The organism is Arthrobacter sp. UYP6 (genome assembly GCF_040547315.1).
Lineage (GTDB): Bacteria > Actinomycetota > Actinomycetes > Actinomycetales > Micrococcaceae > Arthrobacter_B.
In genome coordinates this window covers 1-112724 of record NZ_JBEPPM010000009.1, presented here as the reverse complement: position 1 = coordinate 112724, position 112724 = coordinate 1, and the positions used below count along the sequence as shown (strand labels likewise).

The following is a 112724-nucleotide window of genomic DNA, read 5'->3' as shown; positions in this document are numbered from 1 at the left end:
CTGCCGGTTGAAGGACCCTGGGAGACAGCCATGGACTACGTCCTGTCCCGGTTTGGCCACGTCGATCCGGAGGGGATCGTGGATAGGTTCGCGCGGGGCGAGGTGGTTGGGCTGGGAGGCACTCCCCTGACCCAGAAAACTCCCCTTCACGAGCACACCTTCATCTGGTACTACCGGGAATTGCCCCCGGAGCAGCGGCTACCGGTGGAAATCAACATCCTCCACCAGGACGAAAACCTGCTCGTCGTCGACAAACCCCATTTCCTGCCCACCACGCCCGGCGGCATGTATGTGGCCGAATCGGCGCTAGTCCGTCTGCGGGTGCAGCTGGAGAATCCCGACCTGATTCCGATGCACCGCCTGGACCGGATGACCGCCGGAGTGCTGCTGTTTTCCACCAACCCGCAAACCCGCGGCACGTATCAGACGCTGTTTGAAAAGCGCCGCATCACCAAGGAATACGAGGCCGTTGCCCCCGTTCGCAGCGATCTGGAGCTCCCCCGGATTGTCCGCAGCCGCATGATCAAGTCCCGGACCTACCTGCTGGCGCAGGAGGTGGAGGGGGAACCGAATGCGGAAACCCGTGTTGAGCTTCTGGAAGAGCACGACGGCGTGGGCCGCTACCGCCTCCAGCCCCACACCGGCAAAACACACCAGCTGCGGGTACACATGGCATCGCTGGGAATCGGCATCCTGAACGATTCCTTCTATCCCGAGTTGCTGCCGCAGGCACCGGACGACTATGACCGTCCGCTGCAGCTGCTCGCTCGATCCGTGGAATTTGTTGACCCTTTGACCAGGCAGCCTGTTCACTACCGCAGCGGCCTCTCCCTGGCCTTCGCCCCCGGGGTATAGCCGGGCAGCGGCAACGTCCTCCAGGAGCAGCAGGCCCGGCAGCAGCGGGGCCAACTGAGCCGAGCCAACTGAAGCGAGGTCAACGGAAGCGGGGTCGACTGAGCGCGACTCAACTGGGGGCAAGGTCAATTAGGGGCAAGGTCAATTAGGGCGATTAACCTATGCCGTTTAGCTTTGTCAATGGGTAGGGTGGTTGAAACGTCCGGGGCAGCGGCTTCGGATACGCTCCGGCAGGGGAAGGACCCTGATGATTCCGCCGTCGAAACCATCTGATACCCAATGCCGGCCCGAATCGGCCGAATCAGGTCCAGAGACCAGGCCCGAGTCTGGACCCGGCGGGCCGGACTCCGTCGTAGACGAACGCCCGGGTTCAGAGTCCGCCGGCTCCGAAATTGCCCAAAACGCGGTCAAGAGTCAGCTGAAATTCCGGTGGCTCCAAGACAATGAGATACCTGTTGATCTGATCCGCCGTAGCGCGGTTTCAGTGGCAGCCGCAGCGGCTGCAGGGATCACGATTGTCCAGTCGCGTGCCGACGGCGCCTTCGTGGACCGTGGTTCTGATGCAATTCTCGGCTCCGCCGGTTCACTTTTAGCGCCGTCCGCCCTGATGTGGTGGTTGTGGGTGCCGGCGATGGCAGGATGGCTGGGATATGCCCTTTACCAATGGCTTCCCCGACAGCGTTCAAATCCACGACACGAACGTTTCGGCTGGCTCATACTCGCGTCCCAGATCTTGGCCTTCGCTTGGTTGCTGACAGTCGCCTCGGGGAGCAGCGGTGTGCTCCTGGCCGTCGCGGCAGCCCAAATTACTGTGGGCCTGGTGGCCGTTCACAGCATGAATCTTCGCCCGCCGTCGTCCAGTATGGAAGGAATCCTGACTGACGTACCCCTCGGACTTTCACTGGCCGCAGGCGTTCTTTCCCTGGTGACCATCATCGGTTTCCTCCTCACCAGATCGGAAGCGGATCTTGCCGGCTGGGGCGGCACCGTGTGGGCACTGGTTGGTCTTATTACGGTCATGGTGGGAACTACCATGATCTGCATGACTGACCGCGGACACCTGTCGGTGGCGTTGGCCATCGTCTGGGGGCTGTGCTGCGTGGCCGTCGAACGGTTAACCGGGGCTCCGGACTCCATCGGCATCGGGGTGGGGGCAGCGGTGGCCGCCTTCCTGGTCCTGGTATCCGCAGGATCCCGCCGACACCAGGTGGATCATGAACGCCGACGCAACGAGCGGAGAAACGGCGGGCGCAGCCAACCGGACCCCGCTGAGCTGGCCAGCGCGTAGGGGCCCCCGGGAATCGCCTAACGCTGAGGAATACCGCGGCAGCTGCGGTGGTTGCCGCCGGGTATGAAGATCATCGCAGTGGAGAAGTTCGGCGGTCCCGAGGCCCTTGCCGTACTGGATGTTCCCGACCCCCACGCAGGGAAGGGCGAAGTGCGCATCCGGGTCATGGCCGCGGCCGTGAGTCCAACCGATACCGTCCTTCGCGCCGGAGGACAGGGCAAGGGATCCCTCAAACTCCCCGCCGTCCCGGGCATGGATGCTGCGGGGATTATCGACGAGGCGGATGAGTCCACCGGCTGGCGGGTGGGAGACAGGGTCATGGCCATCGCTCTGCCCCTGGGTGAGCATCAGGGCGCCTACAAGGAGTATCTGGTGGCCCCTGCAGGTTCTCTGGCCCATATCCCCGCCGGGATGGATTTCGCAGAAGCATCAACGCTGCCTATGAACGGGCTGACGGCCGTTCAGACACTGGAAAAGCTGAACCTGCAGCCGGGCCAGTCGCTGGCCGTGATGGGAGCCGCCGGCACCTTGGGTAATTACCTCGTGCAGCTGGCCAAACATGCGGGCCTGGTGGTCGTAGCGGACGCCGCGGAAAAGGACCGTGCGCTGGTCACGGGGCTGGGCCCGGACTACATCGTGGAACGGGGCCACAACGTCGCTGAGCGGATCCGGGAGTTTTTCCCGGCCGGAGTGGACGCCCTTGCCGACGCCGCTGTCATGAATGAAAGAGCTGTACCGGCAGTAAAGAACGACGGCGGTTTTGCCACCTATCGCTGGTGGCAGCAGGATCCCGGAAGGGGTATAACGGTGCATCCGATCGCGGTGCGGGACGAATATCTCTCCGGCGCAAAGCTGGATGCGCTGCGGCGCCTCGTCGAGGAGGGAACGTTGACGCTGCGTGTTGCGGACCGGATACCGGCGGAAAAAGCACAGGAAGCCCACCGCAGGCTGGAGGCCGGCGGAGTACGCGGCCGGCTGGTGCTGGTCTTCTAGCCGGGACGGGTGGTTCCGGCCGGATAAATCGTCGCCGAGGTCAGCCGGCGGCTGGCCGACCGACCTCGCTGCGAGCCGGAGCCCACGTTCTTAGAGCGGAACCCATCTACCCCGCTGCCGCCGGAGGACCCGCAGCCGCTCCGCTTCAGCAATGTCCTCCACGGCATGGCGCATATTTGCTGCAGCCCGCAACGCCTGGGAGTTTTCCAGCGACCATTCGTTGTCCGGAACCATGAACCGCAGTGTGATCCGCGGAATCCCGGAGACTACGTCCAGCTGGTTGGCTTCGACGTGATGGCTGGCAGCCAACGCGGCAACAGCTGTGTCCATCACGGCTTCGGGCACCGTTCCGGGCTTCAGCCCCGTGATGTTCAGCTGGGCTCGAAAAGAAGGCATGAGAACAGGTTAGACGGTCCCAGTGACTCTTCCCGCCACAGCTTTCAGGTCGGTGGCTACTGAAGTCCTGCGCTCTGTGCGGCTAGAGCCCGCGCTCTTCCGGGTCGAAATCCGCTAGGGGATCTCCGCCCAGATGAGCCGGATCGTCGCTGGCGTCTTCTTCATCCGCCGCAGTGGGGTCGTCGAAGTCAACGTCGTTCGCCGCCTCCCCGATAGTCGGTACCTCAGGCGGGATTTGGGAGTCACCCGCTTCATAGCGCTCTTCCGCCGTTTCGTCCCTCAGCGTCTGGTCAGAAAGAGTTCCGGGTTCGCCCATAAGCGGCTCTTCATTGACCAGCGGGTCCTCCTGCCAGCGCTCCGGGTTGTCCTCCGCTGCTCCCGGGTAACCCAGGCCTTCCGGGTCGAGGAATTCATCGACGCTGCTCAGGTCATCAGCGTCGGTCAAGTCATTCAGCGGTATTTCTGAGACTTCATCCGGAGTCACAACATCTGCAACATCGGCCAACACGGGGTCATCGCCCAGCTCCGGGTCGGGAATGCTCTGCTCGTCCATCTACTCTGCCTTTCCGTTTGCGTCTGCTGCCGAGGCTCCGGTTGGGACCGAAAATCGGCAGATCCTCATTAGTAAGCCTACTGATGTTGCACGTTGAGCACCACCCGGGTCATCGGCAGGGAACAACCGGAGGTGGCACAGGGCGGAAATACTAGCGAATTTTCGCGACATGTCGGATGCCGAACCAATTACGTCATATTAGTTTGACGTAAAGGTAAGCCTAAGTAAGGCTTACCTCAGTTACCAATATGAAATATAACGAGGGAGTCGCAGTGACCTTGCTGCACCACACAGACGCGCACCCCGGCTTGGCATCGCAGGTCGAACAGGAGATGGCGGCCACCGGCCAGCTGCTCACGGCACGGACCGCCGAACGCTACGCCGCCGACGTCGTCCAGGGCGTGAATCTTGTTGCCGAAACTATCGCGGGAACGGCCAAACCTTTTTCGGGGGCCACTCCGGCTCAGCTGGCACCGGTGGTGGATGCCATCGACCTCCAGGCGCCGCTGCCAACCTTGGCAGCGGCGCTGGAGGAACTTGCCGGGGTGTATTTGAAGGATGCCGTCTATTTCCACGACACCAAATACGCGGCGCACCTGAACTGTCCGGTGGTGATCCCGGCACTCGTCGGGGAAGCGATTCTATCCGCGGTCAATTCCTCTTTGGACACGTGGGACCAAAGCGCCGGAGCAACCCTGATCGAGCGGCGGCTGATTCGATGGACGGCGGATAGGCTGGGGCTGGGCGGCCGTGCCGATGGAGTGTTTACCAGCGGCGGAACCGCATCCAATCTTCAGGGCCTCCTGATCGCCCGCAATCACGCAGTGGCCAAGCTGCGCCTGGATCCGCGATGCGAAGGTCAACGCCTGCCGGCTCTCCTGGACGGCCTGCGTATCTTCACATCCGAGGCAAGCCACTTCAGCATTGCCAAGTCGGCCTCGCTTCTGGGCCTGGGGTACGACGCCGTTGTGCCGGTGCCCTGCGATTCGCTCCGCCGCATGGATCCGGAGGCCCTGCGGACGGCACTGGACATCAGCAGTGCGCGCGGCGAAACACCCATGGCCATCGTGGCCACCGCTGGCACTACGGACTTTGGCAGCATTGATCCACTGCCGGCTGCCGCTGCCCTCGCCCGTGAACATGACACCTGGCTGCACGTAGACGCGGCTTACGGGGGCGGGCTCATCACCTCGATGCGGCACCGCCACCTGCTCACGGGGGTCGGCGCCGCAGATTCGGTCACCGTGGACTATCACAAGACATTCTTCCAGCCGGTCTCCTCCAGTGCCCTGCTGGTGCGCGACGCCGCGATGCTGGGGCACGTCACCTACTACGCGGACTATCTCAATCCGGAAAGCGCCGCCCGGGAGCTGATCCCAAATCAGGTCGATAAGAGCCTCCAGACGACGCGGCGGTTTGACGCGCTGAAGCTGTGGCTCACCCTGCGACTGATGGGTGCCGACGGAATTGGTCTCCTCCTGGACGCCGTCGTGGACCTGGCTGCCGATGTTTCCGGCATGCTGGCCGATGATCCTGATTTTGACCTCGCAGCCCCGGCGCAGCTCAGCACCTTGGTGTTCCGCTACCGCCCGGCGGGAATCGACGAAGCAACAGCAGATGCCCTCAACCAGCACATCCGCAAAGCACTCTTCGCCTCCGGCGAGGCGGTGGTGGCAGGAACAAAACTGGCCGAACACCACTATCTGAAGTTCACCCTGCTCAATGCAGAGACCACTCTGGCGGACATCATGGAGATCCTCGCGCTGATACGCGCGGCCGGAGCAAACTATCTGGCGGGTAAGGCCACTGTGGCCGGGGTGGCCCGATGAGCCCCGCAGCAGACATGACGCACGTTCACGACGCAGTAGGCATCGGCGTCGGCCCCTTCAATCTGGGGCTGGCCGCCCTCACCGATCCGATCGCCGACCTGGATCTGGTGTTCGTTGACGCGCGGCCCGGCTTCGACTGGCATCCGGGGATGATGCTGGACACCGCCCACCTCCAGGTTCCGTTTATGGCGGATCTGGTGACGCTGGCGGATCCGATGTCGCCGTATTCGTTCCTGAACTTTCTGAAGCAGACCGGGCGCATCTACCGCTTTTACATCCGGGAGAACTTCTACCCGCTGCGGGCCGAATTCAATGCCTACTGCCAGTGGGTCGCTGATGCACTGCCCAACGTGCACTTCGGCGAGCGTGTGAAGGACGTCCGGTACAACGACGGCGTGTACTCAGTGCATACTGTTGGCCCGCAGGGACGGAAGGTCCACCGCGGACGCCGGTTGGTCCTGGGAACCGGCACCCAGCCGCATGTCCCCGAAGCGGCGCGCACCATCACCGGAGCGGGCGGCCTGGTACTGCACAACGCCGATTATCTGGACCGAAAAACCGAATTGCAGGCACGGTCCAGCATCACGGTGGTTGGCAGCGGCCAGAGCGCCGCTGAGATCTATTTAGATCTGCTGCAGGATCTGCCCTCCCGCGGCTACGAGTTGAACTGGGTCACCCGTTCGGGGCGCTTCTTCCCGTTGGAATACACCAAGCTGACCCTGGAAATGACGTCTCCGGAATACGTGGACTACTTCCACGACTTGCCGGAAGCGACCCGTGACCGGCTCGTGGCCACCCAGAAGAACCTCTACAAGGGCATCGATTCAGACCTCATCAATGACATCTATGACGCCCTATATGCCCTCAGCCTTGACGGAGAGCCCCGCACCCGGCTCCTCACCCACATGGAGCTCCTCGACGCCCGGTACCACCCGGAGACGGACAGCCACACCCTCAGGCTGCACCACGGCGAACAGGACCGCGGGCACCTGCTGGAGACCGACGCCGTCGTCCTGGGCACCGGCTATGCCTACCGTGAACCGGAGTTCCTGGCCGGGATCAGCGGGCGCGTCCGGCGGGATGCCGCCGGACGGTTCGATGTTGACCGGAACTACGGAATCGGCACCACGCCGGGAGAGATCTTCGTCCAGAACGCCGAACTGCACACCCACGGCTTCGTCAGCCCGGACCTCGGGATGGCCGCCTACCGAAATTCGGTGATCATTGCGCAGATGCTCGGACGGGAGCACTATCCGGTGGAGCGCAGCATCGCCTTCCAGGAGTTCGGCGTTCCGGCACCTGAAGCTGCCGGCGTTCGGGCGTCCGAGCCCCCCGGTGCCCCCGCCCTCACCCCCGCGCGTGCGGAGGCGAGCGTATGAACTTCACGATTGTGCCGGTCGACGCCGATCGCGACGCAGCCCTGCTGCATGACTGGATGCGCCGGGACTACGCCCGGTTTTGGGGCATGCTCGATGCGCCGCAGGACGCGGTGCTGGCCGAATACATCCGTATTGCCGAAGATCCCCACCATCACGCGTGGCTGGGACTGGACGACGGATCGCCCGCGTTCCTGATGGAGTCCTATGCGCCCGCGCATTCTCCGCTGTCCGGCCACTATGCGGTGCAGCCCGGAGACACGGGGATGCATCTTTTGGCGGGCCCGGCGGAACGCCCACGCCCCGGCTTCACCACGCAGGTGTTCCGGTCCGTCATGGACTTCCTCTTCACCCATGAACGCACGCAGCGAATCGTGGTGGAACCGGATGTGCGCAATGCCAAGATCGCGGCCCTGAACGCCCGGATGGGTTTTGTGCCCGCGGGAACCATTTCCCTTCCGGACAAGGAAGCCCTGCTGAGTTTTTGCACCAGGGAGGATTACCACCGCGCACTTCGGGGCCTAAATACTCCGGGTTCCGCCTTAGCTCCCGCACCCCCTACCGATCGCCTGACCGCTTCCGACGCCCCAACCATCCCCGCCACCGCACCAGGAGCAGCCCAGTGACCACCACCCTTCCCGACACAACTACCGTCGACCCTGCCGCGGCCCGCACCGGATCCCCCACCACAGCCCCGGAATTATCGCCCGCTTCCCCCACCACAGCCACAGCACACCTGACCCCGGAGCGCTGGGACACAGCGAACCGGCACTTGATCCGCAAGGCCCTGGCCGAGTTTTCCCACGAACGGATCCTGCAGCCGGAACCGCTCAGCAGCTCCGGTTCCCCAGTGTCCACCTCCCGGGCCGACTCCAACGCCTACCGCCTGCTGTCCGACGACGGCGGTGCGGAGTACCGCTTCGACGCCCGGAAGCTCGCCCTGGACCATTGGTCCATTCCGACCCAGAGCATCCGCAGGTTTGCCGCCGGCCGTGAAACCGTCCTGGATGCCCTGGTATTCATCACGGAACTCTCGACCACTCTGGGGATCAACGAGCAGATGCTGCCGGTGTATCTGGAAGAAATCAGCAGCACCCTGGCCTCGCATGCCTTCAAAAACTCCCCCGGCGCGCCGACGTCGGACCTGCTCGCCCGGGGAATCACCGGCGGGCAGGATCCCGCTGCGGATTTCCAGGCCATGGAGAAGTCAATGACCGAAGGTCATCCCTGCTTCGTTGCCAACAACGGCCGGCTGGGCTTCGGCTCGGACGATTATCTGGCCTACGCACCGGAGGCCGGCACACCGGTTCAGCTGGAGTGGATCGCCGTCCGCCGCGACCGTGCTGTCTTCACCTCTCTCCCGGGCCTGGACTATCGGGCCCATCTGGAGAGCGAACTGGGCGCCGCCGTCATCGCCGGCTTTGATGCCCTGCTGACCAGGCGTGGAGCTGACGCCGCCACGTATCTGTACATGCCGGTACACCCGTGGCAGTGGACCAACAAACTGACCATCACGTTCGCTGCAGAGATTGCGCAGGGCCACCTCGTGCACCTGGGCAGCGGGGCTGACATCTATCAGGCGCAGCAGTCCATCCGCACCTTCTTCAACCGCGGGCACACGGGCCGCTGCTACGTAAAAACGGCGCTCTCCGTGGTGAATATGGGCTTTATGCGCGGTCTCTCCCCCGAATACATGCTGGCCACCCCCGCCATCAACGACTGGCTGGACGGATTGGTCCGGAAGGATGAGACACTCCAGCGCGCGGGCTTCAGCATTCTGCGCGAGAAGGCCGCCATCGGATACACGAACCGCTACTTTGAGGCCGGCGCACCCAAAGGGTCGCCGTACCGCAAGATGCTCTCGGCCCTTTGGCGGGAAAGCCCCATTACGCTGCTGGCCCCGGGCGAGCAGCTGGCAACCATGGCCTCGCTGCTGCATACCGACGCCGCCGGTCGTCCGCTCGCCTCGGCGCTGATCGAACAGTCAGGGCTAACCGCAAGGGCCTGGCTGGAGCAGTATCTGCAGGCGTACCTCGTGCCGCTACTGCACAGCTTCTACGCCTACGAACTGGCCTACATGCCGCACGGCGAGAACCTGATCATGGTCCTGAAGAACGGGACCGTGCAGCGGATGATCATGAAGGACATAGCTGAGGAAATAGTGGTCATGGGGAACCGGGCTCCCCTGCCGGACGAGTGCGGGCGGGTGCGCGTGCAGATTCCACAGGATGAAAAGGTCTTGTCCATCTTCACCGATGTGTTCGACTGCATCTTCCGGTTCCTCGCCGCACTGTTGGAGGAGGACGGGCAGCTGCCCGGCGAGCACTTCTGGGAAACCGTGGCCGCTGTGGTGCTGGGCTACCAGGACTCGCATCCGGAACTGGCTGGCGAGTTCGCATCCCATGACCTCTTCGCCCGGGACTTTCCGCTGTCCTGCCTGAACCGGTTGCAGCTGCGCAACAACCAGCAGATGCTGGACCTGAGCGATCCGTCCGGCGGACTGCAGTTCTCCGGCCGCCTGGACAATCCGCTGGCCCGGTTCCGGCGCTGACCATCGCTGGCCCGTGGCATGGGGCCGGGGCCATGGGGATACCCGCTGCCCCGGCCCCGTGCCAAACCGGCCCCCCGCCAAGAGACTAGTGAAGGGCCGAAATCCCGGTGATGTCCCGGCCCACTATGAGGGAATTAATCTCATAGGACCCCTCATACGTGTAGATGGCTTCAGCATCGGCAAAGACCTTGGCCATCCGATAGTCAGTCACGATGCCGTTGCCGCCTAGGATGCTGCGGCCCAGAGCCACGGTTTCACGCATCTTGGCGCTGGCATAGGACTTGGCCAGGGCAGCCTGCGCCATCCCGCCTCCGGACCCTTTACTCCCGGCAGCGGAATCCCTCCGGCTTGCCGCCGAGGGATAACCGCCCCGTTCCAGCTCGGCCACTCTGGCCAGCATCCCGGTGCTCGCCACCGCGTTGCCCAGCATCCGCACCAGCTGCTCGGTCACCAGCTGGAAGGACGCCAGTGGCCGGCCGAACTGCTTGCGTTCCACAGCGTAGGCGCGGGCAATGTCGACGGCGGCCAGCTGCGCACCGACCGCCTGCCAGCCCACCATGATGCGCGAGCCGCGCAGCAGATGCTTAATGTCCTCGAAGCTGTCGATTCCAGCCAACCGGTCTGCTTCAGAGACCCGCACGCCGGTGAGCGTAATGTCGGCATTCTGCACTGTGCGAAGCGCCGTCTTATTTTCGATCCGGGTGCGGCAGACGCCGGGCAGGGAGGCGTCCAGAAGGAATCCCCGGATCTTTCCGCTTTCCGGTTCACGGGCCCACAACAGCATGTAATCGCAGAACGTTCCGTTTCCGATCCAGCGTTTGCTGCCATTGAGAATCCACGAGTCACCGTCCCGGACGGCAGTGGTTTCCATGCCGCCGGCAACGTCTGAGCCGTGGTCCGGCTCGGTCAGGGCAAACGCCCCGGTGATCCGCAGGGCCAGCGCGTCGGCCAGCAGGCGGTTCTTCTGCTCATCGGAGCCGAAAGCGTGCAGCGCCTCCACAAAAAGGTCATGGTGAACCATGAAGAACGTAGCGATGGAGGTATCCGTGCGGGTCATTTCCGCTATCACCAGCCCGGCGAAGAGCGGGCTGTAGCCCTGCTGAACCGGCGTGGACAGCTCCAGTGCGGCCAGCTTGGGCAGCAGCTCGGCGGGAAAGTAGGCGTCCTGCCACCATTGGCTGGCGTAAGGGGCAACTTCCGCCGCCAGGAAGGCGCGCAGCTCGGTAAGTTTCTGTTTTTCGCGATCAGACAGCAGGTCTTCGAACGCGTAAAAGTCCGCGTCCGGAAGCACCTGCCCGGGCTCGGCCGGAAGGTCCTGTGGATCGGCAGCCATCAAGTCAGCGCGGTCCCATCCGGATGGCACCGTCCAGGCGGATCGTTTCACCGTTGAGCATCTGGTTCTCAATGATGTGCGCAGCCAGGGCTGCGTACTCATCCGGCCGCCCCAGGCGAGATGGATGCGGAACCTGCGCTGCCAGGGAATCCTGGGCATCCCGGGGAAGCCCCGCCATCATGGGAGTCTCAAAGATTCCGGGAGCGATGGTGACCACCCGGATCAGATGCCGGGCAAGCTCCCGCGCCAGTGGCAGCGTCATGGCTGCCACCCCACCCTTGGAAGCGGCGTAGGCCGGCTGGCCGATCTGCCCGTCAAAAGCGGCAACCGACGCGGTGTTGATGATGACGCCCCGCTCGGAGGTCCCACCCGACTGAACCGGTTCGGTCTCCGCCATGGCTTGGGCCGCGAGCCGGCTGACGTTGAAGGTGCCGATCAGGTTCACCTGGATGACACGGGCAAAGTCCTCCAGCGGCAGTACGCCGTTGCGCCCCAGCACCTTTCCCGGCGTGGCAATGCCGGCGCAGTTGACGGCAACGCGCAGCGGACCGGCGCTCATGGCTGCTTCCACGGCGGAGGCCATCTGTTCGGGATCGGTGACATCACCGGGAACAAAGTGTGCGTTATCGCCCAGTTCGGCTGCATAGGCCAGCCCGCCCGAGGACGGGAGGTCGACCAGAATCACCGACGCGCCGGCGTCGTACAGTCTGCGGGCCGTGGCGCGTCCAAGTCCGGACGCACCCCCGGTAACGAGTGCCGATGCGCCTGAAATATCCATGCGTGCTCCTGCGAAAAGTTGCAGCCGCCCCTGCGGCGGCGCATCTTGAGCCTACTGTGATCAGGCACACACCGCATCTTCCCGCTGGCGCCCGGACAGTTTCCGTGTGGACACCGACGACCTCTGCGCACCGTTCCGGCTGTAACCTCGCCGCTACCGGGTCTAAGGTGGTGCGCATGCTGTCCGAGGAACCCCTGCATGAGATCCAGGCCCGCGCCGATGACGCCGCCGCGTCCGTCACGGCGGCCTTCACCCGGCCACTGCTTCGCCTGCCGGGCACCGCCCTGGCCGCTGTCGAAAGCCCCGCGCCGCGGCGCCTGCTGCCCGGGCCCTGGCACTACTGGTGGCAGGCGCACTATGTGGACGCGCTGGTTGACGCTGCCTTGCGCGGAGACCCCGGCGCCGCCCTGCAGGCCAACCAGGTGGTTCGTGGCATTCGGCTGCGAAACGGACTGCGTGCCACCAACTGGTACTTCGATGACATGGCGTGGCTGGCGCTGGCCCTCGGACGGCTCGATGCTCTTCTTCCCGCACGGCCGGGAAAGCAACCCAACGACGGCGGAGCACGGGTTCCGGTGGTGCGGCCCCATCCGCGGATGCTGGCGGCGCTGACAGATGCCCTGCGGTCGGCCCATACCCGGGAGTTCGGCGGCGGCCTGTACTGGAACCGGCGGCGGACCTTCAAGAACACCCCGGCAACGGCACCGGCGGCTCTGCACTTCGCCAAGAGCGGTGAACGCGAGCGGGCCCAGGCCCTGATCGATTGGCTCAATACCGTCCTGTTGGACCCCGGCACCGGGCTGTACCTGGACGGCGTCAAACTGATATCCGGCTCAGGCAGCAGGAACCTGGGCAAACGGAACCAAGGCAACCGGAACCAAAGCAACCGGGCGGCGGAGAAACTCCCGGAAGATGCGGTCCTGGAACGGGCTGTTTTTACCTATAATCAGGGGCCGGTCCTGGGCGCCCTCCTGGAGCTGGGAGGCCCGGCCAACCTTGCCCGCGCTGCTGAACTGGTGAATGCCGTCCGGACGGAACTCAGCCACCCGGGCACCGCCGTCCTGATCACGCACGGCACAGGGGATGCGGGCCTGTTTACCGGAATACTCTGCCGCTATCTGGCCTCGGCCGCAGTCTCGCCCACCCTGCCCGCCGCCCAGCGGGACCAGGCCGCACAACTTGTTGATGCCACCGCCGAAGCGCTCTGGGAGGGAAGAACCAAGCGGGCGCAGCAAACGGTCTTTTCCCCGCACGCGCTGGAGCCGGCGGAACGGCACTATCCGGCGGGAACCGCCGTCGGCCTCTCCACCCAGTTGTCCGCGTGGCTGATTCTGGAGGCCGCAGCGAGGGTTCGGCGTGGACTCAGCTGACTGCGCCGCAGGGTCAGCAGGGTCAGCGGGGTCAGCAGGGTCAGCGGGGTCAGCAGGGTCAGCAGGGTCAGCTGACTTTCTGTGGGCTCTGCGATTGCGCAGCGCGGTCATCCAGGTCCGCCAGTGTGAGCCGATGGCGCGGTTCCGGCGGCAGCGGATAGCTGCTCTCCACCTCCAAGGTGGGGCTGATATGCAGCATCTCCCCTGAATCCATCAACCGCCAGTTGGGATTGTCGTCCATTTTCTCCGTCGCCAGCAGGACTGCGGGCCGCTGATTTTCCTCCAGTTCCTGGCTCCGCACGCTGATCCGCTGCGTCCGCATCCCTCCGCGCCGGTCAGCTTCGGAAAGTTCGAGGACATAGAGGGGGTGGGTGTCCGGATACCGGAGAGCCCACAGATCCGCTCCGGTGGTCAGGATGATGTTCAGCGCATAGAGCCGCAGGTTTTCCGCCACCCAGGACAGTGCCGAAACCATGGCCGCTTCAACGTCGCCCCCGTTGCTGCGCACCTCGGCGGTGATCAGGGCAAACACGCGTTCGCTGTCCGTTTCGCCCTTCACCAGTCCCATGGCACCCAATGACTGCAACCGCCTGTCCAGCCGATCCAGGTCCTGCACCACGCCGTTGTGGGCCAGCAGGCGGTTGTCCTGTTCAAAGGGATGCGTATTGACCTTAAGGTTTCCGCCGGTGCTGGCGTACCGGACATGGGCGAGGAACGTGATGCTGGACAGATCGCGGGCTTCGACGGCGAAGGCTTTGTCCTCATAGGCGGCCACTGGAGCTTTCTCCACGAACGGGCGTCCCTCACGGTCAAAAGCTCCGATGCCGAACCCGTCTGCCTCCCGCCGGCTCTGCTCCGCCAAGCTGTCCGGGGCGGTGAGGAGCCAGAAGGTTGCCTTGACGGGGTCTTTTCCGGCGTGCATACCAAAGAGACGACACATTGGGTGGTCCTCCACAGTTCTGCCTCGGCGCAGTACGTCTGACCGGGGGTTGTCCTCTTCACTCACGCTTTGGTTCAAGAGTCCCGCGCGCACCTGCCAAAGACAAGGGCGCATGCCTCAGGGGGAACGGCGCTGCGGATACGGGGTTTCACCGGCCGCGAGCATCTGCACAAAGGCCTCGATCCGGCGCTCCCGCGCAGCCGGGGTTTTCAGCGCGCTGAGCCTGAAAAACAGGGCGTACCGGTTTTGCGAGTTCAGAACTTCGTACGTGGCCTGCGCTTTGGGTACCGCGGCAATCGCGGCCAGCAGGTCCTCGGGAGCCTTCGCAGTTGCCGGGCCCGCATAAGCCGCCTCCCAACGCCCGTCAGCTTTGGCCGAGTCGACGGCGGCACGTCCGGCGGGCTGCATCCTGCCGTCGGCTTCGAGCTGCTCCACAAATCCCACATTGCGCTGGCTCCAGATGCTGCGTTTACCCCGCGGTGTGAAGCGCTGGAAATAGCTCTCCTCGTCGCGCTTGTTGGCCTGCCCGTCAATCCATCCGTAGCAGAGGGCCTCCTGCAGGGCGCCGGCATAGGACAGGGCAGTGACGGTCCCTCCTTTGCGCCCCAGGATCAGCTGCACCCCCGGAGACTGCGCATGGTGAGATGCCAGCCAGCCGCGCCAGGCTTCCGCGTCCGGCAAGAGAAGTTCGGGCAGCGGCGCCTTTGGCTGTTTGGCGGCCTTCGGCTGTTTCGCGGCCTTCGGTGACTTTGCAGCTTTTGACGTTTCAGGGACCTTGGACCCGGTGACGCCGCCGCCCGCAGAACCGGCCCCCGCCGTTGGTACCTGATCATTTCCGCTCATACGCATGAGAGTAGCCCCGGGCGGGTAGGGACAGAAGCATGCCTGCCAGTTCAGCCGAGGGCCAAAGCACCGCGCGTCGCTTCAGTGCACGGCCCTGATTGCGGTAGAACACTGCTATGAGTGTTCGTACCCCTGATCCCTATCCCGGCTGGCTCTCCGAAGATGAGCTCAGCGACGCGAGGCAGCGGCTTCCCATGGTCTACGTCGAAGCCGTTCCGGTCCGCTGCGACCCCTTGGGCTACGTCACGGAGGTGGGGCTGCTGCTGCAGGCCACGAGTGAGGGCAAGATGGTCCGGACGTTCGTCTCCGGTCGCGTGATGTACCGCGAGACGATCCGCGGAGCTCTCCTGCGCCACCTCGAAAAAGACCTTGGCCCCATGGCCCTGCCCCAGCTGCCGCCGGCCCTGGTTCCGTTCGCTGTTGCCGAGTATTTCCCGTCCCCCTCCCAATCGGGACTGACCGATGAACGCCAACACGCCGTCGCGCTGGCCTACCTGATCCCCGTGACCGGCGAATGCGATCCCCGGCAGGACGCACTGGAACTGTCCTGGCTGACACCCGAGGAAGCCCTAAGCCCGGACATCTACGCAGAGTTCGCCGGAGGCCGCGGCGACCTGCTGCGGCAGGCGCTCGCCTCCGCCAGCTGGGGCCGCTAAGCGCCCGTTACCGCTTCTTTATATACTGGGGGCCGACTGCTGCGAAGAGAAGGAACCTGCCATGCCTGAGAGCCAACCGGAGTCTTATACATTCCGGGTCAATGCCGAGCTGCTTGCGCCCGGGCAAATCCCGGTGCATGAGAGCACCTCGCTGGCTCCGGTGAAGGAGAGTTCGGTGGAAAATGATGACTTTGGCATACCAGCCCTCGTCATCTTGGCCCTCGAGGACGGCATGACGCTGCGCCTTGCCCACGGCTCATCGGTGCGCGTTCAGGCTCCCGCCCCCAGCGGCGCCCCGGCGGATGCGGTCCGCGTGGTGCCCGCCGAGGAGGAGAACTACGCCGCCGTCGTCGCCGCGGCAGCCGCAGCGCACCCGGGCGAGGACCGCGTCCAGGAAGTCGCCTCCCGGCTGAACCGCGGACTGAACGTCAAGTCCGGCAGCAACTTGCAGGATGTCCGCGACCTGGCGCACACGCTGTATGTGGACCTGAACGACTCCGAAAATGCCCTGCAGGTCTGCAACATCATCACCGGCCTGCCGTTCGACGGTAATTTCGGCCGGTGGAACTGGATTCAGAGCGCGCTGTCCCTGGCCGCCCACATCACCCATGAGGCCGGAGACGATGAAACGTCAGCCGCCTATGCACAGGCTGTCCGGGCCGGGGACGCAGCGGAAAGCGACCCATTGAAGGCCAAACTCGCAGCCGAGCTGCTGCAGCGCCAACTAAACGAACCCAATCTTTACGACCGGGAGATCCACCGCGCAGCAGAAGCCGGAGACGAGCACAGTGAACGTGACTGGCGCGTCCTGCGGCTGGATGCCCTACTGTACCTGCGGGCGCACGGCGGATCCCAGACCCTCTCTGAACACGAACTGGACCGCCGGATCCGCAACGAGCTCATTGCGGTCCGCGGCTTGAACCTCGACCTGTAGCGATCTGCGGGACCTCGCGGAGCCGTGATGCGTCCCCGGCTGAAGATCAGTATCTGGCGCTAGGAAGGCTGTTTTGGCTGCCGGCGGTGGTGGATGCGCTGGTTCCGCAGGTGAACCGTGAGCACCATGGCCATGCCCACCGCCGCGCCGATGACGGTTTCCAGCGCCCGGTCCTTGATCAGCAGGGCCGGATTGCTCTGGTGGGCCAACTCGGTGCTGACCAGCGCCAGCGGGGTGACAACCACTTGGGCCAGGGCGTACTGGCGGGCAATGAGCATTTCTGCTCCGAACTGCAGCAGCGCTATGACCACCACCATCTGCCACGGAGCCAGTCCCGGCAGCAGGATCAGAGCCGTCAGCAGCAGGCCGGCAAAGGTTCCCAAGATTCGGTGGGCGCCCCGGTAGATTTGGTTGCGCACACCCACTCCGACCAGCGGCACTGTGGCTGCGACCATCGCCCAGTAGTTGTGGCCGATCCCCATCAGAGTAGCGATGGATCCGGCCACCGCGGCAACCACTGCATACTGGCCGGCGTCGACAAAGATGGACTTTCGCTGGGCGGAGGTGAGCCGCGGCCGTTCAGGTTTCACCCACGGCGTGCGGTACCTGGATCTGAGCCGCCCGGATTGTCCCAGCAGGAGGGAAAAGCAGACGGTGCCCACAGCCACCGCCAACGCCTGCCAGAGCGGCGGCTGGTTCGGAACGGAGGAGATCGCGGCGTAGGCAAAGATATGGAACAGCGAACCTGCCGGGCGGAGCCGCCAGAATCCGGTGGCCAGTGTTCCAAGCCCTGCTACCGCTGTGGTGCCTAGGACAATCCCCCAGGCGTCCGGTTCCAGCCTGGAGGTTAGGGCTCCGGCCGTAATGACTGCCAGCATCAACAACCCGGCCCGCAGCTGGTGGCCGAACCGCTGCCGGTGGGGTTCATTGCGTCCGTAAATGCCGGTGAACGCCCCAAAGCTGGCAAAGATTGCCAGATCGATCCGCCCGAAGGCAAGCAGCAGAATGAGGGGAATGCCCACTCCGAGCCCGCAGCGAATGGCAACCTGATGGTCATTATGAGCCGGCGCCATCCGGAACATATCGCGAAGCAGGTTCAAAGGGTTGGTCCGGCCTTTCCAGTGCAATAGGTGTGGGAGGGGTACAGGGAGGCGGCCTAAACCGCACCTTCCACCGTACGCCGCCTCCCCGCGGCCACTGGAAAAATGTGGTGCGCGTCCCACGGATCGCAGTGCTCGCGGCCACCCGGTCCCAGAGCGGGCAGGCCGGTGCCGGCGGGTAAGGCAAAATGGAGGGGTGCCTTCCTCAACGTTCTCCTTCGCCCTCGGTAAGCGCCTGCGCGAAACCACTGCCCCAACAGCCGAGCAGACGCAGGCCAACGGCGGTGAGTTCCAGGGCCGCACCGGCACGATCACCACGCCGCACGGTGAAATCGCGACGCCGGCCTTCATCGCCGTAGGCACCAAGGCCACGGTTAAGGCTGTGCTTCCGGAATCAATGGCGGACCTGGGAGCGCAGGCCCTCTTGGCGAATGCCTACCACTTGTACCTCCAGCCCGGACCCGATGTGCTGGACGCGGCAGGCGGGCTGGGCAAGTTCATGAACTGGTCCGGCCCCACCTTCACCGATTCGGGTGGTTTTCAGGTGATGAGCCTGGGCGCGGGCTTCAAAAAGGTCATCAATATGAACGCGGACGGGACCACCCACGCCACTGGAGCGGACGACGCCGTCGCCCCCGGCAAGGAACGCCTGGCCCATATCGACGACGACGGCGTGTGGTTTAAGTCCCACCTCAACGGAGACAGACACCGCTTCACACCCGAAGTTTCCATGCAGGTCCAGCACCAGATCGGTGCCGACATCATGTTCGCGTTTGATGAGCTGACTACGCTGATGAACTCCCGCGAATACCAGGAAATGTCCCTGGAACGGACCCGGTTGTGGGCGCTGCGCTGCATTGCCGAGCACCAGCGGCTCACCGAGGAACGCATCGGCAAGCCCTATCAGGCCCTGTTTGGCGTCTTGCAGGGCGCCCAGTACGAGGATCTGCGCCGAAAGGCCTCCCGCGATCTGGGCGCCATGGACTTTGACGGTTTCGGCATTGGCGGCGCCCTGGAGAAAGAAAACCTGGGAACCATCGTGCGCTGGTGCACCGAGGAGCTGCCCGAGGACAAGCCGCGGCACCTGCTGGGAATCTCCGAACCCGATGACATTTTCACCGCCATCGAAAACGGTGCCGACACCTTCGACTGCGTGTCCCCCACCCGGGTGGCGCGCACGTCAGCGTTCTACACGCCGCACGGCCGTCTGAACCTCTCCAATGCGCGGTTTAAAAAGGACTTCACGCCCCTGGTAGAGGGCTGCGACTGCTATGCCTGCGCGCACTATACGAAGGCCTACATCCATCACCTCTTCCGGGCTAAGGAAATGGTTGCCTCCACTCTGGTGTCCATTCACAACGAACGCTTCACGGTGAAGCTCGTGGATGATGCGCGGCTGGCGATTGAAGACGGCTCGTTTTTCGATTTCAAGGCTGAAACCCTCGGCAAGTACTACAGCCCCAAGTCGTAGGCGGCCGGCGCCTCAGGCCTGAACAACCAGGGCTCCATCAGGCCGGAGGCGCAAACGCCGGAGGGGGCGTAGACGCCGTCACGCCGGCCGGGTCCTTAGGACACGTTTTCGGGCTGCTGGGAGGCAGAGGCGGCGTAACTGGGCTCACGCTTTTTGATGGCCTTGATAACCAGGGCCGTCACCGGAACAAAAAGGAACTCAATGAGCGTCTTATACACGAACCCGAAGATGACGTAGTTGATGAAACTGCCGGCATCGGTGATCCCGATAATGGGTGCTGCAATGGCGCAGAAGATGAGCGTGTCAGCAAACTCGCCCACACCGGTGGAGGCCATGAGCCGTCCAATCAGGGCACGCTCCCGGAACTTCTCCTTCATCCGTACCAGGACCCAGGAGTTCAGCGTCTGTCCGGCAACAAAACCGAGCAGGCTGGCCAGTACAATCTGCCACACCGGGCCCAGCGCCAGCTCCAGTGCTGCCTGCTTGGACTGTCCGTAGTCGTCGTCGAACCCGGGCAGCGCAATAATCACCGCGAAACTTACTGCGGCCAGCGCCGCCACGGCAAAGCCGGTGAAGATCGCACGCCGTGCCGCCTTGAAGCCGTAGACCTCGCTGATCACGTCACCGAGGATGTAGGCCAGAGGGAAGAGGAAAAAGCCGCCGTCCGTCACGATGCTGAAGTCGCCGAAAATCGGCCCCAGGACCACGCCCTTGGTGGCTCCGATGTTGGAAATGACAATCACCACGCACATAAGCGTCAGGATGATGTCGTAATGCGAACTGCCGCGCGCGGCAAATGCCGGAGCGGACGCCGTCTCGGCGCCGGTATGGGTGTGCATGGGGTTCCGTTTCCTAGTGGTTCGCCGTGGCTTTCACCGGCTGTATTAGCACTGTGCCCGCTGCACCGGGCGGCCTGTCAGGGGCCGCCGTCAATTCTGCCACGTTCTGCCCGGGCGTGGAGCCGTCCATCTTTTTGAACGCGTTCAAAAACGTGATGTACTGACATTCGTACGGGGCCGCTGCGCGCATATGCAGCAAACACGCACCCTGAAAACTGAACCGAGGAACACGAATGACGGCAACGGTCAAGAGTGAGCAGACCCGTCGGCTGCTGATCGATTCAGCACTCTCCCAGTTCCGCACCCGGGGATATGCAAAAACCACCATGCGCAGCATCGCCGAGGCGGCTGGGGTGTCCGTGGGTAATGCGTACTATTACTTCCGGTCCAAGGATGAACTCGTTGCCGAGCTGTACCGGTTCCTGCAGGATGAACACCGCAGCCGGTCCCTTCCCCTGCTCCGCGACGGCCAGAATCTGGGCGAACATCTGCGCCTGATCCTCCTGGCCAATCTGGACATCATGGGCCCGTACCACGACTTCGGTGCCCACTTTATGCGCACGGCCATGCCGCCGTCTTCGGCCTCCGGACCCAGCCGCCGCCACGGCTCCGGGGACGAGGGAGTCGGCCGCGCAAAATCGATAGCGCTGTTCCGACAGGCCGTCACAGTCTCGCGCCCGCAGCCCCCGCTGGCCATCCGCGATGATCTGCCCGAGCTCCTGTGGCTGGTGCACATGGGGGTCACGCTTTTCTGGATTTATGACCGCTCGCCCGGTCAACGGCGCTCCCGCAGGCTGGTACAAAACGTCGCGCCGCTGGCAGCGAAGCTCGTCATCCTCTCCCGCCTGCCCGTGGTCCGCAATATCGTGGAGGATGTAGTTCGCCTATTCCAGGGAGCCAGACGCGATGACTGACACAAGCGACGACGACGTCGCCCTTCCCCCCGCGCCGGTATCCACCGACACGACGCCACCTGACTCGCGGGTGCTTCCCGGCCCCCTGGCTGTTGCACTGGGCTATGCGGTGGCCTGCATTGTCCTTGCCTTAATCGCCACGGTAGCGGTGGGCTGGGGGGCGTCGCGGGACTTCTGGGGCTATGTCTGGACCGTCATTGTCGCTGCGTTCTACGCTGCCGGCCTGGGCCTGTTCACCACACTCCCCGTCGCCCTCATCCTGGGATGGACGCTGCGCGGCGTCCTCAACCAGGGCATCCACATCCTGATGTTCTTCCTGGTGCCCCTGTTGCTCGGCTGGCTCATCATTGGCCTGAGCGTGCACGCGGTGCTGGTTCCGCTGCTGATGGGCACCGCCATTGGGCTGTCCATGGCGGCAGGCCGTGCCGTCATTTGGCGATTTGCCCGCCCCTAACCCACCTGCGCGTTTTGGCCGCCCCAGAGCGCAGCCAGGTCAGCAGGCCCTCGCTGGCACCCATGATCGTTTTGGGTGGAAGATGGAGGCATGTCTGCTAACACACACTCTGCGCAAACGGCTGCTCCGGCCGTCACCTTAACCATTGCCGGCTCTGAAGCCACCGGCGGTGCCGGCGCCCAGGCCGACCTCAAAACGTTCCAGGAACTCGGAACCTATGGGATAGCGGCTCTGACGTGCATCGTCTCCTTTAATCCCAAAGACAACTGGAACCACCGGTTTGTGCCCGTGGACGCCCAGGTGATCAGCGACCAGCTTGAAGCCATCCAGACCGCTTATGACCTGACCACGGTCAAGATTGGCATGCTCGGAACACCGGCAACAATCGACACCGTGGCCAAAGCCCTGCAGAGCCAGGAATGGACCAACATCGTCCTGGACCCGGTCCTGATCTGCAAGGGCCAGGAGCCGGGCGCGGCTCTGGACACGGACCAGGCGCTCAAGGCCCAGATCCTGCCGCTGGCCACCTTTGTCACCCCCAACCACTTTGAATCGATGTCTCTGTCCGGCATGGACTCCATCGACAGCGTCGAGGACCTGCAGGAAGCTGCCCGCCGCATCCATGAGGCCTCAGGTGCCGTGGTCCTCGCCAAGGGCGGAGTGCGGCTTGAAGGCGACGACGCCGTGGACGTGTTCTACGACGGCGAAACCATGGAGGTGCTGCGGGCCCCCAAGGTGGGCGATGTCGCCGTCAGCGGCGCCGGCTGCACGCTCGCAGCAGCAATCACTGCCGAGCTCGCCAAGGGAGCCAGCCCTCTGCAGGCCGCCAAGACAGCCAAGGCATTTGTCACCGAAGGCATCCGCAACCGGGTTTCCTCCAACACTCCGTTTGATGCCCTGTGGCAGGGCAATGCCGGGCAGGGGCCCGCGCTGTAGCCCTCCTGGGCCACAGTCCTGCTGGGCCACAGTCCTCCTGGGCCCCGCCGACCGGTCCTTCCTCCCGGGCGCCCTGCCCCGGGAAGAAGGACCGGCCGGCCGCTAGCGCCGAAAGAACGTGGAGTATCTCCGGTGCAGGGACAGCGCCGTCTTAACCGTCCGCGAGTTCAGTAACCGCTCGTGCTCCGCCCGCAGCTCTTCCAGTTCCCGCTGCCGCTGTTCCGAGTAAGACCGGAGCCGGTCCTGTTCGACGGCGTGCTGAGCATTGAGGCCCGACTCCGCATAGAACCCGCCGGCCGCTTCGCCCGCCGAGGCCCGCCAGGACCCGGAAGCCCGGAACGCAGGCGCCGCAGAAAGGTCGTTCACAGTCCGGGGTCCGGACTCCGGTCCGGGCTCCGGTCCGGAGAATACAGCCGCGACAGCGTCCCACCACTGCCGGGACCAGGCTTTCCGGGAGGGTGAGATGTCCTTGAGGTGCTTGGAAATCTCCGTTTTACGCTGCCAGCTTTCCGCCAGTGCCGGCGCCAGCAGCCCTGCCTTTAGCGCGGGCAGCGGGAGGACAAAGTCCCTCAGGCCCCAATTGGCCATGACCCCCTCCAGCCGAACACCGCTGTAGCTATCCACGGCCAGAGCAACTACCGGCACTTCTTTCGAAAGTGCAAAGACCGCCGGGTGGTAACGTGACGTCACCACGAGGGACGCCCCGGACGTCAGCGCTGCAACGTTCCTGGCCGGAAGCACCGGGAGCCGCTGGGACGGGGAGGACATCGACGCGGCAATACGGGCGTGTGCTTGGGAATCCCAGCCGTCGGTTCCTGTCCCGAGGTGGGGAACGAACACCGAGGGCAGCCCGGTCTCCAGGTGCAGGGCATCAAGCTCGGCGCCGAGCAGGGCATAAAGATCTTCCGGCCCGCCAGCATAGGGCGAAACCGTGACGGCAACGTATCCCGAATCAGGCAGTTTGCGTAGGTGTTCCCCGACATCTGTCGAAGCCTCCGCGAAGGAGGAAATACCTGACGATCCTTCGCCCGCGGCGGCTAGGAACGAGGCGTCATCCAGGCCGGCGACCACTGAAACATCCAACCGGCGGGCAACGTCCGCTGAGGCCTGCTCCCGGACTCCGCTGAGGTCCGCCGCGCCAAGAACGGATGCTAAAGCCAGAGCATCAACACCCGTCAGTGCGGGCCCCAGAGTCTGCCCGGACACCACCACGGGCTTGCCCAGCGACCGGGCTATGGCGATCACTGCCGCCCGCTCGTAGAGCAGCCAGCCGAAGCGTGAGTTCAGGTTCCCGCCGCCGGCGATCAATACGCCGTCGCACTTCTGAAGTTCATCAATCAGTGTGAGCGCGGGGTCTCCCGCAGGCAGCTCGGACAAACCGGACAGATGGTCGAGAATTCCGCGAAAGTAGGTCTCGCGCTCAGCGGGCGGCCAGGGGAAGGCGAGAGTGTGCACCGCTTCGGTACCGAAAAGGTGCTCCGTCTGGCCCGGGTTGCGGGACAGCAGGAGTACGCGCAGGCCACGGGCCAACAGTTCATCGGCCGCAGCATGCCCCATCGCTTCGTCACCGGCATGATAGACGTCCTGACCGAGATCAGCGAGAACGGCAACGCGGCGCGGGCTCATGATTGACGGCTCCCACGCATTGCGTTCCGGAGCACTGCGGCTGCTGTGCGTCCGCGGTCCAAGATACTGCTGAAACTGGTCCGGCGAGTCACGGTGTCCTCCAGACGGCCAAGGGCCTCGGTGAGCTGCTGCTGCATCTGGTCCATCCGCTTCCGGTTCTCGAGCAGCAGCTCCTCCTGCTCCACCATCAGGCGGCTTACCTGAAGCATGACCCCCAGCCCGCCGTTGGCCAAGTCCTTCCGCAGATAATCGTCCCGAATCCTGCGGTCAAAGCGTAGATGTTCCTCCGCCTTCTCGAAGATGCTGTTGGCGTCATCACCGCCGGCCGCCGGCCGCTGGCTCCAAAACGCCAGCGGCTCCCCGCCCAGGAATCCGACCTGGTGGCGTGACAGGACCCGAAGATTGAAATCCCAATCGCCGCACGTTTCCAAGTTTTCGTTGTAATAGCCGACTTCTTCGTGCAGAGAACGCCGATAGAGGAAAGAGATGGGAACCGCGCGATTAACGCGCAGCAGTTCCCCCAGTGATATCTCCCGGAGGTCCTCCCAAAAGGGTGCAGAGCCCGTCTCGCGGATATTGCTGCCGACAACTTCCTCATATCGTATGGTTGTCCGGACAACAACCCCTGCGTCGGAGCTATTTTCCAAATAATTGACCGTCCGCTCCAGGAATTCAGGGTGCCAGAGGTCATCATCGTCGTGGATCACGACGTAGTCAGAGTCACAGCGGCGGATGCCGGCGTTGGAGGCTGCTTCCATGCCAACGCTCTGCTGGTGGTGGATCGTGTCAATGTGCTGCCTGGCTCCCAGCGGCAACTCAGCAATGAGATTCTCAACGTCTTCCGGATCGCCGCCGTCGTTGACGATCACTACCCGAAACCGGCTGTAGGTCTGTGCGAAAACGTCCTTGAGGGCCCGTCGGAGGAACAGTGGGCGGTTCTTGGTTCTGACGATAACTGCTACTGGCGATGGTTCGTGCGCGGCCACTTAGCTCCCATGAGTCGACTCCACTTCAGCTACCACGATATACCGGGCGGGGGATGGCGACTCTCCGGGCCAAAAAAGGAATGCTGCTTACTGTTGACATCCGTTTAGGGACACACAAAGGTACCAGTAGCGCCTCGATTTAGATCCTGACCGAAAAAATCGCGGAACTATCCAACTCTGTTATTAAGTCACTACCTCATTGCCCGGTCTCGGTTGGTGGGATTCGAAACCAAAAGGTTCCGGCCCCAGGTTCCGGCAGCCTCTTTTAATAAGGAGAAGTATGAAGAATCCAATCCATCGGAGATCAGGAAAGGCTGCGCTGGCAACATTTGCCGGCCTGGCCTTGGTCTCCAGCATGTGGACCCCGGCTGCGGCCGTAGAGGGGAACACACAGGGGGAACCGACGGCTAAGGGCCTCGCCCGGGTGACGCCGGACCTGAAAGTCTCCGCCGACTTGAAGAACAAGCAGGGACAGGTCTCGGTATTTGTCCAGTTCACCGGCAAAGGCGCCTTTGAACAGACACAGCCGCAGGAAGTTCGTGACGGGCTTGCAGCACCGCTTAATAAGTCTGCCGAGGTCCAGCAGATCCGGTCCTCCATTGAAACTCAGGCGGAGGAAGTTGCCACGCAGGCTTCGTCCAGGATTATCTACACCACCACTAACACCATTCCGGGCGTGGCCATCAACGGCGATGCCGCGGCCATCCTTGCTCTAGCCGAACGCGGCGACGTTGCCAAGATCACCGGCATCATCCCCAAAACCGTTTCCAACGCAGGCGGAGATATTGACGTCCGCGCCCTGGATTCCTGGCAGCAGCGGGACCAGACCGGCGAGGGTGTGACCATCGCGGTCCTGGACACCGGCTTGGATTACACCCATGCTGACTTTGGCGGCCCTGGAACCCAGGAAGCGTTCAAGACGGCCCAGGCATCGGCTGAAATGCCGGCCGCGAACTCGGGTCTTTACGATCCGGCAAAGTTTGCCGGCGGCTGGGACCTGGTGGGTGACGATTACAACGCCGATCCTTCGGATCCGGCAACCTACAACCCCATTCCCAAGCCGGACTCCAATCCGCTGGACTGCCAGAGCCACGGCTCCCACGTTGCCGGTACAGCAGCGGGATATGGCACGAATGCTGACGGAACAACGTTCGGCGGCGACTACTCCTCACTCACCGCCGAGACCGTCAACAAGATGGGTATCGGTCCGGGCTCCGCTCCCGACGCCAAGCTTGTCAGCGTTCGGGTCTTTGGCTGTGAAGGATCCTCCGAAGTTGTGGGACAGGCCCTGGATTATGTCCTGGATCCCAACAAGGACGGCGACTTCAGCGACCGCGCCCAGGTAGTCAACATGTCCCTGGGCTCCACCTTCCCGGCCTATGACGACCCTGAAAATGACATCGTCAACAGCCTCACCGCCATGGGCATCCTGTCAGTGGTTTCGTCGGGTAACTCCGGCGACATCTACGACATCGGCGGTTCCCCGGGCAGCGCGGAGACGGCGCTGACCGTAGCCAACAGCGTTGGTTCCCAGATCGCCCTCGATGCGGCCAAGATTGTTGCCCCCACCGAGGGAACTGCCAAGGGCCAGTACACGGCCAACTTCAACTACGCCGCCGCCTCCCCGGAAGCCCTGACCGGAACTGTTGTGCTGGGGCCGGCCGGAGACAACTCCGACGGCTGTGCGCCTTTCGAGGCCGGCGACAACGCCGGGAAGTGGGTCTGGCTGTCCTGGGACGAGGATGCCGCCACCCGCGAGTGCGGCTCCGTGGTCCGCTGGAACAACGCCACGAAGGCGGGCTACGCCGGGGTCGTTATTGACTCCACGCTCAACGCGTTCGACGCCGGTATTGGCGGCAATGCGGACATTCCCGGATTCCAGTTCACTGCTGATTCCTCCGAGGAGTACCGTGCCGCAGCCGCAGCCGGAACGCTCCAGATCCAGCTCGCTCCCGAACTGGTGGGCAGTGTCATCGGTGAATCCGGTGCCCTGGATACCCTCAACGCCAGCTCCTCGCGTGGCGTCCACGGCTCCAACGGCGTCGTCAAGCCCGACGTTGCCGCGCCGGGTACGCAGATCAAGTCCGCACAGGTGGGCACCGGAAGCGGAGCCTCCATCAAGAGCGGAACGTCCATGGCGGCACCGAACGTTGCCGGCATCGCCGCTCTGGTCATCGCCGCGACCGACTACAACCCGTACGAGGTCAAGTCGATCATCATGAACACCGCCACACATGACCTGCTGACCGCTGACGGTGTCGTTTACGGCCCCAACCGCGTCGGCTCGGGCCGCGTGGACGCGCTGGATGCCCTCTCCACAAAGGTCCTGGCCTACGACTCCGTGAACCCCCGGCTCACCTCGGTGAACTTTGGTGTCCTGGAGCTCGGCTCCAAGCCGATTGAGATTTCCCGTTCCGTCACAGTCGAAAACAAATCCGACGCTCCGCAGACCTTCTCGGCCGAGTACCTGGCCGCAACCACGGTTCCCGGCGTCACTGTCACCACCGAAGCGGGACCGATCAACGTTCCCGCCAACGGCAAGGCAACGGTTCCCGTCACGTTGAGCATCGCGGATCCCGCGGCGCTGGCCAAGACGATGGACCCCGCTGCCGACAAGGTGCAGGCGGGCAACGTCCGCCAGTACCTGGCGGAAGCTTCGGGCCGGCTGCAGCTGACGAGCGACACCACCGGAACCCTTCGGGTCCCGGTCTACTCCGCTCCGAAGCCGACCTCGAACATGAAGGCCAGCTCCAAGATCACGTTTGCTGATGATGCCGCGCTGAGCACGGCAACAGCCTTCAGCGGCCGGGATCTGAACCAGGGTGAAGGCAGCGAAGCCTACGTGTCGCTGGTAACCCCGCTGGTGCTGGGCGAAGAAAGCGGACGACGGAGCAACCTGGCCCTGGAATCCCTGTACTCGCTCGATCTGCGCACGGTAGGAGCCTCCTCCAACGTTCCGGCACTTGCTGCCGCCAAGGGCGACATGGCTGAGTCGGTCCTGAACATCGGACTGAGCACCTGGGAGAACTGGGCCACGCTGAACAGCAACAGCCAGATTGCTGTTGAACTCGACACCAACAACGACGGCGCAGCCGACTTCCTGGTGGCCACCACCTCGGCCGAAGGCCTGGACCAGGCAGTGTACTCCATCTCTCCAATTGTCAACGGAGAGATGGGCAAACCGTTGGGCGTCCTCCCGGTCAACGGAACCCTCGGAGATGTGGATACCAACAACTTCGACACCAATGTGCTGACCCTGCCGATCCCGACCGCAGCCCTGGGCCTGGATCTGACCACGTCAACGCCGATCCAGTACCGCGTCTCCACGTACAACGCACTCAGCGTTGATGCGACCGGCGCACAGGTTCCGGTTGATGCCACTGATTGGATTGGCTTCAACGTCACCGAACCGGCCATGTGGTTCCAGGGAGCTGCCGGCTCCGAGGGCGCCAACGTCTTCATGGACGAAGACGGCGCTCTGCTGGCGGTCAACCGCCAGACTGAGACCACAAGCGGCAAGGCCCTGTTCCTGCACCACCACAACGCCGAAGGCGTCAAGGACCAGGTTGCCAAGATTGAACTCGGACCGCTGCGGTTTGCGGATGCCAAGGGTGCCAAGTTCGAGTCGGACATCAACTGGATGGCTGACCAGGACCTGACCACCGGTTACGCCGACGGCACCTACCGCCCGCTGGGCTCCATCAACCGCGACGCCATGGCGGCGTTCCTGTACCGTCTGGCCGGTTCCCCGGCGTACGACGCACCGGACGTCTCCCCGTTCACCGACGTTGCGACTGATAACCAGTTCTACAAGGAGATTTCCTGGCTTGCAGAATCAGGAATCTCCACAGGCTGGCCGGACGGATCCTTCCGCCCGCTGGCTCCGGTCAAGCGCGATGCAATGGCTGCTTTCATGAACCGGTTCGCCGGTGAGCAGTGCTCCGTCGACGGCGCCCAGGGCTACGAAGCCCCGGGTACGGCTTCCTTCACTGACGTTGCCACCAACAATCAGTTCCACAAGGAAATATCGTGGATGAAGGACTCCGGTGTTTCCACCGGCTGGCCGGACAGCACGTTCCGCCCGCTGGAGGATGTCTCGCGTGAAGCCATGGCAGCATTTATCCACCGCCTGGACACGTACACCATTGAAAACGGCGGCTGCAACACCCTCTAGTTCCGCAGGAACCACGGTGTAAGCAACCGATCGAACAACTGATACACGCAGCAGGCCCCGGATCACTCCGGGGCCTGCTGTTTTGAGCGGTTCACACGGCTCACTTCAGCAGCTTGGACATCCTCCGGTCGGCGAGCAGCTTTCCACCGGTCTGGCAGGTGGGACAGTACTGGAGCGAGGAGTCCGCAAAGGAGACTTCCCGGACCGTGTCGCCGCAGACCGGACAGGGCTCACCGGTGCGGGCGTGCACCCGCAACGCCCGGCGCTTGGAGTCCTTCAGCTCGGCCGCCGGCCGTCCCGAGGCGTTGGCGATGGCGGACTCAAGCGTGGCGTGGACTGCCTCATACAGCCGCTGCACTTCTTCCGGTTTGAGCTTGGCAGCGTTCGCGAACGGGGACAGATGCGCTGCGTGCAGGATCTCGTCACTGTAGGCGTTTCCAATTCCTGCGATCACTGACTGGTCCCGCAGCAGCCCCTTGATTTGCCCCCGGTGCGAGGAGACCAGCGCCGCAAAAGCCGCATAATCGACGTCGAACACTTCAGGACCCAACCGTGCGATTCCGGGGACATCCTGCAGGTCCCGAACAACGTAAACGGCGAGAGACTTCCTGGTTCCCGCTTCGGTGAGGTCAAAACCCGGCTCAGCCCCGCCGTCGTCGTCCGCGCCGGCGGCAAACCGCATGCGGAGGGCCATCCGCCCCTTGCCCGGCCTAAGCCGCCCCGGCTTCAGCGCATCGGACCAGCGCAGCCACCCGGCCCGGGCCAGGTGCATCACCAGATGCACGCCGCCGGCTGTAATGACCAGGAACTTGCCGCGCCGCTCCACTGCCGAAACGGACTGGCCTATGAGGGTTGACAGCGGCACCGCGGCCGTCTTCAGGACAGCGAAGGAGAGGACCTCAACGTCGGCAACCACAGCCGACGGAGCGTCCCGGGGAACCAGCTTTGCTCGCAGGAAATCGACAAGTCCCTGCACTTCGGGCATCTCAGGCATGCCTACACCCTAGACGGTCAGGACTGGCGCCAAAACAGGGCCCGGGCCGGCTGCAGCGCCGGCTGCCGCGCCGGGGCTCAGGGCTGCAGCGGCGGGGCTCAGGAGGCGAGCCGCTCATCCTTGCTGCGGCCTGATCCGCTGCGGGCTGCTTCTGGTTGGGGCCGGTCAATCTCGTTCCACACCGCATCCAGGGAGAGCCCTAGGACGCCGGCGATGGCGGCGATAGTGGGGAAGGCGGGGGTCGCCACGCGGCCGGACTCAATCTTCCGAAGGGTCTCCGGCGAGACGCGTGCCTCAAGCGCAATGTCCAGCATGGTGCGCTCTCCCCTGGCCCGGCGCAGCAGGGCGCCGAGACGCTGTCCGCGCTCGACTTCTGAGGGTGTAAGCGGCAACCTGACCATGACCACTATCCTACCGGGATAATATGGCCGGTATAGTTATTGGACACGTCGAAAGGTATCGCATGATCGAAATCCTGAACCCCGCCGAAGTTGCAAAAGCACGAGAGACGGGCGCCCTGGTCGCAGACATCCTTCAGTCCCTGAAAAGCCGCGCCGCGGTCGGCACCAACCTTCTGGACATCGATCGTTGGGCGGCCGCCATGATCACCGAAGCCGGAGCGCAGTCCTGCTATGTCGACTATGAACCCTCTTTTGGCCGCGGGCCGTTTGGGCATTACATCTGCACCTCAGTCAACGACGCCGTCCTCCACGGACTGCCGCACAACTACACGCTGGCCGACGGCGACCTGCTGAGCCTGGACCTCGCCATCCTGAAAGGCGGGATCGCCGCCGACTCCGCCATCAGCTTCATTGTGGGAGAGTCCAAGCCGCCACAGAGCGCCGCGATGATCCGCGCTACGGAGCGTGCCCTGGCCGCCGGCATAGCCGCTGCCCGGCCCGGCGCCCGCATCGGTGACCTCTCCGCTGCCATCGGGACGGTCCTCAGCGAGGCGGGCTACCCGGTTAATACCGAGTTTGGCGGCCATGGCATTGGCTCGACCATGCATCAGGATCCGCATGTTCCCAACACCGGCCGTCCCGGGCGCGGCTACAAACTGTGTCCCGGGTTACTCTTGGCGCTGGAGCCGTGGGTCATGGCCGACACCGATCAACTCGTCACGGACGACGACGGGTGGACCCTTCGCAGCGCGACCGGCGGGCGGAGCGCGCACAGCGAACACACGATTGCCATCACCGAGGACGGAGCCGAAATCCTCACCCTGCCCTCGCAGCCCGCTCCGTAGGACGCCCCGCGTTCCTTTGGCTCGGCCGGAGCCGTACCCCGGCCCGCACCCTCAATCCCCGGCGTGCGTCTGCAGGAACGAGTACACCTCGGTCTCATCCACGCCAGGAAAAGCGCCCGGCGGCAGCGCCGCCAGCAAATGTGAATGCGCCCGGGCGCTGGGCCAGGCGAATCCGGACCACTCCGAGGCAAGCTCCCCCGGAGGGGTACGGCAGCAGTCCGGATCCGGGCAGCGGGATTTGGACCGCGCGGTGGTTTCGCGGCCGCGGAACCACTTCACATGTGCGTAAGGAAGGCCGATGCTCAGCGAAAACAACCCGCCGGAGCTGCGTTCGGTGCGGGCGGTGCACCAGTAGGTTCCTGCCGGGGTATCCGTGTACTGGTTGAAGGCACTGAACTTGTCCGGCACCGCAAAAACTTCCCGCGAGGTCCAGAACCGGCAGATCGGCTGGCCCTCAATGGCGCCGGTGTGATCGGCGGGGAAGGTCACGCCGTCGTTCTCATAGGCTTTGTAGACAATGCCGGATTCGTGCACCTTCTGGAAATGGGTGGGGATGCCCAGATGCTCGGTGGCCAGATTGGTGAACCGGTGCGCCGCCGTTTCATAGGACACGGCAAAGGCGTCGCGGATGTCCTCCACAGCGATCTCCTTGGCTGCCTTGGCCCGCTGCAGGAAGTCCACGGTGGCGTGCTGCGGCAGCAGCAGCGCCGCAGCAAAGTAGTTGGTTGCCACGCGCTGGCTCAGGAACTCCCCGTAGCTGCGCGGCGTCTGGTGTTCAAGCACGTAATGGCCCAGGGCCTGCAGCAGCACCGAGCGCGGATCGTGGTCCGAACGCTGGGACTGGGTGAGGTAAATCCGCCGGTTCTTCAGGTCTGTCACCGAGCGGGTGGAGTGAGGGAGGTCTGACACATGGTGCAGCGCGAAACCAAGATGTGCCGCAATGTCAGCGATGACGTGCTGGGACAGTGGTCCGGTGGTATGTCCCACAGAGTCCAGCACCTGCTGCGCGGCCTCCTCATATTCAGGGAAGTAGTTATTGCGCTCGCGCATCATCTTCCGCAGTTCACCGTTGGCCCGGCGGGCCTCCTCCGGGGTTGCCACCTGCTCATTGAGGCGCCGCTCCAGTTCCGACTGAAGTCCCACCAGCGACTCGAGCACGTCGATGGGTGTCCGGGCGCTGATCCGCACCTTCGGCAGGCCCAGGGATGCGTAGAGAGGCCCGCGCTGCGCCCGTTCCAGTTCAATTTCCAGAGCCGCCCGCCGGCTGGGCGGTTCCGACCCCAGCAGCTGGTCAATACTGACATCCAGGGCTGCGGCCAGGGTCTGCATCATGCCCAGTTTGGGCTCGCGCTTACCGTTCTCGATCAGAGAGAGCTGCGAGGCCACGGTGCCGACGGCGGCGCCCAGCTCATCGAGCGTCATTCCCTTGGCCTTGCGCAGGTGCCGGATCCGCCGGCCCAGGCTGATGACGTCAACAGTGCGCTCCGTTTCGGAGCCTGGAGCGGACTTGCGGGGCGCCGGAGCGGGCCGGTTCCATGTTGTGTCGGTCACAAATTCAGATTATGGCAAGAAGTGCGTTTCTTGCCAGAGAAAACCCCTAGAAAGGGGGTTGTTATTGCCGGAGTGTTAGTTGCACAGCAGGAATTCACCGGTTAACGCGGCCGGAGATGCAGCAACTTTCAAGGAGACGTAGGTCATGACCCAGGAACAGAACACCGCACCCACCGCCGAGCAGCTCAGCTCCGAATGGGCTACCGACCCCCGCTGGGACGGGCTTAAGCGCGATTACACGGCCGACGACGTCGTGAAGCTGCGGGGCAGAGTCTCCGAAGAGCACACGCTGGCCCGCCGCGGCGCTGAGAAGCTCTGGGACCAGGTACGCAACGCCGGCGACGACGGCTACACGAATGCGCTGGGCGCCCTCACCGGCAACCAGGCCGTGCAGCAGGTCAAGGCCGGGTTGAAAGCCATCTACCTCTCCGGCTGGCAGGTTGCCGCTGACGCCAACAACGCCGGCCAAACCTACCCGGACCAGTCGCTGTACCCGGCCAACTCGGTTCCCACCGTTGTCCGGCGCATCAACAACGCCCTGCTGCGGGCAGACCAGATCGAGTTCGCCGAAGGAGTTTCCACCGTCGAGGACTACCTGGTGCCGATCGTGGCCGACGCCGAAGCGGGCTTCGGCGGTCCGCTGAACGCGTATGAACTGATGAAGTCCATGATCCAGGCCGGCGCCGCCGGTGTTCACTGGGAAGACCAGCTCGCGTCGGAGAAAAAGTGCGGCCATCTGGGTGGCAAGGTGCTCATCCCCACCGCACAGCATGTCCGCACCCTGAACGCCGCCCGGCTCGCAGCCGACGTCGCCGGCACGCCCACCGTCGTCATTGCCCGCACTGATGCTGAAGCAGCCACACTGATCACGTCCGACGTCGACGAGCGTGACTCCGAATTCATCCTCCGTGAAGACGGACAGCCCGTCCGCACCGCGGAAGGATTCTACAAGGTCCGCAACGGCATTGAACCCTGCATCGCCCGGGCCAAGGCCTACGCGCCGTACTCGGACCTGATCTGGATGGAGACCGGCACCCCGGACCTGCAGCTGGCCCGCAAGTTCTCCGAGGCCGTCCGCTCCGAGTTCCCCGACCAGATGCTGGCCTATAACTGCTCGCCGTCGTTCAACTGGAAGAAGCACCTGGACGATGACACCATCGCCAAGTTCCAGCGCGAGCTCGGCGCCATGGGCTTCAAGTTCCAGTTCATCACCCTGGCCGGCTTCCATGCCTTGAACTACTCCATGTTCGATCTTGCCCACGGCTACGCCCGCAACGGCATGAGCGCGTATGTGGAACTGCAGGAGAAGGAATTCGCATCCGAGTCCCGCGGCTACACCGCCACCAAGCACCAGCGTGAGGTGGGCACCGGCTACTTCGACGCCATCGCCACGGCATTGAACCCCAACGGCAGCACCCTGGCTCTGGCCGGCTCCACCGAGTCAGCCCAGTTCCACTAAACCCCACCCTGCTGCTCCCCTCCCCTCCCCTCCCCTCCCCTCCCAACCCTCTCCCCCCTCCCCTCTTCCCCCTCCCCCGCCCTCCGCCGAGATGGCAGAAGATGCTCCTTTCAGCCCTCAGAAGGACATCGTCTGCCATCTCGGCGGAGGGAAACCCCGTCTTGTGAAACATCCCCAAGGAGAACGCCATGAATGACCCGATTACCCTGAACGGCATTTCCCTCACCGCTCCCTCGGTGCGGCGGCAGGAGGAAATCCTCACCCCGCAGGCGTTGGACTTCGTCAAGGCGTTGCACCGGGCCACGGCCAGCCGCCGGCAGGAACTCCTCCAGCAGCGCCAGGCCCGCCGCCAGCAGATCTCCAACGGCGCGGACCCTTCATTCCTCGCAGCGACCCGGAACATCCGCGAAGACACCTCCTGGCAGGTGGCCCCCACGGCCCCCGGGCTGGAGGACCGCCGGGTGGAAATCACCGGACCGGTGGACCGCAAGATGACCATCAACGCCCTGAATTCCGGCGCCAAGGTGTGGCTGGCCGATATGGAGGACTCCTCCACGCCGTCGTGGTCCAACGTGATCAACGGTCAGCTGAACCTGCGCGATGTGCTGGACCGCCGCATCGACTTCACCTCCCCGGAGGGCAAGGAGTACAAGGTGCAGGGCGAAACACTGACCGATCTGCCGACAATCGTGGTCCGCCCCCGCGGCTGGCACCTGCCGGAGAAGCACATGCTGATCGATAACACCCCCATCGCCGGCGGCATTGTGGACTTTGGCCTGTACTTCTTCCACAACGCCCAGCGGCTGACCTCGCAGGGCCGCGGCCCCTACTTCTACCTGCCGAAGATCGAAAACCACCTTGAAGCCCGGCTCTGGAATGACATCTTTGTCCTGGCGCAGGACCTGCTCGGTATCCCGCAGGGCACCATCCGTGCCACGGTGCTGATCGAAACCATCACCGCCGCCTTCGAGATGGAAGAAATCCTCTACGAACTGCGGGACCACGCCGCAGGCCTGAACGCCGGCCGCTGGGACTACATCTTCTCCGTGATCAAGAACTTCCGCACCCGCGGCCCCCGGTTTGTGTTGCCGGACCGTAACCTGGTGACCATGACGGCACCGTTCATGCGCGCCTACACCGAGCAGCTGGTGCGCGCCTGCCACCGCCGGGGCGCGCACGCCATTGGCGGCATGGCTGCCTTCATTCCGAACCGCAAGGACGCAGCGGCCAACGACGTCGCCATGGAGAAAGTGCGTGCCGACAAGACCCGCGAAGCCGGCGACGGCTTTGACGGTTCCTGGGTGGCGCACCCGGACCTGGTTCCGGTGGCCATGGAGGTGTTCGACGGCGTGCTCGGCGAGCGCCCGAACCAGCTGGAGCGGACCCGCGAGGACGTGGTGCCCAACGACAAGGCACTGCTGGACATCGCCTCCACCCCCGGCATGATCACCGAGGCCGGAATCCGCAGCAACATTGAGGTGGGCATCCGCTACATCGAGTCCTGGCTGCGCGGCAACGGTGCAGCTGCCATCAACAACCTGATGGAGGATGCGGCCACCGCGGAGATCTCCCGCTCACAGATCTGGCAGTGGATCCACGCCTCCGCCGTGACCGACGACGGCGAGATCATCACGCACCGCTGGGTGGAGGAACTGCTGGACGAGGAGTTCACCAACCTGCAGCGCTTTGACGGCGACCGGTTTGAGGACGCCCGTGAGCTGTTTGAAGAGGTGGCGTGCGGCGAACAGTTCCCCACGTTCCTGACCGTTCCGGCGTACGCCCGGTTCCTGCACGAAGCCAAGGAACTGGCAGCGGCCTAGCCCCGGGTCCGCAGAGTCTGCAGAGCCCGGAGAGGACCGGGAGCCCTTCCGCACTGTGTGAAGACAGTGCGGGAATGACTCCCGGTCCTTTCCGCGTTGCAGCAGATATGAAGATTGATATTTGGTCCGACATTGCCTGCCCCTGGTGCTACATCGGCAAGCGCCGCTTCGAAGCCGCGCTGGCCGCTTTCCCGCACCGGGACGAGGTCCAGGTGCACTGGCGCAGCTACCAGCTCGATCCGTCCCTGCCCGAGCATTTTGACGGAACCGAGGTCCAGTACCTCAGCGAACGCAAGGGCATCGACCCCGCCCAGCTCGCCGGCATGCTGGAGCAGGTCACAGCCCAGGCCGCCGGCGAGGGCCTGTCCTACGATTTTGACTCTCTGGTGGTCGCCAACAGCTTCTCCGCCCACCGGCTGATCCATCTGGCCCGGGCCGAGGGCGGCACCAAAGCGGCCGACGCCGTCAAGGAGTCGCTGCTGTCAGCCCACTTCGAGAAGGGGCAGGATATCGGTGCCGCGGAAACCCTTGCGGAGATTGGTGCCGCGGCAGGTCTGGAGCCGGAACGGGTGCGCTCCATGCTGGCCACGAACGAATTCACGGACACCGTGAACGCGGATATTGCCGAAGCCCGGTCCCTGGGCGTCAGCGGCGTTCCGTTCTTTGTCCTTGACCGCAAGTACGGAATCTCCGGTGCGCAGCCGGTTGAGCTCTTCAGCTCTGCCCTGGAACAGGCCTGGCAGGAAGCGCACCCGCTGGTGAACCTCACCCCGGTGGCGGCCTCAGGATCGGCGGACGGTCCCGCCTGCGGACCGGACGGCTGCTAGGGGCGGTGCAGGAGGGCGTCCGGTGTCGTACCCTTCACCGGCGTAATATGGATAGGCCGACTATTCGGCCTACCTCTCCAATCTCCAAGGTGCGTTCTCTTTGAAGTCCTCCTTTACCCAGGCGTTGGCCCGCGGCCTGAATATCAGGCACATCCGCTTCATGGCGCTCGGCTCGGCCATTGGCACCGGCCTGTTCTACGGGTCAGCGTCGGCCATCCAGTCAGCCGGCCCGGCAGTGCTGCTGGCCTACATGATCGGCGGCGCGGCTGTGTTTCTGGTCATGCGGGCACTTGGCGAAATGGCGGTGCGGCATCCGGTCTCCGGCTCGTTTGGACAGTACGCCAGCCGTTACCTCGGCCCGTTTGCCGGCTTCATCACGGGCTGGACGTTCGCCTTTGAGATGGCCATCGTGGCCATTGCGGACGTCACGGCCCTGGGTATTTACATGGGGTTCTGGTTTGCGGATGTTCCCCGCTGGATCTGGATCCTGGCCGCCGTCCTGCTGATCTCGGCCCTGAACCTGATGCGGGTCAAGGTCTTCGGAGAGACGGAGTTCTGGCTATCCATCATCAAGGTGGCCGCCATTATTGCCATGATTGTGGGCGGCGCGGCGATCGTCGTGTTCGGCTTCGGCCTGCCGGAGGCAGCCAACCCCGGCCTGGACACCATGCTGGGCTCGGGCGGCTTCTTCGCGAACGGCTTCTGGGGCCTGCTGGCGTCCTTCTCCATTGTCATGTTCGCGTTCGGCGGCATCGAAACAGTGGGCATCACCGCGGGTGAGGCCGAGAACCCCAAGAAAGCCATTCCGGCCGCGGTCAACACCGTCCCGGTGCGCATCCTGCTCTTCTACGTCTGCGCCCTGGGCGTGCTGATGATGATCTTCCCCTGGCAGGACATCAACGGCGAAACCAGCCCGTTTGTGCAGATCTTCGATTCCCTGGGCATCCCCGCCGCCGCGCACATCCTGAATGCCGTGGTCATCACCGCAGCCCTCTCCGCCATCAACTCCGACATTTTTGGTGCCGGGCGCATGCTCTACGGACTGGCGCAGCAGGGCCAGGCGCCGTCGTCGTTCGCGAAAGTTTCCCGGCACGGCGTGCCGTGGATGACTGTGGCAACCATGGGCGTGGTGCTGCTGGCAGGAGTGGTGCTCAACGCACTGCTGCCCGAATCACTATTTACGATCATTGCCTCGATCGCCACCTTCGCCACCGTGTGGGTATGGCTGATGATCCTGCTCTCGCACATTGCCATGAAGCGTGAGATCAAGCGCCTTGGCCTGCCGGCTTCCGAATTCGGCACCCCGTTCTGGCCCTTCGCCTCCTATGCTGCGCTTGCATTCATGGCGTTTATTGTTGTGCTGCTGGGCGTTATGCCGGGCACCCGGGTGGCGCTGGTGGTGGGCGCGGTCTGGATTGTCCTGCTGTTCGTGGCCTACCGGCTGTGGGTGCGCGGAGACGGACGCGTGCGCGCCGAGCTGGTTGACGAAACCGTCGACAGCCGCGCGGCAGCGGGCATCGACAGCTAATTTCGCTGCCCGGCAACTATTGAGCTGCAGCAGGCACGCGCAGCGCCAGTACGACGACGGCGGCTCCCACCCCGGCGAACATGGCTTCCAGCGGCTGGAATTCAACGAACGCCACTTCCCATGCTTCCAGTGCGATCAGCGCCGTTCCGGCAGCGATGGAGACCATGCGTGCAGACCGGTGACGGCGCAGCTGCAGCAGTCCTGCGAGGAGATACCCGCCTCCGCAACCGGCGGCAAGGAGCACTCCGGGAACCCGCCAGTCGGTAAACGGGGTGCGGTGCAGCACCGACGGATCGGCGTGCAGGAAGGCGCCGTCCGGATGAATGGCCAGAAGGATGCCGCCGCTCAGGGCCGCCGCAGCCGTGCCGAACTCCAACCCCAGCAGGGCACGCTCTTCTTTCCTGCGCTGACCCTCGGGGCTGCGGACATCAGTACCCCAGACATCTGGGCTCCGCTGTCGGCCCCGCCGTCGGCCCCGGATACGGCCGGCCGACTCCCGCACTTTTCCGTCCGGCGCCGCAGGCCCTGCCGCTGTCATGCTCTGAGTATTCGCTCTGCAGGTGCCAGCGTCCAGTGGTGTCCCGGATGCTTGGTCCGCAGGTATCCGCCGCGTACATGTGTGCCTAACTGGCACCTTTTGCTTGACTGTCGTCATAAGTCTCCTTAGATTGAGAGTGCCGTGGGTCACAGGGCGCATCACACCGCACTCAACGAGGAGCAGAGCCGTGACATTCTCCCTTCAGCTGTACACCGTCCGCCGGGAGCTTGAGGCCGACCTTCCGGGCACGCTCAAGCAACTGGCCGCCATCGGCTTCCGCGCGGTGGAGCCCTATAACTTCCATGCCAACCCGGAGGAGCTTTCCGAAGCCCTGCGGGAGAACAACCTGGGCGCACCGTCGGGCCACGCACCCCTGCTGCGCAGCGACCAGGACGCCATCTTCGACGCGGCGATAATCCTTGGCATCGGCACGGTGATTGATCCGCATGTTCCGGCGGAGCAGTGGACCACGCAGGAGGATATTGCGGCCACGGCTGCTGCCCTCAACGCAGCCGCGGAAAAGGGCGCGGCCCGTGGGGTGCGCGTGGGTTATCACAACCACTGGTGGGAGCTGCAGACCCTCGAGGACGGCCGCACCGGACTGGAGGTGCTGGCCGCCCATCTGAATCCCGAGGTGGTACTGGAAGTGGACACCTACTGGGCAGCCGTGGGCGGCCAGGATCCGGTGGCGCTGTTGAAACGCCTGGGCGACCGGGTGCGTTTCATCCACATCAAGGACGGACCCGCAACCTCCAACCCCGCCGATCAGGTGGCAGTGGGCAGCGGCAGCATGCCGGTCTGGGACATCATCGGCGCCGCAGGCGCCCTGGAAACCGGCGTGGTGGAACTGGATGACCACAACGGGAACATGATGGATGCGGTCGCAGCAAGCTTCGAGTACCTCAGTGCAGGAAGGACATCATGACCAAGCGCGGACCGGTCGGCGTCGGAATCATCGGGGCAGGCGTTATCAGCAAGGAATACCTCACCAACCTCACGTCGTTTCCCGACGTTAAAGTGCACATCGTGGCGGACCTCTACGAGGAGGTCGCCGCGAAACGGGCACAGGAATTCGGCATCGAGGAATCCGGCGGCGTTGAAGCCGCCCTGAACCATCCCGACGTCGAAATCATCGTGAATCTCACCGTTCCGTTCGCCCATGTTGAGGTTGCCACCGCGGCCGTGACAGCGGGCAAACACGTTTGGAGCGAAAAGCCGTTCTCGCTGGACCGCGAGTCCGGGCTGGGACTGCTCAAAGCGGCAGACGCCGCCGGAATGCGCCTGGGCTGTGCACCTGACACGTTCCTGGGCGCCGGCCTTCAGACCGCACGGCGGATGATCGAGAACGGAGACATCGGCACCCCGCTCACGGCCCTCACGCTGATGCAGTCGCCGGGCCCGGAGTCCTGGCATCCCAATCCTGCCTTCCTGTTCCAGGAAGGTGCCGGGCCGCTGTTCGACATTGGCCCGTACTACCTCACCACCCTGGTCCAGACCTTTGGTTCCATCCAGAAGGTGGGCGCCTTCGGCTCGCGTTCCCGGGAACTGCGCACCATCGGCTCGGGCCCGCGCGCCGGGGAGACGTTCGCCGTCACCGTTCCCACCCACATCAGCGCCATCGCCCAGTTCGAGAGCGGAGAGTCCTCGCAGAGCATTTTCAGCTTCGATTCGCCCTACAAACGTCCCGGCCTGGTGGAAATCACCGGAACCGAGGCCACCATTGCGTTCCCGGACCCCAACACGTTCGACGGCGATGTCATGATTTGCGCGACCGGCGCCGATGACTGGACCACCGTTCCCTCCACGGGTGCCACCACCTCGCGCGGCAGCGGAGTGCTGGAGATGGCACGGGCACTGCGCGAGGGGCGCCCGCACCGGGCGCAGGGCGAACTTGCCTATCACGTCCTCGACGCGATGGCTTCCATCACCGAGTCCGTGGAAACCGGTAACTTCGTCTCGGTGGACAGCACGGCGGCACGGGTTCCGGCCCTGCCCGAAGACTGGGATCCAACGGCCTTCACCCTGGACTGACGCGGACACCTTTATCGGTCGGCGGCGGGTAGCTTACCCGCCGCCCGAGGTTTCCGGCGGCGGGCAGCTCAGCCAGGCGGCGGGAAGCTCAGCCAGTCGATGGGCCGTTACCCGGCGGCGGGCGCCGGCGTTTCCGTCTGCACGGGGCAGCTCAGAGGACCGGTGGCGGCGGCTGAGATGTTTTCGGCCGGCACCAGCGCCGTGTACCCGGAGCCGACAACTACGTCAACGGTGGTGTCGGCACGGCCATCCTGAACGTACGCAGTTCCGGCGATCTGCTGCTGCAGGGTGAACGCTGCGGCCTCCCCCTCCGGGCCGGAAACCACAATGGCGGTCATTCCCTCACGGTTCACTGAACTGTTCCCCACTGTTCCGCGCTGGAATCCCCGTTCCGCGAGCGCGTCGGAAACCTGCGTGGCCAGCCCCGCCGTCGGCGTCGTGTTGTAGACATTGACCGTTACGGTGTCCGGGGACTGATAGGAGTAGGGCCCTGCGGGACACCCAGTGGAGGAGGCAACCGGCTTTGCTTCGGGTTCGGACAGAACGATCCATCCCTGCAGAACGGCCACGGCAAACAGTGCGGCGGCCAGCAGCAGCGTCGTGAGCGTTCCGATGACAATGCGGTGCCGCAGCTGCCGCCGGCGGACCACGCGCGCCAGCGCCGCTGCGTCGGCCTCCGCGTCAAAGACGGCGCCGAGGTCGTCCTCCGTGACGATCCGATGGCCGTGCCATTCGGTGGGATCACTCTTAGCTGTCCTGTTCCGGTGCTGGTGTCCGGTGAGCTTGTCAGTCATCGATCACCAGGACGCGTGCATGCAGAATAGTCCGCTGGTGCAGCGCGGTACGCACCGCGCGGTGCAGGCCGTCTTCCAGGTACATGGTGTCCCTCCATTGCACAACATGCGGGAACAAATCTCCGAAGAACGTGGAATCCTCCGCCAACAGCGCCCCCAAATCCAGGGTGCTCTTGGTGGTGACCAGCTCATCGAGCCGGACCTGCCGGGGAGGTACCGCTGCCCAGTCCTTGGGAGTCACATATCCATGGTCGGGGTAAGGGCGTCCGTCGCCAACAGCTTTGAAGATCACTAATACAGACTAAAGAAGAACTGCACCCTTTGAAACAGCGGGCCTCGGCGGGGCGTAAGCAATGCACTACATTACGGTCACGGAAGAGTCACAATCACGCCATCCGGCCTCTCACCAGCGAAAACACCGTCCCGGTGAGACAGCTGGCCGTTTTCCGGCAGCAGAGCCGCGGTGGGATACTGGCACGGTGACTTCTCCCCGCTTTGGCTTGCTGCTCGACGTCGACGGCCCGGTGGCCAGCCCCGTAACCCGCTCCGTTCCAGTCGGAATCATCGCCGACCTGGTGCAGTTGGCGGTTGCCGGCTGGCCCGTCATCTTCAACACCGGGCGGTCCGACGCTTTCATCCGCGAGCAGGTGATGGCCCCGATGATCGCGGCAGGACTTCCGGCGGACACCACGGTGCATGCCGTCTGCGAAAAGGGCGCCGTGTGGTTCTCCTTCACCGGCTCAGGTGCCTCCGACCCCCAGGTGGATTCCGCCCTGGCGCTGCCGGATACATATGCCGACGCCGTCCGCCGGCTGGTGGCCAAGAAGTACGCAGACCACATGTTCTACGACGAAACCAAGCGCGCCATGGTGTCCGTGGAACAGCACGTGGACGTGGCCACCGCCGACTATCTGGCCGAGCAGCAGCAGTTCGACGCCGATGCCCTGGCACTGATGCGGGAATTCGACCTCGGCGTCTGCCGACTTGACCACCACGCGCCGGATAGCGACGATTCCATCGACTACCGCATTGATCCCACCATCATCTCCACCGACATTGAGGCGCTGGGCGTCGGTAAGGATCTCGGTGCCCGCCGCGCCCTTTCGCTGCTGGAGACTGCCGGCACGGAGATCCCGCGCATCTGGCGCACCGTCGGGGATTCCCGGACGGACTACGCCATGGCCGATGAGCTGCAGGCGCTGGGCTACGAGGTGGCGCACGTGGACGTCCGCCCGGCCGACGGCGTCCCGGTCAAGCCCTACCCGGTGCTCACCGCCGGCGACCGCATCCACGAAGACGCCGGCGGTGCCTACTTTGCGCGCTGGGCGGCCATGGCGGCGGGCACGTCAACCGACGACGACGGCGTGAGCTAACGCCACTTGGGTTCGTGGCGTTCCGGGTGTTCTCGCGTTACGGGCAGAAATCCCGCCACTTTGGACAAGCGCACCCGTTTTGGGAATTCCCTGCCGTTTTAAACCGGCAGGGAATTCCCAAAGTGGAGGCAAAATCCCAAAGTGGTCGCGTCAGTCGTCAACCTGGCCGGAAACACGTGCCGCGTGAGCAGTCCTGCCCGGGCCGTGGATGGCGGTGACCCAGCGCAGCAGCGAGTACAGCAGCTGCGACGCCCCGGGCATGAACCCTGAACCGTGGTGGTAGACCGGATCCATGGTGGTCACCAGCAGCCGGGCCGGCTGGTTGACCTCGTCCACGTACAGCAGGGCGCCGGACTCGGCGCCGTCCTCCTCCATGACCACCAGGGACCGGGCGCCGGCGGGCGGATGCAGCAACCCGTGATGGTGCCAGGCCACGGCACGCGGCGTGAAGTACTCCCACATCGGATCCTCGGGCAGGCGCAGCCGCGTGCCGTTGTCCTCGCCGGTGCGCCAGGTCCAGAACACGGTGGGCCTAAATGAGTAGCCCACTCCGGGCAGCCACTGTTCCACTGTGTTCTCGCCGAGCACGATCACCGTCTTGCCCGGGTCCTGCAGCGCGGCACGGACGGCCGGCGCAAAACGTGCCAGCTGCCCGTGATGCAGGCGGTCCCCCACAATAATGGCGTCCAGGCCGGCGAGCACCGACGGATCAGCGTCGGGGAGGTAGACGGATTCGAGCCGGTAGGGGTGCAGGGCCGGATCGGCCAGGGTGCGCAGCGGCGGGAAGGTCCCGCAGTGCAGAAGTCCGATGCGCGGGGCAGCTCCGGCAGCGGGCGCGCGACGTCCGACGACGGAGGGTCGGACGGCGGCGGATCCGGCGGCGGCGGGATTGGCCGGCGGGCCCGTGGTTACTGAGGACGACGGCGCCGTACCCGACTCAGACGCCCGGCTTCGGCCCGCCCTGATTCCACCCTCGAGCCAGGCCACCAGGTTGGGACCGATCTTGCCGATGGAGTACCTGTTGTCGCTGAAGCTCTCCAGGTCATTGCCGCCGTGGACCAGCACTTCGCCCTCACCCAGCCGGTAGCTGTAATCCAGCGGCAGCCGGTACTGGCCGATGCCTGTGACAACGGTTGCCCCCTCGGGCAGGTCCAGGTGGTAGCCGCGGCCATAGAAACCGGCAACGCCAATCTCCTTCAGCTTTTCGTAGCTGTGCGTTCCGGGTACCCCCGTGCGGTAGTGCAGGTCGCGGTAGTCCACACCTTCCCACACCGGATGGGCCGTCACGGCGTGCGGCTGCACGTCGCGGGCGCCGCGGAATTCCAGCTTCCGCCAGCCCGCCAGCCCGTCGATGAAGGGTGTCACCACCTGCGCGTTGACCAGCACCCGGCCGCCGGAGCGGACAAAACCGGTAAGCGCTTCGCGGTGCCGGCTCAGCAGCAGATGGTCAACGCCGCCGCCGATAATGAGCCCGTCGGCGGAGAGGATCCGGGCGCGGGCGGCGTCGTCGTCGAGGTCGTACGCGTCAATGTCTTCCAGTGCCCCACGCCAGGAGGGGTCGCGCTGGCCGCGCATCGGTGTGCCGCCGATCAGCCGGAGAATCACGGAAGGTCCTTTCGAAGAGGAACGGAGGTGAGGGATGCGGAAGTGAGGGGTTCAGCCGGGGACGGAGCCGCGGCAAAGGGGGCGGAGCAGGTCTGCCGGCAGGAGGGCCCAAAGTCAGGGACCGCAATCACGCGGCTGCCCGACCCGGTGCCCACGGTGGGAGTGCAGATGGGCAGCCCGTAGACCGCGGACAGGGCCGAGCCGGTCAGAAGCTCATCGGTGGGACCCCACCGGGTGTCGTCGCTGCCCACAAAGAGCAGGGCATTGCGTGAGACGTGCAGCGCGTGGTCCGGATGGTGGGTGGTCATGATGACGGACATCCCGTCGGCGGCCAGCCCGGCCAGGACGCCGAGCACGCGGGACTGGTTGTGCAGGTCCAGCGCCGAGGCGGGTTCATCCAGGACCAGCAGCTCCGAGCCGGAGGCCACCGCCCGGGCGATCAGGACCAGCTGGCGCTGCCCGCCGGAAAGTTCGGAGTAGGTGCGCTGCGCCCAGTCGGCCACCCCCACCCGCTCCATCGCGGCATCGGCGGCTTCATGGTCCTCACGGCGCGGGGTTTGATAGGCGCGCAGGTGCCGGCTTCGTCCCATGAGCACCATTTCGGCAACGGTGAAGGACGTGCCACCGGCGCCGTGGTCCTGCGGGACGTAGCCGACGGCGGCCGCTGAACCGATCTGTCCCTCACTCGGGGTCAGCAGTCCGGACAGGCACTTGAGCAGGGTGGTTTTGCCGCGCGCATTGGGACCGAGAATGGAGAGAATCTCTCCGCGTTCCAGGGTGAAGCCGAGGTTCCGGAACAGCCACGGGCGCACGCGGGAGTAGCGGAATCCCAGCCCGGTGACCTGCATCAGGGGTTGGGCCGCGGCCGGGACGGACCCGGGCTTCAGGACGGGAAGGGTGGTCATCGGGTGCCGCCTTTTTTCTGGGAACGGGCCAGCAGCAGCACAAACACCGGGGCGCCGATGACGGCGGTCAGGATGCCCAGCGGCAGTTCGCTGCTGGTCATGGAGCGGCTGAGGGTATCGATCAGCATCAGATAGGTACCGCCGAGCAGCAGGGACGCCGGCAGCAGTACGCGGTGGTCCGGGCCCACCCAGAGCCGGGCCAGATGCGGAACCACCAGTCCCACCCAGCCGACAGCGCCGGCCACGGCCACGGTGCCGGCGGTCATCAGGGCCACCGCGCACAGCAGCACCACGCGGGAGCGGTGCGGATTCACACCCAGGGCCGCGGCGTCGTCGTCCCCCAGCGAGAGCACATTCAGGCGCCACCGCATGGCCAGGACCACGGCGGCGCCGATCGCGATCGGAATCAGTGCGGTGAGTACCAAGTCGTAGCCGGCGGCGGCGATGGAGCCCAGCAGCCAGTGCACAATCGAGGGCAGCTCGGAATACGGATCGGCGGTGTAGGTGATAAAGGAGACCAGGGCGTTGAAGAACGCCGCCACCACAATGCCGCCGAGCACGATCATCAGCATGGGCCCGCCGCTTCCGCCGAGACGGCCCAGCAGGAGCACGACGGCGAGCGCGGCCAGCCCAAACCGAACGCTCCGCCCACCATCGCGCCGCCGGACAGGCCCAGGGTCAGCACCAGCACGCCACCGAAGGAGGCTCCGGCGGTCACGCCGATGATGTCCGGGCTGACCAGCGGGTTACGGAACAGTGCCTGCAGACACGCGCCACCCAGGGACAGGGCGCCACCCACCAGGAACGCCAGCAGGACCCGCGGCAGGCGCACGTCCAGTACCACGGTGGCTTCCTGATCGGTCCAGGTCCGGCGCAGGGCACCGTCTCCGCCGCCGGCGCCGAAGAGGGCGGTGGCCTCGTTGGCCAGGATGCGCAGGATTTCATTCGGCGGCACCCAGTACCGGCCCGCCGCCATGGAGACCAGGGCCACCGCGCTCAGGATTAGGACGCACAGCAGCAAAGGCACCTTGTGGCTGCGGGGTGCCGGGCGAGGTGCCGGGCGAGCTGCCGCCGCCGTCGTCGTCGTCGTGCCGGGCTTAGCCGCGGAAGACGTCATAGCCGGCGCTTCCGCTGTTGAGTTCCAGCCGCAGGGCGGCGTCGATCTGTGCCGAGGAAATCTCGTAGTTGTACAGGTAGGAGATCTTCTCCTTCATGGCGGCGCGCAGGGTGTGTCCGGTGAGCCGGGGGTGGTAAAGTTCGGCGGCCCACTGCCACATCAGCGGAGACTCGGCGCACGGAACCTCCCAGCGGTAGCCGCCCAGCGGAGCCTTGTAGACGCGGCGGTTGCGCACGGCGGAAACAGAAGCCAGCGACTTGTCCGCGTAAACCTCGGCGGGCGTGCGGGCGTCGAAGCCACCCAGGGTGATAACCTCCGGATCCCAGCTGATGAGCTGTTCGGCGCTGACCACGTTTTCCGCGGACATGTTGTCCGCGGCCACGTTCCGGCCACCGGCGAGTTCCATCCAGTAGTGCATGTAGGAGGACTTGTTGGACGCAGAGTAGCCGTCCCCGGACTGGCCCAGATGGACCGCGCGGACCGGGGTCGTGACGCCGGAGAGTTCCTTCTTCAAGCGGGTAATCTCGGCCTGCATCCAGCTCACAATCTCGGTGCCGCGCTCGGGCTTGCCAACGATCGTGGAGAAGAGCGAAACCCAGGTTTCCAGATGTTCCTGCGTGCCGTAGAGCAGGCAGACGGTCTTGAAGCCGGCGTTCTCCAGCGGTTCCACGAGGCCGTCGCCCTGATCCGCCCACTGGAACACGACGTCGGGCTCCAGGTCGGTGAGGGTTTCGATGTTGGGCGTGAAGCTGGACGGGGAAATGGTAGTGGTGCTCTTCGACTCCGGGTACATCTCGCCGAACAAGCCCTGCTTATTGGCTTGGAGGGTGGATTCGTTGATGCCCACAATCCGGCCGTAGCCGCCGTCCACCGCGGCCAGCATGGAAGGGGAGGGAATCACGGTGGTGGCGATCCGCTGCACCGGAGAGTCAAAGGAGACCTGGACGCCGCGCATGTCGGTGACGGTGAAGCCTCCCGAACCGGCACCGCTGCCGGCGGCTGCAACCGTTTCACGGGACGAGCAAGCACTCAGGGCAAGGGCCAGAAGGCCCAGACCGGCACCGCCGAGGAGCGTGCGGCGGGAGGTCCCAGGTGGGGGAACGGAGGCGGACAAAGAAGTTCCTATCGCTACGGGTAGGTAAGGCTTACCTAAAGACTGATGTACATATCAGACCATATGTACTCGATTAGCGCATATTTATGTGTCGTAATTAAGTAGGCTGTCGAACTGCCGGAGAGGCGGAGGTTGCCGCCGCCCAGGCGCCGGCGGACGGAACCGGAGGCCGCCCCTCCCGCGGCCGGACGCCTGCCGCGAGAGGACAGCCGAGCTACACAGGGGACCAAATCCGCCCGGCGAATTGAGCCGGCCAGGTGTCTCCATGAGTCTCCGTGTTACGTTGTCGCTCAGTTTTAGTTCAGTAAACCTACAGGTCAGAGGCTCATTCTGACCCGGACGCGTAACATTCGATACTTACTTGACAGGACGCGGTGGTAGCTTCGCGTTATGACTGAGATTCCCCTCTCCATCCCTGTCCTGGATCTGAGTACCGCCCGAGGTGCTGACGGATCCTTCACGTCGGAGTTCATCGAACAGCTCCGTGATGCAACTCACCGGATTGGCTTCTTCCAGCTGGTGGGGTATGGCCCGGGCGAGGCCAAGGTGGACGATTTGTTCGACGTCACCAAGCGCTTTTTTGACCTGCCTTTGGAGGAACGGCTGGAGTTGGATAACCGGAAATCTCCACACTTCCGCGGCTACACCCGCCTCGGCACAGAGCTGACCCAGGGGCGCCCGGACGCCCGCGAACAGGTGGACTTCGGGCCGGAGCGTGAACCGGCTGCGGATTATCCAAAGCACCAGCCGTTCTGGCTGGTTCAGGGCCCCAACCAGTTCCCGGACGACGCGCTGCCCGAGCTGCGGGAAAAGTCCATGGAATGGGGCCGGCTGATGTCGGATGTGGGCACCGAGCTGCTCAGTGCCATTGCCGTATCCCTGGAGCTGCCCGAGCACCACTTCGCCGAGCCGTTCGAAGGCACGCCAGCTTGGATGGCCAAGCTGATCCACTATGTGGGCGGCGTGGTCAAGGAAGCCGGCACCCAGGGCGTCGGTTCCCATGCCGACTACGGGTTTGTCACACTGCTGCTGCAGGATTCCGTAGGCGGGCTGGAGGTGCGTCCGCACGAATCGGACACCTGGATTCCTGTGGAACCAATCCCGGGAGCCCTGGTGGTCAACCTGGGCGAGATGCTCGAAGTTGCCACGCAGGGTTACCTCTCCGCCACCATCCACCGCGTCACGGCTCCGGCTCCCGGCGTGGACCGCTACGCCATTCCCTTCTTCTGGTCCCCTCGTCTGGACGCCGTGATTGATTCGGTCCAGCTTCCGGTGGAGCTGGCGGCTCAGTCACGCGGAATCTCCGACGATCCGGAAAATCCAATGCTGGCGTCCTACGGGTCCAACGTACTCAAGGGCTGGCTGCGCGCGCATCCGCAGGTGGCTCAGCTGCATCATCCTGAGCTGGTTTCCCGGTAAAGGTTCGATTACAAGACTGGCCCGGGGATGCGCACGGCGTCAGTAGGAGCGGGGCAATCCCAGCACTTTTGTTGCCACGAAGCTCTTGATCAGGTTGTTGTTGACCGGAGCCACCTGGAACATGCGGGTTTCACGGAACTTGCGCTCCACATCATATTTATCCACGAAACCGTACCCGCCGTGGGTATCAAGGCATGCATTGGCGGCTGCCCAGCTTGCCTCCGAAGCGAGATGCTTGGCCATATTCGCCTCCGCACCGCATGGCTCGCCGGCATCGAAGAGCCGTGCCGCTTCGATGCGCATCATGTCCGCGGCACGGACCTTCATGTAGGCATCCGCGATGGGAAACTGAACTCCCTGATTGACGCCGATCTTTCGGCCGAACACCACGCGGCTGTTGGCATACTCCACGGCGCGACGGGTGAACCAGTAGCCATCACCGATGGCCTCCGAAGCGAGCAGGATGCGTTCGGCGTTCCAACCGTCAATAACGTAGCGGAACCCGCTGCCAACCTGACCAATGACGGCTGACGCCGGGACACGCATGCCCTGGTAGAAGACCTGGTTAGTGGCGTAGTTGAACATGGTGCGCACCTTTTCCACCCTGAGCGTGCAGGGTTGCTCCGAACGGATCGGCCGCAGATCCACCAGAAACAGGGTCAGGCCATGCGTCTTGTCGGTGCCCGCGCCGACCGGCTTCTGAGACGTGCGGGCCAGAACGAACATAAGGTCTGATTCATCAATCCGACTGGTCCAGCTCTTATGTCCGGTCATCACAAAGTGATCACCGTCCCGGATCGCCGCTGTCTCGATGCTTGTTGTGTCAGAGCCTGCCTTGTCCTCGGTGATAGAGAACGCCTGTAATCTGAGCTTTCCCGAGGCGATGAGCGGCAGATAGGCCTCTTTCTGCTCAGCGTTGCCGTGGCGCAGCAGCGCGCCCATGGTGTACATCTGTGCATGGCAGGCTGCCGAATGCCCTCCGGAATTGTTGATTTCCTCCATGATGACGCTGGCCTCGGTCAACCCCTGCCCCAGCCCCCCGTACTCGGTCGGGATCAGCGCGCCCAGCAGTCCGGCCGCAGTGAGCCTGTCCACAAATTCCAGCGGATAGCGGCGGTTCTGGTCGGTTTCACGCCAGTACTCATCTGGAAACTCAGCGCACAGGGCACGGGTCTGCTCGCGTAGCTGTACCAGGGCACCTGTCGACGTAGGCATCATTACTCCTTGAAGTAAGGCTGGAATCTATTACGGCGAAACTTCGCCCCCTTGGCCATCGACCATACGCTAATATATTTGGTCCTTACAAGACCCCTCAAAACTCTGGCAATTGGCGAAAATCTGAACAAGAATAGGCGTCAAGCTCAATATATTCACTTCAGGAGACCAATGATGGAGCACGAAGCAACCGGGAACAAAGCAAACGGAAACCCAGTAGTGCCGGGATGGACCGGCCGGTTGTTCGAGGACTTTTCTCCCGGTGAGATCTACTACCATCCCTTCGGCAAGACGGTCACGGAAGCGGACAACCAGTCCTTCACACTGATGACGCAGAACGTGGCCAAGACTCACGTGGACCGCAATTTCGCGAAGGACACCGAGTTTGGCCTGCCCCTGGTTAATTCTGCTTTCACGCTCGCACTGGTCACGGGCCAGTCAACCATCGACCTGTCCATGAACGTCTTCGCGAACCTGGGCTGGGATGAGGTCCGGATGCCCAACCCGGTGTTTGAAGGCGACACCATCTATTCACGCTCCAAGGTCCTTTCCACCCGGATTTCCGCGTCACGCCCCCACCTGGGCCTGGTCGCCGTAGCCACCGAAGGCTTCAACCAGGACGGCAGAATCGTGATCAGCTACCGCCGGACCTTCATGGTGTACAGGGAGGGCCACCTTCCCAGCGTCACGTCCGCACGCCCGGACGAATCCACCCTGCCTGACGTCGGGGACTTCCGGTGACAGCCACTATGAGATCCCCAGAAGTCAAAAGAATTCTGCAACCTGCCGCAAAGGAGCAGTGAATGGGCCGGCTGCCCCTTGAGGGCATCACCGTAGTCTCTCTGGAACAGGCCGTCGCAGCTCCGTTTGCGACCCGCCAGCTCGCCGACCTGGGTGCGCGCGTTATCAAGGTGGAACGAGATACCGGGGACTTTGCCCGCGGTTACGACACAAAGGTCCACGGCATGGCCAGTTACTTTGTCTGGCTGAACCGGTCCAAGGAAAGCATTGTCCTGGACCTGAAATCCGAGGACGGCATTGCCGTGCTGCGCAAGCTCGTGTCCAGGGCGGATGTCCTGGTCCAGAACCTTGCCCCCGGCGCCATCGAACGGCTCGGCCTTGGGCCCGACGATGCCCTGGCTCTGAACCCGCGGCTGATCCATGCCTCCATCTCCGGCTACGGCCGCGGCGGCTCCTACGAAACCAAAAAGGCCTACGACCTGTTGATCCAGTGCGAGGCCGGCCTTCTCAGCGTCACCGGCACCCCCGACTCCCCCGCCAAGGCAGGCGTCTCCATTGCAGACATCTCCGCCGCCATGTACACCTACTCCGGCATCCTGACCGCACTGCTGCAACGGGCCTCTACGGGCCGGGGCGACGTCCTGGAAATCTCCATGCTTGAAGCCTTGGGGGAATGGATGTCCCAGCCGTACTTCTACGCTGAATACGGTGGTTCACCGCCTGTCCGCAGTGGCGCCCAGCATGCGAGCATCGCCCCCTACGGACCGTTCAGCGCCGCGGACGGCATGGTATTCCTGGGCATCCAAAACGAGCGTGAATGGAACGTGTTCTGCTCCGAGGTCCTGGGCCAGGCCGGGCTGGCCCAGGACCCGCGTTTCGCCGCCAATGACCTGCGGGTGGCTAACCGTCCAGTACTTCATGAGGCGATAAACAGTGTCCTAAGCGGGTTGCCCTCTGCGGAGATCCTGGCCCGACTTGATGCCGCGGGCATCGCCAACGCGCAGCTGCGGACCATGCATGAATTCTCCACGCACCCGCAGCTGGCCGAACGCAACCGCTGGAGGGACGTCGATTCCACGGTAGGCCCGCTGCGCAGCCTGATCCCCCCAGTGACGTCACGCGAAGCCGATATCCGAATGGCTCCGGTGCCGGAAATCGGCGAGCACACAGACAAGATCCTGTCCGAACTCGGGTTGGACTGACAGGATCTTTCACCCGCGGCACCGCCAGCCGCGGCCGGTCGGGGGCCAGACACTGATGCCGTATGTTTGGTGGGGAGAATTATCAGAAAGAGTCCGCAGATCATGACCAGCCGCACACCGCGCAACAGCACACGCCCGCAACTGAGCGAGAAGGCCACCGCGCACATCCGCGGCCTCATCATGTCGGGTGAACTGCGTCCCGGCACACTGGTCCGTCCCGAGACCATCGGCGAGGAACTGGGCATCTCCTCCACACCGGCGCGCGAGGCGCTGCAGGCACTTCGGGTGGAAGGCTTCTTGGAACTTGTGCCCCGGCACGGTTTTGTCGTAGCACCGCTGACGGGTGAAGACATCCGCGACCTGTTTCAGGTGCAGGCCCTCATTGGCGGGGAGCTCGCAGCTCGGGCGGCCGTGAAGGCAACCGAGCAGGACGTAGCCGAACTCGAGGCACTGCACCACGAACTGATCGCCGCCGCGGTCCGGAACAACAATGAACTGCTCGAAGAGAAGAACCATGCCTTCCACCGTGAGATCAACCTGATGGCAGGCTCACGGAAGACGGTCTGGCTCATGGGCCTGGTCACCCGGTATGTCCCCCGGGAGTTCTATTCCTCGATCGCGGGCTGGCCGCGGGCAACCATGGACGACCACGCCGAACTCCTCGACGGCATCAAGGCCGGGGATGCGCAAGCAGCCCGGACGGCAATGCACAAACACATCGTGCATTCCGGCGAGCTGCTTGCTGCCCACTTCGACTCCCGCATTTCCTCGGCTCCGACTGAATAATCCAGTCCCCTGCCAAAGGGGTTCAGTTCTCGAAAAGGATCACCTGCCGTACGGCCAGGCCGTCGGCCAATTTGTCGAGGGAGGCATTGATCTCGGAGAGTGCAATGCGCCCCGAGATCAGTTCCTCGACGGGAAGCTTTCCGTCCCGCCACAGTTGGACGTACACCGGAATGTCACGCGAAGGCACCGCGGAGCCGAGATATGAACCGATGATGGTGCGGGCCTCGCCTGTGAGTCCGAGCGGAGCAATCGTGGAACGTGCATCCGGGGATGGAAGCCCTACGGTGACGGTGGTGCCCCCGACGCCGGTGGCCGCCACTGCTGTTTCGAAGGCCCGTGGATGCCCTGCTGCTTCAATGACCACAGGCGCTTTAACCCCGTTTACCTCCAGCTCAGCCGGCGAATACACTTCGTCTGCTCCCAGCTCCTTGGCCCGTGCCAGCTTTTCAGGGTTCGCATCGACGCCGATGACCTTACCCTTGCCGAGCGAAATTGCGGTCAGGAGCGCTGCCATGCCCACGCCGCCCAGGCCAACGACCATGACTGCGTCGCCGTCCCTGGGCTTGCCCGCGTTAATAACCGCGCCGCCTCCGGTCAGGACGGCGCATCCGAGGACAGCGGCAATTTCCGGGGGCACGTCGTCGTCCACGGGGACGACTGACTGTCGGTTCAGCACGGCGTGGGTCGCGAAACCGGAAACTCCTACGTGGTGTGAAATATCCGTCCCGTCGCGGTGCAGCCGGTAGTGGCCGCCCACCAGGACTCCGGCATTGTTCGCCGCTGTGCCGGGCGTGCACGGCAGTTTTCCGTCCGTCAGGCAGTTGGCACACTCACCGCAGCGGGGCAGGAACACAGTGGTCACCTGTTGCCCGATTTTGAGGTCTGAGACATTCGCACCCACCTTCTCGACGATGCCTGAGGCTTCGTGTCCAAGCAGCATGGGCGTAGGCCGCACGCGGTTGCCGTCGACGACCGAGAGATCGGAATGGCACAGGCCCGCGGCGCGGATTCGGATCAGGACTTCGTCGGGGCCCGGCTCATCGAGGTCCAGCTCGACAATCTTGAGCGGTTCGGACTGCGCGTACGGACGCGGCAGGCCGATCTCTTCGAGAACAGCACCGGTGATCTTCATGGGAACTCCTTGGGTTGGGCCGGGTCGCACACCCGTTGCGTTGCTCGCGGGGAAAGCAGACTGCCCTCCGTTTCCGGTAGCAACCGCGGCGGACTGCATCAGCATTGACACGGCCTAATATTTTGAGAATTCCCTGAAACTAGCAGGGTTGATGATTCAACGACAACCCTATTGACCACCCCAATATATCCGGATAGCGTGGCCACACTGCTGCTGAGCCCGCGGAGGGGATTGCTACTTGCGGGGCCGCAGGAAGCCAATCAAAGGAGATTGCACGTGGTCAACGAAACCAAGCTCCATATCCTCGAAACGGGCACCATGGAGGCCGACCTGACGTGGTTGCTGCTGAAGCCGAACCGGATTATCAGGGACCGGGATCACCGCTACCAGGAGCGTGCCTGGGGCGAGGTGCCGACGCATGCGGTCCTGATCGAACACCCGGAAGGACGCATCCTCTGGGACACCGGTGTACCGCGGAACTGGGAGGAACACTGGGGCCCCACCGGATTCGACAAGTTCTTTCCGGTGCTTGACGATCCCGAAGGCAAAACCGGCTATCTCGATTCGAGCCTCGCCCAGCTTGAGCTCACACCGGAAGACATCGACGTACTGGTGCTCTCGCACCTTCATTTTGACCACGCGGCGAATGCGCGCCTTTTCGACAACGGCAAAACCCGAATCCTCACCAGTCAGGCCGAGCTCGACGGAGTGGCTTCCATTACCGGATACAGCCAGGGCGCGCACATTCCAGACGACTTCCTGGGGCTCGATATCGGTGGCATCAAGGGCGACGAGGAGATCATCCCCGGCGTGAGCGTTATCCAGACTCCCGGGCATACCTGGGGCACCATGTCGTTGCTGGTTGATCTGGAAAATGAGGGTTCCAAGCTTTTCACCTCCGATGCCGTGTACCTGGCAGACTCCTGGGGTCCGCCAGCAGTCGGCGCCGCGATTGTGTGGAACAACCTCGCCTGGCTGGAGTCCGTAGAGAAGCTCCGCAGGATCGCGCAGGAGACTAATGCGGAAGTTATTTTCGGGCATGACGAGGACCAGAAAAAGCTGCTCAGGCTTGCACCGGACGGCTACTACTCATGATCCTCTACGACTTCCGCTGCCCGGGCGGGCACCGGTTCGAGGCCGGTGTGCAGTCAATGAGCGCGCCGAATCCCGAATGCCCTAGGTGTGGAGCAGCCACCAGCCGAGTTCCAAGCAGGATGAACATCGGCGGCGTGGCCGATTCAGGACCAAGCCGCGCCCAGATGCCGCACAGCTGGGAGGGCATCGGCCGCGGGCACCCCGACGCCGTCGCGCACTGGCGCAAAAAGGTGGAGCGGCGCGAGAAGCTCGAGGAAAAGTACCCCGAGCTCGCCGGGGACCGGCGGCCCATCCTCGCCCATGAAGGCATCTTCTCGGGACGCCCTTTGCGTGCCGGCGATGACATCGGCGCATCAGTTGCTGCGGCAACCGAAGCCACCAAATCACAGGCAGCCAAGACTCCGCAGGAGAAAAAGTGACCGATATTGTGCAGGCCGCTGTTGGAACGACGACAATCCTCGCCGACGTGGACAGCATTGAAAGCCGGGACTACGAGAGTCCGCTTCCAGTCGCGGGTGGCTTGGTCATGAAGATGATTCGTGCGAATGTCTGCGGCTCCGACGTGCACATCCTCCATGGCAACCATCCGCTGGTCCGTCCGGGTTGCGTCATGGGACACGAGGGAATCGGCCGGGTAGCTGCGTTGGGTGAAGGGGTTTCAACCGACTTCGCAGGGCAGCCGCTTGCCGTCGGGGACAGGGTTGTCGCGACATACTTTCAGGCGTGCCGACGCTGCCCGGAGTGCAACAACGGCCACGGCAACATTTGCCGGAACGCCTACACCGGCTGGTCCACGAAGGCCGAGACTGCTCCGCATTTCTTCGGGACCTTCGGCACCTACTACGCGGTGGGTCCCAACCAGGCGGTGTACAAGGTCCCCGACGCCGTCTCGTCGAAGGCTGCCTCCTCGGCCAACTGCGCCCTGTCCCAGGTGTACTACGGCTGCCTCCTCGGTGAAGTTTCGTACGGTGACAAGGTTGCCATTTTCGGTGCCGGCGGTCTGGGCGTATGTGCCTCTGCCGTCGCCTCGACCTTGGGGGCCGAGGTGTTCGTGGCCGAGATGATGCCTAGCCGGCTGACGAAGGTTCAGGAGTTCGGGGCCCACCGCACGATTGACCTCTCACAGGCGGCCGATGGGGAAGGCCGGGTGCAGCTCGTGAGGGAGGCAACCGGGGGCGGCGCCGACGTCGTCATCGATCTGACCGGCGTGCCCTCGGCGTTTTCCGAGTCCGTCCGCTCCGCCCGCGCGGGCGGCATCGTCGTCGAAATCGGCAACATCTCGCCCCATAAATACACTGAGTTCGATCCCGGCACGTTCACGCGGACGGGCGTGCAGATCCGCGCAGCAATCCGCTACCCGCTTGAGGTGCTGGGCAAGGCAGTTCGGTTCATTGCGGACACTCCCCATTTCCCCTGGGAGTCCCTTGTCGACGCCGACTTCACCCTCGATAAGGTCACCGATGCCATCGCCGCTGCGGAATCGCGGAGGGTGACCCGCGCCGGCATTGTCATCGACGACTGAGTTCCGGGCGGGGCGGCAGCCCCGCCCGTTCCAACAACCCCTGGAGAATGATGTCCAACACCGCTGTCGAGTCCGAAGCTACACGGACAGGCGTCACCACCGCTTTTATCGGAGGAAAGCACGTCCCTGCCTCTGGCACCTACCAGAACATTGACCCGGCGACGGGGACCGCGATCGGTGAGGTGTCCCGGTGCGGCGCGGAGGATGTCGACTACGCCGTTTCTTCCGCCCGCGCAGCCCAGCCCGGGTGGGCCGCCACCAAACCCGAGGTCCGCGCCGACCTACTTCAAGCCCTGGCAGCAGCGATCCTGGCCAACAGCGATGAACTGACCCGCCTTGAATCAGAGGACACAGGAAAGCCGCTCACCCAGGCACGGACCGACGCCACCGTCGCGGCCCGTTACTTCACTTTTTACGCCCGGGCCATCGACTCCTATTACGGGCTCAGCCTGCCCGTTGATGAGTCCTTCCACGTCTACACACGCCGTGAGCCGCTGGGAGTATGCGGAAGCATCATTGCGTGGAACTATCCGATGCAACTGTTCGGGCGGGCGGTGGCCCCCGCACTCGCCACCGGCAACACGGTGGTCATCAAACCGGCTGACGAGACTCCGCGGACAGCGGTGCGGATCGCCGAGCTCGCCGTCGACGTCGGCATCCCGGCCGGCGTGCTCAACGTCGTGACCGGCATCGGAGCCGAGGCGGGAGCTGCCCTTGCCGCGCATCCCGGCATCAACCACATCGGTTTCGTGGGCTCAACCACGGTAGGCACCTCCATAGCCACGGCGGCAGCCCAAAACCTGATTCCGGCGGTGTTGGAGCTCGGCGGCAAAAGCCCGCACATCGTCTTCCCCGACGCCGATCTGGACCAGGCAGCACTGTTCATCACCAAGGGAATCCTGCAGAACGCAGGACAGACTTGTTCCGCCGGTTCCCGTCTCCTGGTGCACGCGGATGTGGCGGAGGACCTCCTGGCGAAGCTAAAGGACGCCTTTGAGGCGGTTCGGATCGGCCCCGGATCGCAGGATCCGGACCTCGGACCGCTCGTTTCACTCAAGCAGCAAAAAAGGGTGAGCGCATTCGTGGAAGGGGCCGGGGGAAGGATCATCACGGGAGGGCAGGCGCCAACGCACATTGAGGCGGGCGCCTTCTTCGAACCCACGATCATTGCCGGCGTCGACCCGACTGCCGACATCGCCCAGCAGGAGGTGTTTGGCCCGGTGCTTGTGGCCATGACGTTCATCAGCGAAGAGGAAGCCGTAGGCCTGGCCAACGGCACCGAATATGCCCTCATGGCGGCAATCTGGACGAGCGACGTTTCCCGCGCCCACCGGCTGGCTGCGCGCGTGCAGGCCGGACAGGTGTATGTAAACGCCTACGGAGCAGGCGGCGGCGTGGAGTATCCCTTCGGAGGGTTCAAGAAATCCGGCTACGGCCGGGAGAAAGGCCTGGAGTCGCTCAATGCCTATACCGCCACCAAGACCGTCATAGTGAAGCTGTGAGGGCCGGGCCGAATCAGGAAAGAACAGTCATGTCCCTCACCCAAACGTACGCCCGCCATGCCCTCGCACCGTTGGCCCTTCCGCAGGACCGCAGCGAATGGATGCACAACCTGCTGTTCGATTACCTTGCAGTCGCCCTCGGCGGGGCAGAACGCGACTCGGCTCGTTCTGCCAGAGCTGCTTACTCGCCGCTCTCCACTCCGGATGGTTCCGCCTCTGTCATCGGGGGCGGGTACCGGCTTGGCACTGAGGACGCAGCTCTTGTCAACGGCATCACGGCCCATGGACTGGAACTCGACGACACTTTTGAGGAAGCCTCGCTTCACCCGGGTGTTGTGGTGTTTCCTTCGCTGCTCGCGGTGGCCGAGGAACAGGGTTCCACCTTTGGCGAAGTACTCGACGCCGCAGTCGTCGGCTACGACGTGATGTGCCACATGGGCGTCGTCCTTGGTGCCGCCGAGAGCTACGGGCGGGGCTTTCATCCCACGGGCGTGGCGGGGGCCATCGGGGCGGGTGCGGCGGTGTCGCGGCTTCGCGGCCTGGACGAGGACCAGACGGGGAACGCCATCGGAATTGCAGCGGACCTCGCCGCAGGTTCCCTCGAATTCCTCTCGGACGGCGCCTGGACGAAGCGGCTCAACGCCGGGCATGCCGCCGCCGTCGGGGTGCGCGCTGCGCGCCTTGCTGGAGCAGGATTCATCGCTCCCCGGGACGCACTGGAGGGCAGGGACGGCTTCCTGTCCAACTACGGGCAGGGGTTCAGCCCTGACCGCGCGACGCCGATCGAAGCCGGTGAGTTCGCTTGGCGTACGAGCATAAAACTCTATCCCTGCTGCCGGTACATGCACGGCAACCTTGACCTGCTCCTGGACTTGGCAACCCAGCGTCCCGGACTCACTCCAGCGGATATCGAGGACGTTGAACTTGCCGTCATCCGGGCAGGGGCGCGGCTGGTTAGCCTACCTGCCGACGCCAAGCTCCGGGTTGAGTCGGCGGTCGACGCGCAGTTCAACATGCCCTACGGCGCTGCTCTTGCTCTCACCACGGGAAGTGCGACAGTTGAACAGTTTGATTGCGCGGCGGAGCTTACCCCCCAGCTCCTGCCGCTCATGCGCAAAGTCCGCTGTATAACGTCTGACGCAGTTGAGGCAGCTTTTCCTGCCGCATGGACGGCTGAGGCCAAAGTGACGTTCACGGACGGCACCGTGGTCACTTCAAGAACGGATGCTTTTCGCGGATCGCCCGGTGCGCGGCCCACACGCGAGGACTTGCTCGGAAAGGCCACCGGTTTGGTTGGCACCGAGCAGGCACGAAGGCTGCTGGACGTTTTCGAACACAGGCGGTCAGAACCGTTAGGAGCTTTCCTTTCCGATATGACCAGCGCCAAGGCGCCTTCCGGGCCCTAACCGCTGATGTCTCCGGAGCCTCCGGAGTCGGTCCGGCGCCGGCATTGTCACGTAGCATGGCCACCGTGACTTCTACTGCCAGCCCCCAGGTCCAATCAGCCGCAGAACTCTCCACACGCGTGCAGGATCCGCTCTGGTGGCGGCAGGCTGCTGTCTACCAGATCTATCCGCGCAGTTTCGCCGATTCCAACGGGGACGGGATCGGCGATCTGCAGGGCATTACGTCTCGAATCCCGTATCTCAGCTCACTCGGTGTGGATGCCGTCTGGCTTAGCCCGTTCTACCCCTCCGCCCTCGCGGACGGCGGCTACGACGTCGACGATTACCGCGACGTCGACCCCAAGCTCGGCACTCTGGAGGACTTCGACGCAATGATTACCGCCCTCCATCGGGCCGGCATCAAGCTCGTTGCGGACATCGTGCCCAACCACACGTCCAACCGCCACGCCTGGTTCCAGGAAGCGCTGGCATCGCCAAAGGGATCCGCCGCCCGCAACCGCTACATCTTCCGGGACGGCAGAGGCCCCAACGGTGACGAGCCGCCGTCGGACTGGGATTCCGTCTTTGGCGGCCCCGCCTGGGAACGGATCGGAGACGGCCAGTGGTACCTGCACCTCTTCGCGAAGGAGCAGCCGGACCTGAACTGGGACAACCGCGAGGTCCGGAACGATTTCCTGACCACCCTGCGCTTCTGGTCCGACCGCGGGGTGGACGGCTTCCGGGTGGATGTGGCGCATGCCCTGACCAAGGACATGACCGAGCCGCTCCCGTCCAAGGCGGATCTTGGCGCGGAAAGCGACAACAACAACGGCCTGCATCCGTTCTGGGACCGAGACGAAGTCCACGAAGTTTTCGCGCAGTGGCGCAAGGTGTTCAACGAGTACACCCCGCCGCGCACCGCTGTGGCCGAGGCCTGGGTGCACGCCGACCGCCGCGCCCGTTATGCCAGCCCCACCGGGCTTGGTCAGGCCTTCAACTTTGATCTGCTGAAGGCCGGCTGGAACTCCGGGCAGTTCCGCGACATCATCACCAAAAACCTGGCCGAGGCGAAGTCCTCCGGTGCGTCGTCGACCTGGGTCTTTTCAAACCACGACGTCGTCCGGCACGCCACCCGCTATGGCCTGCCCGTGCCCGGGCCCGCCGGCGGAAGCCAGGACGGCGCGGCCTGGCTGATGAGCGGCGGCAAGGAACCCGCGCTGGACCACACGCTCGGCGAGCGCCGTGCGCGCGCTGTTTCCCAGCTGATGCTGGCGCTGCCCGGCTCCGCCTACTTGTTCCAGGGCGAGGAACTTGGCTTGCATGAGGTTGCCGACCTCGCCGACGAACACCGCCAGGACCCCGCATTCTTCCGCAACAGGGGCGTGGACATAGGCCGGGACGGTTGCCGTGTGCCGTTGCCGTGGACCAGGACGGGCAGTTCCTTCGGCTTCGGCTCCGGCGGAGCCCACCTGCCGCAGCCCGAATGGTTCGGGGCATACGCCGTCGAGGTCCAGGAGGATGACCCTGCCTCCAACCTCACCTTCTACCGCCGCGCTCTGGAGCTTCGCCGCGAGCTGCAGACCGAGGAGAACTTCGAGTGGGTTGAAGAGATCTCTCCCGAGGTCCTGCATTTCATCCGGCCCGGCGGGTGGCGCTGTGTCACCAACTTTGGATCAGCCCCCGCTGCCCTGCCCCCGGGCACTGTGCTGCTGGCCAGTTCGCCCCTTCAGAACGGCCTGCTGCCGGCTGATACCACGGCCTGGCTGATCTAGAGCCTCAGCCCCGGCCGAAGACCGCCACCAGGAAATCGGCATCCGGAGCGAAGGGGCGCATGTCCCAGGTGGAGAATTTTTGTTCGCCTTTCAGTCCCGCGGCCGCGGCGTCCTCAAGGAACGTGCCGAAGTCATAACCGCGGCCGGCGCCGAAACCGGTGACCAGGCGGCCGCCGTCGGCCAGGTGATTCCGCAGCCGCGTCAGGACCTCCTGCTGGGTGCCGGGGGCAACGAACGTCAGCACGTTGCCCGCACAGACAATCGCGTCGAAAGGCTCGGCGATGCCCCCCGCGGGCAGGTCAAGTTCCGCCAGATCCGCCACCAGCCAGGGAAGGCCGGGAAAATCCTTCTGCGCCGCCTCGATCAGTTCCGGATCAACATCGACGCCGACGACGCTGTGCCCGCGGGCTGCCAACTCACCGCCCACCCGGCCCGGCCCGCAGCCGGCATCCAGAATCCGCGCCCCGCGCGGCACCATGGCATCGACCAGCCGGGCTTCACCGTGCAGATCGGCGCCCTGCTCGCGCATTTGGGCGAACCGGGAGATATACCAGGCGGAATGGCCCGGAGATGAACGTTTTTTGGTTTCCCAGAGGGTTTCTTTTCGCACGTTTCCAGCGTACGCGGCGGATGATCGGTGCGCAGACTCCCAGCAGATCCCCGCCCTCGCCGCGACTCCCCGCCCTCGCCGCGATTCCCGCCCTCCGCCATCGGCCTCCCGCGTCCCCGCCCATTGTCGGGATCATGCGGCATTCGCGGCCGGATTCCGGCAGGATCCCGACACTCGACGGCGCAAACGGCCGGATGGTCGACACTCGATCTCGGATCATGTTTCCCTAGGCCGATCCCGGTCCGGCAGGTAGGTTGTTCGTCATGAGCCCACACCAGCCCTCACGTGCGCAATCATGGTCCCGGCGCGCGTACGGCCTGGGCGAACGAGCAACACCCCTGTGGGCGGCCGTATGTGCGGCGGTGGCGTTGGCCGCGTTCCTTGTGCCCCTGGCAATTCTGCTGACCGATGCCCTCTACTGGCCCGGAGCCGAAAGTGTCCGGTCCGCGGCGTCGATGTTCATTGGGCCCCTCGGACTGTCGCTGGCCGTCGTCGTCCTCTGTCATCAGTCCGGTCGGCTGTCGGCACCGGAAGCCCTGTTCACCGCTGTTGCCAGCATCCCGGCGTGGGGATTGGCGGCTGCCACGGCGGCCAGCTGGTCCGCTGGCTTCGAGGCCGCCGATGCCGGCACCGATCCCGGTTGGTTTGGGGCAGCCACTCTGCCGCTGCTGGCGGCTGCCTGGGTTGCCGGGACAACGGCTTTTCTCCCGCTGATGAGCTTCCCAGGGAGTTTGCAGCGCTCACGCTACGTCCGCGGTGTGCAGAGCGTACTGCTCGCCTCTCCGGCAGCACTTGTCCTAGGCATCGTGTTTTTGGTTGCGGTTCCGCTCGCTCCCCTTGCCGCGGCCGCGCTGCTGTTCGTCTCTCTGCGGGCAGCCACGCTGGGCAGGTCCGCACCGGAGCACCGGGCAGATGGCACGCCGCCTGACGGGCCGCCGCCGGCGTTCCGGCCGGAGAGGCTCGGCCAACAGGAAACCTCGCCCCGGCGCCTTCGCCCCGCCGTCGCGGCGATTGGGGCGGCCACCTTGGTCCTGGGCCTGCTGTGCGCCGGATTCGCACTCACCGGCAGCACCTGGTCTGACCTGGCAGAAGATTCCACCGCAGCGATGAATCTTGGCCTGGCTGCCGGGGCGCTCAACGCCGTTCCGCTGACCGTGGCGTTGGGCATGGTGCTCCGGCCCTGGTTTGGCGGCGTTATCCGATGGACGGTGCTCCTGGTTTCGGGAGGCCTCCTCTTCGAAGCGGCAGCCCAGTTTGCCGGCGTCGGGCACCCCTGGCAGTGGCCGCTGACCCTGCTGGGTGGACTACTGCTGGGTTTCGGTCTTGCCCTTCCCTTGGCGCGGCTCATTCCGGGATGCCCGCTGCTGCGTGTCAGCGTGACCTTAGGCACCGGCCTGGCCCTGGCATTCATCGGTGTGATCGCCGTGGCGGCGGCCGGATTCATCGCTCCTCTGGTGTCAGCCGCACTTCTATTCTGGTGTTTCCTGCCTCCCGCGCGGCAGCGTTCCATGCTTCAACCGGCCTGACGCTTCTCAGAAAGGACCCTGTAGCGAAGGTGGGTTTCGCGTGCAAACAGGGGAAGTCCTTCTCCAAGCAGGAGGGGCACAACGTCCACTTGAATCTCATCAACAAGGCCTCGCCACCGGCCGGCGCCGGCGAGGTCCGCAACGCTACCGCGGCTCCGTCACCGCACCTGATCCAGCTCCCGGGACAACACCTCGGGCTCGGCAACATCGAAAAACCCGATTCCCTGTGCCGTTCCGAAGTTGAGGAAGTCCAGTCCCGTGTTCTGGTAAGCGGGGTTTCGGCTGCTGCCAAAGAAGACGGATGTATGGCGCCCGTCCCGGGAACGGACGGTTTGGATGGCGATGTCCTTGAGGCTGGTGTCCTGAAACGACCGTTCGCTGGTGGACACGATCGCCCGGGAATCCGTGAGCCCGTAAACCGTCCTGAGCTTCCTACGCTTCTTGTAGATGAAGCGGCCAAAAACGAAGTAGAGGCCGATCAGGACAAACGGGATTCCCCACAGAATGAAGAAAAACGGGCCCTCGCGGGTTATGGCCATGGACTCCCAGAAAACGGCGAAACCGCACCACAGCAGGCTAAACGGCACCATAAATTTATCGGCCGGCGCAAACCGCACGCCGGGGTCGGGGCGGCCGGCCCAGCGCAGCTTTTCTCCGGGCCTTAGGAGCGGCTGAAGGCGTGTCCATTCCTCGTTCATGCCCAGAGTCTTCCACGGGAACCCGCGGTTACCCGGAAGGGACGTGCCGGTAGTTTTCTTCACGAAACCAGCCGGGACCTTTCGTGTTCCGGGAATAGAACGCGGAGCCTGCACCTTGTACCGCCAATGAAAGCAATCGCGTATTCCAGCACCGGTCCCTCCTCCGTCCTCTCCCTCGTCGACCGTGACGTCGCCGCCCCCGGTCCGGGCGAAGTGCGGGTCCGGGTCGCCGTCTCCGGCGTGAACCCCACCGATTGGAAGGCCCGTGCCGCCGGCAATCTGGCCTTCCCCGAGGTGGTGCCAAACCAGGACGGCGCCGGAACGGTCGACGCAGTCGGTGACGGCGTCACCAATCTGCAGGTCGGCGACCGCGTATGGCTGTACCTCGCGGCCCACGGACGCCCGACCGGAACGGCTCAGGAGTTCACCGTCCTCCCCGCCGACCGGGCAGTGAAGCTTCCGGAGGGGATCGGATTCGACGTCGCCGCCAGCCTTGGCGTGCCGGCGATGACCGCGCACCGCGCCCTCACCATCCACGAAGACGGGCCGGCCCGTCTTGCCCCGGGAGCCCTCGCCGGACGGATGGTCCTGGTGCAGGGCGGCGCCGGAGCCGTGGGACACGCTGCCATCCAGTTCGCCGCCTGGGCGGGCGCCACCGTGATCGCAACGGTCAGCAGCGACGCGAAGGCCGAGCTTGCCCGCGCCGCGGGCGCCCACCACATTGTCCGCTACCCGGACACTGCCCAGGCGGACCGCATCCGGGAGATCGCCCCCGACGGCGTGGACCAGATCGTGGAGGTTTCCCCCGCCCAGAACGCCGCGCTGGACGTGGATGTGATCGCCAACCACGGCAGCATCGCCTACTACGCGAATAACAACGGCGACGAGTTCACCGCTCCCATCATCCCCAGCTTCGCGAAGAACGTCCGCTGGCAGGGCGTGCTCATCTACACAGTGGGGGCCGAGGCCCAGCATGCCGCGGCGGAGGACATCACGGCTGCACTGCGCGACGGCGTTTTCCCGGTGGGTGAGTCCGCAGGCCTTCCGCTCACCTGGTTCCCGCTGGAGGACACCGCTGCGGCACATGACGCCGTGGAAAACGGCACCACCGGCAAAATCCTCATCCGCGTGACAGAAGAAACCGCCTAGAGCCTCAAAAGGGCCTCGGACCAGAGGGCTCGATGACGCAGGGCGTACCGGGTTGCGCGGCGCCAGTGGTCTCCGTGACCTTGTTCGTACATCGAGCCCCACGGTTCGCGGCCGACGTCGTGCGATGTTTTCAGCAGCCGGTACATGGCTGCCGCGCGTTGGTGTAAAGCCTCGGGCAACTTCCCGCGCAGCGTCCGGTCCGCCCCGTACCCCGCCACGAATGCTGCGAGATTGTCCGCCGCTTCCTCCGGTGCCTGCCGGGTGTCAGAGAGCGTAAAGGACTGGGCAGCGTAGGCGAGGTCCCACAGCCGGGTGCTCGGCGCAGCAGCATCCCAGTCAATAAACACCCAGCGTTCCCCGAGGATGAGATTCCACGGGGCCAGGTCGTTGTGGCAGATCAGCTCGCCTCCGGGTGCCGGAATGGCTGAGGCCCAGCGTGCATCCGGCGCAGGCACAAAAGACCCGCTCGCATCGTGGATCGCCCGGACCATCTTCCCGACCCGGTGGAGCTCGGCCTGGCTGAGCGGCCCCGCTTCGAGCGCGAGTTGTCCCGGTATGAACTCGGTGACCTGCCTGCCCTGCTCATCAGAGCCGAAGACGACAGGTACGTCCACACCGTGTTCCCGGACTGCCGCCATGAACGCCAGCACGCCGGGGGTCGACTCGGTCCACGGTTTGCGGACCGTTGACCCGATCCGCACTACGCCGCCGCTGGCGTTGCCGCCTGCCAGTATTTGTTCGTCTTCCATTCTCTGAATGCTAGCTTCGGTGCACACTGATCGCGTGAGCGAAAACCAGTGGGTGCTGCACGTTGATCTTGACCAGTTCATTGCGGCCGTGGAAGTCCTCCGCCGCCCGGAGCTGGCGGGCAAACCGGTGATTGTGGGCGGCCGCGGCGATCCGACGGAACGGGCGGTGGTATCCACGGCGTCCTACGAGGCTAGGGCGTTCGGCGTGGGGTCGGGCATGCCGCTGCGGATTGCGGCCCGGAAAGTGCCCGACGCCGTGATCCTCCCCGTCGATTCCGACGCCTACCTTGCCGCGTCCGACGTCGTGATGGCCACCCTGCGCAACCGGCCCGGCGCCGTCGTGCAGGTGTTGGGCTGGGATGAAGCGTTCGTCGGCGTGGAGACGGAAGATCCGCAGTCCTACGCCCGCGGCCTTCAGGCCGCTGTCCTGGCGGACACGCAGCTGCACTGCAGCGTGGGCATCGGAGACACTCTGGTCCGGGCCAAAAACGCCACCGATCTTGGCAAACCGGCCGGCGTCTTCCGCCTCACCGCGGACAACTGGCTGGAGGTGATGGGCAACCGGCCCACCAGAGAGCTGTGGGGTGTCGGAACCAAGATTTCCGGCCGGCTGGCCAAGCTGGGCATTTCCACGGTCGCGGAGCTCGCCGCCGCCGACCCCCAGGGCCTGGTCCCGGAGTTCGGACCGAAAATGGGGCCGTGGTATGCGGAGCTTGGGCGCGGGGACGGGTCCGCCGCGGTGGATGACACCCCGTGGGTGGCCCGCGGACACAGCCGGGAAACCACGTTCCAGCAGGACCTGACCGACCCGGCCCAGGTGGAGGACGCCGTGCGGCAGCTGACCGCGAGCGTCCTGAAAGATGTGGCGGCGGAAGGCAGGCCGGTGATCGGGCTGACGCTCAAGGTCCGGTACGCCCCCTTCACCACCAAGACGCATGCCAGGAAGATTCCCGAGACGTTCAACACCAGCGACGTCATGGCCCGGGCCCTTGATCTCGCCGGCGCCATCGAGGCCGGCCGGCCCATCCGGCTGCTGGGCCTGCGCGCCGAAATGCCCATGCCGGGCGGGGCCAGGAAGGGGCACACGCCCACGCGCGGTGGCTGGTAATTGCGCCGCTACACGGCTAACGATCGGGTGACTTTTCTGCGGTGAACACTCGGTTACGAACGGATGACCCACTGTTGAACGGGTAACGTAACGGTACTAAGTCTTTTTGCGAGCCCGGGAACGGGCGGCTGTCAAGAGTGTTGTCGAGGGTGTGCGGCGGAAATGCCGGTATCGGAATGCGGGGTGTTATGTCAGGCCGGATCTTTCACGTGACCCAACGGGTCGGCGTCGTTGTGGGCGGCCTCCTGGTCTACATCCTGATCTGGCTGGGGCTTGCCATGCTCATCGCCGCCGTCGGCATCCGGTTCTACTGGGGCGAAATCTCGGTGGGCCAGATGCTTCTGAATCTGGTGTCCGTGGAAACCGACGGCGGCGGCGGAGCCATCGTCTGGGCCGGCATCCTGGGAATCGGCGTCGTGCCCCTGCTCCTCACCCTCGCCATCGCCTTCTGGCGGCACTCCCGGCACCGTTCACGCCGTCGTACCGGCGCGGGTATGCTCCCGCGCCGCAAACAGTGGATCAAGCGCAGCGTCTCCACCATTCTGGTGTCCGCAGTGGTTGTCGGTGGAACCACCGCGTTCAGTACAACGGTGGGCGTCGCGGACTACATCAAGGCCGGGAAATCCGCCTACGACGTCGGCCAATACTATGTGGAGCCGACCGTCACCGACGATCAGCAGAAGCGCAACCTTGTGCTGATCTACCTGGAATCCGGTGAGGCCACCCTCGCGGATGACCAGCTCTTCGAAAAGGACGCCTTTGTTCCGCTCAAGGAAGCCACTCCGGCCTCAGAGGGCTGGCAGAGCGTAGAGGATCTGCAGCAGTACAGGGGCGGAGGCTGGACCATGGCCGGTCTCGCTTCGACGCAGTGCGGCGTCCCGCTGAAGGGCGCGGGTCTGGGGGCGAGCAGCGACTCCTCCAACGACGTCGACGGCGGCACCGATTCCTATCTGGGCGGAGCCACCTGCTTGGGTGACGTCCTTGACGAGCACGGCTACACCAGCGTCTTCATGGGCGGCGCCAGCTCCTCTTTCGCCGCCAAGGACACCTTCCTGAACACCCACGGCTACTCCGAAGTGAAGGGCCTCGCGGATTGGCGCGCCGCCGGCGAACCGGAGGAAAACTTCCGCAGCGACTGGGGCCTCAGCGACGAACGCCTCATGGAGCAGGCCAAGATCAGGATCGATGAGCTGCACGCCGAGGCGGAAACCACCGGGCAGCCGTTCAACCTCTCCATGCTGACGCTGGACACCCACGAGCCCGTGCACATTTACGACTACTGCAACGTGGATACGCAGAACCAGGTCACCTCCGCGTTCTTCTGCTCCATGACCCAGGTGGCCGGTTTCCTGGACCATATGAAGGAACAGGGATACCTCGAGGACACCGCCGTGGTGATCATGGGCGACCATCTCAAGCACATGAGCGCCGGCGACGCCTTCCACGAGCAGCTGGATTACCACGAGAACCGCACCATCTTCAATCGGATCTGGGTTCCGGGCGGAAACAAGTCCACTGCCCAGCACCCCGGCGCGGACCAGCTGAACATGTTCCCCACCATTTTGGAAGCCGCCGGCCTGACCCTGGAGAACCGCGCGGCGGGGCTGGGCGTGTCCGCCTTTGCCCCGGAGGTTCCGGACGGTTCGGCGCAGGCCATGGAGCCCCAGGGGTACGCGGAGCTGCTGGACTCGCACTCCCCGCTGTTCTACGCGCGTGCCTGGGCCGGCAAGGTCGCCGCTCCGTAATCCGCACTTGAGCGGGCTAGTGCACTGAAAACCCGCCGTCGACGGCGATTGATTGGCCCACCACGTACGCGGACGCCGCGCTGGCCAGGAAGATGGCCGCTCCGGCGAAGTCCCCGGCCGTGCCGTTGCGTTTGATCAGCGTCCGGTCGGCCAGCGCCTGCACGGTGGCCGGGTCAGAGCTGAGGCGCTGGTTCAGGGGTGTCTGCACAAAGCCCGGCACCAGAACATTGGCGGTGACTCCCTGCGGTGCCCAGGCTTCGGACTGTGACCGGGCCAGCGCCTCCAGCGCTGCCTTGGACACCCCGTAAACCCCGCTGGCAGCGAAGGGCCGGTGCGCCTGCTGGGAGCTGATGTGAATCATCCGCCCGAAACCCCGCTTCGCCATGCGGGGTGCCAGGCACTGACCGAGGATAAACGGTGCCTCCAGATTCACCCGCATGGTGGCATCCCAGGTGGCCTCATCGACGTCGGGCATGGCGGGGCGAAGGTTGATGCCTGCCGAATTCACCAGGATGTCCACGTCCCCGGCGGAGTCGGCGAGCGCATAGGCGCCGGCGCGGGTGGAGAGGTCGGAGGTAATGCCCGCAGCGGAGCCGCCGGCCTGCCGGATTTCTTCGGCTGCAGCCTGCACTGCAGCGGCCGTTCGTGCGGCAACCATGACGTGGGCGCCCGCCGCACCCAACGCCAGCGCGATCGCCCGCCCGATGCCTGAGCTTCCTCCGGTAACGAGGGCCCTCCGTCCGCCCAGACCGAACAGATCACCAAGGTATGTCGACTGGTTCATAGCCTGAGCCTAACAATGCGCCGGTGAAAGATCTGTCCGCAGGGGGTGGCGCCGGCCGTTCCCCGGGTGGACGATGGGCGTGTCAGGCCGGGGCCGCATGTGCGCCTCGGGACCTCAGAGGAAAGGCACAATCCCATGGCTGATCTGGGCGGTATGGCAGACAAGGCGAAAGAGGCGGCCAAGGACAACCCGGAGAAGGTTGACCAGGCCAAAGATAAGGTCAAGGACGCCGTCGACGGTAATAACGACGACGAACAGAAGTAAACCAGCTCCAGCGCCTAAGCCGGACGGTCCCGCATGGGGCCGGCCGGCTTTTTGCAGTCATGCGGAGGGGTGGAAGAAGGTGCGGTCTCTTCCGGGGCTCGGTATCCTGCTGCTGCGCGATCCAACCGCACTGCATATCCAATGTCACGGCTACCGGCTCGCCCTGCGGCAGCCGCCGCCGGACGCAGGCCAGTGCTCAGCTTTGTGTCGCCTTTGCTCTTTTCAGCCGAAACCCAAGCACGGCGGCTGATGTCAGCAGGATAAACCCCACGCGATACAGACCTTCCGCCCACCAGGTATCCTCCTCGATTGAGGGTTGACTGACTAAGAAGATCAGCAGCCCGACAATGCCCACGAACATGAAAGTAAAAAGCATGATTCGGTTGCGATCCGGGGCGAAAATAATCAGTTCACCTTGGGACCGCCCCCTCAAGAGCCAGACTCCGCCGCAAACCAGCCCTAAACCCCAAGCAAAAAAGAACCAAAGAGTTAAGGCGTCTGTGCCGGTGGCGCTGATTGCTGAGCTGAAGCTCGAATACACGCACAACAGGCTGAGGCACAATGTCACGCAGGCGCACAAGATTCTCATCGGCGTCCCCATCCACCGATTTATAGTCCGTACATCCCGTGTCATTTATATTGCCGCCTGTCCTCGGAGCTGGCTGAACTACTGATGGGTCGCGCTGGAGAATATAGCAGTTTGCTCCGCTGATAGCATCCACCCTCGTCCTAACCCTCCCAGCACTTTTTGGACCATACGAACCGCATCAGCTCTGGCTGTCAGTGGCATTGGGAAGCCTTACCTCCGTTCCAGGAACACCCTGATCCTCCACCGGCCCCCGAGAACCAGTGCAATACTCCATGAGTGGCGTGATTTTTTAGCGGAAACGCACCAGCGGAAGCTCCTCAAATGCCGGCTTCGCAAACCAATATCCCTGAAACAGACGAATACCGGCTGCCTTGAGCACCAAGAATTCCGCCTCAGTCTCGATCCCTTCTGCCAGCAGCGCAATATCGAGATCCCTGGCGATTCCCACTATGCCGGCCACTACGGCCTGCCGCGCCGGGCTGGTATCGATCCCCCGGATGAGCAACATATCGATCTTGATCAAATCCGGCTGGAACTCGACCAGAAGGCCCAGCCCGGCGTGCCCGGCCCCAAAGTCATCCACAGCGGTAGTGAACCCGTGCTTGCGGTACTCGGTGATGATGTTCGTGAGGTGGGCGGTATCTGCAACTTCTTCATTTTCCGTGAACTCGAACATGATGGAGGACATCGGAAAGTTGCATCGACTGGCCGTAAGCAGCGTTGCACGGAGGCAGGCGGCCGGTTCGTAGACGGCGTTCGGCATGAAGTTAATTGACAGCATCAGATCCTCGCCGGCGGGAAACAGGCGGGCGGCCAGCTCGATGGCCTTAACGCGGCAATCCTGGTCGAAGCGGTACTTCTGCTCCGGCGAGACCTGTGACAGGACGTCAAAAGCACCCTCGCCCGACAATCCCCTGACCAGCGCCTCGTAACCCCAGACGCGACCGGCAACGGCGTCATAAATTGGTTGAAAGGCCATGCTGAAATCGAAGTCAAGCTTTGAAGATGTCCGGCAGCCCTCGCATGCCATTTGGTGCCCCCCCCCCTCACTGAATACGTCCACCGTATTCTACGACCCGATTGGCCGCGGCCCGCGCCGCGAAGCGGGCGTGCATGAATGTCATTTAATCCGGGCCTCGGGAATTCGCCAGCCGGGCGCGGTGGGACCGATATTCGTGCCACGTAAGGCACACAATTAAGATATCGAACAGGGTGAGAAGAACCATGGCCCAAGAAAATGATGTCCAGATTTGGTAGCCCTGAAAAACTATAAAGACCAACAGGAATGCGATCATCCAGGGATATGCCCACAGGTAGTCCTTGAGCACGGCCCAGACGAGGACAACTTTCACCAATCCATGCAGCAAGAGGTACACCGCCCCAAAGAGTGAGGCCGAAACGGTCAGCGAGTCGGCTCCATGCAGCAGAGCGTTAGCGATCGGGCTGCCCGGTTCTTCGGATAGTTCGTGCTGTGTCAGGGCCCGCGCCAGCGATCCTATCTGCGCCGGAGTCATCACGAACAGGAGGATTCCACCGGCAATCTCCAGCAGCCCGTCGAGCCCTTTCAGGATCAGACTGACCTTGAAGGTCTTATCCAGGACCGTGCCGCCCTGGCCCGCACCCCCGGCTCGTGCTTTTCCCACAAGGCCTCCCCTGCCACCGTCACTACCTTGCATTGTGACGCACTTGGCCGGGTGAGTCCCCGGTCTGATGCAGAAACCGGTTAGCGCATGGCGGACAGGGACCGGGCCGTGCGCCGAACTTTATCCAAGCGCGCGCCGAAGCCTGCAGGGACTTGAGCAGGCAGACCGTTGACCGGGAACCAGCGGACGTCCTCGCTCTCGTCACTGACGGAGATCGCCGTATCCGGGTTGGCGGCCGCAGCGAATCCCACGTCCCAATGAGCGGTACAGGAGAATCCGGAGTGCAGCTCGTGCCGGTCAAGATCCATGATCGCGGGGGAAAGCAGTACAAGGCTGCCAATTCCTGATTCCTCCCGGGCCTCTCTTTGGGCGGCTTCCGAAACCGAGGCGTCCTGCGGTTCGATGTGACCGCCGAACTGCACCCAGAACTGCCCCTTGCGATGGAAGCACAGGAGCACCTGGTCGAAGTCGGGCGAGAATACAAAACAGGACCCGGTCACATGCTCCGGGCCGCCATTTTTGCGCAGAGAAGCGTCCCCCGCCGCGTCCAGAAACCGCAGATACGCGTCCCGTGGTCCTGATTCGGGAAGTTGCTTAAGGCTGGTGCGCAAATGATCAAGAGGCATCCTGTCATCTTGCCGCACATAGCGGCTTTTGCCGGGGACCACGGGGCCACGGGGGCCATGTGGGGGCGCGGACCACGGGCGGGACCCTACCCTTCCCTGACGGGCCAGGCAGCCCGGACCGGGGAGGGTGGAGACCTAGTACTTGATGGACTGTCCGCCGTCGATGGGCCACACGGCCGCATTGACGTAGGGGCGTCGTCGGACAGCAGGAACGCATGCGGATACCCTACTGGCCGTACTCTATGCCGGAGTTGCGCGTCAGGCCCACCACGCCGTGCTTGGCTGCTGCATAGCCCGACTGGTTGCCAATCCCGGTGATTCCGCCGACGCTTGCAGTGTTAACGACCATTTCCGATCCCTGCTCACGCATCACCTTGAGTACCTTTTCAAGGCCAAGGAAGACTCCGCGCAGGCCCGGATCCTGCGGGCCTGGGACCTATCCATGCGTATACATCTATCTCTTCAGGCTATACCCGCACCGGCGGTCTCCCTTACGCCCACCCGCGTCTCAAAATCACCGGAGCAGATTTGATGGGCCCAACGGATTGAGCCGGTACATAAAGGCCGCCATGGCATCGCGGTTGACCGGTTGGAGGGGGCGGAAGGTTCCGTCGGGCCATCCGGTCGTGACGCCATTCGCAGACATGAATGCCATCTCCAGATAAAACTGATCGGTGGTTCTAACGTCCTTGTACGGGCTGGTCTCCGGCGCACTAAAGTGGGTATTTTTCACTGAACGGTACATGAAGGCCACCATCGCGTCCCGCTGGACCGGTTCAAGGGGACGATAGGTGCCGTCCGGCCATCCGGTCGCTATCCCCATACTCGCCAGCCAGGTGATCTCCTTGTAGAACTTATCCGTCGTGTTCAAGTCCTTGAACGGAGACACCGCCGGTGCTGCAAATTCCGGGGAGCCGTGGAACCGGTAGAGGAAAGCTGCCATCGCATCCCTGCGGACCGGTTCCAGCGGACGATAGGAGCCATCCTCGTAGCCGGTCGCAATGCCGGCGTTCGCCATCCAGCGGATCTCACGCTCAAACTGATCCATGCCCGAGACATCGCGGAACAGCGTGTTTTCCTCCTCGGGAATCGGCAGGACGGAAATCTTATTGTTTTTATCCGCGATACTCGCCACAAACATTCGCCGCCCGTCGGGGCTGAGGGCAAAGTCCATAAGTCCGTGGCGGTAATCCGGCAGCAGGGAATGAGCGCAGATCACTGCATCCGTGGTCAGGTCGACAACATCAATCCGGGAGTGGAGCCCTGACAAGAGGAAGGCACGGTCCTCAGAACCGCTCAGCAGCAGCTGCTGACCCTGCCGCGAGGAGAAGCTGTTCCGAACGGATCGGGTCGCTGTATCCAGGACAACCAGCTTCCCGTTGAACCCGTCGGTCACGTAGAGCGTCTTACCGTCTGAAGTGAGGGCCAACTGCCCTGGAGGGCCTCCCACCTCGATGGTCTGAACCACAGCACCTGAGCGTAGATCAATGACATGCACGACATTCCTGCTCAGGCCGCCCACGTAAGCAAATGACCCCGTCGGGTCGATTTCGATGTCAACGAATGTGCCATAGGCAAGATCAAAGTTCCATGTGTCGACGACGGTGTCCGTCTTTGCATCGATAACGGTAATGACGCGGTTGTAACCGGCGACATAGACCTTCGCTCCGTCAGGACTAAAAGCGATTGCCTTGGAATCGAAGATCGGAACTGAAGCCGTCATCGTGTTGGTGAGGGCATCAAAGACCTGCACCGTTCCTGAATTTGTCCCCAGATATCCTTTGGTTCCGGCGGCATTCAGGTATACCTTTCCGGCGTAGGGATAGTGTCCCGGTACCCGCATTTCCGCCACCTGCTGCAGCGTCGCAGCATCCAGAACCGATACGAAGCCGCTGCCAGGTTCCTCGATTTTTGTCAGTGACACGTACAGACGGGAACCGTCCGGGCTGACGGTTACCGCTTCCGGCCCTCCTCCGGTCACCGGGGCTTCCAGGAGCGGCGACGCGCCGAACGCGCCGCAGCCCGTCACGGTGGTCGGGGAAGGAGACACCGTCTCACCATTCGCCTGCGCTGGAACGGTAACCAAGGTGAAAGAAAGCGCCACAGTGCCTGTGAGCACGGCTATTTTCTGCGCAGTGGAACGGATCAATTGAAAGCCCCCGAGTATTAAGACGCGCGCAAACTGAATGGCATCAGTTCGCCCTGCGGCAAAAGATTTCAACCGCAACAATGGCAGAGTACCTCGTGCGGCAGCGAAACAGGTTGAATTTCATCTTCGCCCCGAAGAATCCCACGCCGGTACTGCTTATAACGCCGAGGGAACCTCCGCTGTCAGCCGTGCCCGGCGTCTCCGTCCCGCCGTCGGGCCTTGGTTAGTGGGCCGGTTGGTTGGACCTGGTTAATGGGGTGCGCCGAGTTCGATCAGCAGGACGCCGCCCATAATGAGGACGATGCCAAGGCCCATCAGCCAGGTGAGGGGATCCTTGAAGAGGAACCTGGAGAGGACGGCGGTGAGGGCGACGCCCGCTGCTGCCCAGATGCCGTAGGCAATCCCGACGGGCATCCCGTTGGCCAGGGACAGGCCGAGCAGGGTGAAGGACACGATGTATCCGACGGCGACTGCCGCGTACCAGCGTTTGTTGTCGATCGCGAGGCGGAGGCTGATCGTGCCGGCGACTTCAGACAGAATGGCGCCGACGAGCAGAAGGTAAATCATCAGGCGACCTCTGCTTTCTTGGAGGCGGTCTGGGCTCCGAGCTCCACGCACAGGACTCCGGCAATGATGACAATAATTCCGGCGCCCATGAGCGCGGTGATCGGTTCATCGAAGATCAGGCGGGACCCGACGGCGGTGAGGGCAACGCCGGTCGCTCCCCAAATTCCGTAGGCAACCCCCAGGGGCATGCCCGTGCGCAGGATTGCGGAGAGCAGGACAAAGCCGCTGAGGTAGCCGATGACGACAACGACGTAGAGGGCCGGGTGTTCGAGGGCACCCTTGAGGGCGAGTGAGGCCGTCACTTCCACCAAGATGGCGGGGATTAACAGTAGCCAGGCTTTGGCGGTGTTGGTCATGGATCGATTCCTGGGTAGACGCGAAGAGTGGTGCCGTCAGGGTGCGGCGCGGCTTCCATTCTTTCCCGCTTGAGCAGCGGGCCGCCAGTGGCACGGATGCCTAGGTAAGATGGGTTTGGGCCATTAAGGAAGGATTTCGAATGCGCATTGCCGTGTATGCCTTTGACGGCGTCACCATGTTCCATCTGGCCGTTCCGCAGATGGTTTTCGATGAGGTTCGGCGCCAGGGGCTCGGAGAGTGGACCACGTCGTTGTTCTCCGACACTGCGGGTCCGATCCGGACGGCGGAGGGGTACCAGCTTGCCGGCATCGAGGGTCCGGAGGCTGCCGCGAGCGCCGACGTTGTGGTGGTACCGTCGTGGTTCGACGACGGGCGGGTGCCCAGCGGGACACTGCAGGCCGTCCTGCAGGATGCGCACCGCCAGGGCGTCACGATTCTGGGCCTCTGCCTGGGGGCGATTGCCGTGGCGGACTCCGGCCTGCTGGCTGGACGCCGGGCGGTCACGCACTGGCAGGCCTTTGCCGCACTGGGTGAGCGGCACGCGGATATCCTGCTCGACCGTTCCGTCCTCTACGTGGACCACGGGGACGTGATGACCTCGGCGGGCACCGCATCGGGGTTGGACGCCTGCCTGCATCTGGTGCGGAACCGACTGGGTGCCGAGGCCGCAAACACGGTGGCGCGCAGCCTCGTCGTCGCACCCCACCGCGAAGGCGGGCAGGCACAGTACATTGAGCATCCCGTTCCGCAGCGCTCCAGTAACGATCCGATCGCGCAGCTGCTCGAATGGGCGCAGGGCCACCTGCACGAACCGCTCACCATCGACCGCCTGGCAGCGCAGGCACACATGAGCCGCCGCACTTTCGCCCGGGCCTTCCGCGCCGCCACCGGAACCACGCCGTCGGCCTGGATCCGGGCCCGCCGGCTCGATGCCGCACGGCGGCTCTTGGAGACAACAGACCTGACCATCGATCAGATCGCTGCGGACTGCGGGCTGGGCAGCCCGGTAACTCTCCGCCAAAACTTCGCGGCCGCCTTCTCGACCACGCCGACGGACTACAGGCGCCGCTTCCATACCAGCCCCCACCGGTTCCAAGCACGTCCCGCCGCCGGCGGTTTTCCCCTGCAGGCAGGACCCGTGGCCTAGCCTTAGAAGGTGGGTGGGAGCCCATCCATGTTTCACGAGGTAAGGAGCAGATATGAAAGCCGCCCGCTATTACGACCGTGGGGACATCCGCGTTGATGAGGTACCCGAGCCGGACGTTACGCCGGGAACAGTCGGGATCGACGTCGCCTGGTGCGGTATCTGCGGCACCGATCTGCACGAGTACCTCGAGGGGCCCATCTTTGCCCCCGGGCACGGCCACTCCCACCCCATTTCCGGCGAGAGCCTGCCGGTTACCCTTGGGCACGAGTTTTCCGGGGTGGTGTACGCCGTGGGCGAGGGGGTTGATGACCTCGAGGTAGGCCAGCATGTTGTGGTCGAGCCGTACATTATTGGCGACGACGTCAACACCGGCCCAGAGAGCAGGGACTACCACCTCTCCCCCAACATGAACTTCATCGGCCTCGCCGGCCGCGGCGGCGGGCTCGGTGAAAAGGTCGTGGTGCAGCGCCGCTGGGTCCATCCCATCGACCAGTCGGTCCCGCTGGACCAGGCCGCCCTCATTGAACCGCTGTCCGTGGGCTACCACGCCGTGGAGCGCTCCGGCGCGAAGGCGGGCGACGTCGCACTGGTGGGCGGGGCCGGCCCGATCGGCCTGCTGACCGCCGCGGTCCTCAAGGCCCAGGGTGTCACCGTTGCCATTTCCGAGCTCAGCCCGCTGCGCCGCGAGAAGGCACTCGAAGCCGGCGTCGCCGACTACGCCTTTGACCCCTCCGAAGTGAACGTGGCGGACGAGGTGCGCCGGCTGACGGACGGCAAGGGCGCCGACGTCGCGTTCGAATGCACCAGCGTCCAGGTGGTCCTGGACACGCTCATGGATGCGCTGCGCCCCACAGGGGTGCTGGTGGTGGTGTCCATCTGGGGCAAGCGCGCGGAATTCGACATGCACAAGCTGGTCATGAAGGAAATCGACCTGCGCGGCACCATTGCCTACGTCAACTCCCATCCGGCGACCATCAAACTGGTGGAATCCGGAAAGATCGATCTGTCCCCGTTCATTACGGGAAAGATCGGCTTGGAAGGGCTGGTGGACGAGGGCTTCGACACCCTCATCAACCGCAATGAAACGGCAGTAAAGATTCTGGTATCCCCGTCGGGACAGGGTCTGTAGCCTGCCGCCAGGCAACGGCGGGGTGAAACCATGTTTCACTCCGCCGTCCCCGGCTGAGCGGTCCGCTCCATAGCCGAGGATGGTGATGCTCAGCGACAGCCAGACCTGGCGGGACCGGAAGGCACTGAGCTCGCGCCGCAGGCCCGTAGCCGAGGTGTCGCGCTGCACAGCCGGAACGAGGAGGGCGATTCCAATGAAGGTGCCCACGGGTACACCGAGAACGTTGGACGCGGTGAGGCCCGTGGACATGATCGCGTTTGCGCTTGCCTTCTTCTTGGGAGCGACCCATCATGAGGCCGTACAACGCGGTTCCCGGGCTGGCGGAACACTCCAGCGCTGCTCTCTGAGCAAAACTCGACCTGCGGGCCCTATCAGCGGCCGGCAGAGCGCCGGCGCCGTTCACGCCGCCGTCGGGCAGATGGCTAGGCTGGGGGAATGGCAACAGTAATTCTTGTGCGGCATGGCCGCACCACAGCGAATGCCTCCGGCCTGCTGGCCGGGCGGACCCCCGGTGTCGACCTCGATCAGGTGGGCCGCGGGCAGGCGGCCGCCACCGGGGACCGGCTCGCCGTCGTGCCTCTGGTGGGCGTGGTGTCGAGTCCCCTCGAGCGCTGCCGGAAGACCGCGCAGTACATCCTCGACCGCCAGGCCGGCGCACCGCATGCACCGGTGGATCCCGAGCTCACCGAGTGCGATTACGGCCAGTGGCAGGGCCGCACGCTCGAGGAGCTCGCGAAGGAGAAGCTGTGGGCCACGGTGCAGTCGCAGCCCTCCGCCGTCGTCTTTCCCGGCGGCGAGTCCATGGCCGCAATGCAGGCCCGGTCGGTGGCTGCGATCCGGCGCCACGATGCGGCGTTCGAGGCCGAACACGGGCCGGGAGCCGTGTGGGTGGCGGTGAGCCACGGTGACATCATCAAATCGATTCTCGCCGACGCGCTCGGCATGCACCTGGATCTGTTCCAGCGCATCAGCGTGGGTCCGGCGTCCGTGTCTATAGTGCGCTACGGCACCGGACGCCCCACCGTCCACGCGACCAACACCGAAGCCGGGGATCTGTCCTGGCTGGCGGTCAGCCCTGCGTCGGACGATGCGCCGGTAGGCGGTGGTGCAGGACACGCAGCGCCACCGGCCCGATGAGCCTAAAGTAGTCCTATGCCTTCAACCGTTCACGAGTTCGCCTGGCCTGACCGCGTCGTCGTCGGCACTGTCGGCGTCCCGGGCCAGCGCACGTTCTACCTGCAGGTGCAAACAGGGAAGCAGATCATCAGCATCGCCCTGGAGAAACAGCAGTCGGCCCAGCTCGCCGAGAAGATCGACGAGGTCCTCGACCAGCTCATGACCGTCGAGGGCAATCCCTTCCACGTTCCCGCGAGCACTCCCATCGAGCTCGTGGACAATGACGATCTCGCCGCCGTTCAGGAACAGTTCCGCGCCGGCGTGATGAGCCTGGGCTGGGATCCCACCACGGCGCAGCTCGTCGTCGAGGCGTACCCCCTCGAAGAGGTGGACCCGGACGATGACGGATTCCTTGAGGACGACGACGACGACGATCCGGCCGAGGTGCTGCGGGTCAGCATGCCGGTGGGCACCGCCCGTGCCTTCGCCAAGCGCACACGGGAGATCGTGGGCGCCGGGCGCCCGATCTGCGTGATTTGTGGTCAGCCGATCGACGCCGACGGGCACACCTGCACCTTCCCCGAGTCCTGATGCCCATGCCCGACCTGGTGACCGCGGAGCTGACGCTCACCGGCCGCATTACGACGGCGTCCAACGCCACCTTCCTGGGCAGCATCGGCGACACCGCCGTCGTCTACAAACCCATAGCGGGCGAGCAGCCGCTGTGGGACTTTCCCGACGGCTGCCTGGCTCACCGCGAGGTGGCCGCCTACCTCGTGTCGGAGGTTCTGGGCTGGAACACCGTGCCGCGCACGTGGCTGCGGGATGGTCAGTTCGGTGAAGGAATGGTGCAGCTCTGGCAGGAGACGGATCCCGAGCAGTCCCCGGTGGACCTGGTTCCGCTGGACGAGGTGCCGGCCACCGGCTGGAAACAGGTCCTCGAGGGCGAAGACCAGAGCGGACGGATCGTCGCGCTCATTCATGAAGACACGCCTGCGCTGCGGCGGATGGCGGTGTTCGACGTCGTCGTCAACAATGCCGACCGCAAAGGCGATCACATCCTCGCCATGGCCAACGGGCACCGGTACGGCGTGGACCACGGGCTCACCTTCCACAGCGAGAACAAGCTGCGGACGGTGCTGTGGGGCTGGATCGGCGAGGCGCTGAACGCCGAGGAACTCGAGGGTATCGATCGTGTTCTCGCCGGTCTGGACGGTGAGCTGGGCTCGACGCTGGCGAAGCTGCTCACCGTTGAGGAAATCGCTGCCCTTGCCGCGCGCTGCGCCCGGCTGCGTATGAGGGGGCAGTTTCCGGCGCCGGGCGGCCAGATGTCCGCGGTGCCCTGGCCGCTGTTCTAGCGGGATTCTTCAGGTAGCCCGGGGGCGCACATCCCAGACGTGATGGAGCGCATCGTGGAGGAAGTAGCGGGCCAGGGAATCCACGGTAAAGGCGCTGCCGTCCGAGCGCAGTCCGCGCCGGTCCAGCTGGGAGGGTTCGACGGCGGCGAGGGCTGCCGCCATCTGCTCCGCTTCCGCGGCCAGCTCGTCGGCTACCACCTCCGGGTCCTGTTCCGCATAGCGTTCGGCTGCGGCGGTGGCGTCCTGGTCCCAGTCCGCGAAACCGGCGTCGTCATCCGTCAGCATCAGATTCAGGCGCATCCGGTAGACACGGCAGAGGTCACGGACGTGGGCTCCGTACTCCAGCGGAGACCAGGTGCCGTCGTCCGGGCGCTGGGCTGCTGCCTGGCCGGCGAGAATCCTCCGCCAGTCATCCGCGCTGCTGCGAAGCAGGCCCGGCACGTCATCAAAAGCCGTCGCTGCGGCGTCGAACCCGCACTCCGGGCACGGACGGTCCAGGACCCAGGTCCAGTTCTTGGTATCGGGGGTTATCGCCATGTGCACATCCTAGAGGAACGTTCCGCTCCCACCCGCAGCGTTCTGCGGGACTTAGGTGCCGAGGAAGGTTGGGGCGGATCAAGTCTCCGGCGCAGCCTTCGACCGGTGCCGCCGCACCGCAGCCCGGTTGGCGCAGCGGACAGAACAGTACCGCTGCCGGCCGTTGCGGGTGACGTCCACAACCACGTTGCCGCACGGCTTTGCCGCGCAAATACCCAGCCGGTGCATCCCGCGGGTCACCAGGTGCAGTGAGGTACCCACGCTGATGACAGCCCGCAGCACCGCCGGCAACGCCTGATCATCGTCGCGGTAGTGCAGGTGCCAGCCCTCGCCGTCGTGATCCGTAAGCCGCGGGTACGCCGTAGCCCCTGCCATCTGTGCATTCAGCAGCGCTGCCCGCTGATTGGGATCCGCTGCCCGGACCACTTCCAGCCAGTCATCGATCACCCGGCGGGTGGCCGCGTGATCGTCAGGGAAAGCCGGGAACTCCATGGTCATCCCAAACTCACGCGTCCGTTCCACAATGGCCGCCCGGGTGTCCGGCCAGCGGTTCGCCAGCGAAGCCGCGAGCAGCACGGCGTACTCGCCGTAAGGGTTGAGATGCATAAGGGCATTACATCATGCTTGTTTCCATGCCTACCAGCCCAGTCTCTATCGCATCCAAACGCCAGCCATCCACCCCAGACCATGAACACTCCTGGCTCACTGAATCCCGCCATCAGGTGTCCGACGGCGTGATCCTGTACGTGCGCTGTTCGCAGTGCACGGCCCGGCGGGTGGACCTGAAGCCGTATGCCCAGCTAGTCCCCGCGGGGATCAGTAATCTTGTACAGCCATAGTGCCGCCAACATTTCGGTGGACTGCAGCGGCCGGGCAGTCCTGAGGGCACCAGACTGCTATTTCAGACGGACCACGTCACCCAGGAGGCGCCCCGGTGTGATGGTGCCCGCCGCAATGCTCCAGGTCGTATCCGGAACAAAGTACCCGCGGGTGACGTCCGCTGCGGTAACGGTATGGGTGGGAGTGGTGCAGGTGTAGCCGGCGTTAGCAGCCAGATTCGCATAGCGGCAGTTGCCCGCTGCGGGCGGCAGGAAGGGCGCAAAGTTTCCGGCCGTGGGCGTCACGGTGACCGCTGACGTGCCGGCATTGCGCACAGCGAAGCTGTAGGGCACCGCCTCCCCGGCCGTGTAGGGCGTGCTGCTGACATTCCGTGCCGTGTCGGTCCGGTTTCCGCTGATGGTGACGCCGGCAATGGATCCGGCTCCGGCCTGGACACCGGCCTTAAGCGGCACGGGCTGTCCCAGGACCCTGTCACTGCCGGCGGCGGCGCCGGTGATGCCCAAGGTGCTGTCAGGAACAAAGTACCCCTGCGCCGCTTCCTCGGCGGTCACGGTGTGCACCGGTGTGCTGCAGGTGTAGGAGCTTCCGGCGGCCAGGGAGAGGTACCGGCAGTTGCCGGTACCCGGAGCGGTGAGCGGAGAAAAGTTTCCCGCGGAGGGAGTGACGGCAACCGCGCCGGTGTTCTTGTTGGTTACGGTGAAGCTGTAGGACACCCCTTCCCCGGCAACGTAGGGGCGGGCCGCCAGATCACGCGAGGTGTCCCCTCGGGTCCCCGAAATCTGCACACCGGCAATGGTGGTGGGAGTGACTGCCGGAGGCGGAGTGCAGCTGTTGAGCCAGCTGTCGCTGAACTTCGCGAAGGTGATGCCGTTGGTATAGCTGGACTCATACAGCACACCAATCTGTCCGTTCTCCAGCCGGGTGACCGTGGAGTAGGCGGAGAAACCGGAACGGATGGTGCGCGGCACGCCCCAGGTGGCGCCGTTGTCGCAGGACACCCGGGCCGAGACATTCTGCCGGTTGTCGGCGTTGTTGGCATTGGTGAAAATGAGTTTTTTGGCGTCCGGGCTGTCTGCAGGAGCTTCGGGGAAGAGCCGGGCGATGGCAGCATTGTTGCCGGGATCCGTGAGGTTCGAATCGAGGGTGACAGGACCGTAGGTCTGCCCGCCGTCGCTGGAAATCGCCACCTTCCGGGCATTGTCTGCACCGTTGTTCGAACGCGAATTCAGCATCACCCGCCCGTCGGAGAGCTCCACGTTTTTGTTTTCATCCATCCGGGTGCCCACGTTGGCGCCTTTGGTCCAGGTTGCACCGTGGTCATCGGAGTACACACTGTAGGCCTGGATGGCATTGGTGCCGTCTGCCTGCCGGACGTCACCGGCAAACTGCTGAATCAGGCGGCCGGCGTAGGGACCGTAGCGCAGCTGGATGCCTTCCCCGGAGGTCGCGAACATCCCGCGAACATCGCCGGGCTGCGGGCTGGTGGAACTGGATCCGGGCTTGACGGTTGAGGTGATCAGCCGGGGCGCACCCCAGGTGAGGCCGCCGTCGTCGGACTCTGAGACCTGTGCGCTGATGATGTTCCGGTTCGAATCGTTATTGCCGAAGGTGCTGCTTGCGAATCCCGCGTCCTTGGAATAGACGGAGAAGAGGAACAGCTTGTTGGCCTCGGCGTCGAAGACCAGGCTGGGGTCGCTGTAGCCGGTTCTGCCCGCGCCGTTGTTGGCGGTGTCCTGATTGCCGGCAAGGACGGTGCGCTGGGTATCCCAGGTTGCTCCGCCGTCCGTGCTCCGGCGCATCACAATGGAATTGGGATTGGGTGAGTCGGCAGCGCTGTTGGGGCGCCCGTCCCAGGCCGCGACAACCACGCCGTTGCCGAGGTAGCTGAGGGCGGGTATCCGGTAGGAAGCGAACGGGCTTACCAGCGTTGCGCCAAGATTCTGCTCCGTGAACGTTCCGGGCGGATCAGCCGGCGCCGCTGCTGCGGGAGAGCCGGCAAGAACCGTTCCCGCCAACAGGGCTGTGGCGGCCAGCAACGTGGTGGTAACGCTTTTGAAGCGTGTCCGGTGACGAATGGGGGTCATCGTTGTCCTTCCAAGGTCCCGGCGCGCCGGGCGGTGTGTCCTCCTGCCGGGTGGGCAGGAGGCCGTGCGTGCCCGAACCCCGGAGAGCCAGCTCGCGACCGGCGGAAATCCGACGTTGGACATCCTATGACCGTAGTGAGGCATGTCACAGCAGTCAATCGTCCGGCGGGGTTTTGCCTTGTCGGAGAGCAGACCACCGTGACCATGTCCGCGGTTTCGCCGCGTGGGCGACGCCAAAGCCGGCCCTGGCGGCGTGGCCGTGCTCCTCGCCACTCCTCATATCTGCCGGTGAAGGTTATCTGCCCGTGAAGGCCGACGCCGCGCGGTTACCTCCCGCCGCAGCCGAGCCGCGCGGGCGCAATCCGGTCCGGGACGCGCGCTGCCAGCCGTTCATATGGGCAGAAAAGGCGCGCGCGATGTCAAACAAAGTTGATTCGGAATAAAGCATGCATTGACATGCAGATTGCACCCGGAAACCCTCCAATGCCAATACCTATTGGTTGAAGCTCTGAGTTAGAAGACAATTTCACGAGCACCCAAGGGTTGACGGGCACATTCAGAATGGATACCGTCGAATTTTATCAACTGAAATATACGTAACCAATTTCATAATTCGAACATAACTCATAAGAAAAGCACTAGGAAGGATACCTTCGTCATGAAACCGACGAGAAGAATCCAATCTCTATTTGCTTCATTGGCAGGAATGGCCCTAGTAGTATCGACGGCTGGCGCTGCACATGCAGCACCCGGCACCACGGAATCGGCGGCGCCGAGCATGGCGCAGGCCGGCGCACAGTCGTCGCTGACAACGGTGGCAGTAGGCGAAGAGGAAGCGGCGGAGATAACCTCCGAAGTCCTCGCGTCACTCTCCAGCGGAGAAGTGAGAATTGAGGCGCCGCTGAGCGCGCTGAAGGCGTCCGAAAGCAAAGTGAGCACGGTCTCCACCGACGACGGCTTGTTTACCACCGTGACATTGCCGGTGGGCGGTCCGTACAGCCTCACGAGCAACGTCTCCATGATTCTGGACAGCTCCGGTGAACGACTCCAGTACACGGAGACTCTGGTCAGCGAAAACTCGGCCGGAAATTTCAACGTGACGTCCTACGTGGATGGTGTGCTGACGAACAACCAGGACACCGGTCTGGCATTTATGTCCGACGCTGAACTGAAAGCCGACCTGGCGAATGCCCAGTCACAGGCTCCGGGCGCCGAGGGAGGCATGCAGCTGGCCGAGAAGAACACCGGCGCCTGCATTGCCACCGTTCTCGGCGTCGGCGGTGTTGTCGGAGGCATCATCGCCTACAGCTGCGCGGGCGCTTGTGCCGCAGCGGCAATAGGAGTCGGCGTACCCTTCTGTGTTGCCTGCATCGCCGGCTTCGCCACCGTCGGTGGCGCTTCCATCACCGCTGTAGCAAGCTGTTTCTGAGAACCGGCAAACCACGTCAGAAAAAGTACTCTGAGCACCAGCACTAAGGACCAGTAATGAACAACAAAACCAACCGAGTCCTCCTGGGTTTGTTAATTGCCATGGCACTGGCAGCATCGGCCCTAGTCCTCACCCTCCCGGCACTCTTCGGCCCGCACGAACCGCATCAGTTCTGGCTGACAGCGGTACTGGGAGGCATTACCGCAGTTCTGGGAATAGCCCTGATTCTCCTTCGACCCCGGGGGAACGGCACAGCATCAACACCGCATAACTAGCACTGCATAAACACCACGGCATAACGCCAAAGCGCATGGTGGCCTCCTGCTCAAAGCAGAAGGCCACCATGCGTTGTAACGTTGGCGCGGCCTTTACTGAAATCCTTCTCAATACTCAGTGACCGCCGCCTTCTGTGACCGCCGCGGGTTTCGCCGTCGGGCACCATCCGTTAGATTTCTGTCAGCTGCTGCCCCGGAAACCTGTTTCCGGTCATTGCATGGCGGGCCGGGCCAACAAGGGAAAAGGGACGTACGCGATGGATGCGAAGAACCACCCAACTGTCCGCCGCGGCACCGGCTGGCTCCGGCACCAGGCGATTTCTCTGGCAGTGATTCTGGTGGCTTTGGCCCTCATACTGCTGCTAAGCGATCCATCTCCTCTGAAGGTTCTAGGAGCCGTTGGGTGCATTGCCGTTGCCGGGCTCTCCATTTGGTTTGGTGAAAAGCAGGTGAAGAGCCTGCGCCACGAGTACCGGTACGAGGACGAGGAACAAATCGGCTGAGCGCGAACCGCATCCGGGAGGCAGCCGCGGTCTGGCCCGGCGGCAGCCTCCCGGCGCGGTACAGGACTTAGAGCAGCTGGCGCGCGTTGGCCTTTGCCAGGTCGATGAGCTCGCGGCCGTTGCCGGCGAGCACCGTGCGCAGCGCGTAGACCGCGAAGCCGCTGGCCTGCTTCGCGTCGATCTTCGGAGGGATGGAGAGCTCCTGCCGTTCCACCGCGACGGAGACCAGTGCCGGACCGTCGTACTCGAAGGCACGCCGCAGGGCGCCCTCGAGGTCTTCCGGGCGGGTCACGCTCTCACCGTGCATCCCCACCGCCTGCGCGACCTTCCCGAAGTCAGGGTTCTCCAGCCCGGTGCCGAAGTTGACGATCCCCGCCGCCTTCATCTCCACCTCCACGAAGCTGAGCGCCGCGTTGTCGAACACGACAATCTTGATCGGCAGGTTGTGCTGCACCGCCGTCAACAGCTCCCCGAGCATCATCGCCAGGCCGCCGTCACCGGCCAGGATCACCACCTGCCGGTTCCGGTCCACCGCCTGGGCACCGAGGCCCAGCGGGGTGGCCGCCGCCATGGTGCCGTGCCAGAAGGAGCCGATCAGCCGCCGTCGCGCACCGATGTGCAGGTGCCGGGACGCCCAGATGACCGGGGTGCCGACGTCGGGCAGGAAGACCGCATCGTCGTCCGCGAGCTCGTTGATCAGGTGGGCGAGGTGCTGCGGATGGATAGCGCCCGAGCCCTGCTTCTCCAGGTCATCGAGCTGCTTCCGGGTGCGGCGGTAGTGGTCCAGCGACTTCTCGAGGTGGGTGCGGTTGGACTTGTGTTCAAGCAGCGGCAGCAGCGCCTCCGCCGTCTCGCGCACCCCGCCCACCATGCCCTGGGTGAGCGGAGTGCGGCGGCCGAGCTGCTCGCCGCGGATGTCCACCTGGAGGATCTTCGCGTTCTTCGGGAAGAACTGCTGGTAGGGGAAGTCAGTGCCGAGCATCAGCAACGCGTCGCAGTCCTCCATCGCCCGGTACCCGGACGCGAAGCCCAGGAGCCCGGTCATGCCGACGTCGAACGGGTTGTCGTGTTCGATGAATTCCTTGCCGCGCAGGGCATGCACAATCGGCGCGCCCAATGCGTCGGCGAGGGCGAGGACCTCGTCGCGTGCGCCCTCCACACCGGCACCCGCGAGGATCGTGACCTTGTCGCAGGAGTTCAGCGTGGCGGCTGCTTCCTGCAGCTCCGCCGGGGAGGGCACGGTGACGGGGTCGGCGCGGCGGACCGTGAAGACGCGCTCGTCCACGGCGTCTTCCAGCGCAGTGTCGCCCGCCATCACGAGCACGGCGACTCCCCGCTTTTCGATGGCGGTCCGCATGGCGATCTCCAGCAGCCGCGGCATCTGCTCAGGGCTCAGGACCATTTCGCAGAAGACCGTGCAGTCGCGGAACAGTTCGGTGGGCCGGGTCTCCTGGAAGTACTGGCTGCCAATCTCATCGGTCGGGATGTGCGAGGCGATCGCCAGCACGGGAACCCGGCTGCGGTGCGCGTCGTGGAGGCCGTTGATGAGGTGCATGTTGCCGGGGCCGCAGCTGCCTGCGCACACCGCGAGGTCGCCCGTCAGCGCCGCCTCCCCTGCGGCAGCGAACGCGGCCTCCTCTTCATGCCGGGCGAGCATCCACTCGATACCCTTCTCCCGGCGGATGGCCTCGGTCACCGCGTTCAGGGAGTCGCCGGGAACTCCCCAGATACGTTGGATCCCATTGGCGGCGAGGTTGTGGACAACGGTCTCGGCGATCGTGGGCATGCTGCTCCTCTGTTTGGTGCGTTCAGATGGCCCCATCAGTCTATGCACCGGGGATCGGGCAGAGCCAGCCGTGCGGGGAGTGCGCGAATGTGAGGACAACGACGGATTCCTCGACGACGACGCTGATGCCGCCGAAGTGCTGCGGGTGCGGATGCCGGCCGGCACCGCCCGGGCCTTCTCGAAGCGCACGCGGGAGGTCGTGGGCGCCGGGCGCACGTCAACGGGGGTGCCGGACTCCGGGCGCACGTCAACGGGGGTGCCGGACTCCGGCGGGAGAAGATCCTTCAGGGTCAGCACGAGAGCGGGCGAACCGTCGCGCTCATACGGGCACCGGTAAGGTGTGCCGGGCTCCAGCCGTGCGTCGCAGTCCACCATCGCCCAGTATCGGGAGGCGAAGCCGAGGAGCCCGGTCATGCCGACGTCGAACGGGTTGTCGCTCTCGATGAATTCCTTGCCACGGAGGGCATGCACAATCGGCGCGTCCAGCGCGTCGGCGCGCGCGGACCTCCTCGCTCTCCCCTTCCACGCCGCCGCCCGCGGCGAAGGTCGGCCATGAACGGGAAAAACTTCAGGGCCGGGCAAGTCAGCGCGCACAGGAATTGCCCGGAGCGGAACTCACCCACCCCTTTGGCGAAGACTGGGACGTGATAAACGGCACTGGATCACGTTGCACCCCGGTGGGGACCTAGCCGGTGACCTCGTCGATGATCTGGTCACCGAGTCATATCTGTTAGTCGTGGAAAAGTTGCCGAAGGCGCGACAGCCGGTTGACCCGGCAATGCTCGCTCAGCCGCGAGAATAGCTCTCAACGGCGAAGGGCCCTAGTGGCGAATACTAGGCAGGCGGGCTAGCGACGCCGCGAGTGGCACGGTGTCCTCGCCAGCTGCCCACCCTTGACCATGAACACTCTTGGCTCACCGATTCGCGCCACCAGGTGTCCGACGGCGGGGCCAGGTCCAGTTCCTAGTGTCAGGGGTTATCGACATGGCACATCCTAAAAAACGCTCGTCAGCACCCCACCGTCCACCCGCACCGCGGCACCGTTCGTCGCTGACGCTAACGGACTGGCCAGGAAGGTCACCATGGCCGCAATCTCCTCGGGCTCAATGAACCGCTCCAGCAGCGAGGTCTGGTTGGTCCCGATGATTGCCCGTTTCATGTCCGCCACGGACTTCCCGGTGGCAGCGGCGATGCCTTCCACGGTGGCGGCAACGCCGTCGGAGTACGTGGGCCCACCCAGGACCGAGTTCACGGTCACTCCGGTACCGCGGGTGAGCTTCGCCAGGCCGTTCCCCACAGCCATCATGGCGGCCTTGGACGCGCCGTAGTGGATCATGTCGGCCGGTACGTTGACGCCCGATTCGCTGCTGATGAACACGATCCGGCCCCATCCCCGCTCCAGCATGGACGGCATCAGCCGGCGGGCCAGCAGCGCCCCGCTCAGCGTATTCACCTCGAAATACCTCCGCCACTCGTCTGCGGAAATCTCGTCAAAGGGCTTCAGCTCGAACAGGCCAACATTGTTGATGAGGATGTCTACGTCGTCCAGCTCCGCGCAGAGCCGCTCCACCTGCTCGGGTACGGCGAAGTCGGCGGCGAGCCCGTCCACCGCGGCTCCCGGCACCTCACGCCGCAGCGCCTCGATGGCGGAGGCAAGCTTCGCGGCATCCCGGCCGTGAAGCGTCACGGCTACGCCGTCCCGGGCCAGCATGGTGGCCACGGCGTACCCAATCCCCTGTGTGGAACCGCTAATAAACGCGGTTTTCCCCGTGAGCTGCAAATCCATGGTGTTGGCCTTTCCCGCCGCGCGTGAAGCGGCCGTTCACCGGCGTCGGACCTTCCGGCGCGGTTTCACCTGACGATTCCACAGCCGGATCAGCACCCAATCAGCGCAGTGCCCGCGCACTAGAATCAGCAGGTGAATAACCTGCGGATCCGTGTTCTTGGCCCTGTTGGCGCCGAGCATGCAGGCGCCCCGCTCCACCTGTCCAAGGCGCGGCACCGCGAGCTTCTCGCCATCCTCGTCGCCGCCCGGGGCAGGACGGTATCCACACAGCGGCTTGTCGATGACCTATGGGAGGACACCCCGGCCGGCGCGGTGGGCGCCGTCCGCACCTTCATCGGCGAGCTGCGCCGCATCCTCGAACCGGGCCGCCCGCCCCGCACTCCCCCGGCGGTCCTGCTCACCACCGGCGGCGGCTATGCGCTCCACCTCCCGGCGGACGACGTCGATCTCTGGCGCGTCGAGCGGAGCCTCCAGGGCGCGGCGAAGCTGGGGCTGGAAGCCCGCGAGCGCGCGCTGACCGCAGCGCTCGATGAGTGGCACGGCAGTCCGTTCGAGGAATTCAGCACCCGCCCCTGGGCCACAGCAGAACGGGCACGCCTTGCCGAACTCCGGGCAGCCACGGGTGAGAAGCTGGCTTCCGCCCGGCTGGCACTCGGCCGCCCGCAGGACGTCCTGGCGCTGCTCGATGCCCATCTCGGCGAGCACCCGTGGCGGGAGGAGGGCTGGCGGCTGCTCGCTCTGGCCCTCTACCGCTCCGCCCGCCAGGCCGACGCCCTCGCCCTGCTCTCCCGGGCCCGTTCCACTCTGCGGGATGATCTGGGCCTTGATCCCGGAACGCGGCTGGCCGAGCTTGAGCAGCGCATCCTGCGCCAGGATCCGGCGCTGGATCTGGTGCCCGACGACGGCGCCTCCCTCCTTGCGCGAACCGTCGCCGCCGCGGGGCGAACCGGGAAACGTGCGCAGCTGGAGGGGGTGGCGCAGTTGCTTCCGGTGCTGGCCGTGTCCGGGTCGGTCCAGCTGGCAGCGGAGCAGCGGACAGCGGCCATTGCTGCGGCGGAGCAGTTCGGTGATCCGGATCTGGCGGCCCGGGTCATTGGCGGTTTTGAGGTGCCGGGAAGCTGGACCCGTTCGGATGATCCGGTTCAATCCGCGGCGGTCGTGGCCGCCGCGGTGCGGACGCTAAAGGCTCTGCCGCCACCGACGTCGGACCGGATGCGGGCGAGGTTGCTGGCCACCATCGCCATGGAATCCCGCGGGAGTGCGGACCGGATGCCGGAGGCCGCTGAGGCCGAACGGATTGCGCGGGAACTGAAGGACTCGGCCCTGCTGTGCTTTGCTCTCAGTGCCCGGTACCAGCAGACCTTCGCAACGACCGGGCTGGCGGGTGCACGTGAGGCGATCGGCGCCGAGATTATTGCGCTGGCCGTGGACGCGGAGCTGCCCACGTTCGAGATCCAGGGCCGGTTGATCCGGATGCAGGCGCTCTGCGCGCTGGATGATCTTGATGCTGCTTCCCGGGAGGCTGATCAGATCGATGCTCTGGCCGCCCGGTTCGACCGGCAGCTGGCGACGGTCTTCACCGGCTGGTTCCGGTGGACCTTCCTGCTGGGCCCCCCGCCGCCGGCAGGAGATGAAATGCCGGGGTTCAGAACGGGCTTGCTCAAACTGGCGGAGCTGACCGCCGCCGTTCGGAACGGTGCGGAGCTTCCGGACGGGGACTTCGGTCCGTATGAACCGTGGGTGCGGCCGCTGCTGCTGGCACGCGCAGGCCGGCTGGTGGCGGCTCGTGCGGCTCTCGACATCCTGCCGGAGCCTCCACTCGACCTGTTATTTGAAGTGTCGTGGTCCCTCATCGGCCTGGCCGCGGACAAATGCAGTCACCCGGCAATGGCCCGCCGCGCCCGCTCCGCTCTTCTGCCGGCGGCCGAAGAGCGCGCCGCCGGCAGCGGCGTCGTCGACCTTGGACCGATCCGCTTGCTATTGGACGATCTCGCAGGTTTCAGCAGAGGGCGGATCAGCTCCCGGAGTGATTAGCCGATGCTCTCAAACACCATCGTCGCCTGGATACGGTCTCCGCCACCGAATCCCTTACTCCCGCTGCTCGCGGTGGTAATGGTGTGGAGCCGGTATCCCTTCGCAGCCTGATTATTGATTGCCTCTTCCAAGGCGGTCAGGTTTCCCGAACCAGTACCCATAAGTTTCTCTTTGAGGATTACCTGTAAAACGACATAGTTTGGCATTACACAAAACCCTTCTCGACGCTGATTAATGGAAGCAATGCTACCCGTAGCAAATTCAGGCTTCCTGCAACCTCGCCACTGGAGACTTTGTTGTCTGGCCAGCCCGCACCGTGGCGCATGGCTTCATGGCTTCATGGCTTCATGGCTTCATGGCTTCTATCGACCCTGACAATCCCTTAGTGGACAAGGCTGCCTTGCCGGACCCGTCATTCTGGTGAACATGGTTGGCCGCACGGCAGCGGAGTGGGGTCACGCGTTTGATGCTGAACCGGCTTTCCAGGTTTCTTCGCTTTCATTCTCGATTTGTGGAGCCTCGCTACCGGCCAGGAAATTGCAATGATTTGTGCATTCCGATCGCGAACAACGGGAACACATAGAACAGAAGGCTCACGACGGAGCCCATGAGCAGCCAGATGTCGCTCAAGGAACGCGGCGCGGGAGGTGCGGAAGCCGGGGCAAGTATGGGAGTGGCGGCGGCGGCAACCTGCTCGACGGGCCCAAAGTCGCCGATGACGCGTTCGGCAGCCTGCTCTGAAACTCCATACCGGAGGAGCATCTCGGCCGCGTGCTCACGCATCGCCTGGATCGTCTCGGCGCGTTCCCGCGGTTCCGATCAGCGGCAAACAGGTTCCACGTCTGGGTAAAGAGATTAGGTTGTTGCCAGGTCACCACTCGGGAGCATTTGTGGTTTTCGACACATTGATACCCATCCTTTTCAGGCGTGGTTCCGAAGTATGGATGTCCCCTTTCCGGGGGGCACCCAGCATCACTCGCCCCTGAATAAGGAGATTCCCATGAATAAGTCACTTCGGCTTATGGCGGTTCCCACTCTGGCTTTAGCTGCCCTCGCCCTTTCGGGTTCCCCCGCCATGGCTCATGACGGTTCCGACCATTACCAGTCCACTTTGGGTCAGCTCAACGGCAGCGCAGGCTCCGGCGACATCACTGTTGATGTTACGGGCAACCAGGCCCACGTTGTCCTGAATGTTTCGGGGATGCCCGAGACCTTCATGGACGCCCCGTACCCCCACGTACAGCACATCCATGGTGGCTCCCAGGGCGTGTGCCCTGCACCTTCGGCAGACCAGGACGGCGACGGCGTCATCTCAACCACTGAGGGTGCTCCCTTCTACGGCGACATCCTCACCACCTTGTCCACCAGCGGTGACACCAGTCCTGCTGCCGGACTTGACCTCAAGGTCGGCGGGCAGGGAGGTGCCTACACGGTTGACCGCACGTTCGAAATAGACGACGCAACCAAGGCCTCTCTGGAGGCAGGCACCGCTGTTGTGGTGGTCCACGGACTTGATCCGGCAACTCTGAGTGCAGCGGGGCAGGCAGCTATGAGCGATCTGGCTCCTGAGCTTCCGCTGGCCGCCACTTCCCCGGCCCTGTGCGGGACTCTGGCAGCAGGACAGATGGAGATGCCCTCAGGCGGCGCTGACACCGGCGTCACCCAGGAAACGGGCGTCGACGCCGGAGCCCTCGCGCTCGGCGGCGGGCTGGCCCTCGTTGCCCTCGCAGGCGGAGCGTATGTCATTCGCCGGCGCAGCGCCGGAACAGCAGCCTAAGTCCGGACTGACTGGGTCCATACAATGACCACCAAGAAGCCCGGACGCCGCGGAGGCCTTCTGGCATCCGCGGCGTCCGGAGTTCTGGTCCTGCTGTCCCTGGCCGGATGCGCTTCCGGAACCGCCGACGTCGGCCCCTCACCTTCTGCTTCCGCGTCGGCTTCGGCGGAAGCCGGCACTGCGGCCCCATCGCAGGCACCCTCTGCCCCGCCGGCTGCCACTCCGGGCGTCCCGGCGGAAGAACAACTTCCAGTGCTGGGTGGGTCCGCTCCGGTAACCCTAAGTATTCCTTCGATCGGGGTCAGGACGGATCTTCTCCATCTCGGGCTGCGCGATAACGGTTCCTTGGAGGTCCCGGAGGACACCGGCAGCGGCGCACCTGCGAGTTGGTACAACGGTTCTCCAACTCCGGGAGAGCGCGGCCCGTCCGTGATGTTGGGTCATGTGAATGCTCTCGGCGGGAATGCGGGAGTCTTTGCTGATCTCAGAAAGCTCACGCCTGGCACTGAAATCGATATTTATCGGGCCGACGGCAGCACCGCAGTATTTACCGTGGAGCGCGGTGCCCTCTACAGCAAGAATGAATTCCCCACCGTCGAGGTTTACGGCAATACTCCGGGGGCCGAGCTGCGGCTTATCACCTGTGACGGCTATGACCCCGACACCGGACTTTTCGACGATAACTACGTCATCTACGCCAAATTAAAAGCCTGACAACTGAACGCTTCCCCCTTTTGGAGCGCGCAAGCAGGCAGGAACGGACAGGCAAATGAATAACCGCACCCTCGCGCTGCCATCCTTGGCCTTCGCATCGCTGCTCCTCTTCGGTTGTGCTCCGGCTGCCGGATCCGGCGTTCAAAACGCCCCCGTCGCAAGTTCGGAAACCGTCTCGGCTGCCGCCGCCCCAGAACACGGGGACGGCCACCACCAAGACCCCTCATCCCCGACGACGCCAGCAGTCAACGGCCCCAGTGAGGCCGCGCTGATGGTTTGTGGAGATCAGCCAGTGGAAAGACTCACCTCCATGTTGGATCTGGAGCAGAACCCGCACACCATCAACGACTGGGTCGATGACACTTTCACCTGCACCTACCATCTGCAGGAAGGGGCACTGGAAATCTCCGTCCAGGAAGCCCCCGACCAGACAATGGCACTGACGTATTTTGAGGCGAAGCAGGCCCTAGCCCAAGACGCCAAACCCATCGAGGGCCTCGCCAACCTCGGTTTCCCGGCCTATGAAACTGCCGACGGATCAGCAGTTTTCCAAAAAGACAGCTTCGTTCTGCAGGTGGATGCCTCAGCGCTGCCCGCTACTCTGGGGCCCGATGGCATCAGCAGGAACGCCCTGGCATATCAGCTCTCCACCACCATTTTGGCCTGCTGGGTTGAACACCACTGACACACGCCCACACTCTCTTCACCTAGGAGACCTTAGTGGCTTTGAGCCGCACCTTCTGCGGAGACGCGGAGTCCGCCGTCGGGCCGTCCCTCGATGGTGAGGGTTCCGCCGTGGGCCTGCACGATGCTCCGAACGATGGTCAGTCCCAGGCCGACGCCGGCCTGATCTGAGCGCACGCGCTCCGTGCCGCGCTGGAACGGCTCGGCAAGCGTCAAGACCAGTTCCGGCGGCAGTTTCTCGCCGGTGTTCTCCACCACGAGTTCGACACTCCCGTAGCCCGCTTCGGTGCTCACCCACACAGTGCCGTCGTCGGGCAGATTGTGGCTGATCGCGTTGTGCAGGAGGTTGGTGGTCATCTGCAGCAGCAGCGCACGGGAGCCAACGGCGGGGGTCTCCCCGCCGTCGGCAAGGAGGCGTACGCGGCGCTTCTCCGCGAGGGGCAGCAGGGTTTCGGCTGCTTCGTCCACAAGGAGGGACAGGTCAACCGGTTCGCTGGTGAAGGACTTTTGGTCTGCGCGGCTGAGCATCAGCAGAGCCTGGGTGAGGTCGATGGCCCGGAGGTTGACGGTGTGCAGCCGGTCAATGAGGTGGTTCACGTCCAGCTCCGGATCGTTCCGGGCCACCTCCAGGAGGGTCTGTGAAATCGCCAGCGGGGTGCGCGGCTCATGCGAGGCGTTGGCCGCGAAGCGCCGCTGTTCGGCCACGTGCGCTTCCAGCCGTTCTAGCATCGCGTCGAAGCTGTCCGCGAGCTCACGGAACTCATCCCGGGGTCCCTCCAACCGGACCCGGTGGGACAGTGTGCCGTCCATGGCCATGGTGGTGGCGGCCCGGATTTGCGTGAGCGGGGCCAGCATCCGGCCGGCGAGGATCCAGCCGCCGACCAGACCCAGGATCAGCAGGAAGCCCAGCGCCCACGCCGCCCTCGGGGCAAAGGCCTCCCACAGATCGGAGCGGCTCGGCGCAAAGGTGGTGGGGCCGAAGTTGGTCAGGTCCGGTATCAGTATCGATTCCTTGGGGGTGTAGCGCAGCAGAAAGACCCACAGGACGGCCAGGAGCAGGACGCTTGTCACCATCAGGAAGGCCGCGTAGCTGAGGGCGAGCTTGGCCCGGACGCTCAGCCCGCGCCTCCGCCTAGACAAGCTGGCCCGCGGTGCCTCCGGCACCCACACCGGCGTCGGGCGCTGCGTAAGCGTCAATCCGGTAACCGACGCCGGGGACGGTGGCGATGATCGTGGGCTCGCCCAGGCGCTTTCGCAGGGCGGAGACGGTGATGCGCACGGCATTGGTGAAGGGGTCCGCGTTCTCGTCCCAGGCCTTTTCCAGCAGTTCCTCGGCGCTGACCACTCCGCCGTTGGCCGCCACCAGGATTTCGAGCACGGCGAACTGTTTTCGGGTGAGCCCCACGTAGCGGCCGTCGCGGAATACTTCCCGGCGGAACGGGTCCAGCCTCAGCCCGGCGATCTCGCTGATCGGAGGCCGGGCATGGGCCCGACGGCGGTAGAGGGCTCGGAGCCTCAGCACGAGTTCGCGGAACTCGAACGGCTTCGTGAGGTAGTCGTCGGCGCCCAGTTCGAAGCCGGACGCCTTGTCATCAATCCGGTCGGCGGCGGTGAGCATCAGGATCGGCAGACCGCTGCCGGAGCTGACGATCCGGTGAGCGATCTCGTCCCCGGAAGGGCCCGGGATGTCGCGGTCCAGAATCACCAGATCATAGGAGTTGATGCTGATCAGTTCCAGGGCCGTGTGACCGTCCCCGGCGATGTCGGCGGCAATGGCTTCCAGCCGCAGCCCGTCACGGACCGCTTCCGCCAGGAGGGGTTCGTCCTCCACGATCAACACACGCATAGGCCGATCCTAGAGGACGGACATATTGTCCGCGTATCAAAAACCCCATACGTCACAGCAACAGCGCTGGAGCTTGGGTGGTGGCATGACCTCCGTTGTCTCACTTGCCGCCAGGGAACGCCGCACGCAGCGGGTTCGGAACGTTGCTGTCGCTGCCCTCTGTTCGGCCTTGCTCGGCGCCTACCTGCTCGCCTTCGGTCTCCCTGACGGGCTGCCGCGGGCCGGAGGCGGAGCGTTTAGCCAGCAGGCCATGGCAGGGCCTGCTGGTGTCCCGGCGGCCGGCTCGCTGACCGACGACGACGGCGTCATCTCGGGAGTTGTCTCGGTTTTCGACGACGCCCATCCGGCAGTGTCCACCCTCGATCCGGTGCTGCTCGACGCGGTTCGCGCAGCGGCGGTGGATGCCGCAGCCGAGGGGATCGCCGTCGTCGTCATCAGCGGCTGGCGTTCCCCGCAGTATCAGGAGCGGCTGCTAGAGGACGCCGTCGCCCGGTACGGCTCCAAGGAAGAGGCAGCCCGCTGGGTGGCCACTGCGGAGACGTCGGCCCACGTGCGCGGGGGCGCCGTGGACGTCGGGCCGGACGCTGCCCTTGAGTGGCTGTCCGCGAACGGCGCCGGGTACGGGCTCTGCCAGGTGTACGGCAACGAACCGTGGCATTTCGGATATTTGCCCGACGCCGTCACGTACGGCTGTCCCGCGATGTACACGGACCCGACAGAGGACCCGCGGATGAACCCGCCATGAGTCAGCCCTACCGCCGTCGGCCGGGAAGTCGGTGCCGAGCATCAGCAGCGCCTCGCAGCCCTCCATCGCCCGGTAACCGGACGCGAAGCCCAGGAGCCCGGTCATGCCGACGTCGAACGGGTTGTCGCTCTCGATGAATTCCTTGCCGCGCAGGGCGTGCACAATCGGTGCGCCCAGTGCGTCGGCGAGGGCGAGGACTTCCTCACGTGCGCCCTCCACGCCGGCACCCGCGAGGATCGTGACCTTGTCGCAGGAGTTCAGCGTGGCGGCTGCTTCCTGCAGCTCCGCCGGGGAGGGCACGGTGACGGGGTCGGTGCGGCGGACCGTGAAGACGCGCTCGTCCACGGCGTCTTCCAGCGCGGTGTCGCCCGCCATCACGAGCACGGCGACTCCCCGCTTTTCGATGGCGGTCCGCATGGCGATCTCCAGCAGCCGCGGCATCTGCTCAGGGCTCAGGACCATTTCGCAGAAGACCGTGCAGTCGCGGAACAGTTCGGTGGGCCGGGTCTCCTGGAAGTACTGGCTGCCGATCTCGTCGCTCGGGATGTGCGAGGCGATCGCCAGCACGGGAACCCGGCTGCGGTGCGCGTCGTGGAGGCCGTTGATGAGGTGCATGTTGCCGGGGCCGCAGCTGCCTGCGCACACCGCCAGCTCGCCCGTCAGCGCCGCCTCCCCTGCGGCAGCGAACGCGGCCTCCTCTTCATGCCGGGCGAGCATCCACTCGATACCCTTCTCCCGGCGGATGGCCTCGGTCACCGCGTTCAGGGAGTCGCCGGGAACTCCCCAGATACGTTGGATCCCATTGGCGGCGAGGTTGTGGACAACGGTCTCGGCGATCGTGGGCATGCTGCTCCTCGGTTCGGCGCGCTCAGACGGCCCCGTCAGTCTAAGTCGCGGGGTCGGGCTGTGCCAGAGGTGTGGCGGGTGCGTGCGTGTGAGGAAGACGACGGGCTCCTCGAGGACGACGACGCGGACGGGCACACCTGCGCCTTCCCCGAGAACTGATACCGGCGTCCGACGTGGTGACCGCCGACCTGACGCTCACCGGCCGCCTCACGACGGCGTCGAACGCCACCTTCCTGGGAAGCACCGGCGATGCGGCCGTCGTCTGCAAACCGATCGCGGGCGAGAAGCCGCTGTCGGACTTCCCCGACGGGTGCGTGGGGTTCGCCATCTGCACACCCTCGGGGAACGTGCTGCGCGAGCCCACCATAGGAATTCGGCGCCCCTTCAAGCTCGACCACGGGCTAACCCACGCGCATTCCCGCTGCGATCCCCCTTTGAATACTGCGTCCAGACCCTGTTTCCCCGTCGAAACAAGAAGTTAACACCTGCGACCAAAAACCCGTTGTGGTGGAAATACATGACATGTACCATTTCACATGTTTAGTGATTTAGGCCACATTTTGATCGGTTACGCACCCCTGCTGTCTGGTTCGTCCTGCTCCGTTCCTTTCAGAGCACCAAACCAATTCACATGAAAGATCGCCATGACACTTTCAGAAACCGCGGACGAGAAGCTCGCACCCCCTAGCGGCATCAAGCTGGATAACATTTCGAAGCGCTACGGCGATCTGGTTGTCCTCGACGATGTTTCCCTGCATGTAAAGCCGGGAACCGTTAACGCCCTCATCGGTCCCTCCGGTGCGGGAAAGAGCACCTTCCTGCGATGCATCAACCTGCTCGAACGGCCCGACTCGGGAACCATCCACGTGGCCGGGCATACCATCGAACCCGGAAAAGCGGTGAACGGCCGCGATCTGGCTGCCCTGCGGCGCACGGTCGGCATGGTGTTCCAGTCCTTCAACCTGTTTCCGCACATGTCTGCGCTGAAGAACATCAGCTTTCCCCAGCAGAAGGTGCTCGGCCGCACCAAGGAAGAGGCCGACGAGCGTTCCATGCAGTTACTTGACCGGGTCGGGCTCAGAGACAAGGCATCGGAGCACCCGGGGCGGTGCTCCGGAGGCCAGCAGCAGCGCATCGCCATTGCCCGGGCACTTGCTTTGGATCCAAGCATCATGCTGTTCGACGAACCCACGTCGGCGCTTGATCCGGAAGTCGGACTGGAGGTCCTGGCCGTTATGCGGGAACTGGCTGCAGAGGGCATGACGATGATCGTGGTTACCCACGAAATGCAGTTCGCCAGAGATGTCTCCGACACTCTCGTCGTCATGGCAGACAGCAAGATCATCGAACAGGGCGACCCGGGCACCATCATGAGCGACCCACAGGAAGCGCGCACAAGACGTTTTCTGCGGGCCGTGCTGGAGCGCTGACATGGACGCCCTATCAGCAGTGCTCCAGGGGCTGCCCATGACCCTCTGGCTGACAGTGTCTGCTTTCGCCATAGGAATTGTCGGCGCCGTTCCACTGGCTGTCGGCCTGTCATCATCGAACATTCTTGTTCGATTGGCATGCCGGCTCTTCGTAGATTTTGTCCGGGGAGTACCAATCATCGTGTGGTTATTCCTCCTCAAATTCGGCATCCAGTTAGGCACCTTTAAATTCAGTCCCGTCAGTGCTGCGGTAGTCGGCCTGGGCGTTGTCTCCATGGCGTATCTCGCCGAGATCTACCGCGGAGGGCTTCAGAGCGTGCCGCGGGGACAAAGTGAGGCCGCAGACGCCTTGGGCCTGGCCCGCGGAACGACATTCTCCCGGGTAATGGCTCCGCAGGCATTTCGCATCGTTTCCCCGTCGATTGCGACTTATCTGACCGGCTTGCTGAAGGACTCGTCCATCGCCTCAACCATCATCGTTACCGAGATGGTTTTCCAGTCCCAGGCTTTCGCCAGGCAGCACCCCACCGTCGAAGGGATCTTCCCCTACATCATCGTGGGTGCCCTCTATATAGGGCTGAGCTTGCCTGTCGCCTATATGTCCCGTCGCCTTGACACCCGCATGAGGAAGGCCATTTACGCATGACTTGGCTTACAGACTGGGCGGGTTACCTCCCGCAAATGTTGTCCGGCCTCAGCGTCAGCCTGATGATCGCCGGCGTCTCCATCTTCTTCGGTTATCCGCTGGGGCTTGCCCTCAGCCTCATGGTGTCCGCCAAGAACCTCGCTGTCCGCACCTTCGGCCTCGCGGTGGTGGAGGTGGGCCGAGGCGCACCTGCACTGGTGGTCCTTTACCTCGTTTACTACGGCCTGCCGAAGTTCGGGATCGCGTTCGAGAGCATCACCGCCGCGTGCCTGGCACTGACGTGGAACGCTGCGGCCTATTCGAGCGAGATTATGCGCGCCGGGCTCCAGTCGGTTCCCCGCGGACAGCACGAGGCTTCGAACGCCCTTGGCCTTGCGAACAAGGACAGCTTTTTCCGCATCATCCTGCCGCAGGGCATGCGGTCCGCGGTCCCCGGGCTCATGGGTGTTGCCATCCAGGTTTTCCAAGGCACCTCCCTGGCCTACGGCATTGCCGTCCCGGAACTCATGAAGACTGCCTACAACATCGGCAGCGAAGACTTCAACTATCTCCAGATTTTCGCCCTCGCCGGCCTCTGCTACGCGGTGATTTCCATGCCCGCTACCTGGATCACCGTCTTTTTCGAAAAGCGCATGGCACGCAACGCGTGACATCCCAGATTTTCCTTACCGCTTCCCATCCTGCGCCAACCAACCATTAGGAGAAAAAAGTGAATACCAACCGTATTAAGGGTGCAAGCGTTCTTGCTGTCACCACGATTGCACTCGGTTTCGGGCTGACCGCCTGCGGCTCATCTTCTGAAGCGAGTTCCACCTCGGACTGCACTCCCAAGCATGAGGGCATTGAAACAGTAAGCGCCGGAAAGCTCACCGTCGGGGTAATCGACATCCCTCCGTTCAGTAGCTACAACAGTGGCGATCCCGAGGGCATCGACATCTCCATCGTCAACAAGATCGCCGAGGAGGAATGCCTCGAGCTGTCCTACCAGCCGGCCACCTACGCCGATGCCGTCCAGTCCATCTCGGGGAACAGCATTGACATAGCAGTTGGAACCATCGATGCGACCGAAAAACGGCTCAAGGCCGTCGATTTCTCGGCCTCTACCTACCTTGACGGCATGGGCATCGCATCCAAAACCGGGGCAACTACTGTCGATGATCTGGAAAAGATGGACAAGGTAGGAACCATTGACGGCTACCTGTGGGTGGAGGACCTCAAGGAAATCCTGGGCGACCGCCTGGTCACTTACCCGAGCAGCGTGGAACTTAAAGCCGACTTCGACGCCGGCCGACTGGACGCAGATGTCGATGCCTACGGCGTACAGGTAATCCAGTTCAAGGGTGCAGACGACATCACGGTGGCTCTGGCGAACGACAACCCTGACGAGCGCGTAGGGGCGATTGTCACGGCCCCCGAGGCTGCCTTCCCCCTAACAAAGGGCAACACCAGCCTGCGCGATGCCCTTAGCGCCGGCATCGAAGCCCAGCGCGAAGACGGGACCATCAGCAAGCTCCTGGTCGATGCCGGCCTGTCCGAAGGACTTGGAAAGGTCGCCGATGAGCAGTACGTAGTCCCCGCCAGCTAGTCCCCCACCCCGCAGCCCAACCCTCGTCAGCCTCAGATGGGCTACGTCGCGGGCTGATCTCCACCGACCGGCGGCGTGCCCTGCCGCTGGTTTCCCGAAAGGAATTCAAGAAATGACCGAGACCCAAAAACCCTGGCACGGAGTGCTCGTCGCCACCGCACTGCCGTTCAAAGACGACCTGAGCGTTGACTACGACGCCTACGCCGAACACGTGGCGTGGCTGGCCGCAAACGGATGCGACGGCGTTGCCCCCAACGGCTCACTCGGTGAGTACCAGACGCTGAGCGAGGAGGAGCGGGCCCGGGTCATTACCACGGCGGTGGAAGCCGCCCCGGAGGGCTTTACCGTGATGGCGGGGGTTGGTGCATATGGCGGCCTGCAGACCCAGTACTGGGCCGAGCAGGCCGCCGAGGCCGGCGCCCACGCCTTGATGCTGCTGCCCCCCAACAGCTACCGCGCCAACGAGGAGGAGGTCGTTGACCACTACCGCCGGGCCGCCACGATCGGTCTGCCGATCGTGGCCTACAACAATCCGATTGACACCAAGGTCGACCTGACGCCGCGCCTTATCGCTCGGCTGCACGGTGAGGGCTACATTGTCGGCGTCAAGGAGTTCAGCGGTGACGTCCGCCGGGCCTATGAGATCAAGGAACTGGCCCCGGAGATGGACCTACTCATCGGCACCGATGACACGGTCCTGGAAATGGGCATTGCCGGGGCCGTCGGCTGGGTATCCGGCTATCCCAATGCCATCCCGGAATCCACCGTCGAACTGTACAAGCTCTCCACCTCAGGCCGGCTCGAGGATCTGGAGCGGGCACGCGTGATCTATCGGGACCTGCATTCTCTGCTGCGGTGGGACTCCAAGACTGAATTCGTCCAGTCAATCAAGCTGTCCATGGACATAGCAGGCCTGCGCGGCGGTCCCTGCCGGCCGCCTCGCGGTCCGCTCACCCCTGAGATGCACGCGCAGGTTGTCCAGGATACGAAGACCGCGCTGGCCAAGGGCTATAAGTAACACCCTGCCCGCGCCGCCGGGGGTCCGTCCGGCACAATAGTCGCCGGACGGACCCCTACCCCTTAGCTCCCCTACCACCAAAAGGAACGTGCCAAGCATGAGAACCACACGTGTCTTCCACGCCGTCGATTCGCACACCGAGGGCATGCCCACCCGTGTGATTACGGGCGGCGTCGGGACCATCCCCGGGGCCAGCATGGCTGAGCGCAGGCTGTGGTTCATGGAACACTCGGACTGGATCCGCACGCTGCTGATGACCGAGCCGAGGGGCCACGCGTCCATGAGCGGTGCAATCCTGCAGCCCCCCACCCGGACCGACGCCGACTTTGGCGTGCTTTACATCGAGGTCTCGGGACTACTGCCGATGTGCGGGCACGGCACCATTGGCGTGGCCACGGTGCTGGTAGAGACGGGAATGGTCGACGTCATCGAGCCGGTAACCACCATTCGCCTGGATACCCCCGCCGGACTGGTCATTGCCGAAGTCGCGGTCAGGGATGGCCAGGCGGAGTCCGTGACCATCCGCAATGTTCCCTCCTTCGCGGAACGCCTGAATGCGAAGGTCGAGGTTCCCGGTTACGGGATAGTCGGCTATGACCTGGCCTTCGGCGGCAACTTCTATGCCGTGGTTTCGCTCGAGGATCTCGGGCTGCCGTTTGAGCGGGAGCGCAAGGAGGACCTGATTTCGGCCGGACTGGCGATCATGGAAGCCATCAACTCCACCGATGAACCTGTGCACCCTGAGCGCAACGACATCCGGGGCTGCCATCACGTCTACCTCATGGCTCCGGGGTCCACGGCCGAGCATTCCAGGCACGCGATGGCAATTTGCCCCGGCTGGTTTGACCGGTCTCCATGCGGAACGGGAACCAGCGCCAGAATGGCCCAACTGCATGCACGGGGCGAGCTGGGATTGAACCAGGATTTCATCAATGAGTCATACATTGGATCACGGTTTACCGGCCGGCTCGTCGAGGAAACCACTGTTGCCGGCCGCCCCGCCGTCGTCCCCACCGTTACCGGCCGGGCCTGGATCACCGGAACTGCACAGTATTTCCTGGACCCGTCGGATCCGTTCCCCGAGGGGTTCCTGCTATGACTATTCCCTATTTCGACGCATCCGCTGTCCGCGCTGCGGTCCCCTTCGAGCGGGCCGTGCAGGCTATAGAAGAGAGTCTGCTCGGCGGCTTGGACCCTGAGCTCGACAGCCCCCGTCTGTTCAGCCCCGCCCCCGCTGGAGAATTCCTGATCATGCCGACGGAGGGCACCCGCTACAGCGGAATCAAGGCTGCCACCATTGCCCCGGAGAATCCCGCCCGCGGACTGGAAAAAATCCAAGGCATCTACATCCTTTTCGATTCGGCAACACTGGCACCTGTCGCGACCATGGACGGCGCCGAGCTGACCGCCATCCGGACCCCGGCCACCACCCTGACTGCGGTCAAGCACATCGCGGCAGCAGCACCGGAGGGAGAAGGGATCGGGAGTACGCCCCGCATCCTGGTTTTCGGGGCTGGCATCCAGGCCCTGAACCATATCCGCGCGGCACGCGCCGTGTTCCCCCAAGCTGAATTTTCGGTCATCGGCCGGCGTCCGCACCGCGTCGAGGAATTGATCCGGACGCTGGCGGCGGAAGGGATCCGGGTGCAGGACGCCTCCGGAGCGATGGAAGATTCGGTGGCGGCGGCCGATGTCATTTTGTGTGTGACTTCTTCACCCGAACCGCTCTTCGACGGGGCCCTGCCCAAGGACGGTGCAATCATCGCCTCCGTCGGCCAGCACGGGCTCGATGCCCGTGAGGTCGACGCCGCGTTGGTGCGGCGCAGCGACGTGGTGGTGGAAGGACGGGCCTCGGCCTGGCGGGAAAACGGCGACCTTATTCCCGCACGCAGCGTGCGGGAATGGCAGGAAATCAATCCTCCCAATCTGCACGACCTGGTCCTCGGGAAACTGGCCAGAAGACGCGCAACGTGCTGCCTGTTCACCGGAGTCGGAATGGCCTGGGAAGACCTTGTCACAGCTGCCGTGGTGTATGAAGAAGGCCGAAGCTCATGACACTCGGCACTGCCGCATACCCTCAAGGAACCACTATGAACTCTCCCGCCCGTTCGCTTGCCCCGCTTTCACGTGCGCTGAATCTGAGGGAATCAGTCACAGAGAAACTGCGCACCGCCATTGTCACCGGCGAACTGATGGAAGGGGAGATTGTCTCCGCGCCGGCGCTGGGGATCGTGCTGGGTGTTTCCGCGACGCCGGTGCGTGAAGCAATGATGGACCTGGCCCGTGAGGGCTTGGTTGAAACAGTGAAAAACAAAGGCTTCCGGGTCACTTCCGTCACCGACAAGGAGCTGGACGACATCACGGAAATCCGGCTCCTGATCGAACCGCCCACCGTGGCGCGGGTGGTGGGGACCATCCCCCCGGAGGGCTTCATCGAGCTGCGGCGGCTCGCGGATGAATGCATGGCCGCCGCCAAGGCCGAGGACCTGAACGGCTATCTCGTCAGCGACCGGGAACTCCACGCTGCAATCCTGGCCTACTCCACAAACCAGCAGCTGGCCGAGCTGGCAACGTCCCTGCGCCGTCGCACCCGCATGTACGGACTGCAGACCTTGGTCCGTGAAAACAAGCTGGCCGGCTCAGCCCAGGAGCACCACACCCTGCTGGAGCTGATGCAGGCCGGCGATGTTGAGGGCTCGCGCGCCTTGATGAACCAGCACATTGCGCATGCCCGTGGCCTGTGGGCGCGGGGTACCGAAGACGAATCGAGCAGAAGTGAGTAAAGCATGAACGCACCCAGCGATGTGCTCGTGGTGGGCGCCGGCATTGTTGGCTCAGCCATTGCCTACTTTGCCAGCGTCGAGGGCCTAAAAGTCACCGTGCTTGACCGCGGATTGCCGGCGAGTGGGACCTCTTCGGCCTGTGAAGGCAACATTCTTGTTTCCGACAAGGAACTGGGCCCGGAGCTGGAACTGACCAAGTATTCGCTCGGGGTCTGGAAGAACGATTTGGCAGAACACGCCGGCCAATGGGAGTTCGAGGGCAAGGGCGGCATCATTGTTGCCTCCCGGGATTCCTCTCTCACATCACTGAACCGCCTGATGGCAGCGCAGCGCGCATTCGGAATCAACGTGAAGTCACTCTCCCTGGAAGAACTGCGGGAGCTGGAACCGAATATCTCGCCAGCCGCGGTGGGTGCCGCGTACTACCCGGAGGACAGCCAGGTCCAGCCGATGCTCGCGGCAGCACACTTGCTGCGGATGGCGCGGATGAATGGCGCGCGTTTTGTCCCCCGGGCACGCGTCACTGAATTCCTGCGCAGCCACGGCCGGGTCACGGGGGTCCGGACGACGGCAGGGGATTTCGCCGCCGACGCCGTCGTCAATGCGACAGGCACTTGGGCCTCGGGCCTCGCCGCACTGGCCGGAGTCAACGTACCGGTGAATCCCCGCCGGGGCTACGTGCTGGTCACCGAGCCGCTTCCGCCGATGATTCACCACAAGGTCTATGCGGCCGAATACGTGGACAACGTGGGCAGCTCCGACGCTGGCCTCCAGTCATCGCCCGTGGTGGAAGGCACACCGGCCGGAAGCATTCTGATCGGTTCGAGCCGGGAACGCGTGGGGTTCGACCGCACCGTGAGCGTACCGGCCCTGAGAACAATCGCCGCCAATGCCGCCGCGTTGTTCCCGTTCCTTAAGGAGGTAAAAATCATGCGGCACTACCATGGCTTCCGCCCCTACTGCCCTGACCATCTGCCGGTGATCGGGCCAGACGATCGCGCTCCGGGCCTGTGGCATGCCAGCGGCCACGAAGGTGCCGGCATCGGCCTGTCCGTGGGCACAGGCAAGCTGATGGCCCAGGCCCTTGCCGGCAAAACGCCTGACCTGTCGCTGGAACCTTTCACCCCGGCCCGCTTTGGGGCGTTTGATTCCACCGCACTTGATGCTCAGGAGGCCAGCGCATGAGCTCACCGATACGAGCCACGTTCAACGGGCAACCCATCACGGCAGCGGACGGCGCCACTGTTGGAGGGGCCCTGGTCGCAAACGGCATCACGTCATGGCGCAGTACGCGTCAAAAGGACCGTCCCCGAGGTTTGTTCTGCGGCATCGGGGTGTGTTTCGACTGCCTGGTGGAGGTTGACGGGCAACCCAACGAACGGGCCTGCATGGTCCGGGTCAGGGACGGCATGTCGATAACAGGGGCGGAATCCGTCCGCGACGGAGGAGGCGAATGAGCGCCCGCCGCGACGACGTCACCTACGACGTCTGCGTCGTCGGTGCAGGACCCGCCGGACTGGCTGCGGCCGTCAGCGCCGCCGAGCATGGTGCCCGTGTGGTCTGCATAGACGCGAATGACCAGCCTGGTGGCCAGTTCTGGCGGCACCGGCCCGAAGACATACCGTCAGGCGACGACGGTGCAGGGCACCACGATTGGAAGACCTATCTCAATCTGCGCGCCCGCTTTGACTCTGCTGTTGCGGCCGGCACCTTGGCATACCACCCGGGCCGCCATGTCTGGATGGCCCAGCACGAAAACACCGCATTCACCCTGCGCTCAACCGCGAGCGTCCGGACCGGGACGGATGATTCCGGCCCGCAGACTGTCCGCGCCTCCCGCATGGTGATTTGCGCCGGGGGCTACGACCGGCAGCTGCCGGTACCCGGGTGGGATCTGCCAGGCGTCATGGCGGCCGGAGGAATCCAGGCGTTCATCAAGGCCAACGGCCTGCCCCCGGGAAAGTGCTTTGTCGTGGCCGGCACCGGGCCCTTCCTGCTGCCGGTGGCCGCAAACATCGCAGCGGCCGGCGGGACCGTGGCCGCCGTGTGCGAGGCCACCAATTTCACCGGCTGGCTGCCCCATTTGGGTACAGCCATGCGGGTTCCGTCCAAGGGCCTCGAAGGCGCCGAATACCTGGCCGCTTTTCTCCGGCATCACATTCGTTTCCGCCTCCGCACCGTCGTCGCCGAAATCCTGGGCACGGACCGGGTGGAAGCTGTGCGCACCGTAAAGCTGGATGCTCAGGGCCGGCCCGTTCCCGGCAGCGCGCGCCTGATTCAGAACGTGGACGTTGTCGGCCTGGGCTGGGGTTTCACCCCGCAACTGGAGCTGCCGCTGTCCCTCGGAGCGGAAACCCGACTGGACGACGACGGTTCCCTCATTGGTGTCACCGATGAACTACTGCGCTCGTCCGTGCCTGGCCTTTACCTGGCAGGGGAAGTCTCCGGCGTCGGCGGCGCTGCGCTGGCCGTTATCGAGGGCCTGATTGCCGGCCGGACCGCTGCCCGCGAGGCCGCAGGAGCAACACTTGGCCCTGCACCCGACGCTGCGCTTCCCGCGGAAACGCAGGCGCTTGTGCGTAAGGCAGCCACCTATCGGGCCTTCGCCCGGGCCATGCATCTGGCCCACCCGCTTCCCGCCGGCTGGCAGAGCCTGCTCCGCCCGGACACCCTGGTGTGCCGGTGCGAGGAAGTCACAGCCGGGGAAATCACGGCCGCGAAAGAACACCTGTGCGCCACGGACGCGCGGACCCTCAAGTCCATGACACGTACCGGCATGGGCTGGTGCCAGGGAAAGGTATGCGGATTCGCTGCCTCGTGCCTTGCCGGGACCGGCACCGCCTCGGTTGAGTCCCTGCGCTCCGTGTCCAAGCGGCCGGTCGGAATCCCTGTGGCCCTATCCGAACTACTCACCCTTGAGGACCCTCAGGTCCCCGAAACCCCGTCACACAGCTAGGAGAAGCATGATGACCCTATCCACTGCCACAATCCCGGAAGCCACCCAACCCGCCGAGCTGGAGTCCATCCTTGCCGCCGCGGAGACCGCGTCCCGCATCTGGGCTGCCCGGCTGCCTTCCGAGCGTGCCGTCGCGTTGGAAGCGGTGGCCGATGCGCTCGATGCCGCTCGTGACGTCCTTGTCCCGACTGCCATGGTCGAGACCAACCTGCCCGAGGCCCGGCTAACCGGCGAATTGAAGCGCACCACCTTTCAGCTGCGGCTCTTCGCCGAGGTCCTGCGCGACGGCGGATACCTTGACGCGAGGATCGACCATCCGGATCCCGAGTGGCCCATGGGTGCGCCGCGTCCGGATTTGCGCCGCGTGCTGGAGCCGATCGGGCCGGTCCTTGTTTTTGCTGCGAGCAATTTTCCGTTTGCCTTTTCGGTGGCCGGCGGCGATACCGCGTCGGCGCTGGCGGCAGGAAATGCCGTGATCCTCAAAGCCCATCCGGGCCACCTGCTTCTGTCTGCCCAGACCGGTGAAGTGGTCTCCGCAGCTTTGGCCGCTGCCGGCGCACCGCACGGGACGTTCTCCGTGATCTTCGGGACGGATGCCGGCAGCGAGGCGCTGGCGGACCCTCGGGTGAAAGCGTCAGGCTTCACGGGTTCCATTTCCGGGGGAAGGGCGTTGTTCGATATCGCCAACTCGCGTCCGGAACCGATCCCGTTTTACGGCGAATTGGGCAGCAACAACCCGGTCTTTGTGACACCTGCTGCTGCAGCAGCGAACGGGCCGGACATAGCTAGCGGCTTCGTCGGGTCCTTCACTGCCGGTGCGGGCCAGTTCTGCACCAAGCCGGGCACCCTGTTCGTCCCTGCCGGCTCCGGACTTACCGAGGCGCTGCGGCAGGCAGCATTGCCGGCGGAGGCCAAACTGCTCAACTCCCGCCTCCACCAGGGTTACCGAGAGGTTCTCGGTACCTTAACTGCCAACAGCCGGTTCTCCGTCCTGGCTCAGGGCCCAAACCCGCTGGCTGATCCACCAGGACCGACTCTCCTACTGACGACGGCTGAGAACGTGTTCGCCTCACCCCGCGAGCTGCAGCAGGAGTGCTTCGGTCCTACCGCTGTTGTTGTGGAGTACGACGATGTGTCCCAGCTTCCGGAACTGGCCGCTACCTTCGAAGGACAGTTGACCGCAACGGTCTTCGGCACTGACGAGGACGATATGGCGGGTCTGGTGGAAGTGCTCGCCCGCAAGGCCGGCCGCGTACTTTGGAACCAGTGGCCAACGGGAGTGTCGGTCACCTATGCCCAGCAGCACGGCGGGCCCTATCCGGCCACCACTGCTGTCGGCTCCACCTCCGTGGGCACTGCTGCCATCGGCCGTTTCCTGCGGCCTGTCGCTTATCAGGGTTTCCCCGAGCATCTCTTGCCTCTGTCTCTGAAGGAAGACAATCCGTTGGGGATTCCGCGCCTAATCAACGGCGAGCGGACCTAGGCCATCTGAGCCCGTCGCGAGCTGACGCTCAGGGGCGGCATTAAGACGGCGTCGAACGCCACCTTCCTGGGCTGCATCGGCGACGCGGCCGTCGTCGACAACCGATTGCGGGCGAGAAGCCGCTGTGGGACTTTCCCGACGGTTTCTGGCGCACCGCGAGGTGGCCGCCTACCTGGTTTCGGAGGTTTTCGGCTGGAATACCGTCCCGCGCACCTGGCTGCGGGACGGTCCGCTCGGTGAGGGAACGGTGCAGCTCTGGCAGGAGACGGATCCGGAGCAGACCGCGGTGGACCTGGTGGCGGCGGACGACGTGCCGGAAACCGGCTGGAAACAGGTCCTCGAGGGTCAGGACGAAAACGGTCGGATCGTCGCCCTCGTACACGAAGACTCGCCGGCGCTGCGGCGGATGGCAGTGTTCGACGTCGTCGTCAACAATGCCGACCGCAAAGGCGACCACATCCTCGCCATGGCCGACCGGCACCGGTACGGCGTGGACCACGGGCTCACCCTCCACAGCGACCACAAGCTGCGGACGGTGCTGTGGGGCTGGATCGGAGAGGCGCTGACCGCCGAGGAACTCGAGGGCGTCGATCGTGTTCTCGCCGGTCTGGAGGGTGAGCTGGGCCGAAAGCTGGCCGAGCTGCTCACCGCCGAGGAGATTGCTTCACTCTCCGCGCGCTGCGCCCGGTTACGTTCGGCCGGAGTGTTTCCGGCTCCGAGCGGCGGGATGCCGGCTGTGCCCTGGCCGCTGTTCTAACGGATTCTTCTAGTTCTGGGGCCGGACGTCCCAGACGTGATGGAGCGCGTCATGGATGAAGTAGCGGGCCAGGGTATCCACGGTAAAGGCGCTGCCGTCTGAGCGCAGCCCGCGCCGGGTCAGCTGAACGGGTTCGACGGCGGCGAAGGCTGCCGCTGTCTTTTCCGCTTCCGCGGCCAGCTCGGTGGCCACCACTGCCGGATCCTGTTCCGCGTACCGTTCGGCAACGGCGATTGCATCCTGATCCCAGTCAGCGAACCAGCATCAGATTCAGCCGCGCCCGGTAGACGCGGCACAGATCCCGGACATGGGCTGCGTATTCCAAAGGCGACCAGGTGCCCTCATCCGGCCGCTGGACCGCTGCCGGATCGGAGAGAATACGCCGCCAGTCGTCCGCGCTGCCGCGGAGCAGGCCTGGCACATCGCGAAAATCCGCCGCAGCGGCGTCGAACCCGCACTCGGGGCAGGGACGTCCAGGACCCAGGTCCAGTTCTTGGTGTCGGGGGTTATCGCCATGTGCACATCCTCTGGGAACGTGAGCTTCGCGAGTCGTCCATTTCCATCGGCCCTACTCAGGGCCGCAGGCCGCGGGGATGAGGCACCGCGGGGAAATAGAGCTGCTGGCTGTGCGGTTCCCCTATGAGATTATTCGGCCCTTGGAGAGCATCGGCGGATCCATTCACGACCCCTCCGACCCTGTCGGCCGGCTGCTGTTGAACGTCCTGGCCATGGTCGCCGAATTCGAATCAGACCTCATCCGCGCCCGCACCCGCGAAGGCATGCAGGTCGCCAAGGCCAAAGGGCGGCTCCTCGGCAAGCAACCCTACCTCTCCAAGAGCCAGGAAGCCCACTGGCCTTGACCCCGGATGGTGGACAGGGGCTAAGCGGCGAGGTCGATCCCTACGCCCTGTGATGAGTATTCCAGCTCAAAGTCCACGGGGCTGACATTAGCGATTGAAGAGTGGCGGCGGCGCTGGTTATAGCGGTCCTCTATCCAC

At 64.4% G+C, this 112724-nt stretch carries 109 protein-coding genes and 6 pseudogenes (1 of these 115 running past the window's edge); 67 read left to right on the top strand and 48 right to left on the bottom strand.

The annotated features are described in order from the left end of the window. From ABIB35_RS09560 to ABIB35_RS09550, 3 genes are all read left to right on the top strand, one after another. Positions 1-855 carry the 3' portion of an RluA family pseudouridine synthase gene (locus ABIB35_RS09560; RefSeq protein WP_354180971.1) on the top strand. 51 nt of this gene lie to the left of the window's left edge, so only the last 855 of its 906 coding nucleotides appear in the window; the start codon falls outside the window, past its left edge; its stop codon occupies positions 853-855. 484 nt (positions 856-1339) lie between these two features. Further along, positions 1340-2143 (top strand): TspO-related membrane protein, encoded by an 804-nt coding sequence (locus tag ABIB35_RS09555; protein WP_354180886.1) that lies wholly within the window; start codon positions 1340-1342, stop codon positions 2141-2143. Between the two features lie 63 nt (positions 2144-2206). Further along, the gene (locus ABIB35_RS09550; protein WP_354180885.1) at positions 2207-3136 is read left to right on the top strand and encodes an NADP-dependent oxidoreductase; all 930 of its coding nucleotides are present in this window, start codon (positions 2207-2209) and stop codon (positions 3134-3136) included. Positions 3137-3226: 90 nt separating this feature from the next. Here ABIB35_RS09550 and ABIB35_RS09545 read toward each other — a convergent pair whose 3' ends face one another. After that, positions 3227-3532: a hypothetical protein gene (locus tag ABIB35_RS09545; RefSeq protein WP_354180883.1), complete on the bottom strand. Its 306-nt coding sequence runs from the start codon at positions 3530-3532 to the stop codon at positions 3227-3229. A gap of 82 nt (positions 3533-3614) precedes the next feature. Beyond that, entirely contained in the window at positions 3615-4085 is a 471-nt protein-coding gene (locus tag ABIB35_RS09540) for a hypothetical protein (RefSeq protein WP_354180881.1), read from the bottom strand. A gap of 332 nt (positions 4086-4417) precedes the next feature. On the opposite strand from ABIB35_RS09540, the gene ABIB35_RS09535 reads away from it, so the two are divergent. From ABIB35_RS09535 to ABIB35_RS09520, 4 genes are all read left to right on the top strand, one after another. Then, positions 4418-5914 carry a pyridoxal phosphate-dependent decarboxylase family protein gene (locus ABIB35_RS09535; protein ID WP_354180969.1) on the top strand — a complete coding sequence of 499 codons (1497 nt, stop codon included), beginning with the start codon at positions 4418-4420 and terminating at the stop codon, positions 5912-5914. Continuing rightward, positions 5911-7293, top strand: coding sequence for a lysine N(6)-hydroxylase/L-ornithine N(5)-oxygenase family protein (locus ABIB35_RS09530; RefSeq protein WP_354180879.1), 1383 nt, complete (start codon positions 5911-5913; stop codon positions 7291-7293). The genes ABIB35_RS09535 and ABIB35_RS09530 overlap by 4 nt, the downstream gene beginning before the upstream one ends. After that, entirely contained in the window at positions 7290-7916 is a 627-nt protein-coding gene (locus ABIB35_RS09525; RefSeq protein ID WP_354180877.1) for a GNAT family N-acetyltransferase, read from the top strand. The genes ABIB35_RS09530 and ABIB35_RS09525 overlap by 4 nt, the downstream gene beginning before the upstream one ends. 110 nt (positions 7917-8026) lie before the next feature. Next, positions 8027-9841, top strand: a complete 1815-nt coding sequence (locus tag ABIB35_RS09520) for an IucA/IucC family protein (protein WP_354180968.1) — start codon at positions 8027-8029, stop codon at positions 9839-9841. An 85-nt stretch (positions 9842-9926) separates the two neighbouring features. On the opposite strand, the gene ABIB35_RS09515 is transcribed toward ABIB35_RS09520, so the two are convergent. Continuing rightward, positions 9927-11174, bottom strand: coding sequence for an acyl-CoA dehydrogenase family protein (locus ABIB35_RS09515; protein WP_354180875.1), 1248 nt, complete (start codon positions 11172-11174; stop codon positions 9927-9929). 4 nt (positions 11175-11178) lie between these two features. Beyond that, complete coding sequence (locus ABIB35_RS09510; RefSeq protein ID WP_354180874.1) at positions 11179-11952, bottom strand: 3-hydroxyacyl-CoA dehydrogenase; 774 nt, start codon at positions 11950-11952, stop codon at positions 11179-11181. Positions 11953-12128: 176 nt separating this feature from the next. Between ABIB35_RS09510 and ABIB35_RS09505 the strand changes: the two genes are divergently transcribed. Further along, positions 12129-13322, top strand: a complete 1194-nt coding sequence (locus tag ABIB35_RS09505; protein WP_354180872.1) for a glycoside hydrolase family 76 protein — start codon at positions 12129-12131, stop codon at positions 13320-13322. A 67-nt stretch (positions 13323-13389) separates the two neighbouring features. On the opposite strand, the gene ABIB35_RS09500 is transcribed toward ABIB35_RS09505, so the two are convergent. Both ABIB35_RS09500 and ABIB35_RS09495 read right to left on the bottom strand, forming a co-directional pair. Then, a complete protein-coding gene (locus ABIB35_RS09500; protein ID WP_354180870.1) occupies positions 13390-14262 on the bottom strand; it encodes a class II glutamine amidotransferase in 873 nt (290 codons plus the stop codon). Positions 14263-14379: 117 nt separating this feature from the next. Next, the gene (locus tag ABIB35_RS09495) at positions 14380-15105 is read right to left on the bottom strand and encodes a YdeI/OmpD-associated family protein (RefSeq protein WP_354180869.1); all 726 of its coding nucleotides are present in this window, start codon (positions 15103-15105) and stop codon (positions 14380-14382) included. A 116-nt stretch (positions 15106-15221) separates the two neighbouring features. Here ABIB35_RS09495 and ABIB35_RS09490 point away from each other — a divergent pair, with 116 nt between their 5' ends. Both ABIB35_RS09490 and ABIB35_RS09485 read left to right on the top strand, forming a co-directional pair. Next, the gene (locus tag ABIB35_RS09490; protein ID WP_354180867.1) at positions 15222-15761 is read left to right on the top strand and encodes an NUDIX hydrolase family protein; all 540 of its coding nucleotides are present in this window, start codon (positions 15222-15224) and stop codon (positions 15759-15761) included. Between the two features lie 61 nt (positions 15762-15822). After that, positions 15823-16695 (top strand): DUF6707 family protein, encoded by an 873-nt coding sequence (locus ABIB35_RS09485; RefSeq protein WP_354180866.1) that lies wholly within the window; start codon positions 15823-15825, stop codon positions 16693-16695. 59 nt (positions 16696-16754) lie between these two features. Here ABIB35_RS09485 and ABIB35_RS09480 read toward each other — a convergent pair whose 3' ends face one another. Beyond that, the gene (locus ABIB35_RS09480) at positions 16755-17768 is read right to left on the bottom strand and encodes an FUSC family protein (RefSeq protein WP_354180864.1); all 1014 of its coding nucleotides are present in this window, start codon (positions 17766-17768) and stop codon (positions 16755-16757) included. 223 nt (positions 17769-17991) lie between these two features. Between ABIB35_RS09480 and tgt the strand changes: the two genes are divergently transcribed. Next, on the top strand, positions 17992-19266 hold the full coding sequence (gene tgt / locus ABIB35_RS09475) for a tRNA guanosine(34) transglycosylase Tgt (protein WP_354180862.1): 1275 nt from the start codon (positions 17992-17994) through the stop codon (positions 19264-19266). Positions 19267-19361: 95 nt separating this feature from the next. Here the strand turns inward: tgt and ABIB35_RS09470 are convergent, their stop codons facing one another. After that, entirely contained in the window at positions 19362-20105 is a 744-nt protein-coding gene (locus ABIB35_RS09470) for a queuosine precursor transporter (protein WP_354180860.1), read from the bottom strand. Positions 20106-20338: 233 nt separating this feature from the next. On the opposite strand from ABIB35_RS09470, the gene ABIB35_RS09465 reads away from it, so the two are divergent. From ABIB35_RS09465 to thiD, 3 genes are all read left to right on the top strand, one after another. Continuing rightward, complete coding sequence (locus tag ABIB35_RS09465; protein ID WP_354180859.1) at positions 20339-21019, top strand: TetR/AcrR family transcriptional regulator; 681 nt, start codon at positions 20339-20341, stop codon at positions 21017-21019. After that, positions 21012-21473, top strand: coding sequence for a hypothetical protein (locus tag ABIB35_RS09460; RefSeq protein ID WP_354180857.1), 462 nt, complete (start codon positions 21012-21014; stop codon positions 21471-21473). Before ABIB35_RS09465 ends, ABIB35_RS09460 begins: the two co-directional genes overlap by 8 nt. 90 nt (positions 21474-21563) lie before the next feature. After that, positions 21564-22409, top strand: coding sequence for a bifunctional hydroxymethylpyrimidine kinase/phosphomethylpyrimidine kinase (gene thiD / locus ABIB35_RS09455; RefSeq protein WP_354180856.1), 846 nt, complete (start codon positions 21564-21566; stop codon positions 22407-22409). Positions 22410-22511: 102 nt separating this feature from the next. Here the strand turns inward: thiD and ABIB35_RS09450 are convergent, their stop codons facing one another. Together ABIB35_RS09450 and ABIB35_RS09445 are read right to left on the bottom strand one after the other, a co-directional pair. Further along, positions 22512-24035: a polysaccharide pyruvyl transferase family protein gene (locus ABIB35_RS09450; protein ID WP_354180855.1), complete on the bottom strand. Its 1524-nt coding sequence runs from the start codon at positions 24033-24035 to the stop codon at positions 22512-22514. Next, entirely contained in the window at positions 24032-25021 is a 990-nt protein-coding gene (locus ABIB35_RS09445; RefSeq protein ID WP_354180853.1) for a glycosyltransferase family 2 protein, read from the bottom strand. Before ABIB35_RS09445 ends, ABIB35_RS09450 begins: the two co-directional genes overlap by 4 nt. 280 nt (positions 25022-25301) lie before the next feature. On the opposite strand from ABIB35_RS09445, the gene ABIB35_RS09440 reads away from it, so the two are divergent. Beyond that, on the top strand, positions 25302-29195 hold the full coding sequence (locus ABIB35_RS09440; protein WP_354180851.1) for a S8 family serine peptidase: 3894 nt from the start codon (positions 25302-25304) through the stop codon (positions 29193-29195). Positions 29196-29295: 100 nt separating this feature from the next. Here ABIB35_RS09440 and ABIB35_RS09435 read toward each other — a convergent pair whose 3' ends face one another. Then, positions 29296-30189, bottom strand: a complete 894-nt coding sequence (locus tag ABIB35_RS09435; protein ID WP_354180849.1) for an Fpg/Nei family DNA glycosylase — start codon at positions 30187-30189, stop codon at positions 29296-29298. A gap of 98 nt (positions 30190-30287) precedes the next feature. Next, the gene (locus ABIB35_RS09430; RefSeq protein WP_354180847.1) at positions 30288-30590 is read right to left on the bottom strand and encodes a helix-turn-helix domain-containing protein; all 303 of its coding nucleotides are present in this window, start codon (positions 30588-30590) and stop codon (positions 30288-30290) included. A gap of 62 nt (positions 30591-30652) precedes the next feature. Here ABIB35_RS09430 and map point away from each other — a divergent pair, with 62 nt between their 5' ends. After that, positions 30653-31435: a type I methionyl aminopeptidase gene (gene map, locus ABIB35_RS09425; protein WP_354180845.1), complete on the top strand. Its 783-nt coding sequence runs from the start codon at positions 30653-30655 to the stop codon at positions 31433-31435. A gap of 51 nt (positions 31436-31486) precedes the next feature. On the opposite strand, the gene ABIB35_RS09420 is transcribed toward map, so the two are convergent. Continuing rightward, entirely contained in the window at positions 31487-32986 is a 1500-nt protein-coding gene (locus ABIB35_RS09420) for a helix-turn-helix domain-containing protein (RefSeq protein ID WP_354180843.1), read from the bottom strand. A 145-nt stretch (positions 32987-33131) separates the two neighbouring features. On the opposite strand from ABIB35_RS09420, the gene aceA reads away from it, so the two are divergent. The 4 genes from aceA (at position 33132) to ABIB35_RS09400 (ending at position 38620) form a co-directional block, all read left to right on the top strand. Beyond that, complete coding sequence (gene aceA / locus ABIB35_RS09415) at positions 33132-34445, top strand: isocitrate lyase (RefSeq protein WP_354180841.1); 1314 nt, start codon at positions 33132-33134, stop codon at positions 34443-34445. A 188-nt stretch (positions 34446-34633) separates the two neighbouring features. Beyond that, positions 34634-36265 (top strand): malate synthase A, encoded by a 1632-nt coding sequence (gene aceB / locus ABIB35_RS09410; protein ID WP_354180839.1) that lies wholly within the window; start codon positions 34634-34636, stop codon positions 36263-36265. A 107-nt stretch (positions 36266-36372) separates the two neighbouring features. Beyond that, positions 36373-37092 (top strand): DsbA family oxidoreductase, encoded by a 720-nt coding sequence (locus tag ABIB35_RS09405; RefSeq protein WP_354180966.1) that lies wholly within the window; start codon positions 36373-36375, stop codon positions 37090-37092. Between the two features lie 160 nt (positions 37093-37252). Continuing rightward, positions 37253-38620, top strand: a complete 1368-nt coding sequence (locus tag ABIB35_RS09400) for an amino acid permease (protein WP_354180964.1) — start codon at positions 37253-37255, stop codon at positions 38618-38620. A gap of 16 nt (positions 38621-38636) precedes the next feature. Here the strand turns inward: ABIB35_RS09400 and ABIB35_RS09395 are convergent, their stop codons facing one another. After that, positions 38637-39158 carry a hypothetical protein gene (locus tag ABIB35_RS09395; RefSeq protein WP_354180837.1) on the bottom strand — a complete coding sequence of 174 codons (522 nt, stop codon included), beginning with the start codon at positions 39156-39158 and terminating at the stop codon, positions 38637-38639. Between the two features lie 187 nt (positions 39159-39345). Between ABIB35_RS09395 and ABIB35_RS09390 the strand changes: the two genes are divergently transcribed. Further along, positions 39346-40083 carry a sugar phosphate isomerase/epimerase family protein gene (locus tag ABIB35_RS09390; protein ID WP_354180835.1) on the top strand — a complete coding sequence of 246 codons (738 nt, stop codon included), beginning with the start codon at positions 39346-39348 and terminating at the stop codon, positions 40081-40083. Further along, complete coding sequence (locus tag ABIB35_RS09385; protein ID WP_354180833.1) at positions 40080-41189, top strand: Gfo/Idh/MocA family protein; 1110 nt, start codon at positions 40080-40082, stop codon at positions 41187-41189. Before ABIB35_RS09390 ends, ABIB35_RS09385 begins: the two co-directional genes overlap by 4 nt. A gap of 107 nt (positions 41190-41296) precedes the next feature. Here the strand turns inward: ABIB35_RS09385 and ABIB35_RS09380 are convergent, their stop codons facing one another. Together ABIB35_RS09380 and ABIB35_RS09375 are read right to left on the bottom strand one after the other, a co-directional pair. Continuing rightward, positions 41297-41983 (bottom strand): LytR C-terminal domain-containing protein, encoded by a 687-nt coding sequence (locus ABIB35_RS09380; RefSeq protein ID WP_354180831.1) that lies wholly within the window; start codon positions 41981-41983, stop codon positions 41297-41299. Next, positions 41976-42275 carry a type II toxin-antitoxin system VapB family antitoxin gene (locus ABIB35_RS09375; protein WP_104055710.1) on the bottom strand — a complete coding sequence of 100 codons (300 nt, stop codon included), beginning with the start codon at positions 42273-42275 and terminating at the stop codon, positions 41976-41978. Before ABIB35_RS09375 ends, ABIB35_RS09380 begins: the two co-directional genes overlap by 8 nt. A gap of 187 nt (positions 42276-42462) precedes the next feature. On the opposite strand from ABIB35_RS09375, the gene ABIB35_RS09370 reads away from it, so the two are divergent. After that, positions 42463-43356, top strand: a complete 894-nt coding sequence (locus tag ABIB35_RS09370; RefSeq protein ID WP_354180829.1) for a hypothetical protein — start codon at positions 42463-42465, stop codon at positions 43354-43356. Positions 43357-43506: 150 nt separating this feature from the next. Here ABIB35_RS09370 and ABIB35_RS09365 read toward each other — a convergent pair whose 3' ends face one another. The 5 genes from ABIB35_RS09365 to ABIB35_RS09345 are packed head-to-tail and all read right to left on the bottom strand — an operon-like array spanning position 43507 to position 48097. Continuing rightward, positions 43507-44961: a hypothetical protein gene (locus ABIB35_RS09365; RefSeq protein ID WP_354180827.1), complete on the bottom strand. Its 1455-nt coding sequence runs from the start codon at positions 44959-44961 to the stop codon at positions 43507-43509. Continuing rightward, positions 44958-45866 carry an ABC transporter ATP-binding protein gene (locus tag ABIB35_RS09360; RefSeq protein WP_354180825.1) on the bottom strand — a complete coding sequence of 303 codons (909 nt, stop codon included), beginning with the start codon at positions 45864-45866 and terminating at the stop codon, positions 44958-44960. The genes ABIB35_RS09365 and ABIB35_RS09360 overlap by 4 nt, the downstream gene beginning before the upstream one ends. Beyond that, positions 45863-46477 (bottom strand): FecCD family ABC transporter permease, encoded by a 615-nt coding sequence (locus tag ABIB35_RS09355; protein ID WP_354180823.1) that lies wholly within the window; start codon positions 46475-46477, stop codon positions 45863-45865. Before ABIB35_RS09355 ends, ABIB35_RS09360 begins: the two co-directional genes overlap by 4 nt. Continuing rightward, positions 46432-46983 (bottom strand): iron chelate uptake ABC transporter family permease subunit, encoded by a 552-nt coding sequence (locus ABIB35_RS09350; protein WP_354180822.1) that lies wholly within the window; start codon positions 46981-46983, stop codon positions 46432-46434. The genes ABIB35_RS09355 and ABIB35_RS09350 overlap by 46 nt, the downstream gene beginning before the upstream one ends. After that, positions 46964-48097, bottom strand: coding sequence for an ABC transporter substrate-binding protein (locus ABIB35_RS09345; protein ID WP_354180820.1), 1134 nt, complete (start codon positions 48095-48097; stop codon positions 46964-46966). The genes ABIB35_RS09350 and ABIB35_RS09345 overlap by 20 nt, the downstream gene beginning before the upstream one ends. 390 nt (positions 48098-48487) lie before the next feature. Here ABIB35_RS09345 and ABIB35_RS09340 point away from each other — a divergent pair, with 390 nt between their 5' ends. Beyond that, on the top strand, positions 48488-49516 hold the full coding sequence (locus ABIB35_RS09340) for an isopenicillin N synthase family dioxygenase (protein ID WP_354180818.1): 1029 nt from the start codon (positions 48488-48490) through the stop codon (positions 49514-49516). Positions 49517-49555: 39 nt separating this feature from the next. Here the strand turns inward: ABIB35_RS09340 and ABIB35_RS09335 are convergent, their stop codons facing one another. Then, positions 49556-50731: an acyl-CoA dehydrogenase family protein gene (locus tag ABIB35_RS09335; protein WP_354180816.1), complete on the bottom strand. Its 1176-nt coding sequence runs from the start codon at positions 50729-50731 to the stop codon at positions 49556-49558. Between the two features lie 171 nt (positions 50732-50902). Between ABIB35_RS09335 and ABIB35_RS09330 the strand changes: the two genes are divergently transcribed. The 3 genes from ABIB35_RS09330 to ABIB35_RS09320 all read left to right on the top strand — a co-directional run bounded on the left by ABIB35_RS09330 (position 50903) and on the right by ABIB35_RS09320 (position 53460). Then, a complete protein-coding gene (locus ABIB35_RS09330; RefSeq protein ID WP_354180814.1) occupies positions 50903-51472 on the top strand; it encodes a MaoC family dehydratase in 570 nt (189 codons plus the stop codon). Between the two features lie 62 nt (positions 51473-51534). Continuing rightward, positions 51535-52674, top strand: a complete 1140-nt coding sequence (locus ABIB35_RS09325; RefSeq protein ID WP_354180812.1) for a CaiB/BaiF CoA transferase family protein — start codon at positions 51535-51537, stop codon at positions 52672-52674. Between the two features lie 102 nt (positions 52675-52776). Then, entirely contained in the window at positions 52777-53460 is a 684-nt protein-coding gene (locus ABIB35_RS09320; protein WP_354180810.1) for a GntR family transcriptional regulator, read from the top strand. Positions 53461-53482: 22 nt separating this feature from the next. Here ABIB35_RS09320 and ABIB35_RS09315 read toward each other — a convergent pair whose 3' ends face one another. Then, complete coding sequence (locus tag ABIB35_RS09315) at positions 53483-54592, bottom strand: alcohol dehydrogenase catalytic domain-containing protein (protein ID WP_354180808.1); 1110 nt, start codon at positions 54590-54592, stop codon at positions 53483-53485. 276 nt (positions 54593-54868) lie between these two features. Here ABIB35_RS09315 and ABIB35_RS09310 point away from each other — a divergent pair, with 276 nt between their 5' ends. The 7 genes and pseudogenes from ABIB35_RS09310 (at position 54869) to ABIB35_RS09280 (ending at position 61868) form a co-directional block, all read left to right on the top strand. Then, positions 54869-55687, top strand: a complete 819-nt coding sequence (locus ABIB35_RS09310) for an N-acyl homoserine lactonase family protein (protein WP_354180806.1) — start codon at positions 54869-54871, stop codon at positions 55685-55687. After that, positions 55684-55749 (top strand): annotated as a pseudogene (locus ABIB35_RS09305) (FmdB family zinc ribbon protein); the annotation flags it as partial. The gene ABIB35_RS09310 and the pseudogene ABIB35_RS09305, both read left to right, overlap by 4 nt. A 72-nt stretch (positions 55750-55821) precedes the next feature. Continuing rightward, positions 55822-56106 carry a hypothetical protein gene (locus ABIB35_RS09300; protein WP_354180976.1) on the top strand — a complete coding sequence of 95 codons (285 nt, stop codon included), beginning with the start codon at positions 55822-55824 and terminating at the stop codon, positions 56104-56106. Continuing rightward, on the top strand, positions 56103-57209 hold the full coding sequence (locus ABIB35_RS09295; protein ID WP_354180804.1) for a zinc-binding dehydrogenase: 1107 nt from the start codon (positions 56103-56105) through the stop codon (positions 57207-57209). The genes ABIB35_RS09300 and ABIB35_RS09295 overlap by 4 nt, the downstream gene beginning before the upstream one ends. Positions 57210-57259: 50 nt before the next feature. After that, entirely contained in the window at positions 57260-58711 is a 1452-nt protein-coding gene (locus ABIB35_RS09290) for an aldehyde dehydrogenase family protein (RefSeq protein ID WP_354180802.1), read from the top strand. Positions 58712-58740: 29 nt separating this feature from the next. Beyond that, positions 58741-60117 carry an MmgE/PrpD family protein gene (locus tag ABIB35_RS09285; RefSeq protein ID WP_354180800.1) on the top strand — a complete coding sequence of 459 codons (1377 nt, stop codon included), beginning with the start codon at positions 58741-58743 and terminating at the stop codon, positions 60115-60117. Positions 60118-60173: 56 nt separating this feature from the next. Next, positions 60174-61868: a glycoside hydrolase family 13 protein gene (locus ABIB35_RS09280; protein ID WP_354180798.1), complete on the top strand. Its 1695-nt coding sequence runs from the start codon at positions 60174-60176 to the stop codon at positions 61866-61868. A gap of 4 nt (positions 61869-61872) precedes the next feature. Here the strand turns inward: ABIB35_RS09280 and ABIB35_RS09275 are convergent, their stop codons facing one another. After that, positions 61873-62478 carry a class I SAM-dependent methyltransferase gene (locus ABIB35_RS09275; protein WP_354180796.1) on the bottom strand — a complete coding sequence of 202 codons (606 nt, stop codon included), beginning with the start codon at positions 62476-62478 and terminating at the stop codon, positions 61873-61875. Between the two features lie 263 nt (positions 62479-62741). On the opposite strand from ABIB35_RS09275, the gene ABIB35_RS09270 reads away from it, so the two are divergent. After that, positions 62742-64004 (top strand): hypothetical protein, encoded by a 1263-nt coding sequence (locus ABIB35_RS09270; protein WP_354180795.1) that lies wholly within the window; start codon positions 62742-62744, stop codon positions 64002-64004. Positions 64005-64162: 158 nt separating this feature from the next. Here ABIB35_RS09270 and ABIB35_RS09265 read toward each other — a convergent pair whose 3' ends face one another. Further along, a complete protein-coding gene (locus tag ABIB35_RS09265) occupies positions 64163-64765 on the bottom strand; it encodes a hypothetical protein (protein WP_354180793.1) in 603 nt (200 codons plus the stop codon). A 63-nt stretch (positions 64766-64828) separates the two neighbouring features. Here ABIB35_RS09265 and ABIB35_RS09260 point away from each other — a divergent pair, with 63 nt between their 5' ends. Beyond that, positions 64829-65851 (top strand): NADPH:quinone reductase, encoded by a 1023-nt coding sequence (locus tag ABIB35_RS09260; protein WP_354180791.1) that lies wholly within the window; start codon positions 64829-64831, stop codon positions 65849-65851. Here the strand turns inward: ABIB35_RS09260 and ABIB35_RS09255 are convergent. After that, positions 65848-66600: a phosphotransferase gene (locus tag ABIB35_RS09255; protein WP_354180789.1), complete on the bottom strand. Its 753-nt coding sequence runs from the start codon at positions 66598-66600 to the stop codon at positions 65848-65850. The genes ABIB35_RS09260 and ABIB35_RS09255 overlap by 4 nt on opposite strands. A 7-nt stretch (positions 66601-66607) precedes the next feature. Here ABIB35_RS09255 and ABIB35_RS09250 point away from each other — a divergent pair, with 7 nt between their 5' ends. Next, positions 66608-67708: a DNA polymerase IV gene (locus ABIB35_RS09250; RefSeq protein WP_502915761.1), complete on the top strand. Its 1101-nt coding sequence runs from the start codon at positions 66608-66610 to the stop codon at positions 67706-67708. Between the two features lie 209 nt (positions 67709-67917). Next, a complete protein-coding gene (locus ABIB35_RS09245; RefSeq protein ID WP_354180787.1) occupies positions 67918-69453 on the top strand; it encodes an LTA synthase family protein in 1536 nt (511 codons plus the stop codon). A 16-nt stretch (positions 69454-69469) separates the two neighbouring features. Here ABIB35_RS09245 and ABIB35_RS09240 read toward each other — a convergent pair whose 3' ends face one another. Beyond that, positions 69470-70237 carry an SDR family NAD(P)-dependent oxidoreductase gene (locus tag ABIB35_RS09240; protein ID WP_354180785.1) on the bottom strand — a complete coding sequence of 256 codons (768 nt, stop codon included), beginning with the start codon at positions 70235-70237 and terminating at the stop codon, positions 69470-69472. A gap of 135 nt (positions 70238-70372) precedes the next feature. Here ABIB35_RS09240 and ABIB35_RS09235 point away from each other — a divergent pair, with 135 nt between their 5' ends. After that, positions 70373-70501, top strand: coding sequence for a hypothetical protein (locus tag ABIB35_RS09235; protein WP_354180783.1), 129 nt, complete (start codon positions 70373-70375; stop codon positions 70499-70501). A 196-nt stretch (positions 70502-70697) separates the two neighbouring features. Here ABIB35_RS09235 and ABIB35_RS09230 read toward each other — a convergent pair whose 3' ends face one another. The 8 genes from ABIB35_RS09230 to ABIB35_RS09195 form a co-directional block, all read right to left on the bottom strand. After that, entirely contained in the window at positions 70698-71102 is a 405-nt protein-coding gene (locus ABIB35_RS09230; RefSeq protein WP_354180781.1) for a hypothetical protein, read from the bottom strand. 277 nt (positions 71103-71379) lie between these two features. Beyond that, positions 71380-72120, bottom strand: a complete 741-nt coding sequence (locus ABIB35_RS09225) for an EAL domain-containing protein (RefSeq protein ID WP_354180779.1) — start codon at positions 72118-72120, stop codon at positions 71380-71382. A gap of 94 nt (positions 72121-72214) precedes the next feature. Next, positions 72215-72733: a DUF2127 domain-containing protein gene (locus ABIB35_RS09220; protein WP_354180777.1), complete on the bottom strand. Its 519-nt coding sequence runs from the start codon at positions 72731-72733 to the stop codon at positions 72215-72217. 80 nt (positions 72734-72813) lie between these two features. Continuing rightward, positions 72814-73401, bottom strand: a complete 588-nt coding sequence (locus ABIB35_RS09215) for an NUDIX hydrolase (RefSeq protein WP_354180776.1) — start codon at positions 73399-73401, stop codon at positions 72814-72816. 184 nt (positions 73402-73585) lie between these two features. Then, the gene (locus ABIB35_RS09210) at positions 73586-73729 is read right to left on the bottom strand and encodes an SDR family NAD(P)-dependent oxidoreductase (RefSeq protein ID WP_354180775.1); all 144 of its coding nucleotides are present in this window, start codon (positions 73727-73729) and stop codon (positions 73586-73588) included. 144 nt (positions 73730-73873) lie between these two features. Beyond that, complete coding sequence (locus tag ABIB35_RS09205) at positions 73874-75580, bottom strand: S-layer homology domain-containing protein (protein ID WP_354180773.1); 1707 nt, start codon at positions 75578-75580, stop codon at positions 73874-73876. Between the two features lie 177 nt (positions 75581-75757). Then, positions 75758-76075 carry a DMT family transporter gene (locus ABIB35_RS09200; RefSeq protein WP_354180771.1) on the bottom strand — a complete coding sequence of 106 codons (318 nt, stop codon included), beginning with the start codon at positions 76073-76075 and terminating at the stop codon, positions 75758-75760. Continuing rightward, positions 76075-76431, bottom strand: a complete 357-nt coding sequence (locus ABIB35_RS09195) for a DMT family transporter (protein ID WP_354180769.1) — start codon at positions 76429-76431, stop codon at positions 76075-76077. Before ABIB35_RS09195 ends, ABIB35_RS09200 begins: the two co-directional genes overlap by 1 nt. A 140-nt stretch (positions 76432-76571) precedes the next feature. On the opposite strand from ABIB35_RS09195, the gene ABIB35_RS09190 reads away from it, so the two are divergent. The 5 genes from ABIB35_RS09190 (at position 76572) to ABIB35_RS09170 (ending at position 81182) form a co-directional block, all read left to right on the top strand. Next, positions 76572-77579 carry a GlxA family transcriptional regulator gene (locus tag ABIB35_RS09190; protein WP_354180768.1) on the top strand — a complete coding sequence of 336 codons (1008 nt, stop codon included), beginning with the start codon at positions 76572-76574 and terminating at the stop codon, positions 77577-77579. 52 nt (positions 77580-77631) lie between these two features. Continuing rightward, positions 77632-78708, top strand: a complete 1077-nt coding sequence (locus tag ABIB35_RS09185; protein ID WP_354180766.1) for a 2,3-butanediol dehydrogenase — start codon at positions 77632-77634, stop codon at positions 78706-78708. A 435-nt stretch (positions 78709-79143) separates the two neighbouring features. After that, a complete protein-coding gene (locus tag ABIB35_RS09180; protein ID WP_354180764.1) occupies positions 79144-79845 on the top strand; it encodes a histidine phosphatase family protein in 702 nt (233 codons plus the stop codon). 15 nt (positions 79846-79860) lie between these two features. Further along, entirely contained in the window at positions 79861-80415 is a 555-nt protein-coding gene (locus ABIB35_RS09175; RefSeq protein ID WP_354180762.1) for a DUF3090 family protein, read from the top strand. Continuing rightward, on the top strand, positions 80415-81182 hold the full coding sequence (locus ABIB35_RS09170) for an SCO1664 family protein (RefSeq protein WP_354180761.1): 768 nt from the start codon (positions 80415-80417) through the stop codon (positions 81180-81182). Before ABIB35_RS09175 ends, ABIB35_RS09170 begins: the two co-directional genes overlap by 1 nt. A 9-nt stretch (positions 81183-81191) precedes the next feature. On the opposite strand, the gene ABIB35_RS09165 is transcribed toward ABIB35_RS09170, so the two are convergent. From ABIB35_RS09165 to ABIB35_RS09155, 3 genes are all read right to left on the bottom strand, one after another. Then, positions 81192-81719 carry a DinB family protein gene (locus ABIB35_RS09165; RefSeq protein ID WP_354180759.1) on the bottom strand — a complete coding sequence of 176 codons (528 nt, stop codon included), beginning with the start codon at positions 81717-81719 and terminating at the stop codon, positions 81192-81194. A gap of 78 nt (positions 81720-81797) precedes the next feature. Continuing rightward, positions 81798-82325 carry a CGNR zinc finger domain-containing protein gene (locus ABIB35_RS09160; protein ID WP_354180757.1) on the bottom strand — a complete coding sequence of 176 codons (528 nt, stop codon included), beginning with the start codon at positions 82323-82325 and terminating at the stop codon, positions 81798-81800. A gap of 290 nt (positions 82326-82615) precedes the next feature. Next, positions 82616-84643 carry a sialidase family protein gene (locus ABIB35_RS09155; RefSeq protein WP_354180755.1) on the bottom strand — a complete coding sequence of 676 codons (2028 nt, stop codon included), beginning with the start codon at positions 84641-84643 and terminating at the stop codon, positions 82616-82618. 706 nt (positions 84644-85349) lie between these two features. On the opposite strand from ABIB35_RS09155, the gene ABIB35_RS09150 reads away from it, so the two are divergent. From ABIB35_RS09150 to ABIB35_RS09140, 3 genes are all read left to right on the top strand, one after another. Then, positions 85350-86072, top strand: coding sequence for a hypothetical protein (locus ABIB35_RS09150; RefSeq protein ID WP_354180753.1), 723 nt, complete (start codon positions 85350-85352; stop codon positions 86070-86072). A gap of 56 nt (positions 86073-86128) precedes the next feature. Next, positions 86129-86347 (top strand): hypothetical protein, encoded by a 219-nt coding sequence (locus ABIB35_RS09145; RefSeq protein ID WP_354180751.1) that lies wholly within the window; start codon positions 86129-86131, stop codon positions 86345-86347. Positions 86348-86604: 257 nt separating this feature from the next. Then, a complete protein-coding gene (locus ABIB35_RS09140; protein ID WP_354180750.1) occupies positions 86605-86850 on the top strand; it encodes a hypothetical protein in 246 nt (81 codons plus the stop codon). A gap of 67 nt (positions 86851-86917) precedes the next feature. On the opposite strand, the gene poxB is transcribed toward ABIB35_RS09140, so the two are convergent. The 3 genes and pseudogenes from poxB to ABIB35_RS09130 form a co-directional block, all read right to left on the bottom strand. Continuing rightward, complete coding sequence (poxB, locus tag ABIB35_RS09135; protein WP_502915765.1) at positions 86918-88636, bottom strand: ubiquinone-dependent pyruvate dehydrogenase; 1719 nt, start codon at positions 88634-88636, stop codon at positions 86918-86920. 315 nt (positions 88637-88951) lie between these two features. Further along, positions 88952-89183, bottom strand: a pseudogene (locus ABIB35_RS18755) (ubiquinone-dependent pyruvate dehydrogenase); the annotation flags it as partial. Positions 89184-89630: 447 nt separating this feature from the next. Beyond that, the gene (locus ABIB35_RS09130) at positions 89631-90422 is read right to left on the bottom strand and encodes an SDR family NAD(P)-dependent oxidoreductase (RefSeq protein WP_354180746.1); all 792 of its coding nucleotides are present in this window, start codon (positions 90420-90422) and stop codon (positions 89631-89633) included. 132 nt (positions 90423-90554) lie between these two features. On the opposite strand from ABIB35_RS09130, the gene ABIB35_RS09125 reads away from it, so the two are divergent. Continuing rightward, the gene (locus ABIB35_RS09125; RefSeq protein WP_354180745.1) at positions 90555-92456 is read left to right on the top strand and encodes an AfsR/SARP family transcriptional regulator; all 1902 of its coding nucleotides are present in this window, start codon (positions 90555-90557) and stop codon (positions 92454-92456) included. Here the strand turns inward: ABIB35_RS09125 and ABIB35_RS09120 are convergent. Further along, complete coding sequence (locus ABIB35_RS09120; RefSeq protein ID WP_354180744.1) at positions 92453-92617, bottom strand: DUF4177 domain-containing protein; 165 nt, start codon at positions 92615-92617, stop codon at positions 92453-92455. The genes ABIB35_RS09125 and ABIB35_RS09120 overlap by 4 nt on opposite strands. A gap of 361 nt (positions 92618-92978) precedes the next feature. Continuing rightward, complete coding sequence (locus tag ABIB35_RS09115) at positions 92979-93239, bottom strand: hypothetical protein (RefSeq protein ID WP_354180742.1); 261 nt, start codon at positions 93237-93239, stop codon at positions 92979-92981. A gap of 217 nt (positions 93240-93456) precedes the next feature. On the opposite strand from ABIB35_RS09115, the gene ABIB35_RS09110 reads away from it, so the two are divergent. The 3 genes from ABIB35_RS09110 (at position 93457) to ABIB35_RS09100 (ending at position 95632) form a co-directional block, all read left to right on the top strand. Then, positions 93457-94233 carry a hypothetical protein gene (locus tag ABIB35_RS09110; RefSeq protein WP_354180740.1) on the top strand — a complete coding sequence of 259 codons (777 nt, stop codon included), beginning with the start codon at positions 93457-93459 and terminating at the stop codon, positions 94231-94233. Between the two features lie 24 nt (positions 94234-94257). Then, positions 94258-94947, top strand: coding sequence for a sortase domain-containing protein (locus ABIB35_RS09105; RefSeq protein ID WP_354180738.1), 690 nt, complete (start codon positions 94258-94260; stop codon positions 94945-94947). Positions 94948-95239: 292 nt separating this feature from the next. Further along, the gene (locus ABIB35_RS09100; protein WP_354180736.1) at positions 95240-95632 is read left to right on the top strand and encodes a hypothetical protein; all 393 of its coding nucleotides are present in this window, start codon (positions 95240-95242) and stop codon (positions 95630-95632) included. Between the two features lie 32 nt (positions 95633-95664). On the opposite strand, the gene ABIB35_RS09095 is transcribed toward ABIB35_RS09100, so the two are convergent. After that, entirely contained in the window at positions 95665-96750 is a 1086-nt protein-coding gene (locus ABIB35_RS09095) for a sensor histidine kinase (RefSeq protein ID WP_354180960.1), read from the bottom strand. A 13-nt stretch (positions 96751-96763) separates the two neighbouring features. Continuing rightward, positions 96764-97477, bottom strand: a complete 714-nt coding sequence (locus tag ABIB35_RS09090) for a response regulator transcription factor (RefSeq protein WP_354180734.1) — start codon at positions 97475-97477, stop codon at positions 96764-96766. Positions 97478-97562: 85 nt separating this feature from the next. Between ABIB35_RS09090 and ABIB35_RS09085 the strand changes: the two genes are divergently transcribed. Next, on the top strand, positions 97563-98222 hold the full coding sequence (locus ABIB35_RS09085; protein WP_354180732.1) for a M15 family metallopeptidase: 660 nt from the start codon (positions 97563-97565) through the stop codon (positions 98220-98222). 21 nt (positions 98223-98243) lie between these two features. Here ABIB35_RS09085 and ABIB35_RS09080 read toward each other — a convergent pair. Then, positions 98244-99068 (bottom strand): annotated as a pseudogene (locus tag ABIB35_RS09080) (thiamine pyrophosphate-binding protein); the annotation flags it as partial. 158 nt (positions 99069-99226) lie between these two features. Here ABIB35_RS09080 and ABIB35_RS09075 point away from each other — a divergent pair. The 14 genes and pseudogenes from ABIB35_RS09075 to ABIB35_RS09010 all read left to right on the top strand — a co-directional run. Continuing rightward, positions 99227-99379, top strand: a pseudogene (locus ABIB35_RS09075) (SCO1664 family protein); the annotation flags it as partial. A gap of 333 nt (positions 99380-99712) precedes the next feature. Further along, complete coding sequence (locus tag ABIB35_RS09070; protein WP_354180731.1) at positions 99713-100498, top strand: amino acid ABC transporter ATP-binding protein; 786 nt, start codon at positions 99713-99715, stop codon at positions 100496-100498. Between the two features lies 1 nt (position 100499). After that, positions 100500-101144, top strand: a complete 645-nt coding sequence (locus ABIB35_RS09065; RefSeq protein ID WP_354180729.1) for an amino acid ABC transporter permease — start codon at positions 100500-100502, stop codon at positions 101142-101144. After that, the gene (locus tag ABIB35_RS09060; RefSeq protein ID WP_354180727.1) at positions 101141-101794 is read left to right on the top strand and encodes an amino acid ABC transporter permease; all 654 of its coding nucleotides are present in this window, start codon (positions 101141-101143) and stop codon (positions 101792-101794) included. The genes ABIB35_RS09065 and ABIB35_RS09060 overlap by 4 nt, the downstream gene beginning before the upstream one ends. A gap of 59 nt (positions 101795-101853) precedes the next feature. Continuing rightward, entirely contained in the window at positions 101854-102729 is an 876-nt protein-coding gene (locus ABIB35_RS09055) for a substrate-binding periplasmic protein (protein WP_354180725.1), read from the top strand. A 112-nt stretch (positions 102730-102841) separates the two neighbouring features. Next, complete coding sequence (locus ABIB35_RS09050; RefSeq protein WP_354180724.1) at positions 102842-103747, top strand: dihydrodipicolinate synthase family protein; 906 nt, start codon at positions 102842-102844, stop codon at positions 103745-103747. Positions 103748-103844: 97 nt separating this feature from the next. Then, positions 103845-104846, top strand: coding sequence for a proline racemase family protein (locus ABIB35_RS09045; RefSeq protein ID WP_354180723.1), 1002 nt, complete (start codon positions 103845-103847; stop codon positions 104844-104846). Further along, positions 104843-105802 (top strand): ornithine cyclodeaminase family protein, encoded by a 960-nt coding sequence (locus ABIB35_RS09040; protein WP_354180722.1) that lies wholly within the window; start codon positions 104843-104845, stop codon positions 105800-105802. Before ABIB35_RS09045 ends, ABIB35_RS09040 begins: the two co-directional genes overlap by 4 nt. A gap of 35 nt (positions 105803-105837) precedes the next feature. Beyond that, on the top strand, positions 105838-106530 hold the full coding sequence (locus tag ABIB35_RS09035) for a GntR family transcriptional regulator (RefSeq protein ID WP_354180720.1): 693 nt from the start codon (positions 105838-105840) through the stop codon (positions 106528-106530). Between the two features lie 3 nt (positions 106531-106533). Next, entirely contained in the window at positions 106534-107715 is a 1182-nt protein-coding gene (locus tag ABIB35_RS09030; RefSeq protein WP_354180718.1) for an NAD(P)/FAD-dependent oxidoreductase, read from the top strand. Continuing rightward, positions 107712-107987 carry a (2Fe-2S)-binding protein gene (locus ABIB35_RS09025; protein WP_354180717.1) on the top strand — a complete coding sequence of 92 codons (276 nt, stop codon included), beginning with the start codon at positions 107712-107714 and terminating at the stop codon, positions 107985-107987. Before ABIB35_RS09030 ends, ABIB35_RS09025 begins: the two co-directional genes overlap by 4 nt. Further along, positions 107984-109486 (top strand): FAD-dependent oxidoreductase, encoded by a 1503-nt coding sequence (locus tag ABIB35_RS09020; RefSeq protein ID WP_354180715.1) that lies wholly within the window; start codon positions 107984-107986, stop codon positions 109484-109486. The genes ABIB35_RS09025 and ABIB35_RS09020 overlap by 4 nt, the downstream gene beginning before the upstream one ends. A 7-nt stretch (positions 109487-109493) precedes the next feature. Further along, positions 109494-110969 carry an aldehyde dehydrogenase (NADP(+)) gene (locus ABIB35_RS09015; RefSeq protein ID WP_354180713.1) on the top strand — a complete coding sequence of 492 codons (1476 nt, stop codon included), beginning with the start codon at positions 109494-109496 and terminating at the stop codon, positions 110967-110969. A gap of 21 nt (positions 110970-110990) precedes the next feature. Further along, positions 110991-111726 (top strand): annotated as a pseudogene (locus ABIB35_RS09010) (SCO1664 family protein). Between the two features lie 9 nt (positions 111727-111735). Here the strand turns inward: ABIB35_RS09010 and ABIB35_RS09005 are convergent. Beyond that, positions 111736-111921, bottom strand: coding sequence for a hypothetical protein (locus tag ABIB35_RS09005; protein WP_354180712.1), 186 nt, complete (start codon positions 111919-111921; stop codon positions 111736-111738). A gap of 55 nt (positions 111922-111976) precedes the next feature. Next, positions 111977-112147 (bottom strand): hypothetical protein, encoded by a 171-nt coding sequence (locus tag ABIB35_RS09000; RefSeq protein ID WP_354180711.1) that lies wholly within the window; start codon positions 112145-112147, stop codon positions 111977-111979. A 241-nt stretch (positions 112148-112388) separates the two neighbouring features. Between ABIB35_RS09000 and ABIB35_RS08995 the strand changes: the two are divergent. After that, positions 112389-112577: pseudogene (locus ABIB35_RS08995) on the top strand (recombinase family protein); the annotation flags it as partial. Positions 112578-112724 lie beyond the last annotated feature (147 nt).

What these genes read in the sequence shown, in the direction of transcription:
- ABIB35_RS09550 (WP_354180885.1), top strand. Translation starts at nt 2,207, where the DNA reads ATGAAGATCATCGCAGTGGAGAAGTTCGGCGGTCCCGAGGCCCTTGCC.
- ABIB35_RS09545 (WP_354180883.1), bottom strand. Translation starts at nt 3,532, where the DNA reads ATGCCTTCTTTTCGAGCCCAGCTGAACATCACGGGGCTGAAGCCCGGA.
- ABIB35_RS09540 (WP_354180881.1), bottom strand. Translation starts at nt 4,085, where the DNA reads ATGGACGAGCAGAGCATTCCCGACCCGGAGCTGGGCGATGACCCCGTG.
- ABIB35_RS09535 (WP_354180969.1), top strand. Translation starts at nt 4,418, where the DNA reads ATGGCGGCCACCGGCCAGCTGCTCACGGCACGGACCGCCGAACGCTAC.
- ABIB35_RS09530 (WP_354180879.1), top strand. Translation starts at nt 5,911, where the DNA reads ATGAGCCCCGCAGCAGACATGACGCACGTTCACGACGCAGTAGGCATC.
- ABIB35_RS09525 (WP_354180877.1), top strand. Translation starts at nt 7,290, where the DNA reads ATGAACTTCACGATTGTGCCGGTCGACGCCGATCGCGACGCAGCCCTG.
- ABIB35_RS09515 (WP_354180875.1), bottom strand. Translation starts at nt 11,174, where the DNA reads ATGGCTGCCGATCCACAGGACCTTCCGGCCGAGCCCGGGCAGGTGCTT.
- ABIB35_RS09510 (WP_354180874.1), bottom strand. Translation starts at nt 11,952, where the DNA reads ATGGATATTTCAGGCGCATCGGCACTCGTTACCGGGGGTGCGTCCGGA.
- ABIB35_RS09505 (WP_354180872.1), top strand. Translation starts at nt 12,129, where the DNA reads ATGCTGTCCGAGGAACCCCTGCATGAGATCCAGGCCCGCGCCGATGAC.
- ABIB35_RS09500 (WP_354180870.1), bottom strand. Translation starts at nt 14,262, where the DNA reads ATGTGTCGTCTCTTTGGTATGCACGCCGGAAAAGACCCCGTCAAGGCA.
- ABIB35_RS09495 (WP_354180869.1), bottom strand. Translation starts at nt 15,105, where the DNA reads ATGAGCGGAAATGATCAGGTACCAACGGCGGGGGCCGGTTCTGCGGGC.
- ABIB35_RS09490 (WP_354180867.1), top strand. Translation starts at nt 15,222, where the DNA reads ATGAGTGTTCGTACCCCTGATCCCTATCCCGGCTGGCTCTCCGAAGAT.
- ABIB35_RS09485 (WP_354180866.1), top strand. Translation starts at nt 15,823, where the DNA reads ATGCCTGAGAGCCAACCGGAGTCTTATACATTCCGGGTCAATGCCGAG.
- ABIB35_RS09480 (WP_354180864.1), bottom strand. Translation starts at nt 17,768, where the DNA reads ATGGCGCCGGCTCATAATGACCATCAGGTTGCCATTCGCTGCGGGCTC.
- ABIB35_RS09470 (WP_354180860.1), bottom strand. Translation starts at nt 20,105, where the DNA reads ATGCACACCCATACCGGCGCCGAGACGGCGTCCGCTCCGGCATTTGCC.
- ABIB35_RS09465 (WP_354180859.1), top strand. Translation starts at nt 20,339, where the DNA reads ATGACGGCAACGGTCAAGAGTGAGCAGACCCGTCGGCTGCTGATCGAT.
- ABIB35_RS09460 (WP_354180857.1), top strand. Translation starts at nt 21,012, where the DNA reads ATGACTGACACAAGCGACGACGACGTCGCCCTTCCCCCCGCGCCGGTA.
- thiD (WP_354180856.1), top strand. Translation starts at nt 21,564, where the DNA reads ATGTCTGCTAACACACACTCTGCGCAAACGGCTGCTCCGGCCGTCACC.
- ABIB35_RS09450 (WP_354180855.1), bottom strand. Translation starts at nt 24,035, where the DNA reads ATGAGCCCGCGCCGCGTTGCCGTTCTCGCTGATCTCGGTCAGGACGTC.
- ABIB35_RS09440 (WP_354180851.1), top strand. Translation starts at nt 25,302, where the DNA reads ATGAAGAATCCAATCCATCGGAGATCAGGAAAGGCTGCGCTGGCAACA.
- ABIB35_RS09435 (WP_354180849.1), bottom strand. Translation starts at nt 30,189, where the DNA reads ATGCCTGAGATGCCCGAAGTGCAGGGACTTGTCGATTTCCTGCGAGCA.
- ABIB35_RS09430 (WP_354180847.1), bottom strand. Translation starts at nt 30,590, where the DNA reads ATGGTCAGGTTGCCGCTTACACCCTCAGAAGTCGAGCGCGGACAGCGT.
- map (WP_354180845.1), top strand. Translation starts at nt 30,653, where the DNA reads ATGATCGAAATCCTGAACCCCGCCGAAGTTGCAAAAGCACGAGAGACG.
- aceA (WP_354180841.1), top strand. Translation starts at nt 33,132, where the DNA reads ATGACCCAGGAACAGAACACCGCACCCACCGCCGAGCAGCTCAGCTCC.
- aceB (WP_354180839.1), top strand. Translation starts at nt 34,634, where the DNA reads ATGAATGACCCGATTACCCTGAACGGCATTTCCCTCACCGCTCCCTCG.
- ABIB35_RS09405 (WP_354180966.1), top strand. Translation starts at nt 36,373, where the DNA reads ATGAAGATTGATATTTGGTCCGACATTGCCTGCCCCTGGTGCTACATC.
- ABIB35_RS09400 (WP_354180964.1), top strand. Translation starts at nt 37,253, where the DNA reads ATGGCGCTCGGCTCGGCCATTGGCACCGGCCTGTTCTACGGGTCAGCG.
- ABIB35_RS09395 (WP_354180837.1), bottom strand. Translation starts at nt 39,158, where the DNA reads ATGACAGCGGCAGGGCCTGCGGCGCCGGACGGAAAAGTGCGGGAGTCG.
- ABIB35_RS09385 (WP_354180833.1), top strand. Translation starts at nt 40,080, where the DNA reads ATGACCAAGCGCGGACCGGTCGGCGTCGGAATCATCGGGGCAGGCGTT.
- ABIB35_RS09380 (WP_354180831.1), bottom strand. Translation starts at nt 41,983, where the DNA reads ATGACTGACAAGCTCACCGGACACCAGCACCGGAACAGGACAGCTAAG.
- ABIB35_RS09360 (WP_354180825.1), bottom strand. Translation starts at nt 45,866, where the DNA reads ATGACCACCCTTCCCGTCCTGAAGCCCGGGTCCGTCCCGGCCGCGGCC.
- ABIB35_RS09350 (WP_354180822.1), bottom strand. Translation starts at nt 46,983, where the DNA reads ATGACGTCTTCCGCGGCTAAGCCCGGCACGACGACGACGACGGCGGCG.
- ABIB35_RS09340 (WP_354180818.1), top strand. Translation starts at nt 48,488, where the DNA reads ATGACTGAGATTCCCCTCTCCATCCCTGTCCTGGATCTGAGTACCGCC.
- ABIB35_RS09335 (WP_354180816.1), bottom strand. Translation starts at nt 50,731, where the DNA reads ATGCCTACGTCGACAGGTGCCCTGGTACAGCTACGCGAGCAGACCCGT.
- ABIB35_RS09330 (WP_354180814.1), top strand. Translation starts at nt 50,903, where the DNA reads ATGATGGAGCACGAAGCAACCGGGAACAAAGCAAACGGAAACCCAGTA.
- ABIB35_RS09325 (WP_354180812.1), top strand. Translation starts at nt 51,535, where the DNA reads ATGGGCCGGCTGCCCCTTGAGGGCATCACCGTAGTCTCTCTGGAACAG.
- ABIB35_RS09320 (WP_354180810.1), top strand. Translation starts at nt 52,777, where the DNA reads ATGACCAGCCGCACACCGCGCAACAGCACACGCCCGCAACTGAGCGAG.
- ABIB35_RS09315 (WP_354180808.1), bottom strand. Translation starts at nt 54,592, where the DNA reads ATGAAGATCACCGGTGCTGTTCTCGAAGAGATCGGCCTGCCGCGTCCG.
- ABIB35_RS09290 (WP_354180802.1), top strand. Translation starts at nt 57,260, where the DNA reads ATGTCCAACACCGCTGTCGAGTCCGAAGCTACACGGACAGGCGTCACC.
- ABIB35_RS09285 (WP_354180800.1), top strand. Translation starts at nt 58,741, where the DNA reads ATGTCCCTCACCCAAACGTACGCCCGCCATGCCCTCGCACCGTTGGCC.
- ABIB35_RS09280 (WP_354180798.1), top strand. Translation starts at nt 60,174, where the DNA reads ATGGCCACCGTGACTTCTACTGCCAGCCCCCAGGTCCAATCAGCCGCA.
- ABIB35_RS09270 (WP_354180795.1), top strand. Translation starts at nt 62,742, where the DNA reads ATGAGCCCACACCAGCCCTCACGTGCGCAATCATGGTCCCGGCGCGCG.
- ABIB35_RS09260 (WP_354180791.1), top strand. Translation starts at nt 64,829, where the DNA reads ATGAAAGCAATCGCGTATTCCAGCACCGGTCCCTCCTCCGTCCTCTCC.
- ABIB35_RS09255 (WP_354180789.1), bottom strand. Translation starts at nt 66,600, where the DNA reads ATGGAAGACGAACAAATACTGGCAGGCGGCAACGCCAGCGGCGGCGTA.
- ABIB35_RS09250 (WP_502915761.1), top strand. Translation starts at nt 66,608, where the DNA reads ATGCTAGCTTCGGTGCACACTGATCGCGTGAGCGAAAACCAGTGGGTG.
- ABIB35_RS09240 (WP_354180785.1), bottom strand. Translation starts at nt 70,237, where the DNA reads ATGAACCAGTCGACATACCTTGGTGATCTGTTCGGTCTGGGCGGACGG.
- ABIB35_RS09235 (WP_354180783.1), top strand. Translation starts at nt 70,373, where the DNA reads ATGGCTGATCTGGGCGGTATGGCAGACAAGGCGAAAGAGGCGGCCAAG.
- ABIB35_RS09230 (WP_354180781.1), bottom strand. Translation starts at nt 71,102, where the DNA reads ATGGGGACGCCGATGAGAATCTTGTGCGCCTGCGTGACATTGTGCCTC.
- ABIB35_RS09225 (WP_354180779.1), bottom strand. Translation starts at nt 72,120, where the DNA reads ATGGCATGCGAGGGCTGCCGGACATCTTCAAAGCTTGACTTCGATTTC.
- ABIB35_RS09210 (WP_354180775.1), bottom strand. Translation starts at nt 73,729, where the DNA reads ATGCGTGAGCAGGGATCGGAAATGGTCGTTAACACTGCAAGCGTCGGC.
- ABIB35_RS09200 (WP_354180771.1), bottom strand. Translation starts at nt 76,075, where the DNA reads ATGATTTACCTTCTGCTCGTCGGCGCCATTCTGTCTGAAGTCGCCGGC.
- ABIB35_RS09195 (WP_354180769.1), bottom strand. Translation starts at nt 76,431, where the DNA reads ATGACCAACACCGCCAAAGCCTGGCTACTGTTAATCCCCGCCATCTTG.
- ABIB35_RS09190 (WP_354180768.1), top strand. Translation starts at nt 76,572, where the DNA reads ATGCGCATTGCCGTGTATGCCTTTGACGGCGTCACCATGTTCCATCTG.
- ABIB35_RS09185 (WP_354180766.1), top strand. Translation starts at nt 77,632, where the DNA reads ATGAAAGCCGCCCGCTATTACGACCGTGGGGACATCCGCGTTGATGAG.
- ABIB35_RS09180 (WP_354180764.1), top strand. Translation starts at nt 79,144, where the DNA reads ATGGCAACAGTAATTCTTGTGCGGCATGGCCGCACCACAGCGAATGCC.
- ABIB35_RS09175 (WP_354180762.1), top strand. Translation starts at nt 79,861, where the DNA reads ATGCCTTCAACCGTTCACGAGTTCGCCTGGCCTGACCGCGTCGTCGTC.
- ABIB35_RS09170 (WP_354180761.1), top strand. Translation starts at nt 80,415, where the DNA reads ATGCCCATGCCCGACCTGGTGACCGCGGAGCTGACGCTCACCGGCCGC.
- ABIB35_RS09165 (WP_354180759.1), bottom strand. Translation starts at nt 81,719, where the DNA reads ATGGCGATAACCCCCGATACCAAGAACTGGACCTGGGTCCTGGACCGT.
- ABIB35_RS09160 (WP_354180757.1), bottom strand. Translation starts at nt 82,325, where the DNA reads ATGCATCTCAACCCTTACGGCGAGTACGCCGTGCTGCTCGCGGCTTCG.
- ABIB35_RS09155 (WP_354180755.1), bottom strand. Translation starts at nt 84,643, where the DNA reads ATGACCCCCATTCGTCACCGGACACGCTTCAAAAGCGTTACCACCACG.
- ABIB35_RS09150 (WP_354180753.1), top strand. Translation starts at nt 85,350, where the DNA reads ATGGCCCTAGTAGTATCGACGGCTGGCGCTGCACATGCAGCACCCGGC.
- ABIB35_RS09145 (WP_354180751.1), top strand. Translation starts at nt 86,129, where the DNA reads ATGAACAACAAAACCAACCGAGTCCTCCTGGGTTTGTTAATTGCCATG.
- ABIB35_RS09140 (WP_354180750.1), top strand. Translation starts at nt 86,605, where the DNA reads ATGGATGCGAAGAACCACCCAACTGTCCGCCGCGGCACCGGCTGGCTC.
- poxB (WP_502915765.1), bottom strand. Translation starts at nt 88,636, where the DNA reads ATGCCCACGATCGCCGAGACCGTTGTCCACAACCTCGCCGCCAATGGG.
- ABIB35_RS09130 (WP_354180746.1), bottom strand. Translation starts at nt 90,422, where the DNA reads ATGGATTTGCAGCTCACGGGGAAAACCGCGTTTATTAGCGGTTCCACA.
- ABIB35_RS09120 (WP_354180744.1), bottom strand. Translation starts at nt 92,617, where the DNA reads ATGGGTACTGGTTCGGGAAACCTGACCGCCTTGGAAGAGGCAATCAAT.
- ABIB35_RS09115 (WP_354180742.1), bottom strand. Translation starts at nt 93,239, where the DNA reads ATGCGTGAGCACGCGGCCGAGATGCTCCTCCGGTATGGAGTTTCAGAG.
- ABIB35_RS09110 (WP_354180740.1), top strand. Translation starts at nt 93,457, where the DNA reads ATGAATAAGTCACTTCGGCTTATGGCGGTTCCCACTCTGGCTTTAGCT.
- ABIB35_RS09105 (WP_354180738.1), top strand. Translation starts at nt 94,258, where the DNA reads ATGACCACCAAGAAGCCCGGACGCCGCGGAGGCCTTCTGGCATCCGCG.
- ABIB35_RS09090 (WP_354180734.1), bottom strand. Translation starts at nt 97,477, where the DNA reads ATGCGTGTGTTGATCGTGGAGGACGAACCCCTCCTGGCGGAAGCGGTC.
- ABIB35_RS09085 (WP_354180732.1), top strand. Translation starts at nt 97,563, where the DNA reads ATGACCTCCGTTGTCTCACTTGCCGCCAGGGAACGCCGCACGCAGCGG.
- ABIB35_RS09070 (WP_354180731.1), top strand. Translation starts at nt 99,713, where the DNA reads ATGACACTTTCAGAAACCGCGGACGAGAAGCTCGCACCCCCTAGCGGC.
- ABIB35_RS09065 (WP_354180729.1), top strand. Translation starts at nt 100,500, where the DNA reads ATGGACGCCCTATCAGCAGTGCTCCAGGGGCTGCCCATGACCCTCTGG.
- ABIB35_RS09060 (WP_354180727.1), top strand. Translation starts at nt 101,141, where the DNA reads ATGACTTGGCTTACAGACTGGGCGGGTTACCTCCCGCAAATGTTGTCC.
- ABIB35_RS09050 (WP_354180724.1), top strand. Translation starts at nt 102,842, where the DNA reads ATGACCGAGACCCAAAAACCCTGGCACGGAGTGCTCGTCGCCACCGCA.
- ABIB35_RS09045 (WP_354180723.1), top strand. Translation starts at nt 103,845, where the DNA reads ATGAGAACCACACGTGTCTTCCACGCCGTCGATTCGCACACCGAGGGC.
- ABIB35_RS09040 (WP_354180722.1), top strand. Translation starts at nt 104,843, where the DNA reads ATGACTATTCCCTATTTCGACGCATCCGCTGTCCGCGCTGCGGTCCCC.
- ABIB35_RS09035 (WP_354180720.1), top strand. Translation starts at nt 105,838, where the DNA reads ATGAACTCTCCCGCCCGTTCGCTTGCCCCGCTTTCACGTGCGCTGAAT.
- ABIB35_RS09030 (WP_354180718.1), top strand. Translation starts at nt 106,534, where the DNA reads ATGAACGCACCCAGCGATGTGCTCGTGGTGGGCGCCGGCATTGTTGGC.
- ABIB35_RS09025 (WP_354180717.1), top strand. Translation starts at nt 107,712, where the DNA reads ATGAGCTCACCGATACGAGCCACGTTCAACGGGCAACCCATCACGGCA.
- ABIB35_RS09020 (WP_354180715.1), top strand. Translation starts at nt 107,984, where the DNA reads ATGAGCGCCCGCCGCGACGACGTCACCTACGACGTCTGCGTCGTCGGT.
- ABIB35_RS09015 (WP_354180713.1), top strand. Translation starts at nt 109,494, where the DNA reads ATGATGACCCTATCCACTGCCACAATCCCGGAAGCCACCCAACCCGCC.